97 protein-coding genes, 3 tRNA genes, 3 rRNA genes and 1 pseudogene (1 of these 104 running past the window's edge) are annotated in these 114,422 nt (G+C 60.3%); 58 read left to right on the top strand and 46 right to left on the bottom strand.

Annotated elements, in window-relative coordinates:
- A protein-coding gene (locus OIM99_RS20695; RefSeq protein ID WP_311852382.1) for a CoA-acylating methylmalonate-semialdehyde dehydrogenase crosses the window boundary here: on the top strand, nt 1-1,225 show its 3' portion. 275 nt of this gene lie to the left of the window's left edge; 1,225 of the gene's 1,500 nt are visible here — the last part of the coding sequence; its start codon lies off the left edge, out of view; the stop codon is at nt 1,223-1,225.
- A 98-nt stretch (nt 1,226-1,323) separates the two neighbouring features.
- On the opposite strand, the gene OIM99_RS20690 is transcribed toward OIM99_RS20695, so the two are convergent.
- The 6 genes from OIM99_RS20690 to OIM99_RS20665 form a co-directional block, all read right to left on the bottom strand.
- Nucleotides 1,324-1,614 (bottom strand): hypothetical protein, encoded by a 291-nt coding sequence (locus OIM99_RS20690; protein ID WP_311852381.1) that lies wholly within the window; start codon nt 1,612-1,614, stop codon nt 1,324-1,326.
- Between the two features lie 32 nt (nt 1,615-1,646).
- Nucleotides 1,647-2,522 (bottom strand): NAD(P)-dependent oxidoreductase, encoded by an 876-nt coding sequence (locus tag OIM99_RS20685; RefSeq protein ID WP_311852380.1) that lies wholly within the window; start codon nt 2,520-2,522, stop codon nt 1,647-1,649.
- Between the two features lie 12 nt (nt 2,523-2,534).
- Nucleotides 2,535-3,293, bottom strand: coding sequence for an SDR family NAD(P)-dependent oxidoreductase (locus OIM99_RS20680; protein WP_311852379.1), 759 nt, complete (start codon nt 3,291-3,293; stop codon nt 2,535-2,537).
- A gap of 22 nt (nt 3,294-3,315) precedes the next feature.
- Nucleotides 3,316-5,049: a hydantoinase B/oxoprolinase family protein gene (locus OIM99_RS20675; protein ID WP_311852378.1), complete on the bottom strand. Its 1,734-nt coding sequence runs from the start codon at nt 5,047-5,049 to the stop codon at nt 3,316-3,318.
- 2 nt (nt 5,050-5,051) lie between these two features.
- Nucleotides 5,052-7,115, bottom strand: a complete 2,064-nt coding sequence (locus OIM99_RS20670; RefSeq protein WP_311852377.1) for a hydantoinase/oxoprolinase family protein — start codon at nt 7,113-7,115, stop codon at nt 5,052-5,054.
- A gap of 86 nt (nt 7,116-7,201) precedes the next feature.
- Nucleotides 7,202-8,128 (bottom strand): LysR family transcriptional regulator, encoded by a 927-nt coding sequence (locus OIM99_RS20665; protein WP_311852376.1) that lies wholly within the window; start codon nt 8,126-8,128, stop codon nt 7,202-7,204.
- A 141-nt stretch (nt 8,129-8,269) separates the two neighbouring features.
- On the opposite strand from OIM99_RS20665, the gene OIM99_RS20660 reads away from it, so the two are divergent.
- Together OIM99_RS20660 and OIM99_RS20655 are read left to right on the top strand one after the other, a co-directional pair.
- Entirely contained in the window at nt 8,270-9,295 is a 1,026-nt protein-coding gene (locus tag OIM99_RS20660; RefSeq protein WP_311852375.1) for a hypothetical protein, read from the top strand.
- Between the two features lie 227 nt (nt 9,296-9,522).
- Nucleotides 9,523-10,743, top strand: coding sequence for a cupin domain-containing protein (locus tag OIM99_RS20655; protein WP_311852374.1), 1,221 nt, complete (start codon nt 9,523-9,525; stop codon nt 10,741-10,743).
- A 466-nt stretch (nt 10,744-11,209) separates the two neighbouring features.
- On the opposite strand, the gene OIM99_RS20650 is transcribed toward OIM99_RS20655, so the two are convergent.
- Nucleotides 11,210-11,674, bottom strand: coding sequence for a MarR family transcriptional regulator (locus OIM99_RS20650; protein ID WP_311852373.1), 465 nt, complete (start codon nt 11,672-11,674; stop codon nt 11,210-11,212).
- A gap of 193 nt (nt 11,675-11,867) precedes the next feature.
- On the opposite strand from OIM99_RS20650, the gene OIM99_RS20645 reads away from it, so the two are divergent.
- The 11 genes from OIM99_RS20645 to OIM99_RS20595 all read left to right on the top strand — a co-directional run bounded on the left by OIM99_RS20645 (nt 11,868) and on the right by OIM99_RS20595 (nt 23,639).
- Nucleotides 11,868-12,737, top strand: coding sequence for an enoyl-CoA hydratase-related protein (locus tag OIM99_RS20645; RefSeq protein ID WP_311852372.1), 870 nt, complete (start codon nt 11,868-11,870; stop codon nt 12,735-12,737).
- Nucleotides 12,738-12,739: 2 nt separating this feature from the next.
- The gene (locus OIM99_RS20640; protein ID WP_311852371.1) at nt 12,740-13,633 is read left to right on the top strand and encodes an SDR family NAD(P)-dependent oxidoreductase; all 894 of its coding nucleotides are present in this window, start codon (nt 12,740-12,742) and stop codon (nt 13,631-13,633) included.
- A complete protein-coding gene (locus OIM99_RS20635; protein WP_311852370.1) occupies nt 13,630-15,447 on the top strand; it encodes an AMP-binding protein in 1,818 nt (605 codons plus the stop codon). The genes OIM99_RS20640 and OIM99_RS20635 overlap by 4 nt, the downstream gene beginning before the upstream one ends.
- The gene (locus tag OIM99_RS20630; protein ID WP_311852369.1) at nt 15,448-16,518 is read left to right on the top strand and encodes a tripartite tricarboxylate transporter substrate-binding protein; all 1,071 of its coding nucleotides are present in this window, start codon (nt 15,448-15,450) and stop codon (nt 16,516-16,518) included.
- Between the two features lie 24 nt (nt 16,519-16,542).
- A complete protein-coding gene (locus tag OIM99_RS20625) occupies nt 16,543-17,505 on the top strand; it encodes an amidohydrolase family protein (RefSeq protein ID WP_311852368.1) in 963 nt (320 codons plus the stop codon).
- Between the two features lie 152 nt (nt 17,506-17,657).
- Nucleotides 17,658-18,338, top strand: a complete 681-nt coding sequence (locus OIM99_RS20620; RefSeq protein ID WP_311852367.1) for an FCD domain-containing protein — start codon at nt 17,658-17,660, stop codon at nt 18,336-18,338.
- 92 nt (nt 18,339-18,430) lie between these two features.
- Nucleotides 18,431-19,321, top strand: coding sequence for a fumarylacetoacetate hydrolase family protein (locus tag OIM99_RS20615; RefSeq protein ID WP_311852366.1), 891 nt, complete (start codon nt 18,431-18,433; stop codon nt 19,319-19,321).
- Nucleotides 19,322-19,353: 32 nt separating this feature from the next.
- Nucleotides 19,354-20,319 carry a tripartite tricarboxylate transporter substrate binding protein gene (locus tag OIM99_RS20610; RefSeq protein WP_311852365.1) on the top strand — a complete coding sequence of 322 codons (966 nt, stop codon included), beginning with the start codon at nt 19,354-19,356 and terminating at the stop codon, nt 20,317-20,319.
- 3 nt (nt 20,320-20,322) lie between these two features.
- Complete coding sequence (locus OIM99_RS20605) at nt 20,323-20,835, top strand: (2Fe-2S)-binding protein (protein WP_409371542.1); 513 nt, start codon at nt 20,323-20,325, stop codon at nt 20,833-20,835.
- The gene (locus tag OIM99_RS20600; RefSeq protein WP_311852364.1) at nt 20,832-22,940 is read left to right on the top strand and encodes a molybdopterin cofactor-binding domain-containing protein; all 2,109 of its coding nucleotides are present in this window, start codon (nt 20,832-20,834) and stop codon (nt 22,938-22,940) included. Before OIM99_RS20605 ends, OIM99_RS20600 begins: the two co-directional genes overlap by 4 nt.
- A 3-nt stretch (nt 22,941-22,943) precedes the next feature.
- Complete coding sequence (locus OIM99_RS20595; RefSeq protein WP_311852363.1) at nt 22,944-23,639, top strand: substrate-binding domain-containing protein; 696 nt, start codon at nt 22,944-22,946, stop codon at nt 23,637-23,639.
- 37 nt (nt 23,640-23,676) lie between these two features.
- Here OIM99_RS20595 and OIM99_RS20590 read toward each other — a convergent pair whose 3' ends face one another.
- On the bottom strand, nt 23,677-25,158 hold the full coding sequence (locus OIM99_RS20590) for an NAD-dependent succinate-semialdehyde dehydrogenase (protein WP_311852362.1): 1,482 nt from the start codon (nt 25,156-25,158) through the stop codon (nt 23,677-23,679).
- An 832-nt stretch (nt 25,159-25,990) separates the two neighbouring features.
- Between OIM99_RS20590 and OIM99_RS20585 the strand changes: the two genes are divergently transcribed.
- From OIM99_RS20585 to rrf, 5 genes are all read left to right on the top strand, one after another.
- Nucleotides 25,991-27,474: ribosomal RNA gene (locus OIM99_RS20585) — 16S ribosomal RNA — on the top strand.
- A gap of 165 nt (nt 27,475-27,639) precedes the next feature.
- Nucleotides 27,640-27,716, top strand: a tRNA-Ile gene (locus OIM99_RS20580).
- 38 nt (nt 27,717-27,754) lie between these two features.
- Nucleotides 27,755-27,830: transfer RNA gene (locus OIM99_RS20575), tRNA-Ala, on the top strand.
- Between the two features lie 340 nt (nt 27,831-28,170).
- A 23S ribosomal RNA gene (locus OIM99_RS20570) occupies nt 28,171-30,983 on the top strand.
- A 103-nt stretch (nt 30,984-31,086) separates the two neighbouring features.
- Nucleotides 31,087-31,201: ribosomal RNA gene (gene rrf, locus OIM99_RS20565) — 5S ribosomal RNA — on the top strand.
- The 16S, 23S and 5S rRNA genes sit together here with 2 tRNA genes alongside, the layout of an rRNA operon.
- A gap of 103 nt (nt 31,202-31,304) precedes the next feature.
- Here the strand turns inward: rrf and OIM99_RS20560 are convergent.
- Complete coding sequence (locus OIM99_RS20560; RefSeq protein ID WP_311852361.1) at nt 31,305-31,808, bottom strand: GDSL-type esterase/lipase family protein; 504 nt, start codon at nt 31,806-31,808, stop codon at nt 31,305-31,307.
- A 150-nt stretch (nt 31,809-31,958) separates the two neighbouring features.
- On the opposite strand from OIM99_RS20560, the gene OIM99_RS20555 reads away from it, so the two are divergent.
- Nucleotides 31,959-32,435, top strand: a complete 477-nt coding sequence (locus OIM99_RS20555) for a MaoC family dehydratase (protein ID WP_311852360.1) — start codon at nt 31,959-31,961, stop codon at nt 32,433-32,435.
- Between the two features lie 46 nt (nt 32,436-32,481).
- The gene (locus OIM99_RS20550) at nt 32,482-33,612 is read left to right on the top strand and encodes a CaiB/BaiF CoA-transferase family protein (RefSeq protein ID WP_311852359.1); all 1,131 of its coding nucleotides are present in this window, start codon (nt 32,482-32,484) and stop codon (nt 33,610-33,612) included.
- Between the two features lie 13 nt (nt 33,613-33,625).
- On the opposite strand, the gene OIM99_RS20545 is transcribed toward OIM99_RS20550, so the two are convergent.
- On the bottom strand, nt 33,626-34,537 hold the full coding sequence (locus OIM99_RS20545) for a 2-dehydropantoate 2-reductase (RefSeq protein ID WP_311852358.1): 912 nt from the start codon (nt 34,535-34,537) through the stop codon (nt 33,626-33,628).
- A 183-nt stretch (nt 34,538-34,720) separates the two neighbouring features.
- Between OIM99_RS20545 and OIM99_RS20540 the strand changes: the two genes are divergently transcribed.
- The 3 genes from OIM99_RS20540 to OIM99_RS20530 all read left to right on the top strand — a co-directional run bounded on the left by OIM99_RS20540 (nt 34,721) and on the right by OIM99_RS20530 (nt 37,824).
- Entirely contained in the window at nt 34,721-35,734 is a 1,014-nt protein-coding gene (locus OIM99_RS20540; protein ID WP_311852357.1) for a tripartite tricarboxylate transporter substrate-binding protein, read from the top strand.
- 31 nt (nt 35,735-35,765) lie between these two features.
- Entirely contained in the window at nt 35,766-36,692 is a 927-nt protein-coding gene (locus OIM99_RS20535; RefSeq protein ID WP_311852356.1) for a LysR family transcriptional regulator, read from the top strand.
- 82 nt (nt 36,693-36,774) lie between these two features.
- Nucleotides 36,775-37,824, top strand: a complete 1,050-nt coding sequence (locus tag OIM99_RS20530; RefSeq protein ID WP_311852355.1) for a uroporphyrinogen decarboxylase family protein — start codon at nt 36,775-36,777, stop codon at nt 37,822-37,824.
- 6 nt (nt 37,825-37,830) lie between these two features.
- On the opposite strand, the gene OIM99_RS20525 is transcribed toward OIM99_RS20530, so the two are convergent.
- Entirely contained in the window at nt 37,831-38,307 is a 477-nt protein-coding gene (locus tag OIM99_RS20525; RefSeq protein ID WP_311852354.1) for an anthrone oxygenase family protein, read from the bottom strand.
- A 161-nt stretch (nt 38,308-38,468) separates the two neighbouring features.
- Between OIM99_RS20525 and OIM99_RS20520 the strand changes: the two genes are divergently transcribed.
- Nucleotides 38,469-39,698, top strand: coding sequence for an FAD-dependent oxidoreductase (locus tag OIM99_RS20520; RefSeq protein WP_311852353.1), 1,230 nt, complete (start codon nt 38,469-38,471; stop codon nt 39,696-39,698).
- Between the two features lie 102 nt (nt 39,699-39,800).
- Here OIM99_RS20520 and nhaA read toward each other — a convergent pair whose 3' ends face one another.
- Both nhaA and OIM99_RS20510 read right to left on the bottom strand, forming a co-directional pair.
- Nucleotides 39,801-41,675 (bottom strand): Na+/H+ antiporter NhaA, encoded by a 1,875-nt coding sequence (gene nhaA, locus OIM99_RS20515; protein ID WP_311852352.1) that lies wholly within the window; start codon nt 41,673-41,675, stop codon nt 39,801-39,803.
- A 99-nt stretch (nt 41,676-41,774) separates the two neighbouring features.
- The gene (locus tag OIM99_RS20510; RefSeq protein WP_311852351.1) at nt 41,775-42,374 is read right to left on the bottom strand and encodes an HPP family protein; all 600 of its coding nucleotides are present in this window, start codon (nt 42,372-42,374) and stop codon (nt 41,775-41,777) included.
- A gap of 252 nt (nt 42,375-42,626) precedes the next feature.
- On the opposite strand from OIM99_RS20510, the gene OIM99_RS20505 reads away from it, so the two are divergent.
- From OIM99_RS20505 to OIM99_RS20485, 5 genes are all read left to right on the top strand, one after another.
- On the top strand, nt 42,627-43,628 hold the full coding sequence (locus OIM99_RS20505) for a YegS/Rv2252/BmrU family lipid kinase (protein WP_311852350.1): 1,002 nt from the start codon (nt 42,627-42,629) through the stop codon (nt 43,626-43,628).
- Nucleotides 43,629-43,883: 255 nt separating this feature from the next.
- Nucleotides 43,884-44,567 carry a Fe2+-dependent dioxygenase gene (locus OIM99_RS20500; RefSeq protein ID WP_311852349.1) on the top strand — a complete coding sequence of 228 codons (684 nt, stop codon included), beginning with the start codon at nt 43,884-43,886 and terminating at the stop codon, nt 44,565-44,567.
- Nucleotides 44,564-45,367: a tonB-system energizer ExbB gene (exbB, locus tag OIM99_RS20495; protein WP_311852348.1), complete on the top strand. Its 804-nt coding sequence runs from the start codon at nt 44,564-44,566 to the stop codon at nt 45,365-45,367. Before OIM99_RS20500 ends, exbB begins: the two co-directional genes overlap by 4 nt.
- Before the next feature lie 3 nt (nt 45,368-45,370).
- Nucleotides 45,371-45,826 (top strand): TonB system transport protein ExbD, encoded by a 456-nt coding sequence (gene exbD, locus OIM99_RS20490; RefSeq protein ID WP_311852347.1) that lies wholly within the window; start codon nt 45,371-45,373, stop codon nt 45,824-45,826.
- Nucleotides 45,823-46,596, top strand: coding sequence for a TonB family protein (locus OIM99_RS20485; protein WP_311852346.1), 774 nt, complete (start codon nt 45,823-45,825; stop codon nt 46,594-46,596). The genes exbD and OIM99_RS20485 overlap by 4 nt, the downstream gene beginning before the upstream one ends.
- 91 nt (nt 46,597-46,687) lie before the next feature.
- On the opposite strand, the gene OIM99_RS20480 is transcribed toward OIM99_RS20485, so the two are convergent.
- A complete protein-coding gene (locus OIM99_RS20480; protein WP_311852345.1) occupies nt 46,688-47,701 on the bottom strand; it encodes a WcbI family polysaccharide biosynthesis putative acetyltransferase in 1,014 nt (337 codons plus the stop codon).
- A gap of 105 nt (nt 47,702-47,806) precedes the next feature.
- Here OIM99_RS20480 and OIM99_RS20475 point away from each other — a divergent pair, with 105 nt between their 5' ends.
- Nucleotides 47,807-48,868, top strand: a complete 1,062-nt coding sequence (locus OIM99_RS20475; RefSeq protein WP_311852344.1) for a GSCFA domain-containing protein — start codon at nt 47,807-47,809, stop codon at nt 48,866-48,868.
- Here the strand turns inward: OIM99_RS20475 and OIM99_RS20470 are convergent.
- The gene (locus tag OIM99_RS20470; RefSeq protein ID WP_311852343.1) at nt 48,865-49,839 is read right to left on the bottom strand and encodes a tripartite tricarboxylate transporter substrate binding protein; all 975 of its coding nucleotides are present in this window, start codon (nt 49,837-49,839) and stop codon (nt 48,865-48,867) included. The two genes, OIM99_RS20475 and OIM99_RS20470, sit on opposite strands and share 4 nt — an antisense overlap.
- Before the next feature lie 170 nt (nt 49,840-50,009).
- Between OIM99_RS20470 and OIM99_RS20465 the strand changes: the two genes are divergently transcribed.
- The 9 genes from OIM99_RS20465 (at nt 50,010) to OIM99_RS20425 (ending at nt 60,193) form a co-directional block, all read left to right on the top strand.
- Nucleotides 50,010-50,645, top strand: a complete 636-nt coding sequence (locus OIM99_RS20465) for a TetR/AcrR family transcriptional regulator (RefSeq protein WP_311852342.1) — start codon at nt 50,010-50,012, stop codon at nt 50,643-50,645.
- Entirely contained in the window at nt 50,642-51,856 is a 1,215-nt protein-coding gene (locus tag OIM99_RS20460; protein WP_311852341.1) for an efflux RND transporter periplasmic adaptor subunit, read from the top strand. The genes OIM99_RS20465 and OIM99_RS20460 overlap by 4 nt, the downstream gene beginning before the upstream one ends.
- Nucleotides 51,856-54,975, top strand: coding sequence for an efflux RND transporter permease subunit (locus OIM99_RS20455; RefSeq protein ID WP_311852340.1), 3,120 nt, complete (start codon nt 51,856-51,858; stop codon nt 54,973-54,975). Before OIM99_RS20460 ends, OIM99_RS20455 begins: the two co-directional genes overlap by 1 nt.
- A 21-nt stretch (nt 54,976-54,996) precedes the next feature.
- Entirely contained in the window at nt 54,997-55,647 is a 651-nt protein-coding gene (locus OIM99_RS20450) for a GNAT family protein (RefSeq protein WP_311852339.1), read from the top strand.
- A gap of 80 nt (nt 55,648-55,727) precedes the next feature.
- Entirely contained in the window at nt 55,728-56,249 is a 522-nt protein-coding gene (locus OIM99_RS20445; RefSeq protein ID WP_311852338.1) for a class I SAM-dependent methyltransferase, read from the top strand.
- Nucleotides 56,250-56,378: 129 nt separating this feature from the next.
- On the top strand, nt 56,379-56,981 hold the full coding sequence (locus OIM99_RS20440) for a PadR family transcriptional regulator (RefSeq protein WP_311852337.1): 603 nt from the start codon (nt 56,379-56,381) through the stop codon (nt 56,979-56,981).
- Nucleotides 56,982-57,111: 130 nt separating this feature from the next.
- Entirely contained in the window at nt 57,112-58,242 is a 1,131-nt protein-coding gene (locus OIM99_RS20435) for a 4-oxalomesaconate tautomerase (protein ID WP_311852336.1), read from the top strand.
- Nucleotides 58,243-58,274: 32 nt separating this feature from the next.
- Complete coding sequence (locus tag OIM99_RS20430) at nt 58,275-59,246, top strand: tripartite tricarboxylate transporter substrate binding protein (RefSeq protein ID WP_311852335.1); 972 nt, start codon at nt 58,275-58,277, stop codon at nt 59,244-59,246.
- A gap of 50 nt (nt 59,247-59,296) precedes the next feature.
- Nucleotides 59,297-60,193, top strand: coding sequence for a LysR family transcriptional regulator (locus OIM99_RS20425; protein WP_311852334.1), 897 nt, complete (start codon nt 59,297-59,299; stop codon nt 60,191-60,193).
- Between the two features lie 95 nt (nt 60,194-60,288).
- Here the strand turns inward: OIM99_RS20425 and OIM99_RS20420 are convergent, their stop codons facing one another.
- Entirely contained in the window at nt 60,289-61,605 is a 1,317-nt protein-coding gene (locus OIM99_RS20420; RefSeq protein ID WP_409371556.1) for an MFS transporter, read from the bottom strand.
- Between the two features lie 229 nt (nt 61,606-61,834).
- Here OIM99_RS20420 and OIM99_RS20415 point away from each other — a divergent pair, with 229 nt between their 5' ends.
- Nucleotides 61,835-62,494 (top strand): DJ-1/PfpI family protein, encoded by a 660-nt coding sequence (locus OIM99_RS20415; RefSeq protein ID WP_311852333.1) that lies wholly within the window; start codon nt 61,835-61,837, stop codon nt 62,492-62,494.
- A gap of 34 nt (nt 62,495-62,528) precedes the next feature.
- On the opposite strand, the gene OIM99_RS20410 is transcribed toward OIM99_RS20415, so the two are convergent.
- Together OIM99_RS20410 and OIM99_RS20405 are read right to left on the bottom strand one after the other, a co-directional pair.
- Nucleotides 62,529-62,864, bottom strand: coding sequence for a ferredoxin family protein (locus tag OIM99_RS20410; protein ID WP_311852332.1), 336 nt, complete (start codon nt 62,862-62,864; stop codon nt 62,529-62,531).
- 12 nt (nt 62,865-62,876) lie between these two features.
- Nucleotides 62,877-63,299 carry a cupin domain-containing protein gene (locus OIM99_RS20405; protein ID WP_311852331.1) on the bottom strand — a complete coding sequence of 141 codons (423 nt, stop codon included), beginning with the start codon at nt 63,297-63,299 and terminating at the stop codon, nt 62,877-62,879.
- A 272-nt stretch (nt 63,300-63,571) separates the two neighbouring features.
- Here OIM99_RS20405 and OIM99_RS20400 point away from each other — a divergent pair, with 272 nt between their 5' ends.
- Nucleotides 63,572-64,270: a cupin domain-containing protein gene (locus tag OIM99_RS20400; RefSeq protein ID WP_311852330.1), complete on the top strand. Its 699-nt coding sequence runs from the start codon at nt 63,572-63,574 to the stop codon at nt 64,268-64,270.
- Between the two features lie 67 nt (nt 64,271-64,337).
- Here OIM99_RS20400 and OIM99_RS20395 read toward each other — a convergent pair whose 3' ends face one another.
- From OIM99_RS20395 to OIM99_RS20365, 7 genes are all read right to left on the bottom strand, one after another.
- Nucleotides 64,338-65,144, bottom strand: coding sequence for an AprI/Inh family metalloprotease inhibitor (locus OIM99_RS20395; protein ID WP_311852329.1), 807 nt, complete (start codon nt 65,142-65,144; stop codon nt 64,338-64,340).
- Nucleotides 65,145-65,211: 67 nt separating this feature from the next.
- Nucleotides 65,212-66,201 carry a 2-hydroxyacid dehydrogenase gene (locus tag OIM99_RS20390; RefSeq protein WP_311852328.1) on the bottom strand — a complete coding sequence of 330 codons (990 nt, stop codon included), beginning with the start codon at nt 66,199-66,201 and terminating at the stop codon, nt 65,212-65,214.
- A gap of 31 nt (nt 66,202-66,232) precedes the next feature.
- Nucleotides 66,233-67,228 carry a tripartite tricarboxylate transporter substrate-binding protein gene (locus tag OIM99_RS20385; RefSeq protein ID WP_311852327.1) on the bottom strand — a complete coding sequence of 332 codons (996 nt, stop codon included), beginning with the start codon at nt 67,226-67,228 and terminating at the stop codon, nt 66,233-66,235.
- Between the two features lie 94 nt (nt 67,229-67,322).
- The gene (locus OIM99_RS20380) at nt 67,323-68,129 is read right to left on the bottom strand and encodes an ABC transporter permease (RefSeq protein ID WP_311852326.1); all 807 of its coding nucleotides are present in this window, start codon (nt 68,127-68,129) and stop codon (nt 67,323-67,325) included.
- Nucleotides 68,126-68,881 (bottom strand): ABC transporter ATP-binding protein, encoded by a 756-nt coding sequence (locus OIM99_RS20375; protein ID WP_311852325.1) that lies wholly within the window; start codon nt 68,879-68,881, stop codon nt 68,126-68,128. Before OIM99_RS20375 ends, OIM99_RS20380 begins: the two co-directional genes overlap by 4 nt.
- Nucleotides 68,882-68,883: 2 nt before the next feature.
- Nucleotides 68,884-69,891 (bottom strand): ABC transporter substrate-binding protein, encoded by a 1,008-nt coding sequence (locus tag OIM99_RS20370; RefSeq protein ID WP_311852324.1) that lies wholly within the window; start codon nt 69,889-69,891, stop codon nt 68,884-68,886.
- Nucleotides 69,892-70,015: 124 nt separating this feature from the next.
- A complete protein-coding gene (locus OIM99_RS20365; RefSeq protein ID WP_311852323.1) occupies nt 70,016-71,635 on the bottom strand; it encodes a glucan biosynthesis protein G in 1,620 nt (539 codons plus the stop codon).
- 679 nt (nt 71,636-72,314) lie between these two features.
- On the opposite strand from OIM99_RS20365, the gene OIM99_RS20360 reads away from it, so the two are divergent.
- The 4 genes from OIM99_RS20360 to trpS all read left to right on the top strand — a co-directional run bounded on the left by OIM99_RS20360 (nt 72,315) and on the right by trpS (nt 77,062).
- Nucleotides 72,315-73,457, top strand: coding sequence for a type III PLP-dependent enzyme (locus OIM99_RS20360; protein ID WP_311852322.1), 1,143 nt, complete (start codon nt 72,315-72,317; stop codon nt 73,455-73,457).
- Between the two features lie 105 nt (nt 73,458-73,562).
- A complete protein-coding gene (locus OIM99_RS20355; RefSeq protein ID WP_311852321.1) occupies nt 73,563-74,183 on the top strand; it encodes an N-acetyltransferase in 621 nt (206 codons plus the stop codon).
- Nucleotides 74,184-74,357: 174 nt separating this feature from the next.
- Nucleotides 74,358-75,791 (top strand): homospermidine synthase, encoded by a 1,434-nt coding sequence (locus OIM99_RS20350; protein WP_311852320.1) that lies wholly within the window; start codon nt 74,358-74,360, stop codon nt 75,789-75,791.
- A 239-nt stretch (nt 75,792-76,030) separates the two neighbouring features.
- A complete protein-coding gene (trpS, locus tag OIM99_RS20345; protein ID WP_311852319.1) occupies nt 76,031-77,062 on the top strand; it encodes a tryptophan--tRNA ligase in 1,032 nt (343 codons plus the stop codon).
- A gap of 7 nt (nt 77,063-77,069) precedes the next feature.
- On the opposite strand, the gene OIM99_RS20340 is transcribed toward trpS, so the two are convergent.
- Entirely contained in the window at nt 77,070-78,515 is a 1,446-nt protein-coding gene (locus tag OIM99_RS20340) for an MFS transporter (RefSeq protein WP_311852318.1), read from the bottom strand.
- A gap of 109 nt (nt 78,516-78,624) precedes the next feature.
- On the opposite strand from OIM99_RS20340, the gene OIM99_RS20335 reads away from it, so the two are divergent.
- The gene (locus tag OIM99_RS20335) at nt 78,625-79,287 is read left to right on the top strand and encodes a metalloregulator ArsR/SmtB family transcription factor (protein WP_311852317.1); all 663 of its coding nucleotides are present in this window, start codon (nt 78,625-78,627) and stop codon (nt 79,285-79,287) included.
- Nucleotides 79,288-79,292: 5 nt separating this feature from the next.
- A complete protein-coding gene (locus tag OIM99_RS20330; RefSeq protein WP_311852316.1) occupies nt 79,293-79,901 on the top strand; it encodes a GyrI-like domain-containing protein in 609 nt (202 codons plus the stop codon).
- A gap of 35 nt (nt 79,902-79,936) precedes the next feature.
- Here the strand turns inward: OIM99_RS20330 and OIM99_RS20325 are convergent, their stop codons facing one another.
- The 3 genes from OIM99_RS20325 to OIM99_RS20315 all read right to left on the bottom strand — a co-directional run bounded on the left by OIM99_RS20325 (nt 79,937) and on the right by OIM99_RS20315 (nt 88,051).
- Nucleotides 79,937-81,352: a glutamate synthase subunit beta gene (locus OIM99_RS20325; RefSeq protein WP_311852315.1), complete on the bottom strand. Its 1,416-nt coding sequence runs from the start codon at nt 81,350-81,352 to the stop codon at nt 79,937-79,939.
- Between the two features lie 4 nt (nt 81,353-81,356).
- Entirely contained in the window at nt 81,357-86,015 is a 4,659-nt protein-coding gene (gltB, locus tag OIM99_RS20320) for a glutamate synthase large subunit (RefSeq protein WP_311852314.1), read from the bottom strand.
- Between the two features lie 545 nt (nt 86,016-86,560).
- Complete coding sequence (locus OIM99_RS20315; protein WP_311852313.1) at nt 86,561-88,051, bottom strand: sensor domain-containing diguanylate cyclase; 1,491 nt, start codon at nt 88,049-88,051, stop codon at nt 86,561-86,563.
- A 201-nt stretch (nt 88,052-88,252) separates the two neighbouring features.
- Between OIM99_RS20315 and OIM99_RS20310 the strand changes: the two genes are divergently transcribed.
- The 3 genes from OIM99_RS20310 (at nt 88,253) to OIM99_RS20300 (ending at nt 91,174) form a co-directional block, all read left to right on the top strand.
- Nucleotides 88,253-89,356 (top strand): beta-eliminating lyase-related protein, encoded by a 1,104-nt coding sequence (locus tag OIM99_RS20310; protein ID WP_311852312.1) that lies wholly within the window; start codon nt 88,253-88,255, stop codon nt 89,354-89,356.
- A gap of 171 nt (nt 89,357-89,527) precedes the next feature.
- Nucleotides 89,528-90,421 carry a hypothetical protein gene (locus OIM99_RS20305; protein WP_311852311.1) on the top strand — a complete coding sequence of 298 codons (894 nt, stop codon included), beginning with the start codon at nt 89,528-89,530 and terminating at the stop codon, nt 90,419-90,421.
- Nucleotides 90,422-90,634: 213 nt separating this feature from the next.
- A complete protein-coding gene (locus OIM99_RS20300; RefSeq protein ID WP_311852310.1) occupies nt 90,635-91,174 on the top strand; it encodes a L,D-transpeptidase in 540 nt (179 codons plus the stop codon).
- A 97-nt stretch (nt 91,175-91,271) separates the two neighbouring features.
- On the opposite strand, the gene OIM99_RS20295 is transcribed toward OIM99_RS20300, so the two are convergent.
- Entirely contained in the window at nt 91,272-92,591 is a 1,320-nt protein-coding gene (locus OIM99_RS20295; RefSeq protein ID WP_311852309.1) for a cyclopropane-fatty-acyl-phospholipid synthase family protein, read from the bottom strand.
- Nucleotides 92,592-92,840: 249 nt separating this feature from the next.
- Between OIM99_RS20295 and OIM99_RS20290 the strand changes: the two genes are divergently transcribed.
- Nucleotides 92,841-94,049, top strand: coding sequence for an MFS transporter (locus OIM99_RS20290; protein ID WP_311852308.1), 1,209 nt, complete (start codon nt 92,841-92,843; stop codon nt 94,047-94,049).
- 61 nt (nt 94,050-94,110) lie between these two features.
- On the opposite strand, the gene OIM99_RS20285 is transcribed toward OIM99_RS20290, so the two are convergent.
- From OIM99_RS20285 to OIM99_RS20255, 7 genes are read right to left on the bottom strand one after another with little or no spacing between them, the layout of a single operon-like run.
- Nucleotides 94,111-95,010: an ABC transporter substrate-binding protein gene (locus OIM99_RS20285; protein WP_311852307.1), complete on the bottom strand. Its 900-nt coding sequence runs from the start codon at nt 95,008-95,010 to the stop codon at nt 94,111-94,113.
- Nucleotides 95,007-96,227 carry an NAD(P)/FAD-dependent oxidoreductase gene (locus OIM99_RS20280; protein ID WP_311852306.1) on the bottom strand — a complete coding sequence of 407 codons (1,221 nt, stop codon included), beginning with the start codon at nt 96,225-96,227 and terminating at the stop codon, nt 95,007-95,009. The genes OIM99_RS20285 and OIM99_RS20280 overlap by 4 nt, the downstream gene beginning before the upstream one ends.
- A 5-nt stretch (nt 96,228-96,232) precedes the next feature.
- Nucleotides 96,233-97,210: a tripartite tricarboxylate transporter substrate binding protein gene (locus OIM99_RS20275; protein WP_311852305.1), complete on the bottom strand. Its 978-nt coding sequence runs from the start codon at nt 97,208-97,210 to the stop codon at nt 96,233-96,235.
- Nucleotides 97,211-97,230: 20 nt separating this feature from the next.
- On the bottom strand, nt 97,231-98,256 hold the full coding sequence (locus OIM99_RS20270) for an alpha/beta hydrolase (protein WP_311852304.1): 1,026 nt from the start codon (nt 98,254-98,256) through the stop codon (nt 97,231-97,233).
- A 10-nt stretch (nt 98,257-98,266) separates the two neighbouring features.
- Nucleotides 98,267-98,653 carry a cupin gene (locus OIM99_RS20265; RefSeq protein WP_311852303.1) on the bottom strand — a complete coding sequence of 129 codons (387 nt, stop codon included), beginning with the start codon at nt 98,651-98,653 and terminating at the stop codon, nt 98,267-98,269.
- A gap of 12 nt (nt 98,654-98,665) precedes the next feature.
- Nucleotides 98,666-99,355 carry a GntR family transcriptional regulator gene (locus OIM99_RS20260; RefSeq protein ID WP_311852302.1) on the bottom strand — a complete coding sequence of 230 codons (690 nt, stop codon included), beginning with the start codon at nt 99,353-99,355 and terminating at the stop codon, nt 98,666-98,668.
- A 7-nt stretch (nt 99,356-99,362) separates the two neighbouring features.
- Entirely contained in the window at nt 99,363-100,046 is a 684-nt protein-coding gene (locus OIM99_RS20255; protein WP_311852301.1) for a DUF2848 domain-containing protein, read from the bottom strand.
- Nucleotides 100,047-100,095: 49 nt separating this feature from the next.
- On the opposite strand from OIM99_RS20255, the gene OIM99_RS20250 reads away from it, so the two are divergent.
- Nucleotides 100,096-101,427, top strand: a complete 1,332-nt coding sequence (locus tag OIM99_RS20250) for an amidase (protein WP_409371541.1) — start codon at nt 100,096-100,098, stop codon at nt 101,425-101,427.
- Here OIM99_RS20250 and OIM99_RS20245 read toward each other — a convergent pair.
- The gene (locus tag OIM99_RS20245; protein ID WP_311852299.1) at nt 101,424-102,407 is read right to left on the bottom strand and encodes a hypothetical protein; all 984 of its coding nucleotides are present in this window, start codon (nt 102,405-102,407) and stop codon (nt 101,424-101,426) included. The two genes, OIM99_RS20250 and OIM99_RS20245, sit on opposite strands and share 4 nt — an antisense overlap.
- A 421-nt stretch (nt 102,408-102,828) precedes the next feature.
- Here OIM99_RS20245 and OIM99_RS20240 point away from each other — a divergent pair, with 421 nt between their 5' ends.
- Together OIM99_RS20240 and OIM99_RS20235 are read left to right on the top strand one after the other, a co-directional pair.
- Nucleotides 102,829-104,418, top strand: coding sequence for a 2-isopropylmalate synthase (locus tag OIM99_RS20240; protein ID WP_311852298.1), 1,590 nt, complete (start codon nt 102,829-102,831; stop codon nt 104,416-104,418).
- Between the two features lie 88 nt (nt 104,419-104,506).
- Nucleotides 104,507-104,582, top strand: a tRNA-Lys gene (locus OIM99_RS20235).
- Between the two features lie 75 nt (nt 104,583-104,657).
- On the opposite strand, the gene OIM99_RS20230 is transcribed toward OIM99_RS20235, so the two are convergent.
- The 4 genes from OIM99_RS20230 to OIM99_RS20215 are packed head-to-tail and all read right to left on the bottom strand — an operon-like array spanning nt 104,658 to nt 107,987.
- Nucleotides 104,658-105,665, bottom strand: a complete 1,008-nt coding sequence (locus OIM99_RS20230) for a branched-chain amino acid ABC transporter permease (RefSeq protein WP_311852297.1) — start codon at nt 105,663-105,665, stop codon at nt 104,658-104,660.
- A gap of 3 nt (nt 105,666-105,668) precedes the next feature.
- The gene (locus OIM99_RS20225) at nt 105,669-106,532 is read right to left on the bottom strand and encodes a branched-chain amino acid ABC transporter permease (protein ID WP_311853142.1); all 864 of its coding nucleotides are present in this window, start codon (nt 106,530-106,532) and stop codon (nt 105,669-105,671) included.
- 11 nt (nt 106,533-106,543) lie between these two features.
- Nucleotides 106,544-107,248: an ABC transporter ATP-binding protein gene (locus OIM99_RS20220; RefSeq protein ID WP_311852296.1), complete on the bottom strand. Its 705-nt coding sequence runs from the start codon at nt 107,246-107,248 to the stop codon at nt 106,544-106,546.
- Nucleotides 107,241-107,987, bottom strand: a complete 747-nt coding sequence (locus OIM99_RS20215; protein ID WP_311852295.1) for an ABC transporter ATP-binding protein — start codon at nt 107,985-107,987, stop codon at nt 107,241-107,243. Before OIM99_RS20215 ends, OIM99_RS20220 begins: the two co-directional genes overlap by 8 nt.
- 173 nt (nt 107,988-108,160) lie before the next feature.
- On the opposite strand from OIM99_RS20215, the gene OIM99_RS20210 reads away from it, so the two are divergent.
- Together OIM99_RS20210 and OIM99_RS20205 are read left to right on the top strand one after the other, a co-directional pair.
- Nucleotides 108,161-109,789 (top strand): bifunctional 3-(3-hydroxy-phenyl)propionate/3-hydroxycinnamic acid hydroxylase, encoded by a 1,629-nt coding sequence (locus tag OIM99_RS20210; protein WP_311852294.1) that lies wholly within the window; start codon nt 108,161-108,163, stop codon nt 109,787-109,789.
- Nucleotides 109,790-109,832: 43 nt separating this feature from the next.
- Complete coding sequence (locus tag OIM99_RS20205; RefSeq protein ID WP_311852293.1) at nt 109,833-111,104, top strand: ABC transporter substrate-binding protein; 1,272 nt, start codon at nt 109,833-109,835, stop codon at nt 111,102-111,104.
- A gap of 15 nt (nt 111,105-111,119) precedes the next feature.
- On the opposite strand, the gene OIM99_RS20200 is transcribed toward OIM99_RS20205, so the two are convergent.
- From OIM99_RS20200 to OIM99_RS20190, 3 genes are read right to left on the bottom strand one after another with little or no spacing between them, the layout of a single operon-like run.
- Nucleotides 111,120-111,395, bottom strand: coding sequence for a hypothetical protein (locus OIM99_RS20200; protein WP_311852292.1), 276 nt, complete (start codon nt 111,393-111,395; stop codon nt 111,120-111,122).
- On the bottom strand, nt 111,392-111,835 hold the full coding sequence (locus tag OIM99_RS20195; protein ID WP_311852291.1) for a hypothetical protein: 444 nt from the start codon (nt 111,833-111,835) through the stop codon (nt 111,392-111,394). Before OIM99_RS20195 ends, OIM99_RS20200 begins: the two co-directional genes overlap by 4 nt.
- Before the next feature lie 60 nt (nt 111,836-111,895).
- Complete coding sequence (locus OIM99_RS20190; RefSeq protein ID WP_409371540.1) at nt 111,896-112,366, bottom strand: Lrp/AsnC family transcriptional regulator; 471 nt, start codon at nt 112,364-112,366, stop codon at nt 111,896-111,898.
- Nucleotides 112,367-112,470: 104 nt separating this feature from the next.
- Between OIM99_RS20190 and OIM99_RS20185 the strand changes: the two genes are divergently transcribed.
- Nucleotides 112,471-113,964 (top strand): aminotransferase class V-fold PLP-dependent enzyme, encoded by a 1,494-nt coding sequence (locus OIM99_RS20185; RefSeq protein ID WP_409371539.1) that lies wholly within the window; start codon nt 112,471-112,473, stop codon nt 113,962-113,964.
- 61 nt (nt 113,965-114,025) lie between these two features.
- Here the strand turns inward: OIM99_RS20185 and OIM99_RS20180 are convergent.
- A pseudogene (locus tag OIM99_RS20180) lies at nt 114,026-114,422 on the bottom strand (hydantoinase/oxoprolinase family protein); the annotation flags it as partial.

The following is a 114,422-nucleotide window of genomic DNA, read 5'->3' as shown; positions in this document are numbered from 1 at the left end:
TGGCAAGGTGCTGTCAGATGCCAAGGGTGAGATCCAGCGCGGCATGGAAGTTGTGGAGTTCGCAACGTCCGCGGCGCAGCTTCTGAAGGGCGAAATCACCGAGAACGTCGGCACCCGTGTCGACAGTCACGCGCTGCGCCAACCGCTGGGCGTGGTCGCCGGCATCACGCCGTTCAACTTTCCGGCCATGGTGCCGATGTGGATGTTCCCCGTGGCGATCGCCTGCGGCAATTGCTTCATTCTCAAGCCGTCCGAACGCGATCCTTCCGCTTCTCTGCTGCTGGCGAAGTGGCTGAAGGAGGCGGGGCTTCCCGATGGCGTGTTCAACGTCGTGCAAGGCGACAAGGAGGCGGTGGACGCGCTTCTCCACGATCCGGACATTCAGGCGATCAGCTTTGTCGGTTCGACGCCAATCGCCAAATATATCTATGAGACGGCGGCGAGAACTGGAAAGCGTTGTCAGGCGCTGGGCGGGGCCAAGAATCATATGATCATCATGCCCGATGCCGATCTGGACCAGGCCGTCGACGCGCTGATGGGGGCCGCCTATGGCTCCGCCGGCGAGCGCTGCATGGCGATCTCGGTTGCCGTTCCGGTCGGCGAGAAGACGGCGAATGCTCTCATCGCGAAACTCGAGCCGAAGGTGCGTGCGCTCAAGATCGGCGACGGGACCGATCCCGAGGCCGAGATGGGGCCGCTTGTCACCAAGCAGCATCTTGAGAAGGTCAAGAGCTATGTGGATGCCGGCGAAGCTGAGGGCGCCAAGCTCGTCGTCGATGGGCGCGGGTTGAAGCTGCAAGGATATGAGGACGGATATTTCATCGGCGGCACGCTGTTCGATCACGTGACGCCTGACATGAAAATCTACAGGGAGGAGATATTCGGTCCCGTTCTCGCCGTGACGCGCGCCGACAGCTATGCCACTGCGGCGAAGCTGATCAACGAACACGAATTCGGCAACGGCACTGCGATCTTCACCCGCGATGGCGATGCGGCCCGTGAATTCGCGCATGACATCAAAGTGGGGATGGTCGGTATCAACGTGCCGATTCCAGTGCCGATGGCTTTTCACTCCTTCGGTGGCTGGAAATCCTCTTTGTTCGGCGATCATCACATGCACGGGCCCGAAGGCGTGCGCTTCTATACGCGTTTGAAGACGATTACCTCGCGTTGGCCGACTGGAATTCGCGCCGGTGCTGAATTTGTCATGCCGACGATGAAGTAATTCGGCTAAGCTGTGTTGAGAATGGCGCTACGGTTTACCGTGGCGCCATTTGCATTTTGCGTTTAAGCGCGGTTCGCACGCTGAAGCTTGTCGCTGATTTACTCGGCGGCTTTCAATACGGACTGTTTCTGAGTTTTCGCACGAGCATCGCCATATGTTGCGATGGTGAGAAATCCGATTGCCGCCGCCGCAGTGACATAGAGCACCGGAGCCGTTGAAGATACTGTTTGAGCAATCAGCCAGGTCGCGGCGAATGGTGCAAATCCGCCACCTACGGTCACGGCGACGCAATAAGAAGCCGAGAGCCATGTCGTCCGATTTTTGGGTGGGAAAATCTCAACCAAAGTCGTGGCGGCCGGCCCGGAGATCGTGGCCAAGAGGATGTTCATCACGACTTGCACCAACGAAATCAAGTCCGATGTTATGGCTTGCCGTTGATCACGTCGTAGACGTTGCAGGCAATGCCTGTTGCTTCGTAGCCGTCCTGGCCGGTCGCCTGGGCGATGGCGAACATCTGGGAAGCGAGGCTGACGAACGGCATCGGGACTTCCATCTCGCGGGCCATGTCGAGCCCGAAGCCAACATCTTTCGGCATCCAGGATTTGCGTGGCTTGAACTTACGGCTGACCACAATGTCCATGATGCGTCGGCTCGCCTCCGAATCCTGCGGGGAGTTCTTGATGACGGATTGGAAGGTGGACTCGTCGAGACCGCCTTTTTTGAGCCATGTACCGATCTCGACGAGGCTCATGTGTTGGACGGCGGCGAGCATCGCCATGGCATTCTTGATGAGCTTGGCGTTGCCGAGTTCGCCGACATGCAGGATCGACTTGCCCATCGCCTTGAAGATCGGTTGATGTTCGTCGAACAAGATTCTGGAACCTGAAAGCCAGAGCGTCAGGGTGCCGGCCGCTGCGACTTCCTCAACGCCGCCGGCGGAAGCATCGATGACGGTCCAATCCTTCTTGGATAATTCTCTTTCGACCGCGACGATCGTGTCCTTGTCGATGCTGCTGAAATCGATCCACGTCGCGGCGCCGTCTACCGCTTCGATGAGCCCGCCCTTGCCGAGAGCGACGGCTTTGACCGCATCGTTGTTCGGCAGCATCGAAAGCACGAGCTCGCAGGATTCAGCCACGGCCTTCGGGGACTCTTTGAATAAGGCGCCCTGATCATCCAACCCCTTGGCGCGATTGCGGTCGAGGTCGTTCACGACGAGGCGATAGCCCGCCTTGATCAGGTTTGCCGCCATGCCGCTGCCCATGCCGCCGGTACCGATGAAACCGAGGGTCTTCATGCCTCATACTCCTCAATCACTGCCTGGCATGATCGCCGAGACGCCGCCGTCGACCCAGAGCGCGGTACCGGCGACAAAATCCGAATCGTCTGACACGAGAAATAGGATGGCTTTGGCGAGATCGGCCGGCAGGCCGTGACGGTTGCGTAGGTTCACCACCTTGCGGTCGGGGTTGAAGGTGTCGCGGCCGACCGGCGAACCGATTTTGTTTGGCACCACGCTGTTGACGCGGATGTTGTGGGGAGCGAGCTGGATCGCCATGGAACGCGTCATATTGACGATCCCGCCTTTGGCGGTCGTGTAGCCGATCGCGCGGTCACGACCATAGTAGCCCGAAGTCGAGCTCACATTGACGATCGCGCCGGCGATACCTTTCTCCACCATCGCTTTGGCGGCATGTTTGGCGAAGATAAAGGGACCGGTCAGTGTGATCGCCAGCGTGCGATTCCATTCCTCCGTCGTGATATCGAACATATGCTTATTGTCGGATATGGCGGCGTTGTTGACGAGAATGTCGACGTGGCCCCATTCAGCGATGATACCCTTCACCGCCGCGATAATGTCCTCCTCCTTGCCAACATCGCAGACGAAGCCCTTGGCCTTGCCGCCCGCGGCAATGATGTCGTCCGCGACCTTATCGGCGCGGCCCTTATCGAGGTCGATGACGGCGACAGCGGCGCCTTCCAACGCCAGCAGTTTGGCAACGTCCTCACCGATGTTGCGGCCCGCGCCCGTGACGATGGCGACCTTGTTGGCGAGCTTGGCGGTCATGCTGTCTCCTAGTGTTTCCTGTTTAGCCGCGTGCTCGGGTGGCGCGTTCTTTCTTGGTAGCGGCTTCGTTTACCACATCGCCGGCCATGATGACTCCATAGTCGCGTAACGCTGCGTCCACGGAAAGATATCCTTCTCGAATGTCGCGGAGCACTAGCGCCGGATCACGCTCCAGCGGGTCTCCCAAGCCACCTCCACCTGGCGTATCGAGCTGGAAATGATCGCCTGACTTCAGGGGATAATCCGCGTAACGCGTCGGCAGCTGCTTTTCCTCGACCTTGCCGGGATTGATCAGGATATCGCCTGTGCGGCCCTTGCCGCCGCCCGCAGCACCATTGGGCGCGATGACATGCTTGGTCGAGCGGATCGAGAAACGTGCCTCAGCCAGGTTTGTATATTCGCGCCGAATACCCAGACCGCCGCGGAATTTGCCGGGGCCACCGGAATCGCGGATCAGCTCGAACCGCTCGACGCGCGTCGGGAATTCGCTCTCGATGATTTCGATCGATGCAATCTTGGCATTGCTTTGGTTGACGGATGTGCCAGATGTCCCATCTTTGCTCGTCCGCGCGCCGGCGCCGCCGCCCAGGATTTCATATTGGACATAGCCCTTGCCGGTGTTGGTGGCGCGGCCGCCGATGATAATCGAACGGCTGCCGCAACCGTCGGCGCGCGCCTTGGCTGGCACGATATTGGTGAGCGCCGCGAAGACCGATTCCACGGTTGCGTGCACGGTCGGATTATACGTGTTAACCGGCGCGGGAAATAGGGGGTTCATCACGCTGCCCTCGCGCGCCGTGATGGTGAAGGCGTTGAAGAGGCCAGAATTGACGAAGATGTCGGGGTCGACCAGCGCGATCAGCACATAAGCGCAGGCGGCTTTGACGAGTGGTGGGCGAATGTTTGCCGGTCCGCGCGTCTGGTCGGCGGATCCGGAAAAATCGAAATGGATGCTATCGCCTCGCTTCTCCGCGACGACATGGATGCGTACCGGTCTATTCAGTTCGATGCCGTCGTCATCAACGAAGCGCTCTGCCTCGTAACGGCCGTCGCGCCATTCACCGATGGCGGCGCGCATGCGCAATTGCGAGAGTTCCAATAGCCGCTCGAAACAAGCTTTCACCGTGGCGCGGCCGAATTTTGTGAACAGTGCGCCGAGACGCTCCTCGCCGAGGCGGCTCGAGCCAAGCTGCCCGCGCATGTCGCCGAGCACGAGTTCGGGCGTGCGGCTGTTGGCGGCGATGATGCGTTCGATCTCGATGTTGCGCTGGTAGCCGCGCTGATAGCGTATGGCCGGTAAATGCAGGCCCTCGTTGAAAGTCTCGCGTGCCTGGCCGGAGCAGGACCCCGGCACCGGGCCGCCGATATCGCTTTTGTGAGCGATGGAACCGCAAAAACCCATCAGTTCGCCGTCGACGAAGACGGGCGTCAAGATTGCCATGTCTGGCGCGTGGGGGCTGCCGCCTTCATAGGGATGGTTGATCGCATAGGCGTCACCGGGCTCGATATCGTCATAGGCGCGCAGCACCGCCTCGCAGCAAGCTGGGAATGAGCCTATATGCAGCGGCAGCACGACATGCTGGGCGATAACCTCGCCTTTTGAATTCATGATCGCGCAGGAAGCGTCTTGTGATTCGCGCACGATGGTCGAGAAGCCGGTGCGGAAAAGAGAATTTTGCATTTCCTGTACGATGCCGTCGAGGCTCGCGCGCATGATTTCGAGGTCGACAGGATCGAGCTTATGTTCGCCCGTCATGCTCAGGCCTCCTGTACGGTCATAATGATGTTGCGGTAGGCATCGACCCGCGCGGTGTGCCCCGGAAAGAGTACCGTGGTGCAATCGAGCTGGTCGATGATGGCAGGGCCTATGAAGTTGGCGCCGACATCGAGCTTCTCGCGCTGGTAGACCGGGCAATCGACGATTTTTCCGTCGAATTGCGCCTTGCGCGTTTCGCGCAGCGCGTCCGCGAGTTTCGTGCCGCTCGGCGCAAACTTCGGGATTTTCACGGGTGGTACGAGGCCGACGCCGCGCAGGCGGTAAGAGACGATTTCGACTGGCTCGTCGGGCGCGGTGTGGCCGAAGCTCTCCTTGTGTAACCTGTCAAAGTGCTGGCGCAGCGCCTTGATGGCGCCAGGCTTGAGAACGGCGTCACAAGGCACAGTGATCTCGTAGCCCTGGCCGGCGTAACGCATATCGAGTGCTGGCTCGATGCAGGTTTGTGGCTCAGCAAAATGTTCGGCGGCAAGATCTTCGCGCGCCTGTCGGGCGAGATCGTCGAAAATCGTGTTGATCTGGCTTTCCGTCACATCGGCGAGTGGCGAGAGACGCGAGCGGATGTAATCGTGCTTCACGTCTGACATGACGAGACCCATGGCGGAATAAACACCCGGGAATGGCGGCACGATAACGCCAGCCATGCCGAGATCCGCGGCGATGCGGCCTGCATGTAGCGGCCCAGCGCCGCCAAAGGCGAGCAGCATGAAGTCGCGCAGATCGTGGCCGCGCATAGTGGAGATTGCCTTGATGGCCTCTTGCATCTTGACGTTGATGATACGCACAATGCCTTCGGCGGCTTTGGGCGCATCCATGTCGAGTTGCTTCGCCACATGGGTTTCGACCGCCAGATGCGCTCGGACGCGGTCGAGCGTCATCTGACCACCCAAGAAATTGTCGGGCGAGAGATAGCCCAGCACGAGATTGCAATCGGTGATCGTCGGCTGCTCGCCACCGCGCCCGTAGCAGGCGGGTCCGGGCTGCGCGCCGGCGCTTTCGGGACCGACCTCGAGCGTGCCGAACCGGTCGACGCGGGCCAGCGTGCCGCCGCCAGCCGAGACCGTATTGATGTCGATCATCGGCAAAGCGATGTCGCGGCCTTCGATCTTGCCGCGGTTGCTGAGCGAAGGTTCACCGTCTTTGATGAGGGCTACGTCGCAGGACGTGCCGCCCATGTCGAAAGTGATGAGGTTCAAAAATCCCGTCGTGCGACAGGCCTGCATGCTGGCCGTGACGCCGCCCGCCGGGCCTGAGAGCACGGTGGCAACGGCCTTTTTTGCCGTTGCTGTAAAGGTCGACATGCCGCCATTGGACTGCATGATGTATTTCTGCGGCGTCGCAACGCCGACGCCGCTGAGGCGGCGATCGAGATTGGCGATATAGCGCGCAAGGATCGGCTGCAGATAAGCATTGATGACGGTCGTCGACAGGCGATAATATTCCCGGATCTGCGGCACGATCTCGCTCGACAACGAGACGCTGCAACCCGGAATTTCCTCCTCGATGATGGCACGTACACGCGCTTCGTGGTCGGGTCGCAGGAAGGAGAACAAGAGGCAGACGGCGATCGATTCAACGCCGCTCTTGCCGAGGCGCCGCGCTTCCGTCCGGATCTGCGCCTCATCGAGCGGGATGAGCATTTCGCCGTTAGAAGCGATCCGCTCACGCACCTCACCGGTCTGGCTCGCCGGTGCGAGCAGAGCGGGCTTGTCGTACATGATGTCGAAGATGGTTGGCCCGTGCGGACGCGACTGTTCCTGCACCTCGTAAATGCCGCGGAATCCTTGCGTGACGAGAAGACCAGTACGCACGCCTTTGCCTTCGAGTAGCGCGTTGGTGCCGACCGTGGTGCCGTGGCAGAAATAGCGGATGTCGATTGGCAAGACGCCTTTTTCGATCAGCTGCTCGATGCCGGCGAGAATGGCTCTGGATGGGTCGTCGGGGGTAGAGGGAATCTTGGCGACCGTGATTTCGTCGGTGTCTTCGTCGAGATATACGAAATCCGAGAACGTGCCGCCCGTATCGACGGTGACCCGATAGCGCCCCATTGACGATTCCGCCCTTTCGTTCTTTTCGGGCAGCAGCCTAAACGGGCGAAAGGGTCAGGTAAATAATAGTGTTTGTGTATCTGAGTTTAACTTCTGCTTAATCTCGCCGGCCGTTGTTTCTGTGCCAGAACTTCGATCAGTTCGTTCGCGTGCGGCGTGTGCGACGCGCCCTTGCGATAGACGACGCCAAATTCGAGCGCGCCTGTGCGAGGACCAAGTTCCACCGCCTGTACATGGGCCGAGCGCAAGTGCTCGATGCAGAGCGTGTGAACGATGGCGCTGCCGACACCGGCTTCAACGAAAGCGGCAGCGGTGGCGCAGGTCGGCGCTTCGAGCAGCATGGAGACGCGGCGAAGCGTCGGGCCCAGCCGGCTCTCGATCATGCGGCGCGTTGCAGTCGTCGCCGGGGGCACGATGAGCCGCTGGCCGGCGAGATCGGCGAGGCCCGGCTTGCGGTGCGGCGGAAAACTCTTCGGGTGATAGGCCAAAGAGAGGCCGGTCTGGACCACGCTCTCGCGTACCAACCGCCTGGGCAGAGGGGGAAAAATGCCGAGGGCGATATCAATCTCGTCCTTGTCGAGCGCTACGAGGGCGTCAGCCGATTTATAGACGCGCAGACTCACTTCGATCGATGGGTAGCGGTTGAGAAAGTCGCGAATGCGCGGTGCGAAAAACCAGGCGTGATCACTGCCGACCGACAGGACGAGGCGCCCCTCAGGCGTGCCCCGCGACAGATTGGCGATGGCTTGCTCGGCCCGCGCGAAGATCGCGTCGACCTCGGTAAGGACGCGTTCGCCGGAGGGTGTGAGCACGAGACGGTTCGGCAGGCGTTCGAAAAGTGCGAAACCCAGATCGCTCTCGAGTTTGCGAATCTTGCCGGAGATCGCAGGGATTGACTGTTTGAGCCGCGCGGCAGCCAGCCTGAGACTGCCCTGCCGTGCCACTAAATGGAAGGCGCGCAGGCGTTTCAGATCGAGTGTGTCGATATTGAGCATGGCTGCAAGTGTTAGCACATAACGCAGCCGAATTGACCTACGAAAGGCCGATTTCCCTGATCGTGCGCCACTGGCTTTTCCTACATTGCGGTTGAGCGAGTTGACGCCAAGGACGGGGCCGATCATGATCGGGCCAAAATACAATTCTGGGAGGAATTGATGTCGCTCGTCTTTCATCGCATTGCCGCGATGGTTTTTTTCGTTGCGATGAGCTTGGGTTTTGCGCGCGCGCAGAGCGTCGAGAGCTTCTATAAAAACAAGCAACTCACCATACTCGTCTATGCTGGCGCCGGCTCACCCTATGATGTTTATGCACGCCTGCTCGCCAAGTATCTGCCCGAATATCTGCCTGGAAAGCCGGCGATCATCATCCAGTATATGGTTGGTGCCGGCGGTTTGAAGGTCGTCGACTATATGAATCGTATCGCACCGCGCGATGGTTCTCTGATCGGGACGATTGGCCGTGGTTTGCCGTTCGAACCCATGTTGGGTGCTCGTGACGTCAACTGGGATCCGCTGCAGTTTACCTGGATCGGAAGCATGAACAGCGAGGCTTCGCTCGCCATGGCGTGGAATACAGCGCCGGTGAAAACGCTCGACGATCTGAAGAAAACGGAGCTGATCGTGCCGGGCACCGGCGTGGGTGCGGATTCGGAAATCATTCCACGCGCTATCAACACGCTGGCGGGTACCAAGTTCAAGATCATCTCCGGATACAAGGATACAAACGCTGCTGCGCTCGCCATGGAATCGGGAGAGCTTGCCGGCATTGCCTATTGGGCCGTCAGCGCGCTCATGGTGGTGCATCCCGATTGGGTTCGTGACAAGAAGATCAACATTCTGTTCCAGACGGGAAAAACGGACATTTCTTTCCTGCCAGGGCTGCCGAAAATCAGGGATTCGGTGACCGATCCCATCGACAAAAAGGCGCTGGATTTTCTGTTGGCGCGCGAGATCATCGGGCGCCCGTTTGTCGCGCCGCCTGGCTTGCCGGCCGATCGCGTCAAGGCGCTGCGTCAGGCCTTCGTCGATTCCATGCGTGACCCTGAGCTCAAGAAAGATGCCGAGCGTGCCCGCATGGGCATTGATCTCGTCACTGGCGAGGAAGTTGATGCGCTTTTGAAGGACGCTGCCAATTCACCGCCGGACGTGCTCGATCGCGTCAAGCAAGCGCTCGGTCGCTGAACACGACCGGGGTCTGTCATCAGGTGGCTGCTACGGTTTTCATCTGAACCATACTCGCTTGAAAGAGACGATGTTCGTTCAACGAAGTAGGTATCATCTCCGAGCAAATCATTGGTTGCAGGTTTTGGTTTCCTTGACGGGCGCGAATTTTCTCTTCATTGGGAAACCACGCGCCAGCGGAGGCCTCGACGCCGCCGCGGCCACACCCAATACATAAGGAGGATTTCATGCCGCATGACGGACCCGAACATTGGCATGAACCGACCACAGGGCAGAATGCCGGCTTTGGCAAATTCACCCGTCCGCCGATGCCTTATGACAAATTCATGGAAGGTGAGGGCATTCCGGTCTATCGCGACATCGGCGTGCGCACGGTACTCGACTTGCCGCTTGCACCGTGGAAGCGCCTCGGCGGCCGTGGTAGCTACATTCAGCTCTTCGGTACCGAAGGGCTTTGGGGGCAATATGTCGTGGAAGTGCCGCCGGGAGGTGCGCTGAACGCGGAAAAGCATCTCTACGAGAAAGTGGTTTTCGTCGTCGAAGGGCGCGGTACCACGGAAGTGTGGCGCAGCGGGCCGAACAAGCAAGTGTTCGAATGGCAAAAGGGTTCGCTGTTCTCCATTCCGCTCAATGCCAATCACCGCTTCGTCAACGCTACCAATACGCCGGCGCTGCTGCTCTGCGGTACGACCGCGCCGAACATGATGAACCTTCTCGACAATCAACGCTTCATCTTCGAATGCGATTACGAATTCAGCGATCGTTATTCGGGCGCTGCCGACTATTTCAAGTCAAACGAAGACGTGTTGCCGGATCCGGTACGCGGCCTTGCCATGCGTCGCACGAATTTCGTGCCGGATCTGATCAATACGGAACTGCCGCTCGATAACCGCCGCTCCCCAGGATATCGCAGGGTCGAGCCGCATATGACGGGCAATCGCTTCTATCTGTGGGTCGGCCAACATGAGACGGGGCGTTATTCCAAGGCACATAAGCACATGTCGGCGGCAGTTCTGCTCTGCCTGAAGGGCAGGGGGTATACCTACACCTGGCCGGCCGAGCTTGGCATGCACCCCTGGGAGGACGGTTTCGCCGACAAGGTGAAGCGGCAGGAATACGAATATGGCGGGCTCGTTTCCGCCGCGCCCATGTCAGGGGACTGGTTCCACCAGCATTTCGGCATTGGCGCCGAGCCGTTGCGCGTCAGTGCCTGGCACGGACCCAATAACCAGCGGTCGCGCAAGCCAGGCCTGCCAGGCGAAAAGGTGATGGATTATGGCGCAATCGATCTGAAGAAGGGTGGCAGTGCCATTCCCTATAGCGACGAGGATCCGCATTTACGCCAGGAGTTCGAAGCGCGCTTGCGCGAGGAAGGCTTGAGCAGCCGGATGAAGCCCGAATTTTATACCGATGCTTCGGCAGCCGATGCGGTCGGCAACATCATGTAGACTGCGCGTGCTCACTATCACGTTATGGAAGTTCAATAATCGTGGGATCAATCGTCCCCAATCTTTGAGCTCCAGTAGCGGTAATGACGACTGAATCGCCCCACACGACATCGGGGTGGTCGTCACGAATGACTACAGGTTTGATGATAAACGAGGCATTTTCCTCCAGGGGCCATCCAGGGGCCATCGCAAAACCGTCCTACAGCTGAACGCGCGCTATCCGGCGCTTGCGAATTCCATCGCCCGCGATTGCACCGCAGCCGAATTGAAAGCCGCGACATTGCTTCTGACGAAATTGTCCGAGCGGCTGGACGACGAAATTTAAAACTCCGGTTGCGCGGTAAGAAGCCGCCATCGCCATCGATGGTCCATCGGACCATAGTCAGTAGTGACTGCTGGAGAGTGTAGCGAGCCTTGCGACAATGCAGATGATCGCGGCGATCTCGCTTGACGGTGTTTGTTGCGCTCAGCGTACCGCTTCGAGGTTGTTGCACATCGTGCGTAGCAGGCGGACCAGCGTTGCACGCTCATCCTGCGACATGCCCTTGGCAAGCTGTTCCTCGTGTCGCTTGGAGCGTGCGATGAGTTCTTGCACGACCCGCTGTCCGTCGGCGGTCAGCTCGACCACCTTGACGCGTCGGTCCCCTGGCGACCCGCCTCGTCTCACCAAGCCGTCTTGCTCAAGTCGGTCGATGATCGCGACCAAAGTCGATCGGCTGAGCGAGATTGCTTCCGCGAGGCGGCTCTGTGGCTGTTTGGGGTGGGAGCCGATGATCGCCAGCAGGCCGAGATAGCGCGGCGCGATGCCATATCGGTCGAGACTGCCCTCGAAAGTCCGGTATGAGGCGATCTGGGCCAAGCGCAACTGATATCCAATGGAATCCTCCACGTCGCTCGATATCAGCTTGGCGGCGTCCGAAGCCGTCTCCATTCGCTCACTCCTTGATCAACTACTCGGCCCGACCGCCTGGACCGATCGCTTGGGCCAACCGCTTGACACGGCACCCAAGGACAATATAGTTCGGATACCAAACAATATGTATTCCGAACAAAATGACTTACTCCGGCGGTAGCCGTAGGGTCAATTGTTCCCACGGCGCAACTCATAGTTGGATCGGGTGAGGATGACGAGCAGCGAAGCGCAAATCGCGCCACTTCGGGAGGATCGAGAAGGCAGCCCTGCCGAGGCGCCCGTGGTCCTCGTCGCGCGCGAGGGGGCCGTTGCGATCGTCACGCTGAACCGGCCGGCTGCCCGCAACGCGATGTCTCCGCAGATGATGTGCCGGATGGCTGATGTCTTCGACGAGTTGGCTGCGGATTCACAGGTTCGGTCCATTGTTCTGACGGGCAGCGGCGATCGCGCCTTCTGCAGCGGCGGAGATCTCAACCTGACATTGCCGTTGCTGACCGGAGCCCGCGCGCCGAGCAGCGAATGGGATCGCCGGCTGATGCAGGATGCGACCATTCTGGATCGCTCCAGCCTGAGGACGGAACGTTTCGACAAGCCGGTCATCGCGGCGGTCAATGGAGCCTGTCTGGCAGGCGGTTTCGAAATACTTCTTGCGACCGATATCCGGATCGCGGCCGAACATGCGACCTTCGGCCTGCCGGAAGTCCGTCATGGACTGATCCCGTTTGCGGGGGCGCTCGTGCGGCTGCCGCGCCAAATTCCCTATTGTACGGCCATGCAGTTGATGCTGACGGGGGAACCGATAAATGCGCCGACGGCTCTGCGTCTCGGCCTCGTCAATACCGTCCTGCCGGCTGCCGAAGTCCTTCCTCATGCGGTCGCGATGGCGCGGCGGATCGCCGACAATGGCGCGGTGGCCGTGCAGCGGCTCAAGCGCACCGTGCAGGCAGCGAGTGGGGTGACGCTGACGGAAGGCTTCGCACTCGAGGACGAAAGCCGTCAGGCCGTCATGGCGACGGTGGATGCTCGTGAAGGCCCGCTCGCATTTATCGAGAAGCGTGCGCCTCGCTTCATCGGGAGGTAGGGATGAGGCTTACCGGTAAGGTCGCACTCGTCACCGGGGCCGGTCGTGGCCTTGGGTTGGCCTATGCCCGCCATCTCGCAGCGGCAGGCGCGGCGATTGTCGTCAACGATGCCGATCAGGAGATGGCTGAGGCCGCGGCGAAGGCCATCATCGCCGAAGGTGGCAAGGCTGCGGTTGAAGCGGTACCCGTCGGCGATGCGACCGCCGCGCAACGTTGCGTCGATCGTGCAGTCACTTCATTCGGCCGGCTCGATATCGTCGTCACCAATGCGGGCGTCCTGCGGGACAAGGTTCTCTGGAACATGTCGGACGATGAGTTCGACGCCGTCGTCACGACCCATCTGAGAGGCACCTTTACCGTCGCGCGCGCGGCGGTGCGCCAGATGCGGGCGCAAAGCCAAGGCGGCCGCCTCATCCTGGTTTCGTCGGTCGCTGGGCAACGTGGCAATTTCGGCCAAACCAATTACGCCGCCGCCAAAGCTGGCATCGCTGCGTTGGCGCGCACATGGGCGATGGAATGCGCGCGTTCCGAGATCACCGTCAATGCCATCCTTCCCATCGCGCTCACGCGGATGGTTGCCACCATTCCTGGTCTTGAAACGCATGTCGCGGCGGTCGAGAGGGGCGAAGCCGTTCCTGCGGCCTTGCGAACTGCGGGCTTGGGCACGATTGACGATGTCGCTCCGCTCGTCGTGTTTCTCGCGTCGGATGCTGCGGCCGGTGTGACTGGCCAGTGCATCGGAATTGGCGGTGACAGGCTCGCGCTCTGGCACCATCCGCGAGAGAAGATCGTCACGCATCGCTCGGGCGGCTGGAGCGCCGAGGCGATCGCGGAGGCATGGCAGGGCGCGTTTGATGGTGCGCTTGAAGATTATGGCGTGGAGCAGCCGCAGTGACCCGCGCCATCCAATCTCTGGCCGATATCAGAGCGATCGAGGCGGGCGGGCTCGACGCTTTCCTGACTTCGCCCAGTCCGTACGCGCTTCTGCGCCGTGCCGCGAAGCTCTGGCCGGAGGCTTGTGCGATCCACTATCTGCCGAGTGACGGCAAGCCGGACCAGCGTGTCAGTTTCGCTGCGCTATTCGATCGCGTGAATCGTGCGGCAGCGCTCTTCCGGCGGCTGGGAGGTGGATCAGACGTTGCCGTCGCGGTGATCATGCCGCACACGCTGCATACCCAAGTCGCACTCTGGGGCGCGGAGGCGGCAGGGCGTGCCTGTCCGATCAATCCGATGCTGCAGACCGATCATCTGGTTGCTTTGCTGCGCGCTTCAGGTACGAAGATCGCGGTGGTGCTCGGCGCCAACGCCGAGGTCGATGTCTGGGATCGTGCCTCACAGGCCGTGCGGGCAGCCGGCAACGACATTGTGCTGCTCGATGCGGACGGCGATGGGCTATCGCCGGGATCGGATGGAAGCTTCGAAGCTTTGCTCGATCGCGAGCCCGGTGAGGTGCTGGCTGATCCGTTGCCCGATGCGGTTGCTTCGGTCTATCCCACCGGCGGCACGACAGGCGCGCCGAAACTGACCGTTCATACCCATGCCAATGAAGCTTTCGTCGCCATGGCGGCGGCGCATATGTACGGCCTTTCTCCCGGCGAGGTGATGCTGAATGGCTTTCCGCTGTTCCATGTCGCGGGCGCCTTCGTCTACGGCCTATCGAGCGTTGCGGCGGGCGCGACACAGCTTGTTCCAGGGCGGCTGGGCATGCGCAACCGGCCATTCGTCGGGACATTATGGCATGAAGTGGAACGCCATCGCATCACTGTGTTGGGTGCGGTGCCGACCGTGCTCAGCACTCTCGTGACGCAACCGATCGGCGATGCGGATATTGGCAGCTTGCGCGTGGCGCTGACCGGCGGCTCGCTGCTGCCGACGGATCTGGCCGAACGGTTCGAGGCTCACTCTGGCGTGCCTGTCCGAAACATCTTCGGCATGACCGAATGTTCCGGCATGCTTTCAGCCGAACCTGTGGCGGGGCCGCGCACGCCTGGATCGACAGGTCTGCCTCTGCCTTTCACGGAAGTCCGCGTCCTTAGCTCGGATGGCGGCGAACCGTGTCAGAGCGGCGAGGCGGGTCTGATCGTCACGCGTGGGCCTCATGTCTCGCCCGGCTATCTCGATCCGGCGCTCGGGCGCACGACTTTTTTGGCCGATGGATGGCTGGCTACCGGCGATATCGGTTTCCAGGATGAGGATGGGCGCCTGTTCCTGACCGGTCGTGCCAAGGACGTGATCATTCGCGGCGGACACAATATCGATCCGGCGGCGATTGAGGACGCTCTTATCGGACATCCCGCGGTTTCCATCGCGGCGGCAGTGGGGCAACCAGACCGCTATGCCGGCGAGCTGCCTGTCGCTTTCGTTGTGCTTGAGACAGATGCGACGACCAGCGAGGAGGCGCTTCTCGCCTTCATCGCGGAAGCCGTTCCCGAACCGGCCGCACGGCCGAAACGGATATGGATCCTAGATGCCATGCCGCTGACGCCCGTCGGCAAGATATTCAAGCCAGCATTGCGCGCCGAAGCCGCCCGGCATGCGGTCACCGCGGCTCTCGCGGCACTTCCTGCGCTGCCCCACGATTTGACCGTAAGCGTTGCAGCCACAGGGAGCGTGGTCGTCAGTGTCGCGAATCTTCCTTCCGCTGATGAAGCGCAATTGCGTGCGGCGCTGACCGGGATGCCAGTCGATATCCGATGTTCGCCTGCATGAATGCGCGATGAGGCGGTGACCGGCAAGGGTGGGAAACAACGACGGAGGGTAAGACGCATGATTGAACTTGAGAAGAAGAGCGCGGGTTTGCAGATGCGCCCGACACGTCGCACGGTTCTGCGAGCCGCCGGTGCGGGAACGGGCGCCGCTTTGCTCGGCGGTTCAGTTCTTGCCCAGGGCATCTCGAACCGTCCTATCACGATCATCGTACCCTTCGGCCCGGGCACCGCCCCGGATACGCTCGCGCGACGCATGGGAGAGTCGTTCCAGCAGCGTTGGAAACAGCCCTTTGTGATCGAAAATCGTTCAGGCGCCAGCGGCACAGTCGGGACGACGACGGTCGCCCGTGCGCAGCCGGACGGGCATACACTGATGATCAGCCCCAGCACGCTCGCCATGAGCCCAAGCCTTTACCGCGACCTGGCTTACGATCCCGTCAAAAGCTTCGAGCCTGTGACGCAACTCGTAACGATTGGTTTTGGCTTGCTGCTGCATCGATCTGCCGGCCAGGATGTGGCGAGCTTCGTACAGAAGGCGAAAGAGCAGCCCGGTGGGTTGTTCTATGGTTCACCGGGCAAAGGCACCCCGCATCATCTGGCGATGGAGCTATTCAAGCAAAGAGCCGGGATCGATGTGACGCATTTTCCAGCAACAAGTTTCGCTGGCGCCTATACCGAATTGTTGGCGGGTCGTTTGAGCGCCATGTTCACCACCATCACGATCGCTAAGGCATTGCCGACGGACGGCTCGGTCAAACTCGTTGGCGTGGCCAGCGCCGCCCGATTGCCCTCCGTGCCCGATGTGCCGACATTCACGGAGCTGGGCTTCCGCGGCGTGGAGGTCGTCGACTGGTACGCGATGTTCGCGCCCGCCGGCACGCCCAAGCCAGTGGTCAATCAACTCAATGCGTCCGCCAATGAGATCTTGCAGGCGCCCGATGTGAAGGCGTGGTTCGATATCCAGGGGATGGTGCCGGCGGGCGGCACGTCAGACCAGTTGCGTAGCCTCGTGGCGTCCGACATTACGCGTTGGGGGCAGGTGATCCGCGACGCTGGAATCAAGCCAGAATAGCATTCCGTATTTCGCGAGGTCAGGATGTCGCGCCTACTCATCGATACGCATCACCACATCCTGCCTCCGCATTATGTCGCGGAGGTCGGTGCCCATCCCATCGGCTCACAAGGCGTATCGGGGCGAGTGCCGGATTGGAGCCTCGATGGTGCTCTCGCACTGATGGACGAAGCAGGCATTTCGACCGCCGTAACCTCTATCTCGGCGCCTGGGCTTGGTGGTCTCACAGGAGCCGCTGCCACAAGTCTCGCACGCTGGTGTAACGAATTCGCGGCCACGATGATCCGCGAACGGCCGACCCGCTTTGGCATGTTCTCTTGCTTACCGATGGACGATCTCGATGCCGCCCTGGCCGAGGCCGCCTATACCGATGATATTCTTCAGGCGGATGGGATCTGCCTGATGTCCCACTATGATGGCGCCTATCTCGGAGAACGTCGCTTCCATCCTCTCTACGAGGAACTCGATCGACGCTGCGCGGTGGTCTTCGTTCATCCGACCACGCCCGTGCATCCAGTCCTCGTTGCCGGATTATCCGCCTCCATGCTTGAATTTCCTTTCGATACCACGCGCACCATCGCTTCGCTCGTCTTCGGCGGGGTGCTGCGGTCCTATCCGAATATTCGTTGGATCTTTTCTCACGCCGGTGGGGCGATGCCCTATCTCTCCGGCCGGCTGGAAACGGTGTCGAAAGTCAATCCGGGCTTGCGCGAACACATCCCGGACGGCTTGCCGCAAGCGCTACGCTCGGTCTATTTCGACTGCGCTTTGTCGGCCAATCCGGTTCATTTTGCCGCGCTGCGCGCATTGGTGGACGATAGCCAAATCCTGTTTGGCACCGATTATCCTTTCGGTCCGAAACGGCAGATGATGGAGACCGTGGGCGATTTGGCGAGCCTGAACCTGCCATCTGAAGCGGTGACGGCGATCGAATCAGCCAATGCGCTACGGCTGTTTCCCCGCCTCGAAAGGCGGCTCCGCGCCTGAGACTGCGGCGTTCGAATGGGGCATCGGCCGGCTCCCATAATTTACTCAAGGCCGACAATCGGCTTTATTCATGGACGAGATGAGCGGTCATGGGGCCTAGTTGCATCGGCCGCAAAGACTGATAACGGATCGTGGATGAGCGAGGCCGAGACATGAGAACAGCCACCACCAGGTCCGATCTACAGGTCCGCGACTTCATATTGGCCGCAATCCGCTCTGGCACCTATGGGTTGAACAGCAAACTGCCGACGGAGCGGGCCCTCTCCGAGCAGCTTGGCGTGCCGCGTTCCGCGGTCCGTGATGCGTTGGCTGTTCTTGAGAGCGACGGCGCTATTGAACGTGTTATCGGCAGCGGCACCTATGTGCGTGAAGAAGCAACGTCGTCTTTGAAGTCCGGCGGGGTCTCTCCGCTTGACGCGAGCCCAGCGGAAATCATGCAGGCGCGTCTCATGGTGGAGCCGCAGCTTGCACAACTTGCGGCGATCAATGCCAATCAGGAGGACTTTGCCCGCTTCGACGAATGCATTCGGGAAGGGGATGCCGCTGATACGTTCGAAGCCTTCGAGCATTGGGATGCGGCATTGCATGATGCGATCGCACGTGCGAGCCACAATCGGCTTGTCATCGAGATCTACGCGATGATCACCAGGGCGCGCGATCTTGCCGAATGGGGCGAATTGAAACGCAAAAGCCTGAGCGTCGAACGCCGCGATCAATATCGGCGCGAACACCATGCGATTGTTGCAGCGCTCAAGGGCCGCAACACTCAGCAGGCGGAAGCCGCTCTCTTGGTTCATCTCGAGCACGTGCGGCAAAATCTACTGGGGCGATAATCGCGATATTGGTGCACCAATCTATGATTGGTTGACAGCTTTGCATTTCATCCGGTACCGCTTCTGCAGTACACATTTTGGATGTTCGCCCCATGAAGCTTGTCACCTTTTGCCTGAAATCTGAAAATAAGAAGCAAAAACAGAAAATTGGTATCCTTTTGGGCGAGGAGGTCGTTGATCTTTCGGCCGTCGATGGCGCGCCGTCGTCTATGGCGTCCTGCTGTGCCTTGGGTGCGGAGGCCAAAAAGCGTCTAGAGGCTTGGCAGGCGGGTGCACCCCGTCTCGCGATTGACGATGTGGAACTCCTGGCTCCCTTTCCTCGCCCGGCGCGCAACATTTTCTGCGTCGGCAAGAACTATCACGAGCACGCCAAGGAATTTGCGAACAGCGGTTTTGATGCGACCGCCAAGGAGATCGTGCCGGAAGCCCCTGTTGTCTTTACCAAGCCGCCGTCTTCGGTGATTGGCCCCGGCATGGCCGTGCCGGGCTTTCTCGATCCGACAGCTTCGGTGGATTACGAGGGGGAGCTTGCCGTGGTGATCGGCGAAGGGGGCCGGGGCATTTCTTGCGACGCCGCGATGAACCATGTTTTCGGCTACACCATTGTCAACGACGTGACATCGCGTCATCTCCAGCAAAAGCACCGGCAGTGGGTTCTGGGTAAGGGGATCGATGGTTTCTGCCCGATGGGGCCGGCTGTCCTGACGGCCGACGAAGTGCCTGATCCACGCGCTTTGCATTTGCGCACATGGGTCAATGGCGAGCTTCGCCAGGACGCGATGGTCGCTGATTTGATTTTCGACATTCCGACGCTGATCGCAACGATCTCTGCCTACATCACTCTGGAACCAGGGGACATCATAGCGACAGGTACGCCTGTCGGCGTCGGGATCGGCTTCAAGCCACCGAAATTTCTCGGAAGCGGGGATGTCGTCCGCATCGAGGTTGCTGGCATCGGAGTTCTGGAAAACACGATCGCCTGATCAATAACAACTACGTTTAGGGAGGAGACGTCATGTTGTTCAAGCGCATTCTACTTCTGGGCTTTGCATCGCTGCTGCTTTGCGTTGGTGCTAAGGCCCAGACATATCCCAATCGGCCGGTCAGGATTATTGTGCCCTTTGGCCCAGGCGGTCCGGCCGATATTTTCGCTCGTCTGCTCGGTCAGAAATTGTCCGAACAGCTCAAGCAGCCCTTCGTCGTGGAGAATAAACCCGGCGCCGGTGCGGTCATCGGCACCGTCGAGGTCGCGCGTGCCGAGCCAGATGGCTATACGCTGCTGCTGATGTCGAACACACATACGGCCAACGAAACGTTGGTGTCGAAAAAGGGCTACACCCTCCTGAAGGATTTGGCACCGATCGCGCCGATTAACGCTGCCGATCTCGTTATCGTCATCAACCCCAATGTTAGGGCAAAAAACCTCTCGGAGTTTATCGCACTGGCGAAATCGAAACCGAAAGAGTTGAATTATGCCTCGTCGGGAGTCGGCACGCCCTATCACTTGGCGGCTGAAAACTTCAAAGCCATGAGCGGTACAGACCTCGTCCATGTGCCCCATCGCGGCAGTGGCGAAGCCCGGACCAGCGTGATCGCGGGTCACGTGCAGATGATGATCGACTCGGTCACCACGATGGTGCCGACCGTTGTGGGCGGTCAGATGCGTGCATTGGCGGTCACGGGCAAAGCGCGTTCGGCGTTGCTTCCGGATGTTCCCACCGCTGAGGAGGCGGGGCTGAAAGGATATGAGGCTACGATCTGGCTCGGTCTGATGGCGCCCGCAGCCACGCCGCGGCCGATCATCGATTTGTTGAACAGCGAGGTCCGCAAGGTTCAAGCCCAGCCCGAGATGAAAGAACTCTATGCCAAACAGGGCACCGTCGCCCTTGAGATGAGTCCTGACGAATTCGGCGAATATATCAAAGCAGATATCGCGAAATGGGCGAAGGTGATCGAAACCGCCCGGATCAAGGTGGATTGACCTTTGTCCGACAAGCCGTCGCAGAACCCTGCTCGCGAAAGCCATGGGCTGATCGTCAACGGTCAGTCCTACACTTTCGATGATGCATCACAGGCGAACCTGCTGGATCTGTTGCGCAACCGGCTCGGACTCATGGCCAGCCGTTTCGGTTGTGGTGAGGGCTTGTGCGGCGCTTGCCGTGTTCTTGTCGACGGTCAACCAATGCCGGCTTGTGACACGCCTCTGTGGTCTATCGCTGGCCGTGCGGTGACAACAGTCGAAGGGCTGGGTACGGTTTCGCAGCCTCATCCTATCCAAACCGCGCTGATCGCCGAACAGGCCATGCAGTGCGGCTATTGCATATCGGGTATTATTGTCAGTGCGGCGGCGTTGCTCCAAAAGAACGCCGATCCGGATGAGGCCGAAATCCGCGCCGCGCTCGATCCCAATCTTTGCCGGTGCGGCGCGCACAATCGGATGGTGCGCGCCGTGATGAGAGCCGCGGCCGCCATTCGTTCCGCCAACGAGACGCCATGACCAGCCCGCTTGAACGATCGTTGCCGGCGAGCTTGCGCGCCACACCGATGCTGGATCGTTGGCTCAACGTGTCGGCCGATGGACATGTCGTTTTGACCCCCGGAAAGGTCGAAATTGGCCAAGGCATTCTGACCGTGCTCGTCCAGATCTGTGCCGACGAGCTCGATATCGATCCACACCGTGTGCAGCTGCAGGCCGCCGGAACCGAACACAGCCCCAATGAGGGCGTAACCTCGGGCAGTCTTTCCGTGCAGGATTGTGGGATGTCGGTGCGCCATGTCGCGGCCCAAACCCGGCAGTTGTTTCTTGCCGAGGCCGCACGTCAACTTGACGTATCCGTGGATGAACTCTCGGTCGAGGATGGAATCATCTGCGGCCCCGGCAATCTTTCCACCAGCTACTGGGAGCTTGCAGCGCAAATCGATCTGGCGCGGCCGGCCGACCCGGAGATTGCATCCAAGACGATCGGGACCCGACGGCTGGCAGGGCGTTCCTTGCCGCGTGTCGATGTCGCCGGCAAGGCATTTGGAACGCGTCCCTATATTCATGATATTGTTCTACCGGGCATGTTGCATGGTCGCGTATTGCGGGCACCAAGGCCCGGAGCGAAGCTGGCGGCCTTGGCGGAATTTGACTGCGCGGGAGCGAGACTGGTTCGCGATGGCAGTTTCATTGGCGTGATTTGCGACAGCGAGGCGGCGGCGGACGCCGCGCTGCGGCGTCTCGAGGCGGCAGCGAACTGGGTGGGTGGCTATGACATGCCCGACCTCCACGATCTGACCGGTTGGTTGAAACGGCAGCCTGCTGAGACCTCTCTCGTCGCCGAACGGAACACGGTTGATCCCGAGCCAACACTTTCGTTACGCCGCAGCTACTTCAAACCCTATCTGGCCCACGCTTCGATCGCGCCATCTTGCGCAATCGCCCAGTGGCGCGGCGAGACCTTGCACGTGATCAGCCACACGCAGGGCATATTCAATCTTCGTTCCGATCTCGCGATCGTCCTTGGTGCCGCCGAAGAAAAAATCTTGGTGCAGCATGCCGACAGCGCAGGGTGCTATGGGCACAATGGCGCTGATGATGTTGCCCTCGACGCGGCCCTGCTTGCCCGCGCGGTTCCGGGGCATCCCGTGCGCGTGCGCTGGTCCCGCGCCGATGAGCTTGCCGCGTCGCCGCTCGGTGCCGCGATGGCAATCGATGTCGGAGCCCAGGTCAGCGCGGCAGGCGAGATTCAACATTGGCACCATGAGATCTGGAGCAATGGCTACGTCGCGCGACCTGGCCGAGGCGATACGCCGGCGTTGCTGGCTGCATTCGATCTGGCGCAACCTTTTCCGCTCTATATCGCGCAAGACCCTCCACTTGCGGGCGGCGGAGGCGCGCAGCGCAATGCCGTACCCCTCTATGAATTTCCCAGCTGGCGCATCGTCAAACACCGATTGTTGACGATGCCATTGCGCACGTCGTCGATACGAGCCCTTGGTGCGTTCGGGAATGTCTTCGCGATCGAATCCTTTCTCGATGAACTTGCCATCGAACTTGATCAAGACCCTCTTGCATTGCGGTTGCGTTATCTGGCGGACGAGCGCGCGTGCGCCGTTCTCGAACGGGTCGCAGCGATGGCCGATTGGGGCAAGTCTGTTGTTTCCGATGGCCGTGGCCGGGGCCTTGCCTTCGCCCGCTACAAAAATTCTAGTGCTTACTGCGCTGTGGTGGCGGAGGTCGACGTCAATGAAGAGCCGCGTGCCTGTCAACTTTGGATCGCCGTTGATGTGGGAGAAACGATCAATCCGGATGGCGTGATTAACCAGATCGAGGGCGGCGCGATCCAGGCGACGAGCTGGAGCCTGAAAGAGCAGGTGACCTACGATGAGCAGGGCGTGACGAGCCGTTCATGGGAAAGCTATCCGATCCTGCGCTTTTCCGAGATACCGGCCGTTTCGGTGGAGATCATCGATCGGCCCGAGCTTCCGGCTGTCGGTGCGGGTGAAGCGGCGCAGGGGCCGGTTGCGGCCGCACTCGCCAACGCCATCTACAATGCGCTTGGCGTTCGCGTCCGAAAACTTCCTCTAACGCGTGAACACATCATCGAGGCCATGGAATAAACGATGCCGAGTATCAACATTCTCAGCGGCGGCGCCGCGCAGGCGCTTGTGCGGGTGATCGAGCCGGAGTTTCGACGGCAAACCGGGTTCGACATTCAAGGCGAGTTCGGTGCTGTTGGGATGATGCGCGCTAAACTGGCCGATGGTTATCCCGCCGATCTTGTGATCTTGACCGCGGCCATCCTCGCCGACCTCGCGAAAAGCGGTGCTGTCTTATCCGATACGATCGCCGATATTGGCGATGTCGAAACCGCGATCGCCGTGCGCGAGGGCGATCCTTCACCCGCCATCGCGGATGGGGAGAGCTTGCGGTCGACCCTGCTTGCCGCCGACGCGATCTTTTTTCCCGATCCAAAGACGGCGACCGCTGGCATTCATTTCGCTGATGTCATCGATAAACTCGGTATCGCCGAGGCCGTGAATGCCCGCCTGCGTCCATTTCCCAATGGCGCGACGGCGATGGCGGCCATGGCCAAAGCCTCCGAGCGGAGCGTGATCGGCTGCACTCAAGTCACGGAGATCAAGGCGACGCCCGGCACGAAACTGGTTGCCATCCTGCCGCCGGGCTTCGGATTGACGACGCGCTATACGGGGGGCGTTGTGAAAGGCGCCGCCGCATCGGAGGCGTCACGTCATCTCCTCGATCTATTGAGCTCGGACGAAGCCGCCGATGCGCGTAAGCAGGCTGGATTCGTCTAGTCCGAAGCGCATCGATTCTGGTTGCGCCAGAGGCTTCTCATGCAATCTCTAGGCACAGGTATTTGATCTCGACATAGTCCTCGATGCCATATTTCGAGCCTTCCCGGCCTTGTCCGGATTGCTTGATGCCGCCGAAAGGCGCCAGCTCGGTGGAAATCAATCCGGTGTTGATGCCGACCATGCCGTATTCGAGCGCTTCGGCCACGCGGAACACGCGGGAAAGATCCTTGGCGTAGAAATAGGAGGCAAGGCCGAACTCCGTATTGTTGGCCATTTCGATGACGTCTTCCTCGGTCTCGAATTTGAACAGCGGCGCGACCGGGCCAAACGTTTCCTCTCGCGCGACCCTCATTTCACGGGTCACGCCCGTCAGCACTGTCGGCTGAAAGAACAATCCGCCATGCACATCGGGCTTTCCGCCGATGGCGACCGTTGCGCCTTTTGAGATGGCATCGGAGATATGCGCTTCGACCTTCTTCAAGGCCTTGCTATCGATCAAGGGGCCGGCATTGACGCCGTTCTCGAAGCCATCGCCCACTTTCAGTGTCGAGACTTTGGCTGTCAGTTTCCGGGCAAAGGCCTCGTAGACGCCGGCCTGCACGTAAATGCGATTGGCGCAAACGCAGGTCTGTCCGTTGTTGCGATATTTCGAGATCATCGCGCCTTCGACGGCGGCATCGAGATCGGCATCGTCGAACACGATGAAGGGGGCATTGCCGCCAAGCTCCAGCCCCAGCTTCATGATCTGGTCGGCGCCTTGCCGCATCAGAATGCGTCCGACGTCCGTCGATCCGGTAAAGGTCAGTTTGCGAACGCGATGATTTTCGGTGAACTCCTTGCCGATCGAAGAGGAGTCCGTCGACAAGATGATGTTGAAGATGCCGGCCGGCACGCCAGCCCGTTCGGCCAGCACGGCAAGCGCCAGTGCGGAAAGGGGCGTCTCGGCGGCAGGCTTGGAAATCATGGCGCAGCCTGCGGCCAAAGCGGGGGCCATTTTGCGGGCCAGCATGGCGTTTGGGAAATTCCATGGCGTTATGGCGGCCACGACGCCAATCGGCTGCTTGATGACGATGATGCGCTTGTCGGGCTGATGGCCTGGGATCGTATCGCCGTAGACACGCTTGGCCTCCTCGGCGAACCACTCGACATATGATGCGCCGTAGAGGATTTCGCCTTTCGCTTCCGCCAGCGGCTTGCCCATTTCCATCGTCAGGATGGTGGCGAGATCGTCAGCATTCTCGATCATCAAATCGTAGAGCTTGCGCAGGATCGCGGCGCGTTCCTTGCCCGTCTTCTTGGCCCACACTTTCTGCGCGCCATAGGCGGCATCGATGGCGCGCTGGGTTTCCGCGCGATTCATGTCGGGCAAAGTCGCAATCATTTCGCCTGTGGCTGGATTGTCGACATTGAAGGTTTTGCCACTGTCGCTTGCGTCGAGCCAGGCGCCTCCGATCAACGCCTTGTCGGTTGCGAGGGAAGGGGCCTGCAATTTTGCGAGAAGCGTTTCGGATATTGCCAAGATGGGAGACCCTTTTCTCTGAAGAAAGCCGTAGCGCTCGACCGGCTGCCGGCATCGAGCTGTTTATCTTTGTATTATGGTATACCATCATTCAAAAAATGGACTGTCAAGGGACGAAGGTTGGCGAGAGAAGAGGCCAGAGCCGGTTGTCGGGTGATTAATGCGAGGCTTGTGCCCCTGTTAGCGCCGCAAGAGGCATCCGACATTCATGGGTACAGGGCGGAGGCGGCACGATGTGATCGACTCGGCCGGCAGCTCCTGTGATGGATTCGAGGAATCGGTCGTCGTCCAAACGGCTGGAAAAGGGTGGTCTGGTCGTTTTCTCGGACGCGTGAGCCGAAATTCACAGGCGTGCGTCGTATTCTTGCGGCCAAGTTTCGCCTGCGGCCGTGGGGGTAGTGTCGTTTAGAGGATTATTGCGATGTTTTTTTGAAAATCCGTGTTGACACTTCGACGAGGCTCCACCTATAAGCAGCACACCGACGGCGACGCCGCTTCCAAGCGGCTGCCGGAACTCGGTTTCTTCGAGCTTCTCGAGGCGTACATCATCTGAATGGATCGGCCAGGTAGGTCGGGGCATTCAGGGCGATAGCGGTTCTTCTGCTATTAGGTGTAAGTCTTTGATGCGGTTGCTGTTTGACAATTGAATCGGAAGAAAGAGAGACGTGGACGGCGGATGTCCTTGCGGATGTTCCTGGCAACAGGAATGTCGATGAGACACTCTGACGGTCACGTTCTTCTAAGTACACCGTTCGCAGTCGTGAGACGCGGACAAGTGCTTGGAACTCGTCAAGTAATGTTGACAGTGACCAGTCGGGATAAAATCTCAATACAACTTGAGAGTTTGATCCTGGCTCAGAACGAACGCTGGCGGCAGGCCTAACACATGCAAGTCGAACGCTGTAGCAATACAGAGTGGCAGACGGGTGAGTAACACGTGGGAATATACCCTTTGGTTCGGAACAACTCAGGGAAACTTGAGCTAATACCGGATAAGCGCGAGAGCGGAAAGATTTATCGCCGAAGGATTAGCCCGCGTCTGATTAGCTAGTTGGTGAGGTAATGGCTCACCAAGGCGACGATCAGTAGCTGGTCTGAGAGGATGATCAGCCACATTGGGACTGAGACACGGCCCAAACTCCTACGGGAGGCAGCAGTGGGGAATATTGGACAATGGGCGCAAGCCTGATCCAGCCATGCCGCGTGAGTGATGACGGCCTTAGGGTTGTAAAGCTCTTTTACCTGGGAAGATAATGACGGTACCAGGAGAATAAGCCCCGGCTAACTTCGTGCCAGCAGCCGCGGTAATACGAAGGGGGCTAGCGTTGTTCGGAATCACTGGGCGTAAAGCGCACGTAGGCGGATCTTTAAGTCAGGGGTGAAATCCCAGAGCTCAACTCTGGAACTGCCTTTGATACTGGGGATCTTGAGTCCGGAAGAGGTAAGTGGAACTGCGAGTGTAGAGGTGAAATTCGTAGATATTCGCAAGAACACCAGTGGCGAAGGCGGCTTACTGGTCCGGAACTGACGCTGAGGTGCGAAAGCGTGGGGAGCAAACAGGATTAGATACCCTGGTAGTCCACGCCGTAAACGATGGATGCTAGCCGTTAGGCAGCTTGCTGCTTAGTGGCGCAGCTAACGCTTTAAGCATCCCGCCTGGGGAGTACGGTCGCAAGATTAAAACTCAAAGGAATTGACGGGGGCCCGCACAAGCGGTGGAGCATGTGGTTTAATTCGAAGCAACGCGCAGAACCTTACCAGCTTTTGACATGTCCTGGACGGATACCAGAGATGGTTTCTTCTCTTCGGAGCCGGGAACACAGGTGCTGCATGGCTGTCGTCAGCTCGTGTCGTGAGATGTTGGGTTAAGTCCCGCAACGAGCGCAACCCTCGCCCTTAGTTGCCATCATTAAGTTGGGCACTCTAGGGGGACTGCCGGTGATAAGCCGGAGGAAGGTGGGGATGACGTCAAGTCCTCATGGCCCTTACAGGCTGGGCTACACACGTGCTACAATGGCGGTGACAGTGGGATGCGAAGGCGCGAGCCCTGGCAAATCTCAAAAAGCCGTCTCAGTTCGGATTGCACTCTGCAACTCGAGTGCATGAAGGTGGAATCGCTAGTAATCGCAGATCAGAACGCTGCGGTGAATACGTTCCCGGGCCTTGTACACACCGCCCGTCACACCATGGGAGTTGGTTCTACCCGAAGGCGTTTTCTTAACCGCAAGGAGAGAGACGACCACGGTAGGGTCAGCGACTGGGGTGAAGTCGTAACAAGGTAGCCGTAGGGGAACCTGCGGCTGGATCACCTCCTTTCTAAGGATGTTTCCTCAAGGTGGGCATTTTGCCTGTCTTATCGAAACTCTTCAGAACATAACGGTCAGTCAGACCGTATCATGCGGGACGCCGCCGTCTTCGTTTCTCTTTCTTCCTGGACGAGCCCGCCAAGGTTCCTGCATCCCGCGGGGAGTGGGGCGGTTCGGGCTTGTAGCTCAGTTGGTTAGAGCGCGCGCTTGATAAGCGTGAGGTCGGAGGTTCAAGTCCTCCCAGGCCCACCAATTAATTGCGCGTGACCATCATCGAGTTCGTTTGGCTCGGGGCCATAGCTCAGTTGGGAGAGCGCGTGCTTTGCAAGCATGAGGTCGTCGGTTCGATCCCGTCTGGCTCCACCAGATGGTTTGATCACCACGACTAGCTCCTGGTTCGTCCATAAACGTTTGCGGCATGCAGTGGCATGTTCGCTGAGAAGTTTTCTGACATCGTGAAGAGGAAATATATCCGGTTACCCGCAAGGGAAGCTGATCGAGAGCAATCTCGAGAGGTGGACTTGATGGGTAAGCATACCAGCAGCTGGTTCTTGTAACCGGCACGTGGGCGTAGCTTGACCGCAGCGCTCCCGGATATGTTTGAAGCAAAACTGGTCTTTTCTATCGTGATCCTGCTGAAGACCCTTCAGCGACCGCGTGGCCCTTTGCCGAGGGACCACGAGAGGTGGATAGCGATAATGAGAGTGATTAAGTGTAATAAGGGTATCCGGTGGATGCCTTGGCGCTAAGAGGCGATGAAGGACGTGGTACGCTGCGATAAGCCGTGGGGAGGTGCGAACAACCTTTGATCCGCGGATTTCCGAATGGGGAAACCCACCTTCGATATCTGTAATTCCGAGGCCTTGTGCTTCGGAGACGAAGCTGCATGGTTTTGGACTTACAGATATCAACAGAAGGTATTTGTGCCTGAATACATAGGGTACAAAAGCAAACCCAGGGAACTGAAACATCTAAGTACCTGGAGGAAAGGACATCAACGAGACTCCGTTAGTAGTGGCGAGCGAACGCGGACCAGGCCAGTGCCTCAGTGTTTTTAATCGGAACCGATTGGAAAGTCGGGCCTTAGTGGGTGATAGCCCCGTACGGATTTCGAAACATTGAGGACTTGAGTAGGGCGGGACACGTGCAATCCTGTCTGAACACGGGGAGACCACTCTCCAAGCCTAAGTACTCCTTAGCGACCGATAGCGAACAAGTACCGTGAGGGAAAGGTGAAAAGCACCCCGACGAGGGGAGTGAAATAGTTCCTGAAACCGGATACCTACAAACAGTCGGAGCCCAAGGTTCGTCCTGGGTGACGGCGTACCTTTTGTATTATGGGTCAGCGACTTAATTTGACGAGCAAGCTTAAGCCGGTAGGTGTAGGCGCAGCGAAAGCGAGTCTGAACAGGGCGTTCAGTTCGTCGGATTAGACCCGAAACCGGGTGATCTAGTCATGAGCAGGTTGAAGGTAAGGTAACACTTACTGGAGGACCGAACGGGTGCCTGTTGAAAAAGGCTCCGATGACTTGTGATTAGGGGTGAAAGGCCAACCAAACTCGGAAATAGCTGGTTCTCCGCGAAATATATTTAGGTATAGCCTCGCGTGAATACTCCAGGGGGTAGAGCACTGGATGGGTGAGGGGGGTTCACAGCCTTACCAAGCCTAACCAAACTCCGAATACCTGGAAGTAATGCGCGGGAGTCACACAGTGGGTGCTAACGTCCATTGTGGAGAGGGAAACAACCCAGACCAACAGCTAAGGCCCCTAATTCGTGGCTAAGTGGGAAAGGATGTGGAAATCCCAAAACAACCAGGAGGTTGGCTTAGAAGCAGCCATCCTTTAAAGAAAGCGTAACAGCTCACTGGTCTAAATAAGGGTTTCCGCGCCGAAGATGTACCGGGGCTCAAGCCACGAGCCGAAGCTTTGGGCGCAGCAATGCGCGGTAGCGGAGCGTTCCATAAGCCGTCGAAGGGACAGCCGTGAGGCATCCTGGAGGTATTGGAAGTGCGAATGCTGACATGAGTAACGACAAACACTGTGAAAGACAGTGTCGCCGTAAGTCCAAGGGTTCCTGCGTAAAGTTAATCTTCGCAGGGTTAGCCGGTCCCTAAGGCGAGGCCGAAAGGCGTAGTCGATGGGAACCACGTTAATATTCGTGGGCCAGTGGGTGGTGACGGATTGCGAAAGTTGTACGGGATTATTGGATTTCCTGTGCAACCTGGTGGTCCCAGGAAATAGCCCCCACATTAGACCGTACCCCAAACCGACACAGGTGGACTGGTAGAGTATACCAAGGCGCTTGAGAGAATGATGTTGAAGGAACTCGGCAATTTACCTCCGTAACTTCGGAAGAAGGAGGCTCTCGGCTTGGGCAACCAGGTCGGGGGGGCACAGACCAGGGGGTGGCAACTGTTTAACAAAAACACAGGGCTCTGCGAAATCGCAAGATGACGTATAGGGTCTGACGCCTGCCCGGTGCCGGAAGGTTAAGAGGAGAGGTTCACGCCTTGAATCGAAGCCCCGGTAAACGGCGGCCGTAACTATAACGGTCCTAAGGTAGCGAAATTCCTTGTCGGGTAAGTTCCGACCTGCACGAATGGCGTAATGACTTCCCCGCTGTCTCCAACATCAGCTCAGTGAAATTGAATTCCCCGTGAAGATGCGGGGTTCCTGCGGTCAGACGGAAAGACCCCGTGCACCTTTACTGCAACTTTGCACTGGTATTCGTGTTAGCATGTGTAGGATAGGTGGTAGACTTTGAAGCTTGGGCGCCAGCTCAGGTGGAGTCACCCTTGAAATACCACCCTTATTGACATGGATATCTAACCGAGCTCCGTCATCCGGAGCCGGGACAGCGCATGGTGGGCAGTTTGACTGGGGCGGTCGCCTCCCAAAGAGTAACGGAGGCGCGCGATGGTGGGCTCAGAGCGGTCGGAAATCGCTCGTTGAGTGCAATGGCATAAGCCTGCCTGACTGCGAGACAAACAAGTCGAGCAGAGACGAAAGTCGGTCATAGTGATCCGGTGGTCCCGAGTGGGTGGGCCATCGCTCAACGGATAAAAGGTACGCCGGGGATAACAGGCTGATACTGCCCAAGAGTCCATATCGACGGCAGTGTTTGGCACCTCGATGTCGGCTCATCACATCCTGGGGCTGGAGAAGGTCCCAAGGGTTCGGCTGTTCGCCGATTAAAGTGGTACGTGAGCTGGGTTCAAAACGTCGTGAGACAGTTTGGTCCCTATCTGCCGTGGGTGTAGGAGAATTGAGAGGATTTGCCCCTAGTACGAGAGGACCGGGGTGAACGTACCTCTGGTGGAGCTGTTGTGGCGCCAGCCGCAGTGCAGCGTAGCTATGTACGGACGGGATAACCGCTGAATGCATCTAAGCGGGAAACCCACCTCAAAACGAGTTCTCCCTCGAGAGCCGTGGAAGACGACCACGTTGATAGGCCGGGTGTGGAAGTGCAGCAATGCATGTAGCTTACCGGTACTAATAGCTCGATCGGCTTAAACACTCTCATTAGTCGATATCCATCCAGTCCAAAGCACGACCCCACAAGGGAAACGGCTTTGGCCATGATACAAAAACCAGTTTTGCTTCAATCCGTTTTTTGCCGGCCTGGTGACTTCTGCGGAGTGACCAGACCCGATCCCATCCCGAACTCGGCCGTCAAACGCTCCCGCGCCAATGGTACTATGTCTCAAGACCTGGGAGAGTAGGTCGTTGCCAGGCCTGCAAAAAACGGATCTGCCTCTTACGTATGATCAAATCGAAAAACCCCTTGCCTCGCGGCGAGGGGTTTTTTGTTTTGCAGATCCAGTCTTGGGTGTCGCGCTTACCGACCGATAACGCCGCGTACTTGCGATGCGACCGTTTCAGCGAGCATGCGATAGCCTTCTGGCGTCAAGTGCATCTGATCGGCTTGGTGCGGTAGGCCGCGAAACATGTTGTTGGCGATCATGATCACCGGAATGCCACGTGCCGAAAGGCTGGCTTGGATTTCGGCCGTGCGATCGACACTGCCTTGGCGCCGATCATTGCCGCCGGGCTGCAGGAGAACGGCGCTCGTCGTCTTGGGAACGGCACGATCCAGCCGGCGGAGCATGCCTTCGGTGGTGTCGCCATTGATGCCGGCGTTGACGACGCGGACACGCAGGCCTTGGGCCCGAAGAGTGGCTTCGAGTTGCGCGGGATAAGCTTGATTGCGGGCGACGCCTTTACCGTAGGTGTTGCTGGCGCCCAGCGCCACCAGCGTCTGCGCCTGGGCAGAAGGAAGTCCGATGCACCAGAGAGCGATGGTGAAAGTCAGCGCGGACAGGATTCGAGCAGCCCCCTTCATAGTCTTGCCTCCGTCGTTCGAGCCAGATTCGGGATTAAGTCGTAACCCGTTGGTTATCATGGCTTTTGAAGGCTATCCTGGAACTCTGTTCATATTCAACTGGTCGGCTTATGTGATGTGTCGCCGATCTGGCTCAAGGAGCGTTTTGGTTTGAAAGCATCATCCAACACCGTTACCGCGGCGGACGTTGCCGATCTGCAGTCCCTGATCGGTGAGGTAAGCCTCTCCTCTTGGTTCACCATCGATCAGCATCGCATCGACAGTTTCGCCGAGGTCACCGAGGATCATCAGTTCTTGCATGTCGATGTCGAGGCGGCGGCGAAAGGTCCGTTCGGCGGCACGATCGCGCATGGTTTCTTATCTCTGTCGATGCTGAGCAAGATGGCTGCGACGGCCCTGCCTCTGAGTGGCGCTTCGTCGGTCCTCAACTATGGCTTCGATCGCATTCGCTTTCTGGCGCCCGTGCCGTCCGGTTCGCGAATCAGAGGGCGTTTCACACTCGCCAAAGCGAATCGCCGTGCCGAAGGCCAGACGCTCGTTCACTATCAGGTGGAAGTCGAAATCGAAGGCGAGACAAAGCCGGCTCTCTCGGCTGAATGGCTGGTGCTGTTTTTGTCTAAGGGATGAGCGTGTTCATCCTACACTCCGGCTGACGCTGCTCTCGCAAAGTGCGATGCTCCCTTTCGACGGTGTCCGCGAGGGAGTGCGCATGGGACCGCTTGCCAATCTTCGGGTGATCGAACTGGGCGGACTGGGCCCTGCGCCTTTCAGCGCGATGATGCTGGCGGATATGGGCGCCGACGTGGTGTGCGTCGAGCGCAAATCCGACACACCGCTTGATTTCCTATCGGATACTGATGGCTTCATGGCGCGCGGGCGGCGCAGGATCGTGCTCGATCTGAAGGATACGAAAGATCAGGCGCATCTGCGTGCACTTCTGCATCATGCCGATGTCCTTATGGAAGGATTTCGGCCCGGCGTCATGGAGCGTCTCGGCTTTGGTCCTGATGTTTGTCTGGCGACCAATCCGCGACTGATTTACGCGCGTATGACGGGCTGGGGGCAGGACGGCCCCATGGCGCGACAGCCCGGGCACGATATCAATTATCTGGCTCTGTCAGGCACGCTCGACATGATCGGCGATGCGCAAAGGCCGGTCATTCCGCTCAATCTGCTCGGCGATTTCGGCGGCGGCGGCATGTATCTGGCGTTCGGTATCGTCTGTGCCTTGTTGGAAAGAACGCGCTCGGGGAAAGGCCAAGTGATCGATGCGGCTATTGTCGATGGCGTGGCTTCTCTCTCGATTTTCATTCACGGTCTCATGGCTGCGGGACAATGGCAGGCGCCACGCGGTGGCAATATTCTCGACGGGGGTGCGCCGTTTTATGCGCTCTACGAGACCTCGGATCATCGCCATATGGCGGTCGGGGCGATTGAAAGCAAATTCTTCGCCAGTCTTTTGGCCAAGTTGAATCTTTCGGAGATCAGCTTGTCGGATCAGTGGGAGCGTGCGGGCTGGCCTGACATGCGTCGACGCTTTCAAAGCATTTTTGCCAAGCGCACACGCGATGAATGGCAGAAGGTCTTTGAAGGGAGCGAGGCCTGTGTTTCGCCGGTGCTCACACTGGAGGAGGCAAAGAACGATCCGCAGAATATCGCGCGCAAACTGTTCGCAACCGTGGGGGCGCATCTCGAGGCGGCACCGGCGCCGCGCTTCAGTCGCTCGGTTCCCGAGATCAAAGAGACATCAGACGATACGATCGAGGCGGTGCTTGAAAGATGGGCCCATGCGTCTGATCCCTAGAGAATATGCTCCATTAATGCCCAATTGGCGGGGATTTCTGCGCCATCTCTCTCAGCTTCACCATGGTCTGGAGCAAGAGATTGACCGGTGTTGGAATGCCAACTTGTCGGCCTTTGCGAACGACGTAGCCGTTGAGGTGGTCGATTTCCGTGGGCTTAGCGCGAGCAAGATCCTGTGCCGTCGATGAACGCTGGCCGGCCATGTCGACGGCAATGCGGAATGTTAGATCTTGAATATCGTCGGGTAGAGAAACGCCTGAGGCAGATGCGACAGCAATGCACTCATCAATGGTGCTGTGGATGATCTCGCGCACGCCGTCCACCTCGATCAGACGTCCATAGGGCAATTGAGAGATGGCGGAGAGCGCATTGTAGGAACAATTGGCGACGAGCTTGACCCAGAGAGCATTCAGCACGTCTTGTGAGACCGTCGTGGGAATAGCGGCTTTAACGAGAACATCGGCGATGCGAATACTGGCCGGGCTTGGTGCGATGATCAGTTCGCCGCGGCCATGGTGACGCACGTGGCCGGGGCCGGCTATCTCTGTCGCTACATAGACCGCTGCCGCCAGCACCGTCTGCGGGACAACGGTTGTAAGCCTCTCGGCATTGTCGACGCCGTTCTGCAGGCAAAGAAGGACCGCATCCGATTTCAGATACGGTAAAATCATCTGGCCGGCGGTCTCCGTATCCGTAGACTTGACGCAGAAGAGAATGACATCGGCGCCTTCAACGCCTTGAGCCTCCGTCGTGGCGTGCATTGGCACATGGCCATCAAAGAATTTGCTTTCGAGCCGCAGGCCGCGTTGGCGGATCGCCGCGACGTGCTGCGCTCGTCCGATCAAGCAGACGTCGTGGCCGGCGCGGGCGAGAAGCGCGCCAAAATAACAGCCGATCGCGCCGGCGCCCATGACTGCGAATTTCATCCTTGAAACCTGACGGTCGATCGTTTGATTTGGATGGGCTGGAGAATACGCGATCTGGCAGCCCTAAATCCATGACGAAGCTGCCTTTGTTCATAAGGTATAAACTGGTCAGTTCTGTTTGGTCCGCCTGAATTGACTCGATAGTGAGTATACGGATAGCCAGCACCTCTACGAGGTGCTGACATGACGTTATTGGCAATATCGAATCCGCGCGCGCGTATTCACCTTATTTCAAATGTGGCTGCCGCCCTTTTGGCCGGCCTTTCGCTGGGGCAGGCGCTGGCGCAGGATTATCCGACCAAGCCGATTACCATGGTGGTTCCCTTTGCGGCCGGCGGCCCGAGCGACGTGACGGGGCGGATCCTGGCGCAGCGGCTGGGCGAGTTGCTTGGGCAACAGGTGATCATCGACAATGTTGGCGGCGCAGGCGGTTCAATCGCCGCGAGCCGGGTCGCGAAGGCGGCGCCTGACGGCTATCAAATTCTTCTCGGCAATATTGGCACACAGGTGTGGAGCCAGTTGCTGCCCAAGAAAGCCGCTTATGATTCGACGGTGGATTTTGAACCCGTCAGTCTCGTCACCAATGGGGCGCGGGTGCTGGCGGTGTCGAAAGACATGCCGGTTTCAAACCTGCAGGATTTCATCGCTTATGTTCGGGCCAATCAGGGAAAGCTGAATTATGCCTCGGCTGGGGCGGGCTCGGCCTCCCATATCGGTTGCGTGCTTTTGAACTCGGTCATGGGTGTCAAGGTCACTCATATTGCCTATCGCGGCGCGGGGCCGGCCATGCAGGACATTGCCGGCGGTCGGGTCGATTATATGTGCGACGCGATTTCGACCGCGGCGCCGCAGGTTCAGAGCGGGGCGGTACGTGGGATCGCTCTGCTCTCGGGATCGCGGGCCGCGATCCTGCCCGAATTGCCGACAGCCCAGGAGCAGGGGTTGAAGGACTTCGATGTCAGCGTCTGGCAGGGGATTTTCCTGCCGAAAGCGACGCCGCAACCGATAATTCAGCGGCTGGCCCAGGCAATCGACATGACGCTGGATACGCCGGCGGTGCGCGAACGGCTTGAAGGGCTGGGCGACGATCACATCAAGCCTGAGCGCAGAGGTCCGGCCTTTCTGGCAGGCTTCCTGCGATCGGAAATCGCCAAGTGGGATGCACCGATCAAAGCCAGTGGTATAAGCTCGGAATAGGTCGCGTCAGGAACGCGCGACCGGAGGACATATGGGCGCGAAACTCTATGATCGCCTCAGCTTGAAGACTCTCAAGCTGGTGCTAGCAATCGAAAAATTTGGCTCGCTGACGCAGGCCGCTGAGGAACTGCACACAGCTGTGTCGGCGGCGAGCCGGCGCATCCAGTTCCTGGAAAGCAGTCTTGGTCATCAGGTTATCATTCGCACGGGGCGGGGGATTTCCCTGACGCCCTTTGGTCGTGTCGTCGCCAATTATGCCCGCCGCATCGCCGCCGACATCGATCAGCTTGAAGACAATGTTCGCGATCTGGCGGTCGGGAATACCGAAAAAATTCGCTTCGCCGTGCCTGCGCCGGCGCTCTATCACGATCTGCCTGAACAGCTCGATAAATTCCTGCGAAACTATCCGAGTGTCAGCCTGCTGCTGAAGGAACTGAAGAGCCAAGACGTGGTCGACAGTTTGTTGGGCGGCCAGGCTGATGTTGGGATTATTCTTTCAGGCCATATCGCGCCGTCGCTGGAAGTCTTGCCCTATCGGCGGGATCGGTTGAGCGTCGTTGTCAATCCTTCTCATCCGCTTGCCAGCCGGACGTCCGTCAAATTGGACGAGCTTTTGGAAGAGAACTGGGTGCTGCCGCACGAAACGGCCATGGGACAAACACTCTTGCAGGAAGCAGCGAAGCGCGGCGTCGATCTGCTCAGGCGTGCCGAATCCCGCAGTCCAGCCTCGAGCTTGCGGATTGTTCATAGCGGCCTGGGCGTTACCATTCTGCCGCATGACAGCTCGGCGGCGGAGATATCCATGCGCGGGTTGGTGGCGATTTCGATTGTTGATGACTGGGCGCAGTTCGATCTGTGGCTCGCCACGTTGCGCTCGAATACGTTGTCACCGTCCATTAGCGCCTTGGTTAAGGCTCTCTCGGAGGCCGACGAGCCGGTCGACCCGGTGGAGCCGTAACCGGCGAGCACGGGGCTAGCCTGGCACGCGGATTCGTCCCATCCTGAGGGCCAACACTGCCCAAGGGAGGATCGTCAAAGCCATGGCTCGCTCGTATCAAGCTCCAGTCCTGTTGCCTACGTCTCTTGTTGGCTCTTACTCCGTTCCCGATTGGCTGATCGATCGGGCCAGTCTCGCCAAACGTTTCCCGCCGCGTGTTCGGGCGCGGGAATTGTGGCGTGTCGCGCCTGAATTTTTGCAGCAAGCCCAGGACGACGCGACGGTGCTGGCCATTCGCGATCAGGAGGAGGCCGGCCTCGATATCATCACCGACGGCGAGGTGCGGCGCGAGAGCTATTCGAACCGCTTTGCTACGGCGCTCGAAGGAGTCGATGTCGACAATCCGGGCACGGCGCTCGATCGGTCGGGCCATCCCAATCCGGTGCCGCGTGTCGTCGGTCCGATCAAGCGCAAGCATCCCATCGGTGTGCGTGACGTCGAGTTCCTGCGTAACCATACCAAGCGCGTCACCAAGATCACCGTGCCTGGGCCCTATACGATGTCGCAGCAGGCGCAGAACGATTTTTACCCGAGTGGCCGGGACTTGGCTTTCGCCTATGCGGCGGCGGTCAATGAGGAGATCAAGGATCTCTTCGCCGCCGGCGTCGATATCGTTCAGATCGATGAGCCCTATATGCAGGCGCGCCCGCAGGCGGCGCGCGATTATGGTCTCGCTGCGATGAATGCGGCGCTCGACGGCGTCAAAGGCACGACGGCCGTGCACATCTGTTTTGGCTATGCGGCGATCATTCACGAGCGGCCGCCGGGCTATTCTTTCCTGCCTGAATTCGAGGGATCGCCGATCGGACAGATTTCGATTGAAACCGCGCAGTCGAAACTGGATTGCGCTGTGTTGAAAGGTTTACCGTCGAAGACGGTCGTGCTTGGCGTGATCGATCTGTCCGACATGACTGTGGAAACGCCCGAACAGGTCGCGGATCGCATCCGCGCGGCTTTGCCCTATGTGGCGGCGGAACGGCTCGTCATCGCGCCCGATTGCGGCATGAAATATATTCCCCGAGACATAGCTTATGCCAAATTGCAGGCGATGGTGCAGGGCACGCAGATCGTACGCTCCGAATTGCCGGCGTGATCGACTTCAGTCCTGCCAGAGTGCCGTGACGAACAGAGCTGCGGTGAGTAGCGAGGCCACGGCGCGCACGTGGTTCCAGCGCGTCCAGGGCGCGCTGTAATCTGCCCATGCGGTCGCCGGAGCCGTCTCCGGGAGCGCGGCCATGCGGTTATTGAGGGGGACGTTGCAGACCATCGTCACGCCGATCGAGCCGATGAGGTAGATCAGCGATCCCAAGAGGATGCAGAGCGCCCCCGGCATGTTCCAGCCGAGAGATGCTGCCAGCAGTGCCAGGCAGATCGCAGCGGTGCCGAAGAAAACCGTCATAAACAGGGGATTGATGATGACGATATTGATCGCCTGCATGGCGAGGATGGCGCTCGCCGATGGCAGGCGGTCGAAACTTTTCATGATCGTGTTGGAGAAAATGAAAAACAGGCCGGCGATCAAACCGGCACCGAGGGTGCCTAGAAGCAGGAGCAGGAAGCGGATGGTTTCATTCATGGCGCTTTCCTCATTGGCTGCCTCACTGGGCCAGCCTCAATCTCGGAGAATTTAACAGAGGTTTTTCATCCGTTCCACGGTGCGTCCAGAGAACCCATTGGGTCTATGCCGGCAATGGTTTATGCCAGTTCTGAGGGCGGCCTGGAGGTCGGAGACAGAATATGCCGGATGTTTTGGTGCTGGGCGCGGGCATGGTGGGTGTCTCGACCGCGCTGGCGTTGCAGGCCCAGGGGCAGGAGGTGGTTCTTGTCGATCGGACGTCGCCGGGGCATGAGACCAGCTATGGAAACGCTGGTCTGATCCAGGCCGAGGCTGCGGAGCCCTATGCTTTTCCCCACGATCTCGCCAGTCTGCTGCGGGTCATTTTCAAGCGCGGCAACGATGTGAACTATCACCTCGATGCATTGCCGGATCAGTGGCGGCCGCTCCTTGGTTATTTCCAAGCGTCAGCTCCGGTGCGGCATCAGATCATCTCGCGCAGCTATGCGAAGCTGACACGCCGCTCGACTGCCGATCATGCACCACTCATCGCTGCTGCTGGCGTCGAGGGGCTGATCCGGCGTGAGGGCTTTCGCAAGATGTTCCGCAGCACCGGAGAGTTCGAGCGCAACGTGGCGCAGGCGGAACGTGTCGCGCGCCAATATGATCTGGCATTGCGGATCATGGATGGGGCGGAGCTGGCTGCGGCCGAGCCGGCGCTGAAGATCGCATGCGCCGGCGCATTTCACTGGCTCGATAGCTGGAGCTGCAGCGATCCAGGCGCGCTGACACAGGCTTACGCGGATTTGTTCGTCGCCCGTGGCGGGCGCATTCAAACGGCGGATGCGAGCAGTCTGGAGCAAGATGGCCGCATGTGGAGTGTCGGTGTTCGCTGGGGGCGGCTTGCCGCGCGGCACGTGGTTGTGGCGCTTGGACCGTGGTCGCCGTTGCTGTTGCAGAAATTTGGCTATCGTGTCCCGCTCCTGCGCAAGCGCGGCTATCATCGGCATTACACAGGCGGGACGACGCTGAACCTACCGATGCTCGATGTCGAGAACGGGGCAGCGCTGTCACCCATGCGGGCTGGTTTCAGGGTTCTGACGGGTGCCGAGATTGCCCGTTTCGATGCGCCGCCAACACCGGTGCAGATGGTTCGTGCTGAACAGGCCGCTCGTGAGCTGCTTGATCTGGGCGAGCCAGTCGAAGCCGAACCTTGGTTCGGCAATCGTCCATGCATGCCCGATATGTTGCCGCTCGTCGGTGCGGCGCCGCGCCATAAAAACCTGTGGTTCCATTTCGGCCATGGCCACCAGGGTTTTACCCTGGGGCCGACGACCGCGGCCCTGCTGGCTGAAGAAATCATCACCGGGCAGGTGCCGATGCCGGAATTGTCGCCGCGGCGTTTATCTTAGAGCGTTTTCGAGCGAAGTGGATTCTGGTTCGCGTAAAGAAAACGCGTCAAAACAAGAGCCTGAAGTCTTTCACCGTTTCAGTGAAACGGTGAAAGACTCTGGTCAGGTGACTTCGGCGGCCTTTGGCGCATCGGCCTCGGTGTTCGTTTCCGCGCTGGTGTCATAGGCCGTCCAGAGTGCGGCGACGCCGATGATGGCCGAAAGAATCGAGGCGCAGAAGACCGCGATCTTCGCCGCGTCGAAATCGCTGGCGACGGGGAAAGCCTGGCCGGCGATGAACAGCGACATGGTGAAGCCGATACCGGCGAGGGCACCAGCGCCCCACAATTGCCGCCAGGAATATTCGGCCGGTTTGACCGCGATCTTGAGCCAGACGGCGAGCGCGGCGGCGCCGACCATGCCGATCGGTTTGCCGACGACGAGGCCGAGAATGATCGCCAGCATCAAGCGTGGATGGTCGCTCCACACGCCCATGGACAGAACCACGCCGGCATTGGCGAGCGCGAACAGCGGCAGCACGAAATAGCTCGAACGTGGCGCCACATGACGCAGCATGCGGTCGGCCGGAGATTCAAGCCGATCGTGGATTGCATCGAGCGCGCGCATGGCTGGCGCTGAAGGGCCGTGCCGTAAAGCCTCGCCGTAGCGCATGGCTTCGGCCGTGACGATGGAATTGGCCTGGGTGATCAAGGCGCGCAGATTGGGCGGCGGCCGCGTTGGAATGAATAGGGCCAGTACGACGCCAGCCAGGGTCGCATGCAAACCGCCGACATAGACGCAGATCCACAGAGCGATGCCGAGCAGAATATAGGGTGTCGTCGCATAGACGGCCGAACGGTTGAGGAAGGCGAGTGCGGCGACGACTGCGACGGCGGCGCCGAGCGCATAGAGATTCAAAGCGCCTGAATAGAAGGCGGCGACAACGATGATCGAGCCGATGTCATCGACGATAGCGGCGGCGGTGAGGAAGATGCGCAGTTCGACGGGGACGCGCTGCCCCATCATGACGATGAGCGCGACCGCGAAGGCTGTGTCCGTTGCCATCGGCACGCCCCAGCCATGAGCCCACGGGCCGGAAGGAATGACCAGGAGATAGAGGAGGGCCGGCGCGACCATGCCGCCAAGTGCGCCCGCGATCGGCAGAGCCGCGGAGCGGCGACTGGCGAGATGGCCGACGGTGAATTCGCGTTTGATTTCGAGGCCGACGACCAGAAAGAAAATCGTCAGCAGGGCATCGTTCACCCAATGCAGCAGCGACATGCGGAAAGCGGCGTCACCCAGGGACAGGCCCATATAGGTGTGCCAGAATTTTTCAAAGCCGCCGGCCAAGGCGGAGTTCATGGCTAAAACGGCGGCGATCGTGCCGAGCAGCAGCAAGATGCCGGTGGAAGGCGCCCAACTGGCGAAATCGAGGGCGGCAGAGCGGACACGATGTCCAAGCGAGCCGAGCATGGCATCGGCGAAGGAGCTTTCATCCCAGGGGCCATCGTAGCGGCGACCGTTGATGAAAAAGGTCGGCGTGTACATGACGCCGCTGGCATAGGAGCTGGAAATATCGGTATCGACGCGCTGGCGTGCGCGATAGGCGGTCTCTTCCAGATCTTCATCGTCGAAATAGGACAGGCCGAGATCGGAAGCGACCGCTCGCAGATCGTCCTCGGTGAGGGTGGTCGAGCGTGTCATCAGTTTGACATGCGCATCCCAGAAGTGCTCGCTGTCGCGGGTGTATTCGACAAGCTCGGCGGCGCGGCGTGCGAGTTCGTTGTTGGTCAGCGGGCGATGCCGGAAGACGTAGCGCAAGCGATCGCCGAACTGTTCGCGAACCTGGATGATCCTGTCATTGGCGGCGCGGCAATGGGGGCAGGCATAGCTGCCGTATTCGACCAGAGTGATTTCGGCGGTCGCGTCGCCCAAAATGTGATCGACCGCCTCGTCCACGGGTCGGTCGAGACGGTTGGTCGAGCTCAATTCTGACATTCAGAAAAACCTGCGAGTAAAATCTGGCCGATGCTGTGGTGAGAGGCCCACACATAGGGATTTTGCACGACAGCTCAAGGTTTGAACAGATATTAGCCCTCAGGTGATGGTCGAGCGCAACCGTCGCTGATGCGCGTTCAATTCCGCTTGTTCGAGCAGGCGTTCGAGATCGGCCCGTGCGATATCGAAACTTTCACCCATCTGCTGCAGGGCTTCGTCGATATCGGCGGCGACAAAGGTCGGTGCGGCCGCACCAGGCGATGGCAGGGGCCGGTGTGGATAAGATCGGCGCAGGAGGCGATGGAACAGCACGCCGGCGGCCACCATGGCGGCCGAATTGACGGCCACGGGCACCGGAGGGAACAACAGGCCCCATTTGGCAACGATCGGTTCGCCCAGCGCCGCGGTCATTGCGACAGCGCCGCCTGGCGGATGCAGGGATCGTGTCAGCGACATGATCGCTAGCGCCAGGCTGGCGGCCAGGGCCGCAGCCCATGTCGGATCATGGATCAGCCAGGCGCAGGCGAGACCGATGAAGGCGGCGATCATATTGCCGCCGATGACCGGCCAGGGCTGGGCCAGGGGGCTGGCCGGAATGGCAAAGACGATGACCGCCGACGCACCGACGGGCGCGATGATCAGGGGCGAGGTCTCGCCGAGAACGGCGCAAACTGGTGATGCCCGTCCAGGCGATGGCAATGAAGACCCCGAGACAGGATAAAGCGCGGTCGCGGAAATTGGCGCCGGACAGAATCGGCTGGAAGAAACGCAAAATATCGCCTAACTGAGATGCAGTTAGCCTAGATATTATGCACAAACGACGTTCGTCAATTTAAAATAACAGCATAATATTCTTGTGAAATATGCATAGCCTCGCAACTGAAGCCAATTGGCTCTGTGTCGAAACGGCCTTTTCCGCGTTGTTCTTCAGCAACGGGAGGCCACGCATCCATGATCGAAACAGAGCGACCGCAGGCCTGGCGCGAGGCGGTCTTGATCGTCAATACGCGCTCGCGGCGGGGACGAAAACTCTACGCTCGGGCCAAGGTTGCCCTGGCCACTCATGGGGTGGCACTGAGCGCGACTTACCCGGTTCGCGATCCTGGTCGTTTATCGGAAATCGTCCAAGGTGTGGTGGCGCGAGGAGCTGTGCTGGTCATCGTCGGCGGGGGCGATGGGACGATCAGCTCCATCGTCGATTACTTCGTCGGCTCCGCGGCCACGCTTGCGATTCTGCCGCTTGGGACGGCCAATAGTTTCGCGCGAACGCTGACCATTCCCATTGATGTCGAAGGCGCCGCTCATGCCTTGGCCAACGGGACCGTAGTTGCTGTCGACCTGGGCTGTATCGATGGCGATCTCTTTGCCAATGCGGCATCGATTGGCATTTCTGCTGCGATCGGGCGCAGCCGGCCGCATCAGCTCAAACGCTATCTGGGGCGGTTCGGCTATCTGATTGCAGCCGCCCGCATGTTGGCCACGTTCAAGCCCTTTGCTTGTCGTTTGAGCCACGAAGGACAGACGGTTCTCGATGTCGATCAAGCCGTCGACGTGCTCATCGCCAACGGTCCCTATCATGGCGGCATGCTGGTCGCGGATGAAGCGGATGTGGAGAGCCGCGATATTGTCATTCGCATCATTAAGGGAAGTTCGCGCTGGGCTCTGGTGAGCGGCTGGTTGCGCATCTGGCTGCATCTTCCGCTGGGACCACATCGTTTGGATGTGGTGCGGACGAAAGCGGTGACCCTGACGACCGATCCGATCCGCTATGTTTCCATAGATGGTGAAGTCGTGACTAAGACGCCTATTCATGTCAGCGTCGCGCGACGGGCGTTGCGGGTCATCGTGCCGATAACCTTCGTCGAGCGATCTACTCCACATCCAAGTGAAGGAAATATCAGAGCAGGGATGCTCGCCTCGAAAGACGGCCGGGAAGACCCCGTTAGCGCGTAGTATCGGTCGGCTTCGCGGCGCACTATCAATGACATCGCGATTTTGGCTTAATTAGAGTAATTCTAATATCAACACTCCAGGTGCCTTTGAGTGTTAGGAAGTCCTTTTAAATCAAGGGTATCTGGAATGTTTCTAAGCTATTTGCTTTGACAAGCTTCGGGGCCGTTCGTAAAGACGGCCGTGGTTAGGACATGCAACGTTGTTGCATGCGCCCGGCAATCTTTTGGCGCGCCCCCAACGAAAAGCTGCGAAGCGATGCTGATCTGTGTCCCAGATGTCCTGACGAAGGAGGAGGTCGCCGACTTCCGTCGCATCATGGACGCGGCCGATTGGGAAGACGGGCGCTCGACGGCCGGCTCGATCTCGGCGCTGGTGAAGGATAATACGCAGCTTCCGCCCGACAGCGATGTGTCGCGCGCGTTGGGCGAGCGGATCATCACGGCGCTGACGCGCAGTCCGCTGTTCATTTCGGCGGCTGTGCCGCAGCGCATTTTTCCGCCACTGTTCAATCGCTATGGCGTCGGCAACAAGTTTGGCCTGCATGTCGACAATGCGGTGCGTGGCGACAAGCTGACGGGCTTGCGCATCCGCACCGATCTGTCGGTGACGTTGTTTCTTTCCGAACCGGAAGAATATGAAGGCGGCGAACTCGTCATCGAAGATCAATACGGTTCGCATGAAGTGAAGCTCGCTGCGGGCAGTCTCGTGCTCTATCCCGCTTCGAGCCTGCATATGGTGACGCCAATCACGCGCGGCGTGCGCGTCGCTTCCTTCTTCTGGTTGCAGAGCATGTTGCGGGAAGACCATCAACGCGCATTGGTCTTCGATCTCGATCAGACCATTCAATCTCTCGCCACACGGCTTGACTCGGGGGACGCGGACGTCGTGCGGCTGACGGGCATCTATCACAATCTCATCCGGCAATGGGCACAAGTATGAACAGGCGGCATCTCGGTACTTTCGTTTTGGCGGCGCAGGTTTTGGCGACGCAGGTTTGGGCGCAAGAAGAGGTTGTGCCGCGCGTCGTGCCGCCATCGGGAGCCGTCCCGCACGATCTCTCGCCCTGGTCGATGTTCATGGCCGCCGACATCGTTGTGCAGGCGGTGATGGTGGGCCTGGCATTCGCTTCCGTCGTCACCTGGACGATCTTCATTGCCAAGAGCGTGGAATTGGGGATCGCGCAGACGAAGTTGCGCCGCGCGATTGCCCGCATCGCCGGTTCGCGCTCCTTGGCCGATGCGCAAGAGACGCTGCGCGGTGAACGAAACATCGTTGCTCGCCTGCTCGATGCGGCTGCTCAAGAAGCGCATCTGTCATCCGATATCACGGTCGATGGTGGCATCAAGGAACGCGCTGCTTCGCATTTCAGCGAGATCGTGCGCCGCGAAACCGGCGGCATGCGTCGTGGCATGGGTTTGCTGGCGACGATCGGGTCAACAGGTCCCTTCGTCGGTCTGTTCGGCACCGTCTGGGGCATTATGAACAGCTTCATCGGCATTTCGAAATCGCAGACGACCAATCTGGCCGTCGTCGCGCCGGGCATCGCCGAAGCGCTTCTCGCGACGGCGCTGGGCCTCGTCGCCGCTATCCCGGCGGTCATCCTCTACAATTACTTTTCGCGCGGCACGAAGTCCTATGGCGAGACGGTGAGTGCGGCCTCAGGCCTGGTGCAGCGTCTTTTGTCCCGCGATCTCGACCGCGCTTACGGGCGCTCAGTCGCCAACACCCTGGCGGAGTGAGCCATGGCCGTCTCGCTTGGTGAAACCGACGACGAATATGATGAAGTGCATGAGATCAACGTCACGCCCTTCATCGACGTCATTCTGGTTCTGCTGATCATCTTCATGGTGGCGGCGCCGCTGTCGACGGTCGACCTGCCGGTCGATCTGCCCAGCTCGACCGCCAATCCGCAAAAGAAGCCGGATAAGCCGACCTATGTGACGATCAAGTCGGATCTGTCGGTGGCGATCGGCGAGAACATGGTGAAGCGGGTCGATCTCGCGCATCAGCTCGACCAGCTCCCGGAGATGACCAAGGACAAACGCATCTTCCTGCGCGCCGATAAGTCCGTGCCCTATGGCGAGATCATGAGCGTGTTCGAGCTGCTGCGCACCGGTGGTTATCTCAAGGTCGCTCTGGTGGCTTTGGAAGGCGTGCCGGAGGCGAAGCCTGCCGAAGGGGGGGGCACCACCCCATGATGCCGAAGAGCTCGATGGCCCTATGGACCTTAGCCGCTGCCGGCGCGCTGGCCTTGCACCTGGGTGGTGCAATGGTGGCCATGTCCTATGCCAATGTCGAGCCGACGGAAGATGAGGATGGGGCGCCGGCGATCGAGATAGGGCTGGAGCTGGCCTCACTGAAGGCCGAACCCTCCGATCTGCCGCCGGGGCCAGAGGCCGAAGCTTCGGCTGCATCGCAGGCGGTTCAGGAGCAGAAGGTCAAGACCGAACAGACGGAATTCGAAAAGGGCGATCCGACCGAGACGGAAGATCCCGATCGTGTGGTGCAGCAGCAGGCCACCGAGAAGCCGAAGGAAGAAGAGCCGCAGACGACGGCCGTGCCGGCCACGCAGTCGACGGAATCCGTCGCTTCCGAGGCAACCGCCGCGCCGACGGTCGAGGAAGCCCCGCCGAGCGAGAAATCGGTCGCACCTGTCATCGGTACCGGTCGCAGCCTGCAGCGCATTCGTGCGACGTGGCAGCGCCAGCTCGTCGCTCATATCGATCGCCACAAGCGTTATCCGACGGGAGGCACACGCCGCAGCGTCGAAGTCGTCGTGCAGTTCGAGCTCGATCGCCTCGGCCATGTGAAGACGGTTGGCATCGCAAAAGGCTCGGGGGATACCAACTTCGATGAAGCAGCCATCGCCATGATGCGCCGCTCAGATCCGGTGCCGCCACCGCCACCGCTGGTGGCCGACGAGGGGCTGAGCTTCACGATGCCGATCGTCTTCCGCGTCAAAGGCTGAGGGGATCGCATCAGCCTTCATAGCGTTTCACAGTTCGGCGGATCGCCGAACGCCATGAAGACGCGTCCAAAATAAGAGAATCTAAGCAAAATCACGTTTCTATCGAAACGTGATTTGCTCTAGCGCGCGAGCGGAACAGGTCGCAGATTTCGGGCGATTGCAGCCAGCCATCGATGCGCGGATGCTGCATGTTCGATGGATCGGCTTTTGAAAACGTTTCGTAGCTTGAGGCGACGAAATCCTCCAGCGTATAGAAATAGGCTTTGTTCTTCGGGCCGGGGTGGCTGGCGCGCTTGAACACATAGTCGCCCTTGACGCCGAGGCGCTTGGCGATCGGCGGATAGATCGGCAGCACCGCATCGTCCACAAGCCGGTCGACGGCAAAGCGATCGAAGTCGCCTTCGCGTAGGGTCAGGCCCTCCTTACGAAGCAACATCCGCGCGACGTCATACATCACGTGGGCTTTCGGATGCACGGGCGTGTGCATGAAACAACCCGCGCGGCTCCAGCGGAGCATGTCGGGGCCGTAGTCGAGATCGCATTCGCGGCCAAGCCGCAGCATTTCGTCCCAGGCCGACTGCCAGACATCGAAATAACCGAGCCGCTCGTACATATCCTCGTTCATCAGGCTCAAAGCCTGCTTCTGCGAGAGACCCAGGCGGAAGGCGGTGGCGAGAATGGCCGATTGCGAAACGTTGAACAGGCCGAGCACGGCGCTTGGCGCGCCTGGTTTTTGCAGAAAGAGGAAGTCGGGATGATAAGCGGGGAAATGAAACAGCGGGAACCAACGGATGCTCGGCATCAGTCGTTCCAGCGTCGCGTGATCCCCGAAGCGCAGATGGGTGGAGATGTATTTTAGACCGAAGACATAATCGTAGTCGCGTAGCACCTTGGCCAGCAGTTCCGGCGTCGTGCGGTTGCCGAGCAGGATCTGGATGGGATCGACGGTCGCGCCGGGAAGCAGCATGTCCATCGCATAGGCGACGCCGAAAGTCTGGCAGTTGGCGATGACGGCGATATGGGGGCCATTCGACTTGCGCCGATTACGACCTGCGACCTGACGCACGCGCATAGACAGCACGCGCCGGTCAAATGCGGACAGCATCTGAACTCCGACCTACGATTGAATCAAGATTCTGGCCGTGACATTCGTCCAATGCGGACCTATCGTCAATCCAGCTCAATTCACGCGGTTTTCACGAGGATTCCGATGGCCCGTGGCCCCTATAACAACCTGCCGTCACACCAGTTTTGGCGTTCGGCCGTGGCTTCCATGCCGTCTTTCGCCATAGATCCGATTGTCTCGGTCCCCTTCACGATTGCTCCTTCGGACAAGGTGGCCTCGGCGGGTAGCTGCTTCGCTCAGCGGGTGGCTCGCCAGCTGCAAAACAGCGGCTATCACTATTATGTGCCGGAAGACACGCCGCCGGGGCTCACCGGCGACCAGGCGTTTGAACGCAACTATCGCGTGTTCTCCTGCCGCTATGGCAATATCTACACAACGGCCCAATTGCGGCAGACATTCGAACGCGCCTTCGGCCAGCTGAAGCCGGATATCGACGTCTGGACGCGCCCCGATGGTCGCTTCGTCGATCCCTATCGGCCGCTGATCGAGCCGGAGGGATTTGCTTCGCCTGACGAAGTGCATGCGTCGCGTGAGGAGCATCTGCGGCTTGTTCGCGAGATGTTTGAGAATCTCGATGTCTTCGTGCTCACGCTTGGGCTGACGGAACATTTTCGTTCCAAGAGCGACAAGGTCGTCTTGCCGGTAGCCCCTGGCGTCTCGGGCGGCACGTGGGACCCGGACATTTATGAATATCACAATGCCCGGGTATCGGAGATTGTCGCGGATCTGTTGGGCTTCATCGACAATCTGCGGTCCGTCAATCCGAAGAGCCGGATCATCATTTCGGTCTCGCCTGTGTCGATGTTGGCGACCTATGAGCCGCGTCATGTGGTGGTGTCGAATTCCTACACCAAGTCGGCGCTACGCGTCGCGGCGGACGAGGTCTGTGGCGCGCGTGATAACGTCGCTTATTTCCCGTCCTATGACATCGTGCTGACGCCGTTCAACGCCGGCCGCATCTATACCGACGATCAGCGTGAGCTGACCGAGCTTGGCGTCGATCTCGCCATGAAGACCTTCTTCGATCATTTCACTGAAGGCGGGAATCAGGCGAAACACAATTACGAGGACGTGCGTTTCGACGCTGCGGCGGAAGCGGCGAGCGCGGCGCGGATCGTCTGCGACGAAGTGGCGATCGAAAGTTAGTCGAGTTGGACTCCGATCGCCTTGACGATCGGGGTCCATTTGTCACGCTCGGCACGTAGAAAAGTAGCTGTGGCGCTAGGGTTTTCACCAATAACGGTAGCACTGAGGGCTTGCAGGCGTTCGCGCACCTGCGGATTGGCGAGGGCTGCCTTGGATGCCTCGTAGAGTGCGGTGATGGCGTGATCGGGCGTGCCCTTGGGTGCGAGGAAGGCCAACCAGCTATAGCCAATGAATTGCGGCAGGCCCGCTTCGACGGAGGAGGGGGTGTCGGGCAATTGCGCGATGCGCGCCGGACTTGAAACCAGGAGCGCATTGACCTTGCCGGAGCGAATCTGCTCGAGCGCGGTCGGCACGTTGTCGATCATCAATTGCACTTCGCCGGTCATGACATCTTGCATGGCGGGACCTGCGCCACGATAGGGCACATGGGCCATGGAAACGCCGATGAGATTGGCGAACCACTGGCTTTGCAGATGGCCGATGCTGCCGACACCGGGCGAGGCATAATTGAGCCGGCCTGGGTTATTGGCCGCAAAGGTCTTGAGTTCGCCGACGGTCCGTGCGGGTACCGTCGGCGAGATCAACAAAACATTGGGAATGTCGACGAGATGGATGATCGGCGTGAAGTCGTCACTCACGTCGAAGGGCAGGCGACTGTAAAGCGCCGGATTGATCGCGTGGGTGGAGACCGTGGCAGCTAGGATCGCGTAGCCGTCGGCCGGGGCGCGGGCGATCTCCGTTGATCCCGTGCTGCCGCCAGCCCCGGCTTTGTTCTCCACCACGACCTGTTGGCCGAGCGGGCCGGCCATGTCGGCGGCGATTAGACGGGCGATGACATCTGTGGAGCCGCCAGGGGCGAAGGGCACGACCAGTCGAATAGGCCGGTTCGGCCAGCTTTGGGCCTGAGCGATCGGCGACGAGAACAATAGGGCGTAGCCGAGTGAGGCCAAGCAAAGGGCGAAACGGGTCAAGAGCGACTCCGGCGATGGGCAGGTGGCAGCCAAGCCCGAGACTAGCCGGCCCGTGACCGGGCGCAATGTCAGGAAATCGCTTCGGAATAGTTCATGTGTTGACAATAACAGCGGCTTCTCTAAAATGAATGATCATTCGTTTTTTATTCTTGCTCTAAAGTGAGCCTGACTTGCCCAAACTCTCGGACGAGAAACAGCAAGAGCGGCGGCTGCATATCCTCGATGCGGCCGAAGCCTGCTTTGCCCGAAAGGGCTTCCACCGCACGACCATGAACGACATCTGCCGCGAGGCGGGCGTCTCGGCGGGGGCCGTGTACCTCTACTTCAAATCCAAGGAAGCCCTGATCGAGGGACTGGTGGCGCGTGATCGTGACGAATTTCTGGAGTTGTTCGAGCAGATCGATACGTCCGATCTGATGAACAGTCTCGGAGCGTTGATGGAAACCTGCATCATCGAGCGCCCGCCGGAAAAACTTGCGATCTTTCTGGAGATTGGTGTCGAGTCGCGACGCAATCCCGCCGTCGCTGAGACCATGATGCGCTGCGATGCGACGATCCGCGCTTCGATGACAGCCCTGTTGGAACGGGCCAAGGCCGACGGGACCATCAATCCGGATCGGCCTGTCAGTGAAATCGTCGATGTCATGGACGTGATTGCCGACGGCCTGTTTTGGAGCCTGGGTTGTCGGCCGGGGTTTGAGGTGGCGACGGTGGCGCGTTCGATCCTGCCGTTGATCGCGCAAATGCTGCGCCCGGTCGCTCAACCATCTTCCGTCTCTCTGCCTCACAAGGAAACGACGTCATGAGACGCAGTATCGTTATTCCGGCGCTGGTCGTGCTGGGCTTGGCCGGTGCCGGTGCGGCCTGGAGGTTTGGCAGCGCGCAGGCGGCTCGGCCGGAGGCGAAAGACAAGGCTGCCGCCAACCTCTCGCATCAGCCGACGCCGCAACCTGTCAGCGTGGTCGCAGCGCGCGCCCATGACATTGTCGAAACCGTGTTGGCCACGGGCACTTTGGTGGCCCGCAATGAAGTGCTGATCGGACCAGAGATTGAAGGTCTGCGCATTGTCGAACTGCTGGCCGAAGAGGGCGACAAGATCGAGAAGGGCGCCGTGCTCGTGCGCCTGCAGCGCGATGCGCTCGATGCGCAACTGGCCCAGTCGGACGCGGCGTTGAAGCGCGCCGATGCGGCTATCGCCCAAACGAGCAGCCAAATCTCTCAGGCCGAGGCCAATGCGGCCTGGACCAAAGTGGATATTGAACGCGCCCGTTCCTTGTTGACGCGCGGGGCGTCAACCCAGTCCGCGGTCGATCAGAAGAATGCCGCAGCGCTGACGGCACAGGCGCAACTGCGCGGTGCTCGCGACGCGCTCGATCTTGCCCAGGCCGACAAGGCCAGCCTGGAAGCGCAGCGTCGCGAATTGCTGGTGCGCATCGCGCGGACCGAGGTGCGCTCGCCGGCTGCTGGCATCGTCGCGCGCCGCTCGGCAAAGCTCGGTGCCGTGGCTTCAGCCGCGGGGGACCCGCTGTTTCGGATCGTCGAGAACGGCACCATCGAACTGGAAGCCGAAGTACCGGAAGCACGCATCGGCGTCGTTAAGACAGGCCAGAAAGCACTGGTGACCTTGGCCAATGGCAGAAGGGTCGACGCGCAGGTGCGCCTTGCTGCCAGCGAGGTCGATCGCAACACCCGCCTTGGCCGTGTGCGCCTGACTTTGGCCTCTCCGGAAGGTGCGGCGACCGGCTCCTTCGCGCGGGGCGTGATCGAAATCCGCCAGGCGCGCGCTTTGACGGTGCCAATCAGCGCGCTTTCCTATGACAATGGCGTGGCGCAGGTGCTCGTCGCCGTCGATGGCGCCGTGCAGGCCAAGCCAGTGCAGCTCGGGCTCGTCGATGGTGGCCGCGCTGAAGTGCTGTCGGGTCTGACCGAAGGCGAGGAAGTGGTGGCGCGCGCCGGCTCTTTCCTTCGCCCTGGCGATCGCGTTGCGCCGATGCGGGAACAGACCGGAGCCCTGTGATGAACATTTCCGCCTGGTCGATCCGCCGGCCGATCCCCGCGCTCGTCCTGTTCGCTGTCTTGACGATCCTGGGCCTGTTCTCGTTCTCGCAATTGCCGGTAACGCGTTTCCCCAATGTCGATATTCCCATCATCTCGGTGACGATCAATCAACCGGGGGCAGCACCTTCGGAAATCGAAACGCAGATCACCAAGAAGATCGAAGATGCGGTTGCCGGTGTCGTCGGTATCAAACATATCGTTTCGTCGATTTCCGACGGGCTGTCGACGACCACCATCGAATTCCGCATCGAGATCAACACCGATCGTGCCTTGAATGACGTCAAGGACGCGGTGGCGCGGGTGCGTGCCGATCTGCCACGCAACATCCTTGAGCCGATCACCCAGCGCGTCGACATCACGGGCCTGCCGATCGTGACCTATGCGGTGGCTTCGCCCGGCATGTCGATCGAGCAATTGTCCTGGTTCGTCGATGACGTGGCGGCGCGCGATTTGCAGAGCGTGCGCGGCGTCGGTGGTGTCTCGCGCATCGGCGGCGTCGATCGTGAGATTTTGATCGAACTCGACCCTGATCGGCTGCTGTCACTCGGCGTCACCGCCGGAGAGGTGAGCCAGCAGTTGCGGGCGATGAATGTCGATATCGGTGGCGGTCGCGGTGAATTGGCCGGTCAGGAACAGGCAATCCGCACGCTTGCTGGCGCACGCAAGGTGGAAGACCTGGCTCAGACGACCATCGTGTTGTCAGGCGGACGCAAGGTGAAACTCGCCGATCTCGGCACGGCGAGCGATACGGCCGCCGAGCCGCGTCGTTTCGCCCGGCTCGATGGTCGTTCCGTGGTCGCCTTTGGCGTCAACCGGGCGAAGGGCGCGAGCGACGTGGTGGTGGCGGCCGACGTCGCCAAGCATATCGAGGCGTTGCGGGCGAAATATCCTCAGGTGTCGATGGACTTGATCGACAGTTATGTCGATTACACGGTAGGCAATTACAAATCGGCGATGCAGACGTTGCTGGAAGGCGCCGCGCTCTCCGTCCTCGTCGTATTGATCTTTCTGCGTGATTTGCGCGCGACGATCATCACGGCCATTGCCTTGCCTTTGTCCGTCATTCCGACTTTCTTCGCGCTCGATGCGATGGGGTTTTCGCTCAACCTGGTCAGTCTGCTCGCCTTGACTCTCGCAACGGGCATTCTGGTCGACGACGCTATCGTCGAGATCGAAAACATCGTGCGTCACATGCGCATGGGCAAATCGCCCTATCGCGCGGCGCTGGAAGCGGCCGATGAAATCGGCCTCGCGGTGATCGCCATCACCTTCACCATCGTTGCGGTGTTCGCGCCGGTGAGCTTCATGGGTGGTATCGCCGGACAATATTTCAAACAGTTCGGCCTGACGGTGGCTGTCGCCGTGCTGTTTTCGCTTCTGGTGGCGCGGCTCGTCACGCCTATGCTGGCCGCCTATTTCCTGCGTCCGCATCCCCACCGCGAGGCCAGGGAAGGCTGGCTGATGCGCGCCTATACGGCGCTGGTGCGTGTCTCCGTGCGGCATCGCTTCATTACTATCGTCGCGGGTCTCGCGATTTTCGCCGGCTCGATCATGGCGACGAAATTGCTGCCATCGGGCTTCCTGCCGGCCGAAGACGTGGCGCGGTTGCTGCTGTCGGTGGAGCTGCCGCCGGGTGCCAAAATCGACGATACGATGCGCGTCACCGATACGATCGCCAAAAGCTTGCGCGAGCGGCCGGAAGTCACAGGCGTGTTCGTCGATGGCGGCAAGATCGGCCTTGGTGCGCCGGAAGTGCGCAACGCGCAGCTCACGGTCCATCTCACCCATAAGAGCCATCGCGAGAAGACGCAGAAACAACTGCAAACCGAGATCGGCGCCGATGTCGCGCGCATCCCTGACATTCGCAGTTGGTTCCTGAACGACAATGGCCAGCGCGCGGTGTCGTTGGTGGTCTCAGGTACGGACAATGCGGCTGTCGAGCGTGTCGGCGCCGAGCTTGCCAGCCAGATGAAGCGCATTCCGCTGATCGCCAACGTCTCGTCGAGTGCAGCGCTCAATCGGCCGGAAATTCTGATCGTGCCGCGCAGCGATCGCGCCGCCGACCTCGGCATTTCCACCGAGGCTTTGGCCGATGCCATTCGCGTCGCCACCATCGGCGATCTCGATATCAATCTGGCGAAATACAATGCCGGCGACCGGCTGTTGCCGATCCGCGTGCAGTTGAAACGCGATACGCGCGCGGCGATGGACATTCTGTCGAACCTGCGCGTTGCCACCAACCGTGGCGCTTCGGTGCCGCTGTCGGCGGTGGCTGACATTCGCCTGGGCCAGGGGCCGGCGAGCATCAACCGATATGACCGCGTCCGGCGCATCTCGGTCGAGGCCGATCTCGTCGGCACCGATGCGCTCGGCGAGGCGGTCGAGGCGATCATGGCCTTGCCGGCGGCGAAGAATCTGCCGGCGGGTGTGACGCTGAAGGAATCCGGCGACGCCGAGATCATGATCGAAGTGTTCGAGGGCTTCGCCAAGGCAATGGGCGCCGGCATTTTGATGGTGCTGGCGGTGTTGATCCTGCTGTTCGCCAGCGTGCTGCAGCCGATCACCATTCTGTTCTCACTGCCGCTGTCGGTAGGTGGTGTCATTCTCGCGTTGATCATCACCAATCACGCAGTCTCCATGCCGGTGGTGATCGGCATGCTGATGCTGATGGGCATCGTCACCAAGAACGCCATCATGCTGGTCGATTTCGCCATCGAGCAGATGGCGGCGGGCGTCGACCGGCTGGAGGCCATTGTCGATGCGGGCCGCAAACGGGCGCGGCCGATCATCATGACAACCATCGCCATGGTGGCCGGCATGGTGCCCTCGGCGCTGGGCTTCGGTGATGGTGGCGAATTCCGCTCGCCGATGGCGATCGGCGTGATCGGCGGCTTGATCGTTTCGACCTTGTTGTCGCTGATTTTCGTGCCGGCGATGTTCATTCTGATGGACGATCTGTCGAAGCTGGTCGGCCGCCTGTTCTCGGGGGTCGTTGGGCCGACGGATGAGCCGGAAGCGGCGCCGCCCCCGGTTGCATCCGGACAGGAAGGCCGCAATATTCGCCTCGCCGCCGAATAGGGCGGCTGGGGTGGAAGCGGTATGAGCGAAAGCAGTGATTTCCACGGCCGGTTCGTGACGTTGGAGCCGATCAGTCAGCGTCATGCGGACGATCTCTTCGCGGCATTGACAGGGGCCGACCTCGAAGACCTCTGCCGCTTCATGGCGGACCGTCCGACGCATGATCGCGAGGCCTTCGCGGCTTTCGTCCAGCGACGCGAGACGTCGAAAGAGCGGCGCTACTATGCCTGTGTTCCGGTGGGTGGTCGGGCCAGCGGCTTTCTATCGTTCCTGCGCGATGAACCGGCGCATCGGTCGATCGAAATCGGCGATGTGTTTTTCGCGCCGCCGTTGCAGCGATCGGCCGCCGCGACGGAAGCGGTTTATCTGATGGCGCGTCATGCGTTCGAGACGATGCACTATCGGCGGCTGGAGTGGAAATGCGATCGGCTCAATGCGCCGTCCTATCGCGCCGCTCTGCGCTATGGCTTCACCTTTGAGGGCGTTTTCCGGCAGCACATGCTGGTTCATGGGAAAAGCCGTGATACGGCTTGGTTTTCCATGCTCGATCGAGAGTGGCCGGCGCGTAAAACTGTGTTCGAGCGTTGGCTCGATCCTCAGAATTTTGATCCGCAAGGCCAGCAGCGCGAAGCCCTTGGCGCGATGATGGCCAAGTCGGTTTCTGGCACATAATGCCGTCGGCGGCCGACGATATCGTTGCGCTTTATCGCCGGCACGCTCGCGCCTGGTCGCGGGCGCGAGGCAACCGACTGATGGAAGGCGCTTGGCTCGAGCGGTTTTGCGCATTGCTGCCAGCGCAATCTTCCATTCTCGATATCGGATGTGGTTCTGGTGAGCCCATGGCAAGCTATCTCACCGAACGTGGGTTCGATGTGACTGGGGTCGATTCATCACCCGAGATGATCGCGATGTTCGTGGACCATTTTCCGCAGCAAGAGGCGGTGGTGGCGGATATGCGTAGTCTGTCGCTGGGCAAGGTCTTCCATGGGCTCATCGCCTGGGACAGTTTCTTTCACCTGTCGGCGGCCGATCAACGGACGATGTTTCCCGTCTTTCGTCAGCATGCATCGGTGGGCGCGGTTCTGATGTTCACCAGCGGGCCTTCCGCAGGGGATGCGATTGGCGAACTGGAGGGTGAGCCGCTTTATCACGCCAGTCTCGATGCGGATGAATATCGGCGTCTGCTTGAGGCCCAAGGGTTCGAGATCGTGGCGCATGCGGTCGAAGACCCTGCCTGTGGCGGCCACACCATCTGGCTTGCGCAACTGGGCTAATGCGCCGGCCAGCGCGCCCGGCAATTCTTCAAAATTTTCGCGATGGGTCCTTGCACATTCTGAGTTTCGATATATCTTATTTATCGATATATCGAATTTTTCGATGTATCTAAATGGATGTAAGTAACTATGAAATTTCACAAATTTGGCTGTTCCGAGGGATGGCATCGCGGCCGCCACATGGGCGGAGACCGCTATCTGAAAGGTCCGGAAGGGCATCGGTTTGGTCGCCATGGTGGTCGCGAAGGCGGCCGGCGCGCGCGGCTGGGCCGCTTCTTCGAACATGGCGACCTGAGACTGGTCATCCTGCAGCTCATCGCGGAGAAGCCGCGCCACGGCTACGAGATCATCAAAGCGATCGAAGAGAAATCCAACGGCGTCTACACGCCGAGCGCCGGCACGATCTATCCGACGCTGACGCTCTTGCAGGAGATGGGGCAGCTCACGGTGAGCGAAAGTGCCGATGGCCGTAAGCTTTATACGCTGACGGAAGAAGGTGCTGCGGCGCTCGCCGCCAATCGTAAAACCGTCGATGCGGCCTTTGCCTATGTCGAGCAGGTGGGCGCAGCGCGCGGTCCGCAGCCGACACTGCGGGAAGCTTTCCACCGACTTCGCCAGGCTCTGCGCCAGCGCCTGTCGGAAGGTCCGATCGACGAGGCCCAGCTCCAGGCGATTATCGCCAAGCTCAACGAGGCGAGCGAGATCGTCACCAAAACTGATAAATCGGCCTGAGACATCGGGCCGATTTGCCAAACACGAGAGCAGGTTGGCCGTAGAAGCGGCATTATTGATACGATTTTCGGATCAATATCTCTTATCTTTGCAATTATCGGAAGAGAGATGATCGCGTATCCGAAGGCCCATGAGCCTGATCGACGTATCTCCGACCTTCTCTCAGCCGATCGCCGCTCCGAAAAAACCGGCGCGGCAACGCAAAGTGTCCTGCGTTTTGATGCGCGGCGGCACCTCGCGCGGTCCTTTCCTGCTGGAAGAGGACCTGCCAAAGGATGAGGCGGCGCGCGACCAATTCCTGCTGACGGTGATGGGCTCGCCCCATCCGCTACAGATCGATGGGCTCGGTGGCGCTAATTCGCTGACCAGCAAAGTGGCCATCGTCGGCCGCCCGTCCCATCCGCTCGCCGATGTCGATTATCTCTTCGCCCAGGTCGCGATCGACCGGGCTGCGGTCGATACCGGGCCGAACTGCGGCAACATGCTGTCCGCGGTCGGCCCGTTCGCCATCGAAGCCGGTTTGGTCGAAGCGCAGGACGGCGAAACCACCGTCCGTATCTTCAATCGCAACACCAAGAGCCTTGTCGAAGCGGTCATTCAGACGCCTGGCGGCGAAGTCGCCTATGACGGTGACACGATGATCGATGGCGTCGCGGGTTCTGCGGCGCCCATTCGCTTGAGCTTCGGCGATGCGGCCGGCGGCAAGACTGGCGCTTTGTTTCCGACGGGCCAACGACGAGAGATGATCGAAGACGTCGCCGTGACGCTCATCGACTATGCGATGCCGATGATGCTGGTGCGGGCCGATGCAGTTGGGCTGGCCGGTGATGAAGCGCCGACTGAGATCGATGCCAATACGGCCCTCTATGCCCGCCTTGAGCGTCTGCGCCGTGAGGCGGGTCGCCGCATGGGGCTCGGCGATGTGACGGGACGGGTGATCCCTAAGATCGGTATTCTGTCGCCGGCGCGGCACGGGGGTGCCATCACCTCGCGTTATCTTGTTCCCGATTCCTGTCATCGCGCTCATTCGGCGACTGGCGCGCTTTGCGTTGCCGCCGCCGCGCGGCTTGAAGGAACGATTGCTTTCGACATCGCCACGCCGAAAGGCGAGGCCGTCGCCGTGGAACATCCCAGCGGTCAGATCACCGTCGCCATGCAAGTCGATGGCGAGCGTGTTCTGCGCGCTGAACTGGTGCGCACGGCGCGCCGCATTTTTGAGGGCCGGGTGCTCGTGCCCGCCTCGCTTTACGACGACCACTGAAACTGAAAACTGCGATTCTTGTGGAGGGAAACATGCTCACTCGACGTCTCGTTCATGCTGTTGTGATTGCGACTCTGGCTGGTCTTGCACCTGCCGTCGCGCAGGAATTTCCGGAACGGCCGATCAAGCTGATGGTGCCTTATGCGGCCGGCGGCGGCACGGACGCCATTGCGCGCCTCGTCGCGCAAGCGGTCAGCGAGAAGCTCGGCCAAACCATGGTGGTCGAAAACAATGGCACGGCCGGCGGCAATCTTGCGTCGCAGATCGTCGCGACGTCGCCGGCCGATGGTTACACCGTGTTGATGGCCAACCAAGGCCCGATGGTGGTCAATCCGCACATCTTCAAGAACATCAAGGTTGATCCGCTGCAGGCTTTCGAGCCCGTCACGCTTCTGACCTCGGCACCGTTGGTGCTGGTCGTTCCGGCGAAGTCGCAGTTCAACACGATTGCCGACTTCCTCGATTTCGTGAAGAAGAACCCAGCGAAACTCAGCTATGGCAGCGCCGGCAATGGCTCGGCCAGCCATCTCGCTGCCGTGCTGATGGCGCAGTTGGGCAATCTCGACATCACCCATGTGCCGTATCGCGGTGCCGGCCCGGCGCTCAACGATCTCGTCAGCGGCCAGACCGATTTCATGATCACGACCATGCCGTCCGTTTCCGGCCTGGTTGCCGCTGGCACGGTGAAGGCGCTGGCGGTCACCACCGAGAAGCGCACCAAGGCATTGCCGAATGTGCCGACCCTGGCCGAAAGCGGCATCAAGAACTATGAGACGGGCGCTTGGTATGGTTTCGTGGTGCCGAAGGGTACGCCGCCGGAAGTGGTCGCCAAGCTGCGCACCGCCAGCGTCGATGCGATCAATAGCCCGTTGATCCGCGAGCGCTTCGCCAACGAGGGCGCTGAGCCGATTGGATCGACGGCCGAAGATTTCCGCAAGATGATGGTCGAGGAATCGGCGCGCTGGGCGGATGTGGTGAAAAAATCCAGCACCATCATCAATTGATCGGCGAATGACACTCTTGTCGGGCGCGTGATTGCGCCCGACAATGCCGTATGCGGATCAATTTCGAACTTCTCGACTTGCGAGCCTTTTTGGCGGTCATCGATTTCGGTGGCTTTCATCGGGCTGCCGATCATCTGGCCATGTCGCAGCCGGCGTTGACGCGCCGCATCCAAGGGCTGGAGGCCGCGATCGGTGCGCCGTTATTCGAACGCTCGACGCGCAAGGTAGCGCTGACGGCGATCGGCCGGGGCCTTGAACCTTTGGTTCGTCGCATGATCGACGAGCTGGAAACATCGCTTCTCTCGATCAGCGATCTCGGCCGCGTGCAGCATGGGCAGGTCAACATCGCCTGCATTCCGACTGCCGCCTTCTACTTCCTGCCGCGCGTCGTTCAGGCTTTCAACGCGCTCTATCCGCGTATTCGCTTTCGCATCGTCGATGAAGGGGCGGGCGAATGTCTGGCCAGCGTGGCGCGCGGCGAAGTCGAGTTTGGCCTTAATCTGCTCGGTGCCTCAGATCCCGATCTGACCTTCACGCCGCTGTCAGATGATCCTTTTGTGCTCGCCTGTCGGCGCGATCATCCGCTGGCCGAGCGTGACGATCTGACCTGGGCGGACTTGCAGGACATGCCGCTGATCGGCGTCAGTAAGTCGAGCGGCAATCGCGTGCTGCTCGATACGGCGCTGTCGAAAAGCGCCATCCGTCTGCAATGGCTCTGCGAGGTCAACCATCTGTCGACTTCGCTGGGGCTCGTAGAAGCAGGCTTGGGTGCTTCGGTGCTGCCACGTCTGGCGACGCCACAAGGCGACCATCCGATCATCATCACCAAGACGATCCGCGATCCGGTGATCCGGCGAACGATCGGGATCGTCGAACGCCGCCATGTGCGGCTTTCACCTGCCGCGCAGCGCTTTCGCGATATGCTGGCGGCGAGCTGGAGCGATTGAGCCTCTGATAACGACCCGGCGCGTCAAATTCACGGCGGATTACAGCAGGGTGCGGATATTGCGATTTGCGCCGCAATATCCGCTTTCTGCGGACTTCAATTCGTCAGCGAATCATCTTTGGTTTCCCGAGCGCAGATCGTTGCGATGAATGTAATCGCTGCGAGCAGGATCAACATTACCGATACGCCGGCCGTACCGCCCATGTAGCCGGCGAGCGCCGTCGCGATAAGGGGCGCAAAGCCGCCGCCGAGCGCGGCCGCGACCTGGAAGCCGACGGAAGCACCGCTGTAGCGCACGCGCGTGCCAAACAATTCAGGAAAATATGCTGATTGCAAGCCGAACATGGTGCCGTGCCCGAAGCTGAGCGCCGCGACGATGGTCAGCGTGATGATTTGCGGGTCCTTAGTTTCGATCAGCCAGAATAGAGGAAAGGCGAAAGCGAAGGTGAAGAGTGTACCGGCGAAGTAAAATACGCGCCGTCCATAAAGATCCGACAGATAGCCGAAAAGCGGAATCGTGATGACCTCGACCAGCGCGGCGATGAAGATTGCATTCAAGAGTAGCGTTTTTGGCAGTTGGAGTTGCGACGTCGCGTAGAGCACGACGAAGATCGTCAGGATGTAGACCCACGACACTTCGGAAATCTTCAATCCCACCGCGATGAGGAAGTTTTTCGGATTCTTGGAAATCACTTCGAGCAGTGGATTTTCCGAAATGTCGCCGCGTCGCTTGTTCTCTTCGAAGACGGGCGATTCCGGCACGCGGGAGCGCACAAGCCAGCCGACGCCAAGCAGAACAATGCTGAGCAGGAAGGGAATGCGCCATCCCCAGGCTTTGAAATCGGCTTCAGGCAGCATCGTGACTAAAGCGAAGACCCCGGAGGACGTGACGAGGCCAAGCGGGAAACCGATCTGAACCAGGCTGCCAAAAAAACCGCGCCAGCGTGATGGCGCGTGTTCCAACACCATCAGAGATGCGCCGCCCCATTCGCCGCCCAACCCGATGCCTTGGATGAGACGCAGCGTGATCAGCAGAATTGGCGCCCAGATTCCGATCTGGTCATAGGTCGGCAAAATACCGACGGCGAATGTGCCAAGCGCCATGATGATCATGGTGATCATCAGCATGGTTTTTCGGCCGATCCGATCACCGTAGTGACCGAAGATGGCGCCACCAATGGGGCGCGCGAGAAAGCCGGCGGCATAAGTTCCCAGCGCGGCGAGCGTGCCGGTGAGCGGATCGATATTGGGAAAGAACAAGGTGTTGAAGACAAGCGCCGCTGCGGTTCCGTAGATCAGGAAATCATACCACTCGATGATTGTCCCAACCGAGCCGGCGAAAACGACGGAGGCCATGCCTCCTTTCTTTTCCTTTTCCTGCACAACGCCAACGGCCACCGATGGATTGCTCATGTTTCGCCCTCGCCTGTTGAGTGGGTTACGTGGATCGTCCTTAACGCAGCATCGCTTTATATATTTCCTTTTGGGAAACATTTTATTGGCGTGGGAAACTGAGTCAATATAGGGATAAGCCTGAAATAACGGCATTTTTTGCTCAAAAAGCGCTCTAGTCGCCATCGAGATGGGCAACTTTCGTCTTGAAAAAGTTGACTTTAAGGGCGGGCTGTTTTTATATCCGCTAATGCAGTCCACGACCGACCGGCCCATCACTTTCGCCATTTTTGTCTATGATGACGTTGAACCGATCGATATCGGCGCGACTTATGGTGTGCTTTCGATCGCGCGACGGATCATTCCGCAGATCGAGATGTTTACGGTTGCGCGCCAAAGCGGAGATGTCCGCCTGACCAATGATCTGATGATGCGCGCGCACCACGGATTTTCCGATTGCCCGCCCTTTGACATCATGATCGTAACCGGCGGCCCTGGTTGGCAGGAGCAATGCCAAGATCCGGAAACTTTGAGCTTCCTGCAGAATACGGCTTCGCGAGCCGATGTGGCCTCGGTCTGCACGGGCGGCATGATCCTTGCCGCCGCGGGCCTGCTCGACGGACGAATGGCAACGACGCGTCGGCACGGCGTTTCTGGCGAGAATACGCCTCTACAACGGATGAGAACTGAATATGGCCGCGTGAAGCCAGTGGAAGCGCTGATCGTCGATAGTGGTGCGGTCGTGACCGGCGGCGGTGTGAGCCTTGGTATTGATACGATGCTCTATGTGCTTGGCCGCCTCTATGGAGAAGCGAAGGTCAAAGAGGTCGCTAGGCTTCTGGAATATGACAGAGCGAGGGCCGCCAATATGGCTCACCTGACAATCCATCAGGTCGAGCCTGTCCGATAGTGCGGTCGGCGAGAATGTGATCCGTCGCCCGCGCTCAATCGGTCTGCGCGGTGCGATCCAGAAACCGCCATTTTTCCGGAACTTCATGCCATTTTTGGGCGTCTGGCAAAGGCATTCGTGGGCGTGCCTGCGGCCATTGAGCAGCGAGTTCCGCATTTAGCGCGCGAAACCGGATTTGTGCTTCCGGTAGCCCGTAGTCCGGGTAAATCGCATTGACCGGACAGACCATTTCGCAAAGGCCGCAATTGGCACAAGCGGCGGGGTCGATAACGACGAAATTGACGCCGTCACGGAAGGCCTGTTGAGGGCAAACCTCGACGCAATCTGTGTATTTGCATCGGATGCAAGCTTCCGTGACGACGTAGGTCATGGCAGGCAGCTCTCAGGATTTTTGAAAGCCCGCGGTATTGAAGAATATGTTCGGCTTTCGATAGACGGCGAGAAGCAGGCAGCCTTCGTCAGAACGTGTCTCGTGCATGGAGCCAGAATGCCGGTAAACGTACTGACCGGCGTGGCAGATGCCATCGTGATCGTAGAAGGAGCCTTCGAGCACGAAGCTTTGTTCAATCTCGGGATGCTTGTGGAAGGGGAGAACCGCGCCTGGCTCCCATTTAAGTAGGACCGTCATCTCGCCCTCTTCATCGTTACGATAGAGGACTTTCATCCAGATTTTCTCGAACTGCGATTTCACCCATTCCATCTTGGTCGGGTCGACATAGACAGAGCCATTGGGGGTTGGTTCCAGTTTGCCTTTCAAACGCTCGGCAAATGGACTTGCGGTCATCTGGGGGGCGGGCGTGGACATAGGTTGATGTCTCCTTTGGTTCGCCGCAGGCATCGTCGCGACGGGAGGTCAACATATGTATCCTAATAGGAAACAAACGGCAAGGCCATGAGATCTTTGCGACAACGCGCGTCCGGGAAGCTGCTTGACGGGCGTGGGATTTGTCGATTTTCGAGCCGCGGTCGCGTATCCCAATGGGATATTTTGTGGCCGACGACGCTATATTGAGATGATTCCCGAGTAGGGGCATTCCGTCCGGCGGCGAGTGACTGAAAGCGCAAGAGAATTCGAAAATGGCTGGAAAAACAAAGTCAGGAATTTCGAGGAAACAAGCGGCGCGCGCAGGCCGTACCGAAGCCGCCGAGGTCGATCATCACGCCGGGGTGCCGAACGAAGCCGCGGACGCCAGTGCTGCCGTGCAGTTCTCGATTGGCAGCCGGCTGCGTAGCATCCGAAAAATGAAAGGTCTGACGCTTGACGTTTTGGCCGACCAGATAGGGCTCACGAAAGGCTATCTATCGAAGGTCGAAACCGGCCAGAAAGTTCCCCCTATCGCGACGCTTGCGCGGGTCGCGCATGCGCTGCAAATCGACGTTGCCACTTTGCTTCAGAGCGAAAAGGGCGCGGAGAAAGCGGTCAACACCGGCGTATCGTTGATCCGCGCGAATGAGCGGCATGAAGTCGTTCGGGGCGGCACCGCTTTCGGCTACGATTATCAGGCGTTGGCTCATCACATCGACTCCAAGCATATGGAGCCGTTCATCTTCACATTTCCCGCGCAAATTCTCCGTGAAGTTCTCTTCGAGCACGAAGGCGAGGAGCTGATTTTCGTTCTCAGCGGGAAAGTTGAGTTTCAGATCGGCGAGGAAATCTACGAGCTGTCGCCAGGCGACTGCATCTATTTCGATTCCTCGATTCCGCATCGCGGGCGCGGTTTGAAAGGGGACGCGAAGGCCATCGTCGTTATCTGCCCGACCGCAACATCGCGCTGATTTTGTAGAAGCGTCCACACTCGCAGAGTGCGAGCGTGGACGGCTGTCTGGCGGCGCGTAGGGAGCTTTACTGAAGTCGCTTGAGGCCGATCGGCTTGGCGCCGTCCTTCATCCATTGATCGACGCCATCGGCATCAAGCTCGAGCTTGTGGCCCTTGCGGGCGTGCAGGACGAGATGGCCGCGCTCCAGATGCCAGCCAATCGGATCAAAAATCACGATTCCCTGGTCGCGGCAGGCTGGGGCCAATTGGGCGCGATTCATGCCGCGGCCACGGCCTTGTTCTGACAAGGTGACCATACAGCCGGTGTCACGGCCGCTCTCGCGGATCACTGCATAGCGGCCAGCTATGTCGGACATGCGCTGAGCCGGAGCGGCGGCGGGGCGTTGCGTTTGCGAGCGTTGCGCCTGCATCTGACCTTGCGCCGGTGTTTGCGCCACGTTGTAGCGCGGCACCGTATCGACAGGTTTGCCGGTGTTGACCAGTTCGTAGGTCTCGCCTTCCGGGCCGGTCGCCTTCAACTCGCCATCCTTGATGGTATCGAACGTCAGCACGGGTTGGCCGCTGGCGGCATTGAGGACGATCTTGCCCGCTGCCGGCACATTCCAGCCGGTAACGTCCATCAGAACGGGCATGGCGCGACGGCAGCCGGCTGGCATGCCGATGAAGAGTTGTCCGGCGGCCGATGCGGCATCCTCGCGCAAGGTAAGGCGGCATTTGCGTTCGGTGTCATTCAGCGAGATGTCCCAGGTGCCGGCGGCTGCGCCGGAACTGGCCGGGGCGGCCGTCTGCGCGACCGCCGCCAGCGCGAGCGTTCCCGTGAAGCTGAGTATCCCAGCGACGATCGTTCCGGAAAGAATAGACGGGCGTAACATTACCCTGCGCCGCATGACCTGATCCTCGAATCGCTGCCACTTCGTTAGTGGAACCGTTCCATTTTGCCTATTTGCCGGCCCGGAGCCAAGGCGTCTCGGCAACGGGGGTGAGGACATCGCGCCCGGCGAACCAGGCATCGAGATTGTCCACCTGCAATTGGCCCATCGCATCGCGAGTGACCTGAGAGGCCGATCCGACGTGCGGCAAGAGGACGACGTGGTCCATCTGGATGAGTTCCGATGGAACGCGCGGCTCCTCGGCGAAGACGTCGAGGCCGGCCGTCAGGATGGTGCGATTGCGCAGCGCTTCGATCAGCGCCGCTTCGTCGACGATCGTTCCACGGGCGATATTGATGAGGACGCCCTGCGGTCCCAGAGCTTCGAGCACGGCCTTGTCGACCATGTTCTTCGTGGTGGGCCCGCCGGGCACGACAATCATCAAGATATCGCTGCGGCGCGCCAGTTCCAGCACGCTGGGCACGTAGGGATAAGGCACATCAGGTGCCTCGTTGCGACTGTGATAGATGACTTTGACGCCGAAGGCTTCGGCGCGGCGTGCGATGGCCTGGCCGATGCGGCCAAGACCCAGAATGCCCATTGTGCGGCCACGCAGAGACGCGGTGAGCTCGAATGGCCGCTGCAGCCATTTGCCGTCGCGCAAATAGCGCTCGGCGCGGGGGAATTGCCGCACCGCATTCAGCGTCAGGCCGAAGGCCGTATCGGCGGTTTCCTCGGTCAGCACGTCGGGCGTGTTGGTGACGCAAATGTGATGATCGCCGGCCCAGCGAGCGTCGACATTGTCATAGCCGACGCCGAGATTGGCGACGATTTCGAGTTTCGGCAGCCGCTGCATCAGCGCCGCCGAGATCGGATAGACTACGTCTTCAGCGAGGATCGGCGCGCCCGTTGCCACGGCGCGAATGTCGGAGGCGACCCTCGCCAGGGTCGCCTCCTTGTCGGTTTCAAGCCAGAGTTTGTGCACGCGGTAGCGCGCATCCAACGCCTCCCTGACCAGTTGCGGTAATGGCACTGGCATGAGGATATCGATCTGGCTCAAACTCTTGTCCTCCTAAAGCTGGCGTTCCGCGTCAGCGCTTCTCGATGCCGGCCTTGTCGATGACCGCCGTCCAACGCGCGATATCATCGGTCAAGCGCTTCAATGCTTCTTCCGGCGTACCAGCACGGGCTTCAACGCCAATCTGCAGCATACGCTTCTTGGTGTCATCCTCCGCCATCACTTCACGCATAATGCCGTTGAGCTTGTTGACGATCTCATCCGACACGCCGGCGGGAACGAAGATGGCGTTCCACGACAGCACGTCGAAATTGGGCACGCCGGCTTCCTGCGCCGTGGGCAGGTTGGGCAGCCATTGCGAACGGGCGCCGGACGAGGTGGCGAGTGCGCGCAGCGAACCATCCTCGATGTTGGTCTTCAGCGAGGCATAGGAATCGACGATGAGGTCGACGTCCTTGCGCATCACCGCCAGCATCAGATCGGGCGTGGTGCGGAAGTTGACGACGCGAATGTCGACGTTGGCCTGCGACTTGAACAGTTCGGCCGACAGATGCTGGGTGCTGCCGACAGCGATCGTGCCGATGTTGAGCTGCCCGGGCTTGGCACGGGCGGCGGTCAGTACATCGCCGAGGGTCTTGTAGGGTTGATCAGCCGCGGTGACGAAGATGAAGTCGAAGAAGCTGATGGTCGACACCGGACGGAACTGCTTCACCGGGTCGAACGGCAGTTGCTTGAACAGGCCGACGCTGATGGCCGTGCCGTTGGAGAACAAGGTGACCGTGTTGCCATCGGGTGCTGACGAAGCGACCGAGCGGCCCGCGGTGATGCCGCCAGCCGCCGGCTGGTTTTCGATGTAGAGGCGCTGGCCGAGCTTGTCGCCGATCTTTTCGGCGGCGATGCGCGCCGTGATGTCGCCGACGCCGCCGGCGCCGAAGGGCACGACGAACTTGATCGGGTCGTTCGGCCATTTGGCCTGAGCGAAGCTCACGCCCGGCAAGACCGCCGTCGCAGCGGCGGTGCCGAGCGCCTGGAGGGTGGAGCGGCGGGTCAGGCCAAGATGATTTGCCATCAAAACAATCCTTTACGGGTGGGAGATGTTGAATTTGCGTGCATCCTGCATGGAATCGACGCAGCTTCAAGCATGGCTATTGGAACAAGATGTCTCAGGTTTCATGGTCTCTTTCGCTGTCGTGCCAACGGCCGAGCAGCAATTGGGAAAGACCGGAGAAGAAGAGAAAGATGGCGATGCCGGTCACCGAGATGAGGACGAGGGCAGCGAACATGCGCGGGATGTTCAGCCGATAGCCCGCCTCTGCGATACGGAAGGCGAGGCCGGTACCTTGGCCGGCGGAGCCTGCCGCGATTTCGGCGACGATGGCGCCAATGAGCGCCAAGCCACCGCCGATCTTCAGTCCACCAAGAAAATAAGGCAGGGCCGACGGCAGGCGCAGCAAGGTCAATTGCCGCCAGCGCGAGGCGCGATAGAGCTGAAACAGCTCGACCAGGCTGCGATCGGCGGACGCCAATCCGATGACCGTATTGGAGAGGATTGGAAAGAAAGCGACGATGAAGGCGCAGACCAGCACGGCATTCTGCGCGTCGAGATAGACGAGCAGCAGGGGGGCGATGGCCACAATGGGCGTCACCTGCAAGATAACGGCGAAGGGGAAGAACGAGCGCTCCACCCATTTCCACTGTGAGAACAGCACGGCCAGCAGGACGCCGCCCGCGATGGCGAGCAGTAGGGCCGAAAAGGTGATTTTCACCGTGACCCAAAGCGAGCCTGAGAGCAGCGGCCAGTCCTTGACGATGGTCTGGGCGATCAGGCTCGGGGCTGGCAGCAGATAGGGCTGGATGTCGTTGAGGCGCACGACGGCTTCCCACAGGCCGATGGCGCCCAGGAAGACCAGAATCGGCAAAGCGATATCCATGAGAGAGCGTGTCGCGGCCCGCCGGCGTGGTTCGCTCATGCCGCTTGATCCGGCATGGCGCGTTGCAAGGCTTGCGAGGCTATACGGCAGTGCTCCGCATAGGCCGGGCTCAACCGGAAGCTCTCGTCCCGTGGCAGCGGCTCGGGAATATCGATCTCCGCGATCACACGGCCTGGCCTGGCCGAGAAGACGGCGATACGGCTCGACAGATAGACGCTTTCGAACACCGAATGGGTGACGAATACGACGGTCGTGCCAAGCTCGGTCTTCAAGCGCAACAGATCGTTGTTGAGTTTGAAGCGGGTGATTTCATCGAGCGCGGCGAAGGGTTCGTCGAGCAGCAGGAGCGGCGGATGGGTTACCAAAGCACGGGCGATCGACGCCCGCATTTTCATGCCGCCGGAAAGTTCGCGCGGATAGACGTGAGCGACATCGGCCAAGCCAACGAGCGCAAGCGCCTGCTCGATCTCTTTCGCGGCTGCCTTGCGCGATTGGTTGCGCAGACGCAGGGGCAGCCAGACGTTGTCGAACACGCTGGCCCAGGGCATCAGCGTCGGATCCTGGAAAACGAAGCCGATTTCGCGGGCTGCGCCAGCCTGCCACCTGACGGTGCCTTCCGAAGGCGGCATCAGCCCGGCGAGCAGGCGCAATGCCGTTGATTTGCCGCAGCCGGACGGGCCGAGCAGGGTCAGGAATTCACCATCGCCAATGGTCAGATCGAGGCCACGCAGGGCCAATGTTCCGTTGGCGAAGGTTTTGCTGACGCCACTGAGACGGGCGAGCATGGCCATCGTCAGTTCTTCGGCCGCAGGTCGAGCCCGACTTTCTTGTTCACGAATTGCAGCGTGTAGGACTTGCGATAATCGAGATCGGCCTTGAAGACCTTCGCCCTTGCCATCTTGTCGAAGAAGCTCTTCATGCGGGCTTCGGTCATGGCGCCGATGCCGAGCGTCAGAGAGTCACCAGAATCGACGATGCCGAACTCCTTCATCTTGGCGATGGAGAAGGCGATCTGCTCGTCGGTCATCTCCGGGTTTTCGCGCTTGATGAGCTCGTTGGCCTTGCTGTTGTCGCCGTACATATAATTGTACCAGCCGATGATCGAAGCATCGACGAAGCGCTGCACGAGATCGGGATTCTTGGCGACGAGATCTTTGCGGGTCTCGATCAAGGTCGAATAGCTGTCGAAGCCGTAGTCAGCCAGCAGGAACAGGTTGGGCTTGAACTTGCCGACTTGTTCGATGGCGAAGGGCTCGGATGTGACATAGCCCTGCTGGGCTGACTTCTTGTCGGCGATAAAGGGGGCCGGGTTGAAGTTATAGGGTTTTACGTTTTCGTCCTTGAACCCGTATTCCTGCTTCATCCATTGGAAGATGTTCACCAGCGTTTCCTTGCCGATGAAAACGGAGGCGCGGTTGAGATCGCTGAATTTGTCGAAGCCTTGGCCCGGATGCGACATGAAGACGATCGGGTCCTTCTGGAACATCGAGGCGACGACGACGATTGGGAGATTTTCCTCCACCGCCGAGAAGGGCGGAATCATGTTGGCGGCCATGTAGAAGTCGACCTTGCCGGCGACGAGCAACAGGCGATTGTTGGCTTGCGGGCCGCCGGGCAGGATTTTCACGTCGAGGCCATATTTCGCATAGGTGCCGTCGACGAGTGCCTGATAGTGGCCGCCGTGTTCGGCTTCCGCCAGCCAGTTGGTGGCAAAGGTCACCTTGTCCAGAGCCGAGGCCTGGGTGCTGGCCAACGCGGCGGCAGCCGCGAGAACGAAAGTGGTTAGTGCAAAGCGTTTCATGCTGCCTCCTGTTGGCCGATGCGGGCCCCCTGAGTGGGAAAGTCCGCGCATCTTTCGCCAGTCCGGCGGCCAAGTGCAAGGCCGCCGGTGCCGCAGGGGGCTGAAAAATCAGCTCATTCAGCAGTCAGAAGTTGTAGATCTTCCAGGAATAGGCCCAGGTCTCCGTCAGGCGACGGCGGCCGGCCTGGAGGTAGCAGGTCATCGTCGTGGTGTCGTCGGCACTCACTTCCAGGTCGAGCATGACGCGGAAGCCCTTGATGGCCGGGTTGGGCACCAAGAATTTGCGGAACACCTTGCCGTTGACCGCATCGGCGACGATTTCGACGGCATTGGGCTGGTTGAGATAGTAGGCGAGATCGCCTTCGTTGAAGTCGACCATGAAACGGCGGGTATTGTGGCCGACGGCCTCGGCCGAGCCGAGCGCATAGGCCGGGGCGTTGAACGTGTTCAGCACCTTGCCGAGCGGGTTGAGGTTCAGCCCGTCATGGAGGGAGCGCATGCGGTAGGCGAAGCTGAACTGCTTGCCCGCCTCGATCGGGGCGTTCGGGATGAAGGCGGTGATGATATTGTCGAACGTCTCGTCCTTGGTGGCGAGTTCGATCAACTCGATCCGGCCTTCGCCCCAATTGCCCTTCGGTTCGATCCAGTAGCTCGGCCGTTCCTCGTAGTTCAGCTCGATGTCCTGGTAATTGGCGAAATTGCGGTCGCGCTGCATCAGGCCGAAACCTTTGACGTTGGTGACCGGGAAGTTGTGCACTTCCTGGACCAGCGGATTATGGATCGGCCGCCAGATCCATTCGTCCTTGTCGGTGCGGATCTGCAGGCCGTCCGAATCATGCAGTTCGGCGCGGAACTCGTCGTATTTGTTGCGGTCGTTAAGGTGGCGGTCGTTCTCGCCGACGAAGAACATCGAGGTCAGGGGCGCCAGGCCCACCCGGTCGATGGGCTTGCGCGGGAATAGATTGGCCTCGACGTCGACAGGTGTTTCGGGGCCCGGCGTGAAGATGAACTTGTAGGCGCCGGCCACGGACGGGCTGTCGAGCAGGGCGTAGATCGTCAGCCGGTCCGTATTGGCATCGGGAGTGTCGATCCAGAACTCACGGAAAACTGGAAACTCCTCTTTGTTGTCGAGGAGGCCGGTGCCGATGCTGAGCCCGCGGGAGGAGAGGCCATATTTCTGACCGCGCCCGAGCCAACGGAAATAGCTGGCGCCGATGAAGGAGAGCAACTCGTCGCTGCCGCGCGGGTCGTTCAGCGGGAAATGAATGCGGAAGCCGGCGAAGCCGAGGTTGACCGGCAGCGGCTTGTCGAACTTGGCGCGGCCATAGTCGAACAGGTTGGCGGTGTAGGGAATCGGCGTGGCGACGCCGTCGCGGATCGTATTGATGGTGACCGGCCGCAGGAACAGATGGCCGAGGTGGAAGAGCTGGAGGCGGAAGCGGCCGCCGGTGGATCCCAGCAGCGAGCGGTCGGAGCGGAAGCGGATCTCGCGCCAGGCGTCGAAGTCGAGCTTGGTTAACTGCTCGGGCAGGGGCGTGACGGTGTCGTCATAAGGGGCAGCCGAGACCTCCCTGGCGCGCTTGATGACATCCTCGAAGCCAAAGGCTGGCTGGCCGGCCGGAGGATTGGCTTGTGGCTGCGGCGCAGGCGGTTTTTGCGTGGACTGGGCGCTGGCAGTGGCCGGAATCGCTGCCGCGGCGACTGCCATTCCGGCGACGATGGTACGGCGTGTCACTTCGGTCATGGCGCTCCCTTCAACGGGCTTTCTGGAGATGTATCGTCGCGAGAAGAGATGCCAGTAAAACGGTTTTGAAATGGCGGCAAGGTGTACTTCTGCGGCTGCCGACGTGGACGTATTGCCTCAGTTGGCAAAAAAAGTTGCAGATTACGAAAATATCACTTGAACCCAGCGCGATGATGCGTATTTTCCGCCTTGCCCAAATCGCACGTGCCTGTGGTCGTGTGTCGGTTGGCGGGGTCCGGACAAGAGGCCGGTTAACCGTCAGTAAAAACCGGCAGCCGGAGGCGAACCGGCGAACCCCGCCAAACGGGGGACGCGACTTAAAGCAACGACGGACCGGGCTTTTTCGTCTCTGCCAGACTCCAAACCTGGCTTACCGAAGAGGCTAGTCTTTCTTGCCGGGCGTGCGGAACGGGGTTCCCCCATTCCAAACGATGGCTTCCCAGACCACCCAAGGTCCATGGACATGTCCATGGCCGCAAGTGGCGCAAGAGCCAACGGCGCAGCACCCGACCGGGTGTGGTTTCGCTAGGGCGCAAGTCCTGCAAGCTGCTCACGGTCCCGGTTGATGCACACACGAACCTGCCGTGTCTCCACAGCGCGGCGGCAAATGTGCGCGTCCAACCACCCGATGTTTGATGGTTCGTGCGGCCGAGGCCGCGCCATTGGAAGGGATGCCGCGATGACCGATCGCATTCAGGAATTCTTCCGTGCTCGCCGTGCCGAAGGCCGCGACACTGGACCGTGCCTTGTCGTCGACCTCGAGGTCGTGCGCGACAACTACAACGCTTTTGCCCGGGCGCTGCCGGACACGCGCGTGTTCTACGCCGTGAAGGCGAACCCGCAGCCGGCCGTGCTCGATCTGCTCGCCAAGCTGGGCTCCTGCTTCGACACCGCTTCGGTGGTCGAGATCCAGCAGGTGCTCGCCACCGGCTGCACGCCCGATCGCATCAGCTTCGGCAACACCATCAAGAAGGAGCGCGACATCGCGCGCGCCTACGAGCTCGGCATTCGTCTGTTCGCCGTGGACAGCCTCGTCGAGGTCGAGAAGGTGGCGCGCGCCGCTCCGGGCTCGAAGGTGTTCTGCCGCATTTTGTGCGACGGTGCCGGCGCCGAATGGCCGCTGTCGCGCAAGTTCGGTTGCGTGCCGGAAATGGCTGTGAGCGTGCTCGAACATGCGCACCGTCTCGGCCTGACCGCCTATGGCATTTCGTTCCACGTCGGATCGCAGCAGCGCAATCCGAAGATGTGGGACGGTGCGCTGAAGTCCTCCGCCGGCATCTTCCGTGAGCTGGCCGAGCGTGGCATCCACCTGTCGATGGTCAACCTCGGCGGCGGCTTCCCGACGAAGTATCTGCGCGACGTGCCGGCGGTGAAAGCCTACGGTCAGTCGATCTTCCGCAGCCTGCGCAAGCATTTCGGCAACCGTATCCCGGAAACGATTATCGAGCCGGGCCGCGGCATGGTCGGCAATGCCGGCGTCATCGAGGCGGAAGTCATTCTGATTTCGAAGAAGGCCGAGGACGACAAGGTGAAGTGGGTCTACCTCGACATCGGCAAGTTCAACGGACTGGCCGAGACCATGGACGAGATGATCCGCTATCCGATCCGTACCGACGTTGACGGTGACGAGATGGAGCCGTGCGTGATCGCGGGCCCGACCTGCGATTCCGTCGACGTGCTCTACGAGAAGGAGCCGTATCTGCTCCCCGTCTCGCTGGAGATTGGCGCGAAAGTGCTGATCGAAGGCACGGGCGCTTACACGACGACCTATTCTGCCGTCGAGTTCAACGGCTTCCCGCCGCTCGAAACCCACGTGATCTAAGCGAAAGATTTTCGCGCCGATCGTTTCCCAGTACCGAACGGCCCCCGCGCAGATGAAAATTTGCCGGGGGTGCGAGGCTCGCCTGATCTCCTCGAGGAGGATCGGATGACCTTGGCTACCCCTGTTTCCGAATGCGTTTCCGTGCCGGCCGTTGCCGGACATGCCCCGGTTGCCGCAGCGTCGCTGCGGGCACTGCCAGACCGCCGTCGCGTCGTCATCCGTGAGGAGCGCGCGGCTGACCTTGACGCGCGTGAAGCGCTGCTCGATGCCGCCATGGGCCTTGGCCGGCGGTTGAAGTCGAGCGAGCGTCTGCGTGAAGGTCAGGCCCCGGCGCGCGGTCTGGCGCTCGTCGCCACCGTCGATCGTGAGATCGTCGGGAGCGTGCGCTTGTGGCACGTGCGCGACGCCGAGGGGCGTCCGGCGCTGCTGCTCGGCCCACTGGCGGTCAAGGCCAAGGACAGGGCGCTGGGGATCGGCGGCATGCTGATGCGCGAGGCGATCGCTCGCGCCGCGGCGCGGGGCCATGGTGCCATCCTGCTGGTCGGCGATGAGGCCTATTATCAGCGGTTTGGCTTTTCGGCCGCACTGACGGGTGCGCTCGACATGCCCGGTCCGGTCGACCGGGCCCGTTTTCTGGGGCTTGAACTGAAACCGGGCACTCTGGCCGGCGCGCGTGGTTGCCTCCTCGCGCCGGCGTCTGCGAGGGATGTTCGTCGCGCGGCCTAGTTTGAGCCGGCTGTAACTCCACCCGCACCGTTCCGGCCAATTTTCATTGACCGTGACGGTGCGGTTTGCTTTTTGGCAGCAAATCCGCCTGGCTCCCGTGGGGCCGGCTTTCCCGAAGATATGAGCTCGTCATCTGAGCTCGCTATTTCCCAGAAAATTTCAGGAGTCAGACAAATGACGGATTGGCCCGTGCATGGCCGGATTGATGGCGCGATCGTAATGATCGGCTTTGGCTCGATCGGCCGGGGAACCCTGCCGCTGATCGAACGGCATTTTAAATTCGATAAGTCGAAATTCGTCGTCATCGCGCCCGACGATGCGGACCGCCGCCTGCTCGACGAGCGGGGCATCAAGTTCCTGCATCAGGCCGTGACAAAGGAAAACTACCGCACCCTGCTGGGGCCGTTGCTGACGGCCGGCGGTGGCCAAGGCTTCTGCGTCAACCTGTCGGTCGACACCGGTTCCGTCGACATCATGGAGTTCTGCCGTGAGATCGGCGCGCTCTATGTCGATACCGTGGTCGAGCCGTGGCCGGGCTTCTATTTCGACAAGAGCAAGGGTCCGGAAGCGCGCACCAACTACGCGCTGCGCGAGACCCTGCTGGCGGCCAAGCGACGCAATCCGGGTGGTCCGACCGCGGTTTCAACCTGCGGCGCCAACCCCGGCATGGTGTCGTGGTTCGTCAAGCAGGCGCTGATCAACCTGGCGGCCGATCTCAAGCTCAGCATTCCGACGCCGACGACGCGCGAAGGCTGGGGCCAGATGATGCAGCAATTGGGCGTCAAGGGTGTACACATCGCCGAGCGCGATACGCAGCGTGCCAAAACGCCGAAGCCGCCGCGCGTCTTCGTCAACACCTGGTCGGTCGAAGGCTTCGTGTCGGAAGGCCTGCAGCCGGCGGAACTGGGCTGGGGCACGCACGAGAAGTGGATGCCGGAGAACGGCCGCACCCATGCGGAAGGCTGTGGCGCAGCGATTTTCCTGCTGCAGCCGGGCGCCAACACGCGCGTGCGTTCCTGGACGCCGACGGCGCAGGCGCAATATGCCTTCCTCGTCACGCACAACGAGTCGATCTCGATTTCCGACTATTTCACCGTGCGCGACGCGGCCGGCAAGCTGGTGTTCCGGCCGACCTGCCATTACGCCTATCATCCGTGCAATGACGCGGTGCTGAGCCTGCATGAAATGTTCGGCCAGGGCGGCAAGGTGCAGGACAAGGTGCACATCCTCGAAGAAGACGAGATTGTCGATGGCATCGATGAACTCGGCGTGCTGCTCTACGGCCACGGCAAGAATGCCTATTGGTATGGTTCGCAGCTCTCGGTCGAGGAAACGCGCCGCATCGCGCCCTATCAGAATGCGACGGGCATGCAGGTGACTTCGGCCGTGCTCGCCGGCATGGTCTGGGCGCTGGAAAATCCGACCGCCGGCATCGTCGAGGCGGACGAGATGGACTATCGCCGTTGCCTCGAAGTGCAGTTGCCCTATCTCGGCCCGGTCGTCGGCGTTTACACCGACTGGACGCCGCTGGAAGGTCGCCCGGGCTTCTTCCCAGAGGACATCGACACCAGCGATCCGTGGCAGTTCCGCAACGTGCTGGTGCGCTAAAAATCTCTCCCTGGCGCGGTTCGCCGCGCCAGGGGCTATCTTGGCCACCTCTTGGCCCGGGCGGCGGCGCCTGCTATGACAACGCCGCTATGAACAAACCGGCGCAGCTCTTTCTTTGCTGGTGGCGCTCCCTCTAGGGAGCGGCCTGTCGTTCATGCGCGACCGTGCCGCCGTTTTGGCGACACGGATTGGTTTCTGACGTTCGACATTGCGGCGGCTCCCCTTTTCAGGAGACACCGATGTCCATTCAGCCCACGCCTAGCTCTTCAGATAAACCCGTCATCCTCACCGGCGACCGCACCACTGGGCCGCTGCATCTTGGCCATTACGCCGGGTCCCTGCGTAATCGTGTCGCCCTGCAGCACAGCCACAGGCAGTTCCTGTTGCTCGCCGATGCGCAGGCGTTGACCGATAACGCCAACGATCCCGCCAAAGTGACGCGCAATGTGCTGGAGGTCGCCACCGATTATCTTGCTGTCGGCATCGATCCGTTGGTTACGACGATCTGTGTGCAATCGGCGCTGCCCGTGCTGGCCGAGCTGACCATGCTCTATCTCAACTTCGTCACTGTCTCGCGGCTGGAGCGCAATCCGACGGTGAAGGATGAAATCAAGATGCGTGGGTTTGGCCGCGATATTCCGGCGGGCTTTCTCTGCTATCCGGCGGCGCAGGCGGCTGACATCACCGCCTTCAAAGCGACGGTGGTGCCGGTCGGCGAAGATCAACTGCCGATGATTGAACAGACCAACGAAATCGTGCGCAGGCTGAACCGACAAATGGGGCGTGAGGTGCTCGTCGAAGCAAAGGCTTTGATCCCGCAGGTGGGGCGGCTGCCGGGTGTCGACGGCAAGGCGAAGATGAGTAAGTCGCTGGGTAATGCCATCGCGCTTTCCGCCTCAGACGCTGAGATCGCGGACGCGGTGAACCGCATGTACACCGATCCTAATCATCTGCGCGTCAGCGATCCCGGCACGGTCGAAGGCAATGTGGTCTTCACCTATCTCGATGCCTTCGATCCGGATGTCGAAGCGGTGGCGGATTTAAAAGCGCACTATCGCCGTGGCGGCCTTGGTGACGTGGCCTTGAAGCGGCGGCTGGAGCAATTGCTGCGCGATCTGCTTGGGCCGATCCGCGAGCGCCGCGCGGTCCTGGCGCGCGACCGCGATACGGTGATGGACATCCTGCGGGCCGGCACCGCACGGGCGCGGGAGGTGACCGCAGCCACGCAGGCGGATGTGCACGCGGGGCTGGGGCTTTTCGCTTGGATCTGACGGGCCGCTAGCTTTGCGATGGTCGTGGCAGAGCGGCTATGGCCGGACGCTGGCGCCGTCTCATGATATTGATGGCGGCGAGCAATGCGATCGCTGGCGCCAAAGCAAAGACGGCGAAGAGCCAGAAGGCAGCGCTCGATGTGCCGGTGACCCCACCGGGGTCGGTGAGACCTGCCAGATTGGCGACCATGCCGGCGATCGGTGCGCAAAGCGCGGTGGCGACGAGTTGCACGGTCGTGATCGACGCCGAGGCACGGTCCTTTTCGTCGGCTGGTGCCACTTGCAGCACGCGGGTCAGCAGATGCGGCCAGCCGATGCCAACGCCAGCGCCGACTGTCAGCAAAGACAAGGTGATAACCGTCAGCGGAATCCATTCGCCTCTGGTCGGCCAGGGCGAGAGGAGGGCCAGCAGGATCATGCCTATCAGCGAGATGAGAGGCGCGAGAAAGATCGCGCGATCGGCGCCACGGCCGCGCGCACTTGAACTGGTGATGGCGCCTGTCGTCCAGCCTGCTGCCATGGCGGCGGTGATATAGCCGGCGGCGAGCGGCTGCTGTCCGTGCAGAACCTGCAGGAAGAGTGGCACGAAAATCTCCGTCACCGTCACAGAGATCGACAGCAAGGCCATCATCGCCAGCACCAGGCCCAGGGGTTTGGTCATGTCGAAGGCGCCACGCGGCAGCAATCGTTGCCGAGCTTTACGTTCCACGATGCCAAACACGGCGAGGAAGACGAGCGCGACGGCGATGCCAACGCCATTCCAGGCGAGCTCTTGCCAGATGCTGCCGAGGGAGACGGCGAAGACCGCAAGGGTGAGCAAGCTCAGTTGCGCGAAGGGCAGGCCGGTGCGCTCGCTTTGATCGCGGTTCTTGCTTGGCAAAACGGTGAAGGCCAGGAAAGCGAAGAGCGCGATGACGGGCAGCATCGACCAGAAGGCGGCGCGCCAAGCGCCGATCTCGGCGAAAATGCCGCCGACGGCAGGGCCAACCAGTGTTGCGATGCCCCACATTCCGGAGACGAGCGCCATGGCACGCGGCCATTGCGCTTCTTCGAAGACGATACGGATCATCGCGTAGGCGAGGGCGAAGAGGAAGCCGCCGCCCAAGCCTTGGACAAAACGGCCAACCAGCATGACCGGCATGTTGGGCGCGGCCGCGCAAAGGAGCGTGCCGAGACCAAAGATCAGCGCGGCGATGGTATAGGCGCCCCGAGGGCCGCTGGCCTGCAACAGCCGGGCTGATAGCGCCGATCCCAGGATGGAAGCGACGACGAAGAGGGTGGTATTCCAGGCGTAATAGTCGAGGCCGCCTATATCATTGACGACCGAGGGGAGGATTGTGGTCGCGACATAGACATTGATCGCGTGGAGACCGACGCCGCCGGCCAGGGCCAGCGAGCGGATGCCGTTCTTGCCCGAGAACAAGACGCCCCAGCCGACGTGCTGATCCTTCATCGCAGACTCCTTCGCCGGACATCCATATGCCGGCTGCGGAGGACAGTTGCAAAAGGACGTCAGTAACTATATATCAAGTTCATGCTTGGAATATATCCGATCGGAAAATATGTCAAATATTGACTTGGAAAATGAGCGCCTTTCCCTCCGCCCCGTGGCGGACCGGTTGCTTGTGCTGCTCAAAACGCGCGGACCGCAAACCGCCGCCGATCTGGGACAAGCGCTTGGCACGACGGGTGAGAACGCCCGGCAGCAATTGATGAAGCTCGCTGGCGATGGATTGGTCGAGACCGAGGCCGTTGCGCGGGGCGTTGGCCGTCCGTCGCAGTTTTGGCGGCTGACCGACCGGGGGCATGCCCGCTTTCCCGATACCCATGCGGAACTGACCGTCAGCTTGCTGCGCAATTTGCGCGACGTTCTTGGCAAGGACGCACTCGATCGCGTCATCAGCGCCCGTGAAGATGAAACGCGCGCGGCCTATAGCGCGGCGCTTGCCAAGATAGATGGCCTTGAAGCGCGTATCGCGGCTCTGGTCGCGATCCGAAGCCGGGAGGGCTATATGGCCGAATGGCGGCCGGCCGAAGATGGTGACGGCTGGTTCCTGATCGAAAATCATTGTCCGATCTGCGCGGCCGCGACCGCATGCCAAGATTTTTGTCGGGCCGAGCTCAGCATCTTTCAGGAAATGTTGGGGCCGAAGTGCTCGATCGAACGGACCGAGCATATCGTGAAGGGCGCGCGGCGGTGCGCTTATCGCATCCGCGCGCGCTAGCTATCGTGAAGAGCGATATCAAGATCGAGCGGAAAGATCTTTACGCTCCAGCGAAGGGCAAGTTCACCATCGTTGACGTGCCGCCGTTACAGTTTTTGATGATCGACGGCCAGGGAGATCCCAATTCGGCGCAAAGCTACAAAGCAGCCCTCGAAGCGCTTTATCCCGTCTCCTATGCGTTGAAATTCGCCAGTAAGAAAACCTTGGCCAAGGACTATGTGGTGCGCCCCCTTGAAGGTCTGTGGTGGGCGGATGATATGAGTACGTTCCGCACCAGGGCGAAAGATGTCTGGCGATGGACGATGATGATAGGGCAGCCGGACTGGATCGATCAGGCGATGGTCGCGCAAGCGATCGAGACCCAGCGCAAGAAAGGCGCGTCGGAGGCGATCGACCGGCTACGGTTTGAAACGTTTCTGGAAGGGCGCTGTGTTCAGACCCTGCATATCGGTTCTTACGACGATGAGGGGCCGGTGTTGCAACGGCTGCACGAGGAATTTCTGCCGGCAAACGGTTTGGTCATGAGCGGCAAGCATCACGAGATCTATCTCAGCGATGCGCGCAAGACGGCGCCAGAGAAATTGAAGACGATTTTGCGTCAGCCCGTGCAATGACGGGCTGACGGTGATCTGTTGAAATTGGCTGCCGCTCAGCGCGGCAGCAGGGTCTTGCCCATCAGGAACTTGTCGACCGAATGGGCGCACTGGCGGCCTTCGCGAATGGCCCAGACGACGAGCGACTGGCCGCGACGCATGTCGCCGCAAGCGAAGACCTTCTCCACCGACGACTTGTACTGAAGCGTGTCGGCGGCGACGTTGCCGCGCGCATCCTTCTTCACGCCGAGGCTGTCGATCATGCCTTCGTGGACGGGCGAAACGAAGCCCATGGCCAGAAGAACGAGATCGGCCTTGAGGTCGAATTCGGTACCGGCGATCGGCTGGAACTTCGGGTCCACCCGCACGCAGCGCAACTTCTTGACCACGCCATGGCCAGTGAATTCGACGGTATTGACGGCGAAGTCACGTTCCGCGCCTTCCTGCTGGGAGGAGGACGTGCGCAGCTTCAGCGGCCAATCCGGCCATACCAGCAGCTTGTTTTCCTTCTCCGGCGGGCGCGGCATGATTTCGATCTGCGTCACCGACAGAGCGCCCTGACGGATCGACGTGCCGATGCAGTCGGAGCCGGTGTCGCCGCCGCCGATGACGACGACATGCTTGCCGCTGGCCAGGATCGGATCGTTGGTCGTCGGCGCTTCGTGCGAGACGCGGCGGTTCTGCTGCGGCAGGAAATCCATCGCAAAATGGACGCCGCTGAGATCGCGGCCGGGGATCGGCAGATCACGCGGCTTTTCCGCGCCGCCAGCCAGTATGACGGCATCATATTGCGCGGTCAGTTCCTCGATCGGCAGGGTGACGCCGACATGAGCGTTGTAATGGAAGGTCACGCCTTCCGCCGTCATCTGCGCGACGCGGCGGTCGATGTAGTGCTTTTCCATCTTGAAGTCAGGAATACCGTAGCGCAGCAGGCCACCGGCCTTGGCATGCTTCTCGTAGACATGCACGTCGTGGCCGGCGCGGGCCAGTTGCTGCGCGGCGGCGAGGCCCGACGGGCCTGAGCCGACGACGGCGACCTTCTTGCCGGTCTGCTGCTTGGCCGGCTCCGGCTTGATCCAGCCTTCCTTCCAGCCACGATCGACGATGGCGCATTCGATCGTCTTGATGGTGACCGGCGTGCTTTCCAGATTGAGCGTGCAGGATTCCTCGCACGGTGCCGGACAGACACGGCCCGTCACTTCGGGGAAGTTATTGGTCGAATGCAGGTTGCGCAGGGCCTCCTGCCACTCGCCCTTGTAGGCGAGGTCGTTCCAGTCCGGGATCTGGTTGTTCACCGGACAGCCGTTGTGACAATAGGGAATGCCGCAGTTCATGCAGCGTGCCGCCTGATCGCGCGTCGTTTCCTCGGAGAGAGGAATGACGAATTCGCGATAGTGGCGGATGCGATCGGAGGCAGGCGCGTACTTGCGGTCCTGCCGATCGATCTCGAGAAAACCCGTTACCTTACCCATCGGATTACTCCCCCGCCGCGAGCGCGGCCGCCGGCTGCTGCGCCAACATTTCGTTGAGGGCGCGGCGATATTCGACCGGCATGACCTTGCGGAACTTGCCCTTATAGGCGTCCCAGTTATCGAGAATGTCCTTCGCCCGGCTCGAGCCGGTGTAGCGCAGGTGGTTGGAAATGAGCTGATGCAGACGCTCCGCATCGAAGCGCGTCATGTCGTTCATCACATCGACCCGGCCATGCACCTGCAAATCGCCGCCCTGGTGATGGAGGCGCTGGTTGAGCTCCTCTTCCTCGGCGACCGATTCCAGTTCGACCATGGCAAGGTTACAGCGCTTGGCGAAGTTGTTGTCCTCGTCGAGCACATAGGCGATGCCACCCGACATGCCGGCCGCGAAATTGCGACCGGTCTGGCCGATGACGACGACGATGCCGCCCGTCATATATTCGCAACCGTGATCGCCGGTGCCCTCAACGACGGCGATGGCGCCGGAGTTGCGGACCGCGAAGCGCTCGCCGGCGACGCCACGGAAGTAGCATTCGCCCGCGATGGCGCCGTAGAGCACGGTATTGCCGACGATGATCGATTCATGCGGCACGATCTTGGTCGACTGGGCTGACGGATAGATGATGATGCGGCCACCCGACAGACCCTTGCCGACATAGTCGTTGGCCTGGCCTTCGAGTTCGAGCGTCACGCCGCGCGCCGTCCACGCACCGAAGCTCTGGCCGGCGGTGCCGTTCAGCTTCACGTGAATGGTGTCGTCGGGCAGGCCGTCATGGCCGTATTTCTTGGCGATCTCGCCCGACAGCATGGCACCGGTCGTGCGATCGACGTTGCGGATCGTCTCTTCGATAATGACCGGCTGCATCTCATCGATGGCGGAACGCGCCGCGGCGATGAGCCGACGGTCGAGCACCTTCTCTAGGCCGTGATCCTGATCGATCTGCTTGTAGATGCCATCGCCCTTGGCCGCTTCCGGCTTGTGGAACAGGCGGCTGAAGTCGAGGCCCTTGGTCTTCCAATGGGCATCCACCTTCGAGCGATCGAGCATCTGCATCTGGCCGATCATCTCGTTGAAGGTGCGATAACCCAACGAGGCCATGATCTCGCGCACTTCCTCAGCGATGAAGAAGAAGAAGTTGATGACATGCTCGGGCTGGCCGACGAAGCGCTTGCGCAACACCGGATCCTGGGTGGCGACGCCAACCGGACAGGTGTTGAGATGGCACTTGCGCATCATGATGCAACCAGCAGCGACCAGCGGTGCGGTGGCGAAGCCGAACTCGTCGGCGCCGAGCAGAGCGCCCACGATGACGTCGCGGCCCGTCCGCAGGCCACCGTCGACCTGCACCGTGATGCGCGAACGCAGCCGGTTGAGGACGAGGGTCTGATGGGTTTCGGCTAGGCCGATTTCCCACGGGCTGCCGGCGTGCTTGATCGAGGTCAGCGGCGAAGCGCCGGTGCCACCTTCATAGCCGGAAATCGTCACGTGATCGGCGCGGCCCTTGGAAACGCCAGCGGCAACCGTGCCGACGCCGACTTCCGAGACGAGCTTGACGGAGACTTGCGCCGCCGGATTGACGTTCTTCAGATCGTAGATGAGCTGGGCCAGATCTTCGATCGAATAGATGTCATGGTGCGGCGGCGGCGAGATCAGGCCAACGCCAGGTGTTGAATGGCGCACCTTGGCGATGACCGCGTCGACCTTGTGGCCGGGGAGCTGGCCGCCTTCGCCGGGCTTGGCGCCCTGGGCCATCTTGATCTGCATCATGTCGGAGTTGACGAGATATTCCGTCGTCACGCCGAAGCGGCCGGATGCCACCTGCTTGATGGCCGAGCGCATCGAATCGCCATTGGGCAGCGGCGTGAAGCGATCCACCTCTTCGCCGCCTTCACCGGTGTTCGACTTGCCGCCGATCCGGTTCATGGCGATGGCGAGCGTCGTGTGCGCCTCGCGCGAGATCGAGCCATAGGACATGGCGCCAGTGGCGAAACGCTTGACGATATCCTTGGCCGATTCCACTTCCTCAAGCGGCACGGGCTTGCGGCCATCTTCTTCCGCCGACTTAACGCGGAAGAGACCGCGGATCGTCAGCAGCCGCTCGTCCTGTTCGTTGAGCAGCTTGGCATAGGCGCGATACTGATCCTGCGCGTTGCCGCGCACTGCATGCTGCAGCAGCGACACCGATTGCGGCGACCAGGAATGGGCCTCACCACGGAAGCGGAAGGCATAGTCGCCGCCGACATGCAGCATGGTGCGATAGACGGGCGAGTCGCCGAAAGCGTCCGCATGGCGCTTGATGCTCTCCTGGGAGACTTCATCAAGGCCGACACCACCGATGCGCGTGGCTGTGCCGGTGAAATAGCGGTCGACGAAACGTTGCGACAGGCCGACGGCGTCGAAAATCTGCGCGCCGCAATAGGACTGGTAGGTCGAAATGCCCATCTTCGACATGACCTTGAGAAGGCCCTTGCCGATCGACTTGATGAAGCGCTTGACGACTTCGTCTTCGTCCACCTCCTCGGGGAAATCCTCGGCCATGGCGGCGAGGGTTTCGAAAGCGAGATAGGGGTTGATCGCTTCGGCGCCATACCCGGCGAGACAGGCGAAGTGGTGCACTTCTCTGGCTTCACCGGTCTCGACGACGAGACCGACCGAGGTGCGCAGGCCCTTGCGGATCAAGTGATGGTGGACAGCCGCCGTTGCCAGCAGTGCTGGGATCGGAATGCGGTCCGGGCCGGTCATGCGGTCGGACAGGATGATGATGTTGTAGACGCCGCGCACGGCATCCTCGGCGCGCTGGCACAGGCGCTCCAACATCGCTTCCATCGCCTCGGCGCCGCGATCGGCGGCATAGGTGATGTCGAGCGTGCGGGTATCGAAGGTCTCTTCGATCATGCCGATGTTGCGGATCTTCTCCAGATCCTCGTTGGTGAGGATCGGCTGGCGCACTTCGAGACGCTTGCGCTTCGAAGTGCCTTCAAGATCGAGCAGGTTGGGGCGCGGACCGATGAAGGACACCAGGCTCATGACGAGCTGTTCGCGGATCGGGTCGATCGGCGGGTTCGTCACCTGCGCGAAGTTCTGCTTGAAATAGGTGTAGAGCAGCTTCGACTGGTCCGACATGGCCGAGATCGGCGTGTCGGTGCCCATGGAACCGGTTGCTTCCTCGCCAGTGATCGCCATCGGCGCGAGCAGAATGGCCAGATCTTCCTGGGTGTAGCCGAACGCCTGCTGGCGATCGAGCAGCGACACGTCGGTGCGCGGCGCGCGCGGTTCCATTGGTGACAAGTCTTCCAGCACGATCTGGGTGCGGTCGAGCCAGGTCTTGTAGGGATGGGCGCTGGCCATGGTCGCCTTCATCTCGTCGTCGGAGATGATGGCGTGCTTTTCGAGGTCGACGAGGAGCATCTTGCCCGGCTGCAGGCGCCACTTGGTGACGATCTTCTCTTCCGGGATCGGCAGCACGCCGACTTCCGACGACATGACCACGAGGCCGTCATCGGTGACGATGTAGCGGGCAGGGCGCAGGCCGTTACGGTCCAACGTGGCGCCGATCTGGCGGCCGTCGGTGAAGGCCATGGCGGCGGGGCCGTCCCACGGTTCCATCAGGGCGGCGTGGTATTCGTAGAAGGCGCGGCGGTCTTCGCTCATCAGCGGATTGCCGGCCCAGGCTTCCGGGATCAGCATCATCGCCGCATGGGCGAGCGAATAGCCGCCCTGAACGAGGAATTCGAGTGCATTGTCGAAGCAAGCGGTGTCCGACTGACCCTCGTAGGAGATCGGCCAGAGCTTCGAAATGTTGTTGCCGTAGAGCTTCGATTCAACCGAAGCCTGACGCGCCGCCATCCAGTTGACGTTGCCGCGCAAGGTGTTGATCTCGCCGTTGTGGGCGACCATGCGGTAGGGATGCGCCAGGCGCCAGGACGGGAACGTATTGGTGGCGAAGCGCTGATGCACCAGCGCTAAGGCGCTGCCGTAACGCTGGTCCTTGAGATCGGTGTAATAGTCGCCGAGCTGTGAGACCAGCACCATGCCCTTGTAGACAATGGTGCGGCACGACATCGACACTGCATAAAATTCGGCAGCATCTGAATTGGACAACGCGATCACCGCGCCCGAGATTACCTTGCGCGCGATATAGAGCTTGCGTTCGAAATCGTCGTCATCGCGCACACCGGGGCCGCGGCCGACGAAGACTTGGCGCATCACGGGTTCGACGGCCTTCACGGCTTCGCCGAGGTCTGAGTTGTCGACGGGCACATCGCGCCAGCCGAGCAGGGTCAGGCCTTCTTCCTCGATCGAACGATTGACGATGGCTTCGATCTCGGCGCGCACGCCGGCATTCTGCGGCATGAAGAACTGGCCGATGCCGTAATGCTGGGCGGCGGGCAAGTTGAAGCCGATCTTGGCGCATTCGGGGCCGAAAAATTCATGCGGGATCTGGGTCAGGATACCGCAGCCGTCGCCGAGCTTCGGATCAGCTCCGACGGCGCCGCGATGGTCGATATTCAAGAGAATCTGTAGACCCATGGCGACGACGTCGTTGGTCTTGACGTTGTCGAGGCGGGCGACGAAGCCAACGCCGCAGGAATCATGTTCCTTCGACGGGTCATAGAGGCCCTGGGCACGGGGGAGGGCGGGGTCAAAGTACTGGCCGTTCATGGCGCTGCTCCGGAAACTGTGCTGGCCAGATCGCTTATCCAGATCACTTGACAAATCATCTGTCGCTCATGCGCAGACTGTTTGCTTGTCGGTCACACCTGGAAAAATCTTGCCAATGTAAATGGGGCGAAATCAGAATTAGATCAATTGCAAGGGACGCGCGTTCGCGGTCCCCGACCGGCGGGTTTTCGCCGGACATCGCCGAACCGTTTTCGCCACATACGCCCTATCATCCCCCGCTCCAGACCCGGTGATGCGATTGACATCCCTAATCCCGGCCACTTGCTGGCCGCCGGTTGCCATACCCATAGATCGGCGCTTCGAGATGGCCGCCTCGCGCCATCCTTTTCGCCAGCAATTTCAAGGACCGATGCCCTTTCGCCTAAATGGTCAGCATAGCTGTCCTATCCAGGGCGCGCGAACATGGCAGATTTACCCCGAGCTTACAAGTGGGTGAAGCCGTTGGCACGGGGATAATTATAGCGTCGTATGGACGCGAAACGGGCAAATTGGCGAGAAACGGGGCAGAGGCAAGCGGCGCCGATTTATGAGGCGTCGCTCTCTGCCTGGCTCCCAACGAGGCGTTCCGGCCGTCGCCGACGGTCGTGGCCGGGCTGCGTATATCGGGACCGTTTCACTTCATACATATGGTCATCGGCGCGTTTGATCGTCACCTCCAGCCGTTCACCGGACCGGCTGGTGGCGGCACCGATCGACAGGCTGAGGCGGGGCTCTCCGTAATACTGATTGTTCAGTTCGACCAGGGCATTGATATCGTCCGTCAATTTCTGGCCGACAGCCTCGTCGGCGCCGGGCAGCAGGACGGCGAATTCGTCGCCGCCGATTCGCGCCGCGTGGTTCGGCTTTTCGACGAGCTTGCACAGGACTTCGCCCATGCGGGCAAGCAGCGTGTCGCCTGCGGCGTGGCCGAGTTGATCGTTGACGATTTTCAAGCCGTCGAGATCGGCCATAACGATGGTGACCGGCGTTGGACCCTTGCGCTCCAGCCGATGCAATTCGTCGACATAGAAGGAGCGATTGTAAAGCTTGGTCAAAACATCGTGCTTGCCGAGATATTCGAGATAGGCTTCGGCTTTCTTGCGCGCAGTGATGTCGGTGAGGGCGACCTGCACCAAGGACCAGTCTTTCTCGTGACCGGGCAATACCGAGAACTGCATGTAGAAATGGATCTCGGCGCCATCGAGAGAATAGTTCAGCACCTCACGCTGCTGAAACAGCTTGCCGTCCCAGAGATCAATCAATTGCTCGCGGAAATTCTGCCGCATGTCGTCGCGGAAGACTTCGTCGAGGCGTTGCAGCAAAACGGCTTTGTTGGGCGCACCGAAGATGTGCAGGGTCTGCTGATTGATGTCGATGACGCGAATCTCGCTCATGCAGCGTTCGACGAATTCAGGATGTACGTCGGTAAAGACGCGGAAATCGGTGATGCCGCGGAAGCGGATTTCTTCCAGAAGTCGGCGAATGGCGCTGAAATCTTCCACCCAAAGCGACACGGGCGAATGGGCGAACAGGCCACGCGCATAGGCTTCGCTGACCGTCAAAGCGCGCCGAGCGGTTTCGCGCTCGGTTACGTCCTCGATGGCGACCAACACGCGTCGCCAGTCGTTCTCGTAGCCCGGGAGAATCGAGCCTTTCAGTTGAATGTCGATCCGGCGGCCAGAAAGGGAATAGTTGACGCTCGTGCTGTGGAAATGGCTATGGCCATCCCAAAGCTGTGCCAATTCCTCAACATGGGTGTCGAACATATCGTCGCGGAAAACGTGATGGATGTTCGCGGTCAGAGTTTCGAGATCGGCCGCTTCGAACAGGTTCAAGGTTTTGCGGTTGACCTTGATGACACGAAGGTGCGCCGAACAGGTTCGTATGCGTTCGCGATCCTCGCGGAGGTAGGCGCGCAAATCCGCGACGCCTTGTGCGCGCAAGCCATCGAAATGGGTCCGCAGTCCGGAATAGTCTTCCAACCATAGCGAGACGGGCGCGAGATCGAACATTTCCGCATCATCGCCCCGCGGCATGTTGATGTTTTCTGCCGCCGGCTCAAGGCGCGGCGTAATGCTTCCGGAGGTGATGTGCCAGCTCCCTTTCTAGGCAGGCGGCGGAACGGATGGCGCCCTGCCTGCATAAGGTATTCTAATCTAGCGATTATCCGCCGCCGATGCCACAGAAATCCGTTAAAATCCTTCATAAGTCATTGCTCGGACCATGGAATGTGGGGCATGTCAGCAGCCATGCAGACCATTGAAACATCCTCCCTCGACCTTGCCAGCGACAATGCCAGCGGTGCGTCCAGCAAGGTCCTGGAGGCGCTTGTTGCGGCGAACGATGGAGTTGCGCCGGCCTATGGTGCCGATCCGTTCACCCGCCGCGCCGAGGAGCGGATCAGCGAGGTGTTCGAGCGCGACTGCGCGGTTTTTCTGCTGGCAAGCGGCACGGCGGCGAACGCTCTCGCCCTTGCGGCGCTGACGCCTCCCTATGGGGCGATTTTCTGTCATGCTCATGCTCACGTCATGGATGATGAGTGTGGCGCGCCGGAGTTTTTCTCGGCTGGCGCCAAGCTCATCGGTATTTCCGGGGATGCCGGCAAGATCACGCCGGCGGCGCTCGCCGCCAGCTTGGCCGCCTATCCGGCTGGTTTGGTCAAACAGGTGCAGCCGGCGGCTCTGTCATTGTCCCAAGCTAGCGAATCGGGAACGCTTTATCGTGCAAAGGACATTTCAGGTTTGGCCGCCCTTGCTCATGAGCGTGCGATGCGCGTGCATATGGATGGTGCCCGTTTCGCCAATGCGGTGGCGTCCTTAGGCTGCGCGCCAGCCGATATCACATGGCGTGTTGGCGTCGATGTCTTGTCGCTTGGTGCCTCGAAGAACGGGGCTTTTGCCTGCGAGGCCGTCGTCTTCTTCGACAAAGCCCTGGCTGCCGACTTTGCCTATCGGCGCAAGCGTGGCGGGCACACTTTATCCAAAGGGCGTTTCCTGGCTGCTCAGATGCTGGCCTGGTTGGACGATCATCATTGGCTCGATCTGGCGCGTCATTCCAATGCCTGTGCAACACGGCTGGCAACGGCCTTGGCTGTCATTTCCGGCGTCCGTCTCGCATGGCCTGTCGAGGCCAATGAAGTGTTCGCCATTCTGCCGCGAACCGCCGATCTGGCGCTCAAACAGGCCGGCGCCCGTTATTACCCCTGGTCCGCTGATAGGCTGGCCATCGAGGAGAGGCCGGCGCCAGACGAGGTTTTCGTCCGTTTGGTAACCTCTTTCGTCACCCGGGAGGCGGATATCGACCGTTTTGTGGGGATTGTCGCCGCTAATACGGGAAACTGACCGGAGGCACTATTCCAGACCCAGCAATGCCTCCTAAAAACGCCTCTGACGTCCTATCCTTGCCGCATTCACAATCGAAGTCTGAGGCAGGTTCACTTGTCGATTTCACTTGTCGATGCGCCCTGCGGCCGTGTTCAACAGCGGTGGGGTGCATCCCCAAAGGAGGCTTGAATGGCCGCTCTGAAGCGAATGCTTTCCCGCACAGCCATGCTCGGTGGTCTGGCAGCGACGACCGTCCTGGTCGGCGCGGCGGCACCGGCGCAGGCTCAGGTTTACGGCTATTGGGGCTACCGTACCTATTCCTATCCGGTTGACCCCTACTATGACGATGCGCCGATCTATGCGCCGCGCTATCGGGCGCCGGCGCTGAACATGCTATCGCCCGGCGAGATTCGCGAGAGCCTGCGCGATGATGGCTATCGTGTCATTGGCCAGATGCAGCGCAGCGGTCGCACCTATATCGTCGTCGCGCAGGATCGCCGTGGCCAGCGCTTCCGGCTGGTGGTCGATGGCATTGAAGGCGAGATCGTCCGTTCCGCTCGGCTGACGACGCAGCCACGCAACGAGGCGCGCGCGAATGACTATCGCGATGCGCCGGTTGCTCCACCACCGCCGGCGATGCCATCAGCGCCGCATGTCGTGCCAGGCATTGGGCCGGAGTCGCACACGGCCCCGCAGACACGTCCGCCGCGCGCCGCCGCCCGGCCAGAGAGTGAAGGGCCGCGTATGCGTCCTGGCGAAAGCAATCCGCCAGCAGCTCGCCCGCAAGGACCCGCGCAAGCCGCGCGTCCCGATCCGGCCCGCGGTGACAGCGTTCAGCCGGTGAAGCCCGCGACACCCGTATTGCCGCAGCCGGAGGCGGCCAAGCCTGAAACGAGCCAGCCTGAAACCAAGCCGGCCGCTGCGGCGCCGCGTGTCGTTTATCCCGGCGGTCCCGTAACGACAGCGCCGGCGACGTCCCAGCCGCCAGCGGCCGCGTCCAATGTGCCTGCCGCGCCGCTCGACGCGCCGCCAGCTAAGCCTGCGACGCCGACACCGGATGTTCCCGTCGCACCACTAGAGTAGTTTCTCGGGTTACGATGAGACGGCGCTCAGCGCCGCCTCATTCCTGACCGCATTCTTTCACAAAGCCGTGTAGCACAGGGTTTTGTTCACCTTTTCAGCAAGGTGTTGCACCACTGCATCGACCTTGGTGCTATAGTCCGCCCCGTTCAATTCAACATTATCCGGCTTGCCGTTTTTCTCCTGCGGTCAGCTGGTCACGACGGGGTTGGGGTTATGGTCGGTCTTCTGTCCGGCGCGCAGTCGCGCCGTGCGTTTTTGCAGTTGAGTGGTGGTGTTGCCGCAGCGGCCGCCGTCGCAACTCCGGCGCTTGCTGCACATGATGTCGTCGCTTTCCCGGCCGAATATCCGGCAGGTACGATGGTGATTTCCCTGCGCCAGCGCAGGTTGTTCCTGGTGCTGGGCAACGGTCAGGCGATCCGCTATCCGGTCGCGGTCGGCAAGGCGGGCAAAGCCTGGTCGGGCTGGGCGCATGTGGAAGGCAAGTTCGTCAATCCGGCTTGGGCACCGCCGGCCGTGGTCAAGCGCGACAATCCGAAGCTGCCCGATCTCATCCCTGGCGGCGCTCCTGGCAATCCGATGGGACCGCGCGCCATCACGCTCGATCGCAGCGAAATCGCTATTCACGGCACGACGCGCACCATGCGCAACTCGGTCGGCACGGCTGCCTCCTATGGCTGCATCCGCATGTATAATGAAGACGTGATCGATCTGTTCGAACGGGTCAGCGTCGGCATGCCGGTGGTCGCGATCTGATCGACACGGGACGCGTTTCAAAAAACGATGAAAATAATAAAGCCCCATCGTTAGATGGGGCTTTTCTTTTTCGAGTTGGTTCGCGCCAGCTTCGCGCTTATTTCGGCGTCGGGCCGGGCGCATACATATAAGTACGCGTCGGCGGCATGTCGGTCGGGCCTTTCAGGCGCTTGACCGACAGGGTCTGATAGAGGCCGCAGTTGTTGCGTTCGAAGGTGATCGAGCAAGCCGCGAGATAGACCAGCCAGGTGCGCGCCGTCGCCTCACCGACCTCCTTCACCGCCGCATCCCAATTGGCGACAAGCCGGTCGTGCCAATGACGGCAGGTGAGCATGTAGTGCTCGCGCCAGCATTCGACGTCGCGGACTTCAAAGCCGTTCAGTTCGAGATTGGTGACGGTGCGACCGATGTAGTCGAGTTCGCCGCCGGGGAAGATGTAACGGGTCAGTGCGGCGAATTCCGGTCGGCGCTTCTTGGTGCGGGCCGCTTCGCTCTTGCCTGGGCGGGTGATGGCATGGTGCAGGAACAGGCCGCCGGGGCGCAGTGAGCGCGCGGCCGTCTGATAGTAGATCGGGAAGTTGTCGATGCCGACATGCTCCAACATGCCGATGGCCGCCACTTTGTCGTAGACGCCTTCGGCGTGCGCATAGTCCTTGCACTCGATGCGCACTTGATCCTGCAAGCCAAGCCGTTTGATCTTTTCATTGGCATAGGCGACCTGTTGTTCCGACAGGGTCACGCCATAGGCCTTCACGCCGTAATATTTGGCCGCATGGATCGAGAGCGCGCCCCAGCCGCAACCCATGTCGAGCAGGGTTTCGCCGGGCTTCAGGCGCAGCTTCTTGCAAACCATGTCGAGCTTGTCGAACTGCGACTGGTCGATGGAGTTGTTCCAATCGGTGAAGTAGGAGCAGGTGTAGACCATCTCCTTGTCGAGCCACAGTTCATAGAAGGCGTTCGACACGTCGTAGTGATAGGAGATGTTCTTCTTATTCTCTTTGGCGCTGCCGTCGCTCTGCTTGTCGGAGCTTACCGTTTCCAGTGGCCACGGCCCGCCACGCGGCACGAACAGGAATTTCGTCGCCAGCTTGGCGATGTGCATCTTGTCGAGCGACTTGATGAAATTCTTGGTGCGCACTTTCGGACGTTTGCCGACGAGATCGAAAATCGTGCCGTTGCGAATGTCGACCCGTGCCGACGCCCACAGGTTGGCCATGGTTTCCGGCTTAGGTTTGCGCAACAGGGCGGCGACGGCGCCTTCGTCGGCGATGGCGACGGCCAGGCCATCGGCCGGATAGTCCTGCGGAATGCGGACACCGTCCCAGAGCTCGATACCGAACTCCAGGCCGAGCTTCTGATGCGCCACCGTCAAGAACTCGCGCAGGAGTTCGAGCCGCTTCTGCTTCTTCTTGTCCATTGAAAACTCCAGGCCGGACGGCCGTAGGGCAGGAGGCAGATCAGGACTTCCGCCGATTCCGGGGGCTTACATCCGGCAAAACCCCCGCCAAGTCCAGCACGGATGGCTATTTGGAGGGTGAAAAGCGCTTTCTGGGCGGGGCTGCGCAGAGCTGCCCTGCGCCCAAATCGCGGGATTTCTCTGATTGGATAGTCGCCTATCCACGGTTTTGTGGCTAATCCTTAGGCAATAATTTCTTTTGGAAACACCGTGCCCAAGTCCAGCAAATTGCCCATGGCGGCCGTTCTCGTGCTCGCCGCCGGTTTCTTCGCCCTTTTCGTCAATGGCAGCGGCCGGCTGGCCGTCGGGCTGACCTTGCGGCCGATGGTGGAGGATCTGAAGTGGAACCGGGCCGATATCGGGTCCGCGGTGGCAGTGTTCCAGGTGGTCTCGGCCATCGCCATGTTTTTCGCCGGCCGGCTGGCTGACCGGGTGAGCCTGCGGCTGCTGATCGCCTCGGGCGTGGTGGTTTGCGCCTTTGGCATTGGCATGATGGGGTTCGTCAGCGAACCCTGGCACGTACTGCTGCTGTTCGGCCTGATCTACGGCGTCGGCAATGCAGGCTGTTCGACCCCCACGGTCGGTGTGATGGTGGCCCGCACTTTTCCGGGTAATACGGGCTTCGCCAACGGCTTCGTCACCTCGGGCATGAGCCTCGGGCAATTGCTCATCGTCGCGGTCCTGGCAGCGGTTCTGGTGCAGATCGGCTGGCGCTCGGTCTATTTCTGGGTGGCGGCGGCGCATCTGGCCTTGTTGCCCTTGATCTATTTCGCTGTGCCGGCTCATTCGGGCAATGGTTCGCTGGCGGCGCAGGCACCGCGTGAGGGCATGAGCCTGCGCGAGGCGGCCCGCACGCGCCGCTTCTGGGTGTTGATCAGTGTGTTCGCTGTCTGCGGCTTGGACGATTTCTTCGTCACCACCCATCTCGTCGCCTATGCGGAGGACAGCGGCGTGAGCCAGCTTTTCGCCGGCAATCTCCTGGCGGTGATGGGGCTGGCGGCGTTGATCGGCGTGCTGCTGGCGGGTGCCTTTGGCGACAAGACCGGGCCGGTGATGCCGACGATTGCGTCCTTCGTGCTGCGCATTGCTTGTTTCGGCTTGCTGCTGATCGACAGCTCGACCATTTCAATTGCTGTTTTTACCCTGGTCTTTGGATTGACCTTTCTTGTCACCGCGCCGCTCACGGTGTTGTTCGTACGGGATGCCTTCGGCATGAAACATCTCGGTGCGATCAGCGGTCTGATCACCATGGTGCATCATACGTTTGGCGGCATCGGCGCCTATGCCGGGGCGGTGATCTTCGACGCCAACGGCTCCTATGCGATCGCCTTCGCCATTATGCTGGCGTCCAGCGTCCTGGCGGTAGCTTTGATGTTGCTCTACCAGCCGCGACCCAAGGAAAGCCCTGTGGCAGCTTGAAAGTGGGCGAAGAAAAAGGGCTCGGTTTGCACCGAGCCCTCACGTTTGCTTTAGCGGCTGTCTATCGCGCGACGACAGCTTCGTAAGCAGGGTCGCCCTTAAGGATACCGACGTCACGGCCAAAGGCATTCATGCCTTTTACGAAGTCGGGGCTGATGTCCGTCGAATAATAAGGCAGGTCACGCTCGACGATGCCGGCAATGAGTTCGGCCTGTTCGGTGGGAAAGATTTTCCGGCCGATGTCGGTGGCCAGTGAGATATTCTTTTTCAACGCCTGATGTGCGTCTCCGATCGCTAGTTTGAGCGCCTTGGCATCATCGGCACGCTCGGCGAGGAACTTGTCGGTCACGGCGACGGACGCCATCGTGAAGTTGAACGCGTCCTTCGGACCATCGCCACGCCTGACATCGAGCACGATCTTGCCGGCACCGCTACGCACGGCCACTTCCGCACCCATGCCATTGGCCCAGAAGCCGTCGATCAAACCGTCTTGAAGCGCCTTGGCGGCCGTCAGGCCGAAATTGGTGCTGGGCGCGCCCGTGTTGGGTACGGGCGCGATGGTAACATTGTCGCGTTTCTCGTCGATACCAGCGGCGCGCAGCAAGCCGCGCAGGCCGAGGTCGACCCAGGGCGCTGCGCCAATGGTGCGGCCCTTGACGACGCTGACGTCGCCACGCTCGCAGGGAATGTCGGCGCGCATGACAAGGAACCAATACATGCCCTGGCCTTGGGCGCAGAGCAGTTTGACGCCCTGCCATTCGGGAAAGGCGTGCAGGGCCGAATGGGCGGAACCGGCCACCGCATCGACAATGCCGTCGCGCAGGGCTTCATAGGCCTTGTTGACCGGGAAGATCAGTTCAACGGTCGCATCAATGCCGCGCGCCGCGAGCATGCCGCCATGAACGGCGGTGACGGCGGGAAAATAGGAATTAGAGATCAAGTCTGGAACGGCGATTTTCATTCTGCTGCCGCCTTAATCTTTCTGACGCTTTCGATGAGCGACGTTCTCAACAAGAAGGCGCGGTGCGCGGCGGGATCCGCTGCCGTTTTGCGCAGCGCCTCGAAATTGGCTTCACGGGCAGCCGGGTCGCGTTCTTCCAGTCGCTTCTTGTTGGCGATGGTTTGCTGCTGGACATATTCGATATTGGTCGGGCGGCGGATCGCGTCATAGCTCTCGAAAACGCTTTCCGGTCGCTTGCCAGCGCGTACGTCGGCAAGGAGCTCAGCCAGATGCGTGGCATCATGAATGCCGCTGTTGAGCCCGAGGCCGCCGATGGGATTGTTCACGTGGGCGGAGTCGCCCGCCAGGAAAACACGACCTTCCCGGAAGCGCACGGCAACGCGTTGATGCACGCGGTAGATGTTGCGGTGGAAGATGTCGTAGCGCCCGGTTTTGGGGAAGAATTTCTGCAAGCGTGACTCGCAGGCCTCGTCGCTCATCACTTCTTCATCGGTCTGCCCCGGCAGGGTCGGGAAGACGGCGCGCCAGCGGCCCTTGCCGTCATCGCCCGCCACCTTGAACAGATTGGCCCATTCGTCCGGATCCGAGAAATAAGCACGGAAGGCAACGCCATGTTCGGTGCCGAAATCGAATGGCGTGGTCAGAACCAGGAAGCGCTCGGGGAACGTGTAGCCGTCAAAGGCGATGTTCAAAGCCTTGCGCACCAACGAGCGTCCGCCGTCGGCGCCGACCAGATAGGAACCTTCAAATCGTTCGCTGCCGTTGGCGCCCGCGACCGTGATGGCGACGCCATCGGCATGGGTCTCGACACTCTCGACGGGCGTGCCGAACGACACGCTCGCATGCGGATGGGCCGCGAGCTTGTCGATGCACATCTTCACGATCTTGTGCTGCTCGCATTGCACCACATAGGGGCAGGTGGTGTCCTGCGCCAGAATGGCGTGATCGAATTCCGCGACGAGACGACGCGCTGGGCGATCCCAAAACTGGAAGGTGCGTGCGACGAGGCCTTGCGTCGTGACTTCGCCAAGCAGGTCGAGTTCGGCGAGCATTTCGAGCGTCGCCGGATGCAAGGTCGATGCGCGCGGCGAGTCGTTGATCTCGGTCTGCGCCTCGAAGACCTTCACCGGGATGCCGCGCTTGGCCAGAGCCAGCGCCGTAACGACACCAACCGGTCCGCCACCTGCGATCAAGATGGGACGTTCATCTGTTTTCATGGGACTCACTGCTGTTTCACACCGGCGATTTCAACGGCCTCTTTCCAGATGGCCATGTCTTTGGCGAGCGTCTCGGCGAATTCCGCCGGGTGCGCTGCAAGGGGATCGACGCCATAATCGGCAAGCTGCTTGCGGAACGGTGCATCCTTGATGGCGGCGCTCATCGTATCGGCGATCTTGTCGATGATCGCTTTGGGCGTTCCCGCCGGCGCCATCAGGCCGTTCCAGGTCAAAACGTTGAAGCCTGGATAGCCGGCTTCAGCCACGGTCGGTGCATCAGGGGCAAGAGCCGAGCGTTCGGCGCTCGACACGGCCAGCAAACGTACCGATCCGCCGCTGATCTGCGGCAGAGCATCTGACAGATTGGAGAACATCGCCGGGACGTGGCCGGCAACGATGTCGGCAAGCGCCGGCGCATTGCCGCGATAGGGCACGTGCGACATCGTCAAACCAGCGCGCTTCAGGAACAGGGCCATCGACAGATGGTTGAGGCTGCCGACACCCGCAGAACCGTAAGACAATTGATCGGGCCGTGCTTTGACGTAAGCGACGAATTCGTCGAGCGTCTTGATCGGTAGATCCTTGTTGATCACCAATGCGAATGGATTGGTCGCAATATTGCTGATCGGCGCGAAGTCCTTTTGGGAATCGTAGCGCACCTTCGACATCGCCGGAACGATCGCCATGACGGGCAAAGCGGCGATGAACAATGTGTAGCCATCCGGCGCCGACTTGGCGACGAAATCGGCGGCAACCGCGCCGCCAGCACCGGGACGGTTTTCAACGTTGAACGCCATGCCATAGGCTTCGGTCATGCGCTGCGCCGCCATGCGCGCGATCCCGTCGGTGTTGCCGCCGGCCGCGAAGGGGCAAATGATGGTGACCGGCTTTTGCGGCCATGCGGCCTGAGCAAAGGCTTTGGGTACGAGGCTAAAGGCAGCAACGCCGGCGGCGGAGCTGAGAACGTTTCTACGCGAGAGCATGATCGGACTTCCTAGTTTGTTCAAAGGCCTTGCGCGGCCAGCCAGTTAGTCAATGTGTCTGTAAGCGCCTGTTCGTTGCCTTCGAAGTAGTGACCCTTCAGGCTCGGCGCGTTGCTATTCGGAAGAAGTTTGAATTCGATGCTTTTGACCAGCGAGCCCTCTGAATGGGCCGCGTCGAGCAGCATGTAAGGTTCGAAGGGCTGGATCAGTGCGTCGGCCTTATCCCGCACCAACAGCACCGGATAGGGTATGCGCTTGATCCACTGCGTACCGTCGGCAATGCTGGTCTTATCCCAGCGATAAGTGAAAAAGTGTTGCGCCGTCACCGGCACTTCCTGGCCGGTGAAGTAATGCATCTTGACGTTCAGCGGCGTGTCCAATTTGCCTTCGCTGAGCGCCTGTTTGGCAGAGGCAATCAACTGCTGGAAACTTTCCTCGTTCTGAACAAGGATATTGCGTGTCTTCCAGGGGAGATTGCCGAAGGCACCGAGTAACATCACTGCTTTGATGTCGCGATCCCAGTTGGTCGCGGCATAGAACTGCACTTGGATGTTTCCGAGACTGTGGCCCTGGATTACCAATTTCCGATAGCCCAGGGAACGAGCGGTATAGACTGCGGCATCAATATCGCGGCGAATGTCGAAGAAATTTTCCGTGTTGATTTTGTCGTCATGCTGCCGGGTATCGATCGCCAGGGCAGCGTAGCCCTTGGCGGCAAGGCGCCCGCCAAGCGCGCTTTCGGGAGCGCGACGATAGCTGCCACCGCTGCCATGGATCATCACCACCATCGTGGTATCGGCCGCCGATTTGCTCTGAGGTTGCCATAGAGCGCCATCGATTTTGTTTCCGTCGATGGCCTGAATGGCGAGGAATTTGAGATCCGTTTTGTCTCCCGGCTTGAAATCGTCCGAGAGACCAGCGGGAGGGGCGACAAATTCGTATCGAATGCTGGCGGCGACAGTCGCCGTTTGCGCTGTCGCTGCAGCAAAAGCGCCACCAGTCGAGCTGAGGGCAATGCCAAGTAGAACGGCTGATAGGCGCTGCATGGTGCGCTCCTTACGGCTTCGAAACGCTATCTTCGTAGTAGTGGATCTCGTACAGGATGCAGCCGCCATTCGACTTGAACGGGCCGTGATAGACAGCCGGCGGACGGCAGGCGTAGGTCGGGGCGCCAAATGCTTCGCCACCGTTGCCATTCGCGTCGTTGCCGACGGTCAGGTCGCCGGAGACGAGATAAACCTCTTCCCAATGATCGTGGACGAAGGGCGCGGTGGTGAAGGCGCCAGGATCGAAGCGCAGAAGGCGCGTGCGGCTGCCCGTCTTGCGCTCTTCATCAATGTCGCTCGCCAGAATCTTTTGCTGAATCGAAGATGGATATCCCGGCGGGGAAGCCCAGCCTTCGCTCATGTCGAGGCTAAAGAACTCCTTGTGCGGCTTCGTCATGGGATAACTCCTTTACACCCGGTGGATGATATTCTTTCGGAAAGACTCGATATGGGCTCGCATCGCTTGGGCCGCACCGTCGCGGTCGCGTCGTTGCAGGGCATCGGCGATGGCAAGATGTTCATCTTGCACGGAGCGCTGCTGTTCCTGCGCTGTCAGCGACAGAAACCAGAAGCGCAGCGAACGCTCGTGCAGGTTCTGCAATATGGATGCCAGAATCGGATTGCGTGCGGCCGATGCGATCGCCATGTGGAACTCGCGATCGAGCAGCATCATTTGATTGGTATCATGGGCCGATGTTGCAGCATCGGTTCGTTCGAGAATGTTGTGGAGCGCGGCCAGTTCGTTGGTATCGATGCGTTCGGCGGCAAGCATCGCGCAATAAGGTTCGTTGATCAACCGCACGTCGATGATCTGCGCCACCGTGTCGACGCTGAGCGCGGTGACGATGATGCCCTTGCGCGGCATGATCTCGACCAGGCCGTCCTGCTCGAGACGTTCGATGGCCTGATGAACCGGCGTGCGGCCAATGCCGAGTGCCAGGCTGATCTTGGCTTCGTTGAGATAACCGCCAGGCTTGAATTCGCAGGTTATAATGCGCTGCTTTATGGCGGCATAAGCTTCATCGCGCAGCGGCAATCGCTCACCGGCCTCGGTGGGGGCTGAGGGAAGCCAGGCTGCTACGGATGAAGACGTGTTCACGAGAACCTCACGAAATGACGGGAATGACGTCGATATCGTAGGCCAGTGTCAGGGTGCGCCCAAGCACTGGGTCTTCCAGTTCACATTCAAAACGCGTGGCAGGCCGGATGCCGCCGATCGCTGCCAAGGTGCCGCAGAACATGGCGGTGCCATCGGGCAGCGGTTTACCTTCATCGCGCAGCTCGACCAGGTTGAGCGGCGTGCGCAATGCGGTGATCGGACCTGATTGATAGAGCACGCGCTCGCCGTCGATCGTGGCGTAGGAGCGTAGCAGCAGCCGATCCCAATGGGCTGCGATCTCTGCCAGGCGCCACAGGCCGCGGCCGATCGGCTTGTCGCAAATCTGTTTCGAGGCGGCGACGCCGATAGCTTCAAGTTCGCGATCGGTGTGGTCGGAACCAAGCCCGATCCACAATTCCCCGCCATGGCTGATGCAGACGCATTCGGCTTCGCCGCTGCTCGCCGGGCCCAGGGCTTCGATCTTCGAGGCCTGGGTCAGCCGGGAAGCGGCGCAGGCATAGAAAATTGGCGTGCGGGAAGGGCGTTTCACGCCGAGCTGTTCCAACTCGACGATGTGATGTTCGAGCGCGACCGGGTCGCGCCCGGCCCAGCCGGCGATGATGAGACGGGAAATGGCAACCGACACGGCGCCGCCGGGGATTTCGAAATTAAGGGTGGTGACATCTGACATGCTTGTGATATTTCACATGTCGATTACAGAGTCAATGCAGACTATGGAGATGGCTATGTCAGGGACTGGAGCGACGATCGCGGAATTGGCCGAGGCTTATCGTCAGGGCGGCCGGGCTGATGCAGTCAAGGCACAGCTTGTCCGGATCGCCGATCCCGCCGGGGAGGGCGCGCGCACCTTCTTCTCCACCTTTGATGAGCAGGCTGTGGCCCAGGCGCAGGCCTATGATCGGGCGTCGGCTCCGGCGCCGCTCGCCGGCATCACCGTCAGTATCAAGGATCTGTTCGATATCGCCGGGCAGGCCACGGCGGCGGGTTCGACGTTTTTGCGGAAGGCGCCGCCAGCCAAGCAGGATGCGCCGGTCGTCCAGCGGCTGCGTAAGGCGGGTCTTATTCCAATCGGTCGCACCAATATGACCGAATTCGCCTATTCGGGCCTCGGCATCAATCCGCATTTCGGCACGCCGGCCAATCCATTCGATCGCGCTGCCAAGCGTATTCCCGGCGGATCGTCCTCGGGTGCTGCCGTGTCGGTCACCGATGGCATGGCCGATGTCGGGCTTGGCACCGACACTGGCGGATCATGCCGCATTCCGGCGGCGCTCTGCGGTCTCGTCGGTTTCAAGCCGACCGCGCATCGCGTGCCGCGCGACGGCGTTCTGCCGCTGTCGACCACGCTCGATTCCATTGGGCCGATTGCCCGTTCCGTGGCCTGCTGCGCGACGGTGGACAGCATTCTGGCTGATGATCCGACGCCCGTGCCGGATGTGCCGGTAACAGGGCTGCGTCTCGGCGTACCCTCGGCTTATGTGTTCGACGACGTGGATGAGACGACAGCCAAGGCGTTCGAAGCCGCTTTGTCGCGGCTGTCGAAGGCCGGCGCCAAGATCGCAACCGTCGATGCTTCGGCCCTGCTCGATATTCCGCAAATCAATCACAAGGGCGGTTTCAGCGCGCGCGAAGCCTATCTTTATCATCGCGCTTGGATTGCCGAGCACAGTGCCGAATACGATCCGCGCGTGGTGTCGCGCATCGTCAAGGGCGAAATCCAATCGGACGAAGACGAGCGTATTCTCGTGCGCGAGCGCCAGCGGTTGATTGCGGCCGTTTCGCATTTCGATGCCTATGACGCCTTAATCCTGCCGACGACACCTTTGGTGGCGCCAACCATCGCGGAATTGGCCGATGATGCCGCCTATACACGCGTCAATCTGCTGATGCTGCGCAATTGCACCGTCACCAATATGCTCGACCGTTGCGCGATCTCGGTGCCATGCCACGCGCCGGACACGGCCCCTGTCGGTCTGATGTTGATGGGCGCGCACAATGGCGATCGTCGCTTGTTTGGCGTGGCGCAGGCCGTGGAGAGCGCTCTGAATTAACGCCGCCAACCGTGAAACACGTTGGCGGCAATGATCGCGGCTGAATAGACGCAGATGCAGAGCAAGGTCGGCGTCGACCATGACAGCCGCGAGTCGAGCGGCTGGGCCGCGAAGACCAGCACGGGTCCTAACGCGCGGATGACCTGGCCGGTCAGATGTGGTGTGCGGCCAATGCCGGCTTGCAGCGCGAACAGCGGAATGACGATCAGCGCCACGGCGGCAATGGCGATGGTGGTGAAATCGATGAAACCGTCGATGCGCGCCAGTCCGCCGCCTTGGCGTGTGTCATGCCAGGTCATCGCCGCCGCCAGCACGATGGTCAGCAGATAGCGCACGGAGGTAATGCTCGCCGAGGTGGCACCGATGTCGTGCAGACGCTTGGAATAGAGCAGGCTGAGCGTGATCATCGAGCCGCTGACCAACAGGGCAGCCAGCGCCGCGAGCTGGCCGGCGAAAGTCTTGCCCTGGGCGCCGGAGGCGCCGCTGAGAACGACCACCCAGAGCGCGACGAGCGAGGCTGCCATCACGCCATAGCTCAATCGCTCAAGCCGGTTGGTTGCGCCCGAGCCACCGAGCTTGATGCCGAAGGCAGCAAGCGCCAATACGGTGAGGGGTGCCATGCCGCTATGGATCGTATTGACGATCGCCGGTTCGATCTGGCTGAGGGCAAAGAAAAAGCACGACCAGGCCAGCGCCGTCGTGACGTTCATCGCCACCACCGCCCCCATGTCCTTGCGCAGGATGGCGATCTGCTCGGGCTCGCGCAGCAGAGTCCACAGGCCAAAGCCGAGGGCCGACAGGCCGAATGCGATCAGCAAGACGGCGAAGAAATCGACGCGCTGGAAAATGAAGCCGAAATAGACGTCGCGCAGCGCCTGGGAGACGGCGAAAACGAGGATCAGAAGAGGGCCGGCCAGGGACGAACTTGCCAGGGTTTTGGGGGCGGTTTCGGACTGGACCTGGCTCGTGGGCGCGCTCATCTTTCCTCCTTTGTGACGCGCCCGTTTACTGGGCCTCCAGTCTCCGAGACACCCGATTGCTGCGATTATGCGGGTTGGAAGCGGAAAATCGCCGGAAAGTAGGGTTATCTCTGGAATCTGAGTTGGCCTTCGACCTTGCCAAATTGGTCGGCTTTCGCTTATTTGGATGGGTATGGCCGTTTTGGCCGCGAAAGAGGACGCCCGTGGCGCAGTTTGCCGCCCGAAATACCGCTCCTGCCGGACGCATCGCGCCGGTCGCGGTTGTGTGCGCCTCGCTGGATGGTCTGCTTCTTCTTAGAAGCCCCTGAGGGCCGGCCGGGCCATGCCTGGGCGCTCAGGGGAGGTTTGACGAAGCAACAGCGCCTTCGAGTTTCGCCAGCGGACCTTCGAGGCCATTAGAAGCAGATCCAGGATCGATTCCATGTCGAACGATAACGTTAAGTCCCAGTCCACCGCTTCCAATCGCGATCGCGTGCTCATTTTCGACACCACCCTGCGTGACGGCGAGCAGTCTCCCGGCGCAACGATGACCTTCGAGGAAAAGCTCGAAGTCGCCGATATTCTCGACGTCATGGGCGTCGATATCATCGAAGCCGGCTTCCCGATCGCCTCGGAAGGCGATTTTGAAGCGGTGACGGCCATCGCCAAGCGGGTGAAGAACGCCACCGTTGCCGGCCTTGCCCGCGCCGCGCTCAACGATATCGATCGTTGCGCCGAAGCGGTGAAACATGCGCGCCGCGCCCGCATCCACACCTTCATCTCCACCTCGCCTCTGCACATGAAATACAAGCTGCAGAAGGAACCGCATGAGGTGCTTGAAATGGTGACGGCGCAGGTGGCGCGCGCTCGTAACTATGTCGAGGATGTCGAATGGTCGGCCGAGGACGGCACGCGCACGGAAATCGATTTTCTGTGCCGCACCGTCGAAGCGGCGATCAAGGCTGGCGCGACGACGATCAATATTCCAGACACCGTCGGCTATACGGTGCCGGAGGAATATGAGCGCATTTTCCGCACCGTGCGGGAGCGGGTGCCCAATTCCGACAAGGCGATCTTCTCGGTGCATTGCCACAACGACCTGGGCCTGGCAGTTGCCAATACGCTGGCCGGTCTCGCCGGCGGCGCCCGGCAGATCGAATGCACGATCAACGGCATTGGCGAGCGTGCCGGCAACGCGGCGCTGGAAGAAGTGGTGATGGCGCTGCGCACCCGTGCCGACGTACTGCCTTATCAAAATCAGATCGAGACGACGATGCTGACGCGCGCCTCGAAACTGGTGTCGGCGGTCACGTCCTTCCCGGTGCAATACAACAAGGCGATCGTCGGCCGGAACGCTTTCGCCCATGAGAGCGGCATTCATCAGGACGGCATGCTGAAGAATGCGCAGACTTACGAGATCATGACCCCGGCTTCGGTCGGTGTGTCGAAGACCTCGCTGGTCATGGGTAAGCATTCGGGCCGCAATGCCTTCCGTTCGAAGCTGAAGGAGCTGGGTTACGATCTCGGCGACAATGCGTTGAACGATGCGTTCAAGCGCTTCAAGGACCTCGCCGACCGCAAGAAGATCGTCTACGACGAGGATATCGAGGCCCTGGTCGATGATGAGATCGGCCACGCGGGCGAGCGAATCAAGGTCGAGGCGCTGACGGTAATCGCCGGCACCATGGGGCCGCAGACCGCCACGCTGACGCTCAATATCGACGGTCAGACGGTGACCAAACAGGCGACGGGCAACGGCCCCGTCGATGCCATTTTCAACGCCATCAAGGCACTGGTGGCGAACGAGGCCGTGCTCGAACTGTACCAAGTGCAGGCCGTGACCGAAGGCACAGATGCGCAGGCCGAGGTTTCCGTGCGACTCGCCGAAAACGGCCGCTCGGTCACCGCGAAAGGCGCCGACCCCGACACGCTGGTGGCGAGCGCGCGCGCCTATGTGGCAGCGCTCAACAAGCTGATGGTCAAGCGTTTAAAGGGCAAACCGGAGCCGATGACGGCCCGGTTGAAACCTTAAATTCGGGTCTAGACAGGCCGGGCGGCCTTTGCTAAACCCCGCTCGTTCGCGTCGGCCCGGCATCGTGGCCGACGCGGTTGTTTTCGATGGGCGCATAGCTCAGTTGGTAGAGCAGCTGACTCTTAATCAGCGGGTCCTAGGTTCGAGCCCTAGTGCGCCCACCATCGAAACTCCCGATTTAACTAAAGAAGGTGAAGCGTGCGGTCGAGAGATTGCGCGCGTAGGTGGACCTACCGCGGTTAAGTATTATCCTCGTGCGGAGGAAGGCGGGTTGTTGGCAAAAGAGACCAACCAAACCGCGCTTCTAAGAAGCCCCAAATGCCGCGGCGCGCAAAGATCATGGTGATGATGGCGATCGTCCCCAGAACGATCATGTAGACGGGGCCGAGATTGGCCAGGAATTCGCGCAACAAGAAGTAGACGGCAGTGCCGACAATTGCGCCTTCGAGGCGGCCAATTCCGCCGATGACGACGATGAAAATGATGGTCACTGTCCAGTCATTGAGACTGAAGCCGCTGGCGGGCGAAATACGCAGCTTTTGTAAAAAGATGAGCGACGACACGGCGCTGACGGCAGCCGCGACACCGACATAGGTCCAGAATTTCGCCCGCCAGATATCGATGCCGAGCGAGGCGGCTGCCGTCGGATTGTCGCGCAAGGCTGTGAGCGCGAGCCCCACTTTGGAGCGCAGAAGAGCGTAGGCACCAAACAGGGTGCCGGTGCCTGCGGCCAGCAACAGCCAGTAGATGATGAATTCGCGCGTCAACCGATCTTCGGCAATGCCGCGTACGACTGCGGCCGGTAGCGACATGCCGGCGCCGCCGCCAAGCTGCGGGATCATCGTGAAGACGAGATAGACCGTTTCGGCGGCCACCCAGCTACCGATGGCGAAATAAGCGCCTTCGAGGCGAAACAGCAATGGCGCGAAGAGTGCGGCAGCCAGCGCAGCCAGCACGATGCCGAGCAGAATCGCGACATAGGGTGAAACGCCAAGGAATATGGTGGCGGAAAACAGCGTATAGCCTCCAATGCCGACGAAGGCCTGCTGGCCAACCGACAGCAAGCCAGCATAGCCGGCCAGCAGATTCCACAAGAGCGCCAGGGTCAGCAGACTGTACATTTCGCCGAGCAGACGCAGGCCTGCCCGGTCGGCCCAGAACGGCGCGGCGGCAAGCCCAATGATCACCAGCGCGGAGATCGCGATGAATCTGCGCCAATCGGAAGATGGGTGTGACGGTTCGCTCATGGCCTACGGTGCCTTCGGGAAGAGGCCACGCGGACGCAGCGCGAGAATGATGAAGAAAACCAAGTGTCCTGCGAGGATCTGCATATTCGGTGAAATCTGCGCGCCGAACGACTGCGCCAATCCCAATACGAGGCCGCCGGCGAGAGTGCCGTAAAAACTGCCGAGGCCGCCAATGATGACAGCTTCAAAGCCGTAGATCAGTCGCGCCGGCCCTGAATATGGATCGAAGTTCGAGCGCATGGCCAGGAAGACGCTGGCAATGGCAATGGTGGCAAAAGAGATGGCCATGGCCAAAGCATAAATGTGATCGGCGCGCACACCGATCGCTGAAGCGATCTGTGGATCGTCGGAGGTGGCGCGAAAGGCACGGCCGACGCGGGTACGGGCAAAGATAAATTCCAACACGATGACGAGAATCACAGCCACCGCCAAAGTGAAGAGTGGCAGCAAACCGATCTGCATCGAGCCAAGCGGCAGACTGCTCGTCTGCAAAGAGCCCGCGGACAAGCGCATACTGTTGCTGGTGAAAGCGGCAAGCAGTGCATTCTGGATAATGACGGCGAGTCCGAATGTCACCAACAGCGGCGGCAGCACGTCATCATCCCCCATGGTGCGGTTAAGCACCCATTTTTGCAGAAGATAGCCGATCATCGCCATGATCGGGATGATGACAAGAAGCGCTACGAGAGGATGCAATCCGGTGGCGCCGATCACTAGATAGGCAATATAGGCCGCAAGAACGATGAAATCGCCATGGGCAATATTGACCAGCCGCATGACGCCGAAGATCAACGACAGACCGATGGCGAAAAGAGTATACAGGCCGCCCAGAAGAAGCCCACCGATCAGGGTGTCGATCAAGTTCACGGCTCCCACGGTCACTCTCCAAAATAGGCGACGGTGAGGTCGTGCAGCGTGAGCGTCTCCGCCACGCCATCAAGGACGATGCGGCCTTCACGTATGCACACGAGATGTCGGGCGATCTTGCGCACGCGGGCGATGTCCTGTTCGACGACGATGGCGCCGACACCGCTGGCGAGAATGGCGGGAAAGGCGGCATAGACCTCGTTGACGACGATCGGCGCGAGGCCGAGTGAAATTTCATCAAAGAGAATGAGGTCGGGATTGGCAATCAGCGCTCGACCGATCGCCACCATCTGCTGTTGGCCGCCAGAAAGCGACAACGCCGGCGCATGGCGTTTTTCAGCAAGAATGGGGAACAGCGCATAGATACGCTCCAGGGTCCAATGACCCTTGCGTCCATAGTCCGCTGCGATCCGCAGATTTTCCTCGACGCTCAATGAGCGAAACAGGCGACGGCCTTCTGGCACCATGGCGATTCCAAGCGTCGCGAGATCGCTGGTCGGCAGGGCTCCGATGGGCTGGCCGCGAAACCGCACCATATCTTGCCGACGTGGCAGCAAGCCCATGATGGCGCGAAACAAGGTGGTTTTGCCGGCGCCATTGGCACCGACGAGACCGAGCATTTCGCCTTGTTGCAGATCAAAACTGAGATCGAACAAGGCTTGGAAATCGCCGTAGCCCGACGACAGGCGGTCTATGGACAGCAGCGGCTCAGCCATGGGCGCCCTCCGCTTCCAGGCCGAGATAAATCGAGGAGACTTCCGGGCTTTTCATGATGGTTGCGGGCTCGCCTTCCGCGATCTTTTGACCGAAATCGAGCACGATCACCCGATTAACGACGGAGAGCAGCGCGTGCAACACATGTTCGATCCAGATGATGGTGGTACCTTCGGAATGAATCTTGCGGATGAGTGCCACCAATTCTTGGCACTCTGACTCGGTCAGACCACCGGCGATCTCGTCAAGCAGAAGCAGGCGTGGGGCCGTCGCGATTGAACGCGCCAATTCCAAACGCTTGCGATCGAGCAGGGTGATCTCGCCAGCGCGCAATTGGGCCTTGGGCCACAGGCCTGTGCGCCGCAAAGCCTCGGCCGCCGGCGCGCGCGCTTCCTGCTGCGATAGCCCTTGGCCGAAAGCGGCCGCCACCAGCGTGTTCTCGAAAACCGTCATGCCGCCAAAAGGCTGCGGCACCTGGAACGAGCGGGTGATGCCCATATGACAGCGGCTTCGGGCACTTGCCATGGTAATATCTTGACCAAAAAAGCTGATGCGCCCTGCATCGGCTCGAATAATGCCCGTGAAGAGATTGAACAGGGTCGTCTTGCCAGCACCATTCGGCCCGATGATGCCGATGGCTTCGCCGGAACGCACCGTCAGCGACACGTCCTTCGTCACTGACAAAGCGCCATAAGCCTTACACAGCCCAACGACTTCCAGTGCGATCTCGTCCGAAGACATGCCCCCCTCCCGGCCCGCCCAAACGCTTTGGCCAGCGTAAGGCTCGGCCCATCCACCCAGACAGAGCTAAGATAAAGATAGATTATAAGCAATAGAATATATTATTTATTGCTCGCCTCGTCCCACCATGCCATTGTCTGGGACATGGGAGCAGGCGATCTCGGGAGGACGCTGTGAGCAAATCCGTCCAGCGGTACGATTATGATGTGATCCAGATCGGCTACGGCCCGGTAAGCAAGGCTTCGGCGCTCTTTCTGGACAGGGCCGGTTGGCGGGTCGGCATTTTCGAGCGCTTCCGGGAAGTATATCCGCTGCCGCGCGCGGTCTGCATCGATCATGAGATTTTCCGCGTTCTGCACGCCGCTGGACTTGGCGACATTGTCGACCGCGTCACTTCGCCGGCGCCGGTGTATCGCTGGTTCAATGCCGAGTGGAGACAGCTTCTGGCGATCGATTGGACTGTAGGTTCGACCTCCGGTGGCACGGAAGTGAATTTCGTCCACCAGCCGAGCTTCGAATGGGCGATGGATCAGGAGATCAAGGCGCGGCCTGGTCTCGACCTGCATTTGCACCATGAGGCGGTGGCGATTGAACAGGATGCCGACAAGGTCACCGTTACGGTGCGTGATACGGAGACGGGCGAAACCCGCCAGGTGACGGCGCGCTACGTCATCGGCATCGATGGTGCCAATAGTTTTGTGCGCCAAAGCCTTGGCATCACCCAGCAGGATCTTGGTTTCGAGGCCGACTGGCTGGTGATTGACTTCACCTTAAATAACGGCCTCACGGCACGTGATCTCGGAATCCCCGAATGCGGCCAATTCTGTAACCCGGTGCGTCCGACGACTATTGTGCCTGGCGGCATTGAGAATGGCCGTGTCTGCCGGCGTTGGGAGTTCATGCGCCTGCCGCACGAGACCAAAGAAGAAATGGTCGTCGAAGCGAAGGTCTACAAATTGCTGGAAGATTGGATCAAGCCCGATCAGGGTGAGTTGGTTCGGCACACGCTTTATTCGTTCCGCTCGCTTGTCGCTGACAAATGGCGCGATGGCCGTATTCTGCTGGCCGGCGACGCCGCCCATGTGATGCCGCCCTTCATGGGGCAAGGTATGTGTTCGGGCATGCGTGACGTGTGGAATTTGACCTGGAAGCTCGATCGCGTCATGCGTGGGGCCGCGTCCGATACTTTGCTCGACAGCTATCAGCCTGAACGGGCGCCACATGTCACGGATGTGATCAAGGCTTCGATCTTCCTCGGTTCCATCATCTGCATGCCCGATGAAAAGCAGGCGGCCGAACGCGATGCCATGTTCCTGAGCGGCAATGCGCCGGAGCCTGCTCCCTTTCCCATTCTTACAGATGGCTTTCTCCATCGCGATGCGATGGGCGCCATCGTTGCGCCCGCTGGTCAGCTGTCGCCACACGGCACCGTGCGCCATCAAGGCCGTACGGAACGGTTCGATCGTTTCGTCGAAACCGATTTCTCCCTGATCCTGTCGAATGGGCTCATTGCTACCGATCTGAGTGCCAGTGCCTGGACCATTCTGGAAAAGCAGGGGGTGCAAGTGGTCACTGTTGCCGATCGCCGCAAGGCGAGCGATACGGAGATTGGCGACACGCAAGGCCAGTTCCAGCGTTTTATGGAAGCGCATGGCATCAAAGCCATGCTGGTGCGACCCGATTTCTATTTGTTCGGTGGCGCCGCCAATACACAGCAAGTGGAAGTGATGATTTCCGCCTTCGGCGCGCAGGCGGCAGCCATGAATCTGATTTCGGTGAACCGGAAAGAGATCTCGGCCTAAAAAATATTCGAGTTTTCGCTTTTTTCCTGACGGAGGAAACAGCATGAGCAGACTAACACGAAGAGTCGTGCTGCGTGGTGGCACGATCGCAACCGCGACACTCGCTATGCCGGCGGTTCTGCGTCCTGCTTTAGCGCAAGCCAAGCCGATCAAGATCGGTTTCATCAGTCCGACGACCGGACCGATCGCCGCCTTCGGTGCCTCCGATGATTATGTGCTGGCCGGCGTGCGCAAGGCGATCGCGGGTGGCATCGCCATTGGCGGCAAAACCTATCCGGTGCAGATCATCACCCGCGACAGCCAGTCCAATCCCAACCGTGCGGCGGAAGTTGCTTCGCAGCTCATCCTCGACGACAAAGTCGATCTGATGCTGGCTTCGAGCACGGCGGACACGACGAATCCCGTGGCCGATCAATGTGAACTCAACGAAGTTCCCTGTATCACTACTGATACGCCATGGGACGGTCACTTCTTTGGTCGTGGTGGCAATCCGGCGAAGGGATTCAACTGGACCTACCATTTTTTCTGGGGTGCCCAGCAGATCGTCGACTCCTACGCTTCATTGTGGGACCAGCTTTCGACCAACAAGAAGGTCGGCGTGCTGTGGTCGAACGACAGCGATGGCGTGCCGCTCTCCAACGCCAAGACGGGTCTACCGCCGCTCTTCACTAAGCGCGGATACGAACTGGTCGATGCCGGTTTCCATCAGCCGCTCTCGGATGACTTCTCCGCCCAGATCGGCAAACTGAAAGATGCCGGTGTCGATATCGTCACCGGCATCTTTCTGCCGCCGGATTTCACCACGTTTTGGACGCAGGCCGCTCAAAAGGGTTTCCGACCGAAGGCCGCAACCGTCGCCAAGGCGCTTCTCTTTCCCAGCTCTGTGGAATCGCTCGGTGCCAACGGTAATGGCGTATCGAGCGAGGTCTGGTGGTCGCCCAACCATCCTTATGTCTCCGGCCTCACGGGCGAAAGTTCCAAGGTGCTGGCGGACGGCTATACCGCAGCGACCGGCCGGCAATGGGTGCAGCCGACGGGCTATAAGCACGCTTTGCTCGAAGTGGCGATCGATGTTTTGAAACGCTGCGGTGATCCAACGAAGCCGGCTGCAATCCGCGATGCTATCGTCGCGACCGACTATAAATCAGTTGTCGGGCCGATCAGTTGGAAGAATGGACCTGTCAAAAATGCTTGCGCAACGCCGCTCGTGGGTGGGCAATGGCTCGCCAAAGGCGAGGGGAAGTTCGATCTGATTATTTGTGAGAACAAGACGGCGCCCGAAATACCGGTTCAGGCGGCTTTCAAGGCCCTTTGAGCGGCCGTTCTGTGCCTAGCGCGCTTGTCTGGTTGTCCAGGGCAGCAAGCGGCGCTCGCTGATAAGCAGAAGCTGATTGATGAAGAAGCCGATCATGCCGATGACGATCAATCCGGCGTAAAGGTCTGCGCTGCGATACAATCGCTGAGCCATGAAGATGTTATAGCCGACGCCGCGCAACGAAGCCTGCATTTCGGTCGCCACGGTCAGGATCAGCGACAGCGCCAGGCCGATCCTGAGGCCGGGAATGATGTCGACCAAGGCTGATGGCAGGGAGATGGCCCATTTCAAGCATGGTGCCGACCTCGCGCAATTGCGGCGGAACTGACTGGAAACCATGAATTGTCGCCAGCAGGGCTGGCCAGAGCGAGCCGAAAGCGATGACGACGATCGACATGTGTCGTTGAGGCCGATAAGAAGAATGGCGACGGGGATGACGGCCGACGCGGGTAGCGGCCGCAGGGCTTCCAGAACCGGCATGAAGGCTTGCTGCGCCAGGCGCGAACTGCCGATGACCGCGCAATGAGAATGCCGAGAAGCGAGGCCAGCAACCAGCCGGAAGCCATGCGGGTGATCGTAGCCAAGACGCTTTCGAGCAAAGCGCCACTCCCGATTTGCCGCAAGATGACGGCTATGGCGTCAGCCGGATCGGCAACGAAGGTTCGGTTGACGAGTTCAAAGCGCACGGCCAGATGCCAGACGGCAAGCATCAGTCCGGTGAAAGCCAGCACTCAGGATGCCAGTCGACATAAGCGAGCCAATATTTGGGCTGCTGAAAGCCTGTGGCTACATCATCGCATGCGGGTCAGATCCATCGGGCGATTGTCGATGATGGGTTCCATGGAGAAAAAGCCCGTTACCGTGGCGAGATCGAAATTGGTGATGAGCTTTTGGTAAAAGGCGTCATAGCCGGCCATGCCTTTGGTGACGACCTTGATCAGATAGTCCCAATCTCCGCCGATCCGATAGAAATCGATTACCTCTGGGAGGCGCTCGACATGCGCGCGAAAGCTGTCGGCCCACTCCTTCGAATGGTGGCGCGTGCGGATCATCACGAAGACTGTTAGGTCGAGGCCGAGACCTTTCAGATCAATATTGACTTGGCTGTTGCCGATGATGCCGTTGGCGGTCAGCCTTTGCATCCGCCGCCAACAGGCGTTTTGAGACAGGCCGACTCGTTCGGCGAGATCGCGTTGCGACATCCCGCCGTCCTTTTGCAGCCAGGTCAGAATTTTTAGATCAATAGCGTCTATTTTTTCCATTTTCTCGATCAGATGACACAATATAGATCCATAATTTCAAATTTTTTGCGATTTTTCAATCTCTTTATGGGTCTATCTTTCGGCATTCCCTAAGGAGAGTTGGAATGCAGGATAAGCGGTCGACGGCCGGCTCAGGAGCGTTGCTGGGGGAGTTCGGGCACATGCTGGCGCAGCCGGACCTCATCGGCAGGCTGCAGGCGGGTCTGATTGGTAATGATGCCGTGGTTGACGGACCTTTCGGCAAAAAGCCGCTCGTTTACGCGGATTATGTCGCTTCCGGCCGCGCTCTCCTGCAGATTGAAACCTTCGTCCTCGAGCGCGTTCTGCCCTATTACGCCAACAGCCACACGGAAGCTTCCTATTGCGGGGGGCTTATGACGCAGATGCGTCGGGAAGCGCGGACGGTCATCGGCCAGTGCTGCGGAGCCACTGACGAACACGCGGTGATTTTTGCCGGATCGGGCGCGACGGCCGGCATCAATCGGCTCGTTACCTTGCTGGGCGTCAATCAGGCCGTGGCGGCAGGCAAGCGGGTGCATGTCATTATCGGTCCCTATGAGCATCACTCGAACATCCTGCCTTGGCGTGAAAGTGGCGCACAGGTGACGGAAATTGCCGAGAGCCACCACGGGGGGCCGGATCTGAATGCGCTCGATGCCGTCCTCCATGATGTGGCGTCTAGCGATCTCGTCGTCTGCGCCTTCTCTGCCGCGTCCAACGTGACCGGGATCATCACTGACGTCGCTGCCGTCACGCGTCGGGTGAAGGCGGCGGGCGCCAAGATGGTTTGGGACTACGCGGGAGCCGGTCCCTATCTGCCCATCGCCATGTCGCCGGCCGGTGATGCGGCAATCGATGCGATTGTCGTGTCGCCGCACAAGTTTATCGGTGGTCCAGGGGCGTCGGGTGTCTTGATCGTCCGCCGAGATGCAGTCGTCGTGAACAAGCCGAGCTGGCCCGGTGGGGGGACCGTGCGTTTCGTGTCGCCCTCAAGCCATGATTACAGCGATAATCTCGAAGCGAGAGAGGAAGCTGGTACACCGAATGTCATAGGCGATATTCGAGCCGCGCTCGCCTTCATGGTGAAGGCGGCAATCGGCGATGAGGTCATGCACCGCCGAAACGCCGAGCTGACCCAACGCGCCATTGCCGCTTGGCAGGATCAGCCGTGTATCGAACTTCTGGGGCCTCTTGATGTGGCCAGATTACCTATCTTTTCTTTCCGCGTGCGAGATGGAAAGGGAGGTTTTCTTCATCAGCAACTGGTGACGCGTTTGCTGAGTGACCGCTTCGGCATTCAAGCCCGCGGCGGGTGTGCCTGTGCTGGGCCTTATGTCCATCGGCTTCTCTCGATCGACGAGGCAGCATCGGCGAAACTTCGGCAAGATATTCTGGCGGGCAATGAAATAGAAAAGCCGGGCTTCATCCGCTTGAATTTCAGCGTTCTCTTGCCTGACGGGAAGGTGGACTTCATCCTTCGGTCCGTGCTCGAATTGGCGAGTGGCGCACAGCCATATGTGCCGATGTATGCCTGCGACACGCGGCGCGCGATATTCTCTCCGAAAGAAGATGCGTCGCTCATCAGTTTGGCTTCTTAGGGCGTTCGAGCAATCTTAGACTTGCATAGCCATTGCGAACTTTTCGCAATGGTAGACCTTGTTACATCGGCTCGATGATGATGTTGCCGAGCGCGTCAACGCGAGCCTGAAGGTCCGGCTCCACGAAGATGGTCGTATCCTGTTGTTCGAGGATCGCCGGGCCTGACACGACGGCGCCAACGGGAAGCTGATGGCGGGCGTAGATCGTCGCGTCGTGCCACCGGCCATCCACGTAGACCGGGCGCACGCCCTGTTTCGCGCCGTCGACGCTGCCGCCCGATGGTGCCAATACGGCGAGATCAAGTTTGGGGCGGCGACCGATCAAGGCGACGTGCAGATTGAGCACGCGGATTGCAATGCCGTCGAGCAGCCGGCCGTAAGTTTCACGGTATTTCTGCTCGAAAGCCTGGCGTATCGCGGCTCGATCGAGCGTTAGGCCTTTCTTCCAGTGAATTGGG

This window comes from Methylocella sp. CPCC 101449, from assembly GCF_031921685.1.
Lineage (GTDB): Bacteria > Pseudomonadota > Alphaproteobacteria > Rhizobiales > Beijerinckiaceae > Terripilifer.
The sequence above is the reverse complement of the archived record's forward strand: the minus strand, read 5'-3'. Positions and strand labels throughout refer to the sequence as shown.

What these genes read in the sequence shown, in the direction of transcription:
- OIM99_RS20220 (WP_311852296.1), bottom strand. Translation starts at nt 107,248, where the DNA reads ATGGCTGAGCCGCTGCTGTCCATAGACCGCCTGTCGTCGGGCTACGGC.
- OIM99_RS20285 (WP_311852307.1), bottom strand. Translation starts at nt 95,010, where the DNA reads ATGAAAATCGCCGTTCCAGACTTGATCTCTAATTCCTATTTTCCCGCC.
- OIM99_RS20270 (WP_311852304.1), bottom strand. Translation starts at nt 98,256, where the DNA reads ATGCAGCGCCTATCAGCCGTTCTACTTGGCATTGCCCTCAGCTCGACT.
- OIM99_RS20420 (WP_409371556.1), bottom strand. Translation starts at nt 61,605, where the DNA reads ATGAGCAATCCATCGGTGGCCGTTGGCGTTGTGCAGGAAAAGGAAAAG.
- OIM99_RS20480 (WP_311852345.1), bottom strand. Translation starts at nt 47,701, where the DNA reads ATGCTGTCCGCATTTGACCGGCGCGTGCTGTCTATGCGCGTGCGTCAG.
- OIM99_RS20230 (WP_311852297.1), bottom strand. Translation starts at nt 105,665, where the DNA reads ATGAGCGAACCGTCACACCCATCTTCCGATTGGCGCAGATTCATCGCG.
- OIM99_RS20280 (WP_311852306.1), bottom strand. Translation starts at nt 96,227, where the DNA reads ATGAAAACAGATGAACGTCCCATCTTGATCGCAGGTGGCGGACCGGTT.
- exbB (WP_311852348.1), top strand. Translation starts at nt 44,564, where the DNA reads ATGAACAGGCGGCATCTCGGTACTTTCGTTTTGGCGGCGCAGGTTTTG.
- OIM99_RS20215 (WP_311852295.1), bottom strand. Translation starts at nt 107,987, where the DNA reads ATGTCTTCGGACGAGATCGCACTGGAAGTCGTTGGGCTGTGTAAGGCT.
- OIM99_RS20445 (WP_311852338.1), top strand. Translation starts at nt 55,728, where the DNA reads ATGGAAGGCGCTTGGCTCGAGCGGTTTTGCGCATTGCTGCCAGCGCAA.
- OIM99_RS20670 (WP_311852377.1), bottom strand. Translation starts at nt 7,115, where the DNA reads ATGGGGCGCTATCGGGTCACCGTCGATACGGGCGGCACGTTCTCGGAT.
- OIM99_RS20500 (WP_311852349.1), top strand. Translation starts at nt 43,884, where the DNA reads ATGCTGATCTGTGTCCCAGATGTCCTGACGAAGGAGGAGGTCGCCGAC.
- OIM99_RS20435 (WP_311852336.1), top strand. Translation starts at nt 57,112, where the DNA reads ATGAGCCTGATCGACGTATCTCCGACCTTCTCTCAGCCGATCGCCGCT.
- OIM99_RS20685 (WP_311852380.1), bottom strand. Translation starts at nt 2,522, where the DNA reads ATGAAGACCCTCGGTTTCATCGGTACCGGCGGCATGGGCAGCGGCATG.
- OIM99_RS20385 (WP_311852327.1), bottom strand. Translation starts at nt 67,228, where the DNA reads ATGGCAAATCATCTTGGCCTGACCCGCCGCTCCACCCTCCAGGCGCTC.
- OIM99_RS20560 (WP_311852361.1), bottom strand. Translation starts at nt 31,808, where the DNA reads ATGAAGGGGGCTGCTCGAATCCTGTCCGCGCTGACTTTCACCATCGCT.
- OIM99_RS20675 (WP_311852378.1), bottom strand. Translation starts at nt 5,049, where the DNA reads ATGACGGGCGAACATAAGCTCGATCCTGTCGACCTCGAAATCATGCGC.
- OIM99_RS20660 (WP_311852375.1), top strand. Translation starts at nt 8,270, where the DNA reads ATGTCGCTCGTCTTTCATCGCATTGCCGCGATGGTTTTTTTCGTTGCG.
- gltB (WP_311852314.1), bottom strand. Translation starts at nt 86,015, where the DNA reads ATGAACGGCCAGTACTTTGACCCCGCCCTCCCCCGTGCCCAGGGCCTC.
- OIM99_RS20520 (WP_311852353.1), top strand. Translation starts at nt 38,469, where the DNA reads ATGCCGGATGTTTTGGTGCTGGGCGCGGGCATGGTGGGTGTCTCGACC.
- OIM99_RS20325 (WP_311852315.1), bottom strand. Translation starts at nt 81,352, where the DNA reads ATGGGTAAGGTAACGGGTTTTCTCGAGATCGATCGGCAGGACCGCAAG.
- OIM99_RS20240 (WP_311852298.1), top strand. Translation starts at nt 102,829, where the DNA reads ATGTCGAACGATAACGTTAAGTCCCAGTCCACCGCTTCCAATCGCGAT.
- OIM99_RS20185 (WP_409371539.1), top strand. Translation starts at nt 112,471, where the DNA reads ATGCAGGATAAGCGGTCGACGGCCGGCTCAGGAGCGTTGCTGGGGGAG.
- OIM99_RS20295 (WP_311852309.1), bottom strand. Translation starts at nt 92,591, where the DNA reads ATGGACAAGAAGAAGCAGAAGCGGCTCGAACTCCTGCGCGAGTTCTTG.
- OIM99_RS20655 (WP_311852374.1), top strand. Translation starts at nt 9,523, where the DNA reads ATGCCGCATGACGGACCCGAACATTGGCATGAACCGACCACAGGGCAG.
- OIM99_RS20650 (WP_311852373.1), bottom strand. Translation starts at nt 11,674, where the DNA reads ATGGAGACGGCTTCGGACGCCGCCAAGCTGATATCGAGCGACGTGGAG.
- OIM99_RS20525 (WP_311852354.1), bottom strand. Translation starts at nt 38,307, where the DNA reads ATGAATGAAACCATCCGCTTCCTGCTCCTGCTTCTAGGCACCCTCGGT.
- OIM99_RS20615 (WP_311852366.1), top strand. Translation starts at nt 18,431, where the DNA reads ATGAAGCTTGTCACCTTTTGCCTGAAATCTGAAAATAAGAAGCAAAAA.
- OIM99_RS20450 (WP_311852339.1), top strand. Translation starts at nt 54,997, where the DNA reads ATGAGCGAAAGCAGTGATTTCCACGGCCGGTTCGTGACGTTGGAGCCG.
- OIM99_RS20205 (WP_311852293.1), top strand. Translation starts at nt 109,833, where the DNA reads ATGAGCAGACTAACACGAAGAGTCGTGCTGCGTGGTGGCACGATCGCA.
- OIM99_RS20540 (WP_311852357.1), top strand. Translation starts at nt 34,721, where the DNA reads ATGACGTTATTGGCAATATCGAATCCGCGCGCGCGTATTCACCTTATT.
- OIM99_RS20625 (WP_311852368.1), top strand. Translation starts at nt 16,543, where the DNA reads ATGTCGCGCCTACTCATCGATACGCATCACCACATCCTGCCTCCGCAT.
- OIM99_RS20640 (WP_311852371.1), top strand. Translation starts at nt 12,740, where the DNA reads ATGAGGCTTACCGGTAAGGTCGCACTCGTCACCGGGGCCGGTCGTGGC.
- OIM99_RS20485 (WP_311852346.1), top strand. Translation starts at nt 45,823, where the DNA reads ATGATGCCGAAGAGCTCGATGGCCCTATGGACCTTAGCCGCTGCCGGC.
- OIM99_RS20550 (WP_311852359.1), top strand. Translation starts at nt 32,482, where the DNA reads ATGCTCCCTTTCGACGGTGTCCGCGAGGGAGTGCGCATGGGACCGCTT.
- OIM99_RS20475 (WP_311852344.1), top strand. Translation starts at nt 47,807, where the DNA reads ATGGCCCGTGGCCCCTATAACAACCTGCCGTCACACCAGTTTTGGCGT.
- OIM99_RS20690 (WP_311852381.1), bottom strand. Translation starts at nt 1,614, where the DNA reads ATGAACATCCTCTTGGCCACGATCTCCGGGCCGGCCGCCACGACTTTG.
- OIM99_RS20530 (WP_311852355.1), top strand. Translation starts at nt 36,775, where the DNA reads ATGGCTCGCTCGTATCAAGCTCCAGTCCTGTTGCCTACGTCTCTTGTT.
- OIM99_RS20250 (WP_409371541.1), top strand. Translation starts at nt 100,096, where the DNA reads ATGGCTATGTCAGGGACTGGAGCGACGATCGCGGAATTGGCCGAGGCT.
- OIM99_RS20255 (WP_311852301.1), bottom strand. Translation starts at nt 100,046, where the DNA reads ATGTCAGATGTCACCACCCTTAATTTCGAAATCCCCGGCGGCGCCGTG.
- OIM99_RS20440 (WP_311852337.1), top strand. Translation starts at nt 56,379, where the DNA reads ATGAAATTTCACAAATTTGGCTGTTCCGAGGGATGGCATCGCGGCCGC.
- OIM99_RS20460 (WP_311852341.1), top strand. Translation starts at nt 50,642, where the DNA reads ATGAGACGCAGTATCGTTATTCCGGCGCTGGTCGTGCTGGGCTTGGCC.
- OIM99_RS20245 (WP_311852299.1), bottom strand. Translation starts at nt 102,407, where the DNA reads ATGAGCGCGCCCACGAGCCAGGTCCAGTCCGAAACCGCCCCCAAAACC.
- OIM99_RS20545 (WP_311852358.1), bottom strand. Translation starts at nt 34,537, where the DNA reads ATGAAATTCGCAGTCATGGGCGCCGGCGCGATCGGCTGTTATTTTGGC.
- OIM99_RS20315 (WP_311852313.1), bottom strand. Translation starts at nt 88,051, where the DNA reads ATGCCGCGGGGCGATGATGCGGAAATGTTCGATCTCGCGCCCGTCTCG.
- OIM99_RS20395 (WP_311852329.1), bottom strand. Translation starts at nt 65,144, where the DNA reads ATGTTACGCCCGTCTATTCTTTCCGGAACGATCGTCGCTGGGATACTC.
- OIM99_RS20375 (WP_311852325.1), bottom strand. Translation starts at nt 68,881, where the DNA reads ATGGCCATGCTCGCCCGTCTCAGTGGCGTCAGCAAAACCTTCGCCAAC.
- OIM99_RS20400 (WP_311852330.1), top strand. Translation starts at nt 63,572, where the DNA reads ATGGCTGGAAAAACAAAGTCAGGAATTTCGAGGAAACAAGCGGCGCGC.
- OIM99_RS20360 (WP_311852322.1), top strand. Translation starts at nt 72,315, where the DNA reads ATGACCGATCGCATTCAGGAATTCTTCCGTGCTCGCCGTGCCGAAGGC.
- exbD (WP_311852347.1), top strand. Translation starts at nt 45,371, where the DNA reads ATGGCCGTCTCGCTTGGTGAAACCGACGACGAATATGATGAAGTGCAT.
- OIM99_RS20335 (WP_311852317.1), top strand. Translation starts at nt 78,625, where the DNA reads ATGTCAAATATTGACTTGGAAAATGAGCGCCTTTCCCTCCGCCCCGTG.
- trpS (WP_311852319.1), top strand. Translation starts at nt 76,031, where the DNA reads ATGTCCATTCAGCCCACGCCTAGCTCTTCAGATAAACCCGTCATCCTC.
- OIM99_RS20535 (WP_311852356.1), top strand. Translation starts at nt 35,766, where the DNA reads ATGGGCGCGAAACTCTATGATCGCCTCAGCTTGAAGACTCTCAAGCTG.
- OIM99_RS20305 (WP_311852311.1), top strand. Translation starts at nt 89,528, where the DNA reads ATGGCCGCTCTGAAGCGAATGCTTTCCCGCACAGCCATGCTCGGTGGT.
- OIM99_RS20430 (WP_311852335.1), top strand. Translation starts at nt 58,275, where the DNA reads ATGCTCACTCGACGTCTCGTTCATGCTGTTGTGATTGCGACTCTGGCT.
- OIM99_RS20190 (WP_409371540.1), bottom strand. Translation starts at nt 112,366, where the DNA reads ATGGAAAAAATAGACGCTATTGATCTAAAAATTCTGACCTGGCTGCAA.
- OIM99_RS20595 (WP_311852363.1), top strand. Translation starts at nt 22,944, where the DNA reads ATGCCGAGTATCAACATTCTCAGCGGCGGCGCCGCGCAGGCGCTTGTG.
- OIM99_RS20425 (WP_311852334.1), top strand. Translation starts at nt 59,297, where the DNA reads ATGCGGATCAATTTCGAACTTCTCGACTTGCGAGCCTTTTTGGCGGTC.
- OIM99_RS20265 (WP_311852303.1), bottom strand. Translation starts at nt 98,653, where the DNA reads ATGACGAAGCCGCACAAGGAGTTCTTTAGCCTCGACATGAGCGAAGGC.
- OIM99_RS20380 (WP_311852326.1), bottom strand. Translation starts at nt 68,129, where the DNA reads ATGAGCGAACCACGCCGGCGGGCCGCGACACGCTCTCTCATGGATATC.
- OIM99_RS20410 (WP_311852332.1), bottom strand. Translation starts at nt 62,864, where the DNA reads ATGACCTACGTCGTCACGGAAGCTTGCATCCGATGCAAATACACAGAT.
- OIM99_RS20415 (WP_311852333.1), top strand. Translation starts at nt 61,835, where the DNA reads ATGCAGTCCACGACCGACCGGCCCATCACTTTCGCCATTTTTGTCTAT.
- nhaA (WP_311852352.1), bottom strand. Translation starts at nt 41,675, where the DNA reads ATGTCAGAATTGAGCTCGACCAACCGTCTCGACCGACCCGTGGACGAG.
- OIM99_RS20310 (WP_311852312.1), top strand. Translation starts at nt 88,253, where the DNA reads ATGTCAGCAGCCATGCAGACCATTGAAACATCCTCCCTCGACCTTGCC.
- OIM99_RS20610 (WP_311852365.1), top strand. Translation starts at nt 19,354, where the DNA reads ATGTTGTTCAAGCGCATTCTACTTCTGGGCTTTGCATCGCTGCTGCTT.
- OIM99_RS20620 (WP_311852367.1), top strand. Translation starts at nt 17,658, where the DNA reads ATGAGAACAGCCACCACCAGGTCCGATCTACAGGTCCGCGACTTCATA.
- OIM99_RS20355 (WP_311852321.1), top strand. Translation starts at nt 73,563, where the DNA reads ATGACCTTGGCTACCCCTGTTTCCGAATGCGTTTCCGTGCCGGCCGTT.
- OIM99_RS20455 (WP_311852340.1), top strand. Translation starts at nt 51,856, where the DNA reads ATGAACATTTCCGCCTGGTCGATCCGCCGGCCGATCCCCGCGCTCGTC.
- OIM99_RS20275 (WP_311852305.1), bottom strand. Translation starts at nt 97,210, where the DNA reads ATGCTCTCGCGTAGAAACGTTCTCAGCTCCGCCGCCGGCGTTGCTGCC.
- OIM99_RS20350 (WP_311852320.1), top strand. Translation starts at nt 74,358, where the DNA reads ATGACGGATTGGCCCGTGCATGGCCGGATTGATGGCGCGATCGTAATG.
- OIM99_RS20630 (WP_311852369.1), top strand. Translation starts at nt 15,448, where the DNA reads ATGCGCGATGAGGCGGTGACCGGCAAGGGTGGGAAACAACGACGGAGG.
- OIM99_RS20405 (WP_311852331.1), bottom strand. Translation starts at nt 63,299, where the DNA reads ATGTCCACGCCCGCCCCCCAGATGACCGCAAGTCCATTTGCCGAGCGT.
- OIM99_RS20340 (WP_311852318.1), bottom strand. Translation starts at nt 78,515, where the DNA reads ATGAAGGATCAGCACGTCGGCTGGGGCGTCTTGTTCTCGGGCAAGAAC.
- OIM99_RS20505 (WP_311852350.1), top strand. Translation starts at nt 42,627, where the DNA reads ATGATCGAAACAGAGCGACCGCAGGCCTGGCGCGAGGCGGTCTTGATC.
- OIM99_RS20600 (WP_311852364.1), top strand. Translation starts at nt 20,832, where the DNA reads ATGACCAGCCCGCTTGAACGATCGTTGCCGGCGAGCTTGCGCGCCACA.
- OIM99_RS20300 (WP_311852310.1), top strand. Translation starts at nt 90,635, where the DNA reads ATGGTCGGTCTTCTGTCCGGCGCGCAGTCGCGCCGTGCGTTTTTGCAG.
- OIM99_RS20370 (WP_311852324.1), bottom strand. Translation starts at nt 69,891, where the DNA reads ATGAAACGCTTTGCACTAACCACTTTCGTTCTCGCGGCTGCCGCCGCG.
- OIM99_RS20645 (WP_311852372.1), top strand. Translation starts at nt 11,868, where the DNA reads ATGACGAGCAGCGAAGCGCAAATCGCGCCACTTCGGGAGGATCGAGAA.
- OIM99_RS20680 (WP_311852379.1), bottom strand. Translation starts at nt 3,293, where the DNA reads ATGACCGCCAAGCTCGCCAACAAGGTCGCCATCGTCACGGGCGCGGGC.
- OIM99_RS20365 (WP_311852323.1), bottom strand. Translation starts at nt 71,635, where the DNA reads ATGACCGAAGTGACACGCCGTACCATCGTCGCCGGAATGGCAGTCGCC.